General features: G+C 68.8%; 106 protein-coding genes (2 of these 106 cut by a window edge). 67 read left to right on the forward strand and 39 right to left on the reverse strand.

Annotated elements, in window-relative coordinates; genetic code table 11:
- Nucleotides 1-1,606, forward strand: the 3' portion of a protein-coding gene (locus tag ACLARN_RS05350) for a transglycosylase domain-containing protein (protein ID WP_409490158.1). 281 nt of this gene lie to the left of the window's left edge; only the last 1,606 of its 1,887 coding nucleotides appear in the window; its start codon lies beyond the left edge, outside the window; the stop codon is at nt 1,604-1,606.
- A gap of 1 nt (nt 1,607) precedes the next feature.
- On the opposite strand, the gene ACLARN_RS05355 is transcribed toward ACLARN_RS05350, so the two are convergent.
- From ACLARN_RS05355 to ACLARN_RS05365, 3 genes are read right to left on the reverse strand one after another with little or no spacing between them, the layout of a single operon-like run.
- Nucleotides 1,608-2,780, reverse strand: coding sequence for a serine hydrolase domain-containing protein (locus ACLARN_RS05355; RefSeq protein WP_409490159.1), 1,173 nt, complete (start codon nt 2,778-2,780; stop codon nt 1,608-1,610).
- Nucleotides 2,780-3,436, reverse strand: coding sequence for an O-methyltransferase (locus tag ACLARN_RS05360; protein ID WP_409490160.1), 657 nt, complete (start codon nt 3,434-3,436; stop codon nt 2,780-2,782). The genes ACLARN_RS05355 and ACLARN_RS05360 overlap by 1 nt, the downstream gene beginning before the upstream one ends.
- A 27-nt stretch (nt 3,437-3,463) precedes the next feature.
- Complete coding sequence (locus ACLARN_RS05365) at nt 3,464-4,282, reverse strand: ABC transporter ATP-binding protein (protein WP_409490161.1); 819 nt, start codon at nt 4,280-4,282, stop codon at nt 3,464-3,466.
- 87 nt (nt 4,283-4,369) lie between these two features.
- Between ACLARN_RS05365 and ACLARN_RS05370 the strand changes: the two genes are divergently transcribed.
- Nucleotides 4,370-5,698 (forward strand): PLP-dependent aminotransferase family protein, encoded by a 1,329-nt coding sequence (locus tag ACLARN_RS05370; protein WP_409490162.1) that lies wholly within the window; start codon nt 4,370-4,372, stop codon nt 5,696-5,698.
- Between the two features lie 75 nt (nt 5,699-5,773).
- Here the strand turns inward: ACLARN_RS05370 and ACLARN_RS05375 are convergent, their stop codons facing one another.
- From ACLARN_RS05375 to ACLARN_RS05385, 3 genes are all read right to left on the reverse strand, one after another.
- Nucleotides 5,774-7,591 (reverse strand): hypothetical protein, encoded by a 1,818-nt coding sequence (locus ACLARN_RS05375; protein WP_409490163.1) that lies wholly within the window; start codon nt 7,589-7,591, stop codon nt 5,774-5,776.
- A 114-nt stretch (nt 7,592-7,705) separates the two neighbouring features.
- On the reverse strand, nt 7,706-9,679 hold the full coding sequence (locus tag ACLARN_RS05380) for an SDR family oxidoreductase (RefSeq protein ID WP_409490164.1): 1,974 nt from the start codon (nt 9,677-9,679) through the stop codon (nt 7,706-7,708).
- Nucleotides 9,680-9,737: 58 nt separating this feature from the next.
- On the reverse strand, nt 9,738-9,956 hold the full coding sequence (locus tag ACLARN_RS05385) for a hypothetical protein (protein ID WP_039922712.1): 219 nt from the start codon (nt 9,954-9,956) through the stop codon (nt 9,738-9,740).
- A gap of 195 nt (nt 9,957-10,151) precedes the next feature.
- On the opposite strand from ACLARN_RS05385, the gene ACLARN_RS05390 reads away from it, so the two are divergent.
- Nucleotides 10,152-11,375 carry an NAD(P)/FAD-dependent oxidoreductase gene (locus ACLARN_RS05390; protein ID WP_409490165.1) on the forward strand — a complete coding sequence of 408 codons (1,224 nt, stop codon included), beginning with the start codon at nt 10,152-10,154 and terminating at the stop codon, nt 11,373-11,375.
- Between the two features lie 71 nt (nt 11,376-11,446).
- Here ACLARN_RS05390 and ACLARN_RS05395 read toward each other — a convergent pair whose 3' ends face one another.
- Nucleotides 11,447-12,691: a Bcr/CflA family multidrug efflux MFS transporter gene (locus ACLARN_RS05395; protein ID WP_409490166.1), complete on the reverse strand. Its 1,245-nt coding sequence runs from the start codon at nt 12,689-12,691 to the stop codon at nt 11,447-11,449.
- A gap of 211 nt (nt 12,692-12,902) precedes the next feature.
- Here ACLARN_RS05395 and ACLARN_RS05400 point away from each other — a divergent pair, with 211 nt between their 5' ends.
- The 6 genes from ACLARN_RS05400 to ACLARN_RS05425 are packed head-to-tail and all read left to right on the forward strand — an operon-like array spanning nt 12,903 to nt 19,407.
- Entirely contained in the window at nt 12,903-13,763 is an 861-nt protein-coding gene (locus tag ACLARN_RS05400) for a fumarylacetoacetate hydrolase family protein (protein ID WP_409490167.1), read from the forward strand.
- Entirely contained in the window at nt 13,763-15,067 is a 1,305-nt protein-coding gene (locus ACLARN_RS05405; protein WP_409490168.1) for an enolase C-terminal domain-like protein, read from the forward strand. The genes ACLARN_RS05400 and ACLARN_RS05405 overlap by 1 nt, the downstream gene beginning before the upstream one ends.
- Nucleotides 15,060-15,818, forward strand: coding sequence for an SDR family NAD(P)-dependent oxidoreductase (locus tag ACLARN_RS05410; protein WP_409490169.1), 759 nt, complete (start codon nt 15,060-15,062; stop codon nt 15,816-15,818). The genes ACLARN_RS05405 and ACLARN_RS05410 overlap by 8 nt, the downstream gene beginning before the upstream one ends.
- Nucleotides 15,819-15,845: 27 nt before the next feature.
- Nucleotides 15,846-16,889: a sugar ABC transporter substrate-binding protein gene (locus ACLARN_RS05415; RefSeq protein WP_409490170.1), complete on the forward strand. Its 1,044-nt coding sequence runs from the start codon at nt 15,846-15,848 to the stop codon at nt 16,887-16,889.
- The gene (locus ACLARN_RS05420) at nt 16,886-18,406 is read left to right on the forward strand and encodes a sugar ABC transporter ATP-binding protein (RefSeq protein ID WP_409490171.1); all 1,521 of its coding nucleotides are present in this window, start codon (nt 16,886-16,888) and stop codon (nt 18,404-18,406) included. Before ACLARN_RS05415 ends, ACLARN_RS05420 begins: the two co-directional genes overlap by 4 nt.
- A 23-nt stretch (nt 18,407-18,429) precedes the next feature.
- Nucleotides 18,430-19,407, forward strand: a complete 978-nt coding sequence (locus ACLARN_RS05425) for an ABC transporter permease (RefSeq protein ID WP_409490172.1) — start codon at nt 18,430-18,432, stop codon at nt 19,405-19,407.
- A 106-nt stretch (nt 19,408-19,513) separates the two neighbouring features.
- On the opposite strand, the gene ACLARN_RS05430 is transcribed toward ACLARN_RS05425, so the two are convergent.
- The gene (locus tag ACLARN_RS05430; protein ID WP_409490173.1) at nt 19,514-20,224 is read right to left on the reverse strand and encodes a FadR/GntR family transcriptional regulator; all 711 of its coding nucleotides are present in this window, start codon (nt 20,222-20,224) and stop codon (nt 19,514-19,516) included.
- Between the two features lie 106 nt (nt 20,225-20,330).
- Between ACLARN_RS05430 and ACLARN_RS05435 the strand changes: the two genes are divergently transcribed.
- The 3 genes from ACLARN_RS05435 to ACLARN_RS05445 are packed head-to-tail and all read left to right on the forward strand — an operon-like array spanning nt 20,331 to nt 22,422.
- Complete coding sequence (locus ACLARN_RS05435) at nt 20,331-20,633, forward strand: L-rhamnose mutarotase (protein ID WP_409490375.1); 303 nt, start codon at nt 20,331-20,333, stop codon at nt 20,631-20,633.
- Nucleotides 20,630-21,601, forward strand: a complete 972-nt coding sequence (locus tag ACLARN_RS05440) for an aldo/keto reductase (RefSeq protein ID WP_409490174.1) — start codon at nt 20,630-20,632, stop codon at nt 21,599-21,601. Before ACLARN_RS05435 ends, ACLARN_RS05440 begins: the two co-directional genes overlap by 4 nt.
- A complete protein-coding gene (locus ACLARN_RS05445) occupies nt 21,598-22,422 on the forward strand; it encodes an amidohydrolase family protein (RefSeq protein ID WP_409490175.1) in 825 nt (274 codons plus the stop codon). Before ACLARN_RS05440 ends, ACLARN_RS05445 begins: the two co-directional genes overlap by 4 nt.
- Before the next feature lie 135 nt (nt 22,423-22,557).
- Here ACLARN_RS05445 and shbA read toward each other — a convergent pair whose 3' ends face one another.
- The 4 genes from shbA to ACLARN_RS05465 form a co-directional block, all read right to left on the reverse strand.
- Entirely contained in the window at nt 22,558-23,214 is a 657-nt protein-coding gene (shbA, locus tag ACLARN_RS05450; RefSeq protein WP_184893966.1) for an RNA polymerase sigma factor ShbA, read from the reverse strand.
- A 250-nt stretch (nt 23,215-23,464) separates the two neighbouring features.
- A complete protein-coding gene (locus tag ACLARN_RS05455; protein ID WP_409490176.1) occupies nt 23,465-23,767 on the reverse strand; it encodes a DUF202 domain-containing protein in 303 nt (100 codons plus the stop codon).
- Nucleotides 23,764-24,114, reverse strand: a complete 351-nt coding sequence (locus ACLARN_RS05460; RefSeq protein ID WP_409490177.1) for a YidH family protein — start codon at nt 24,112-24,114, stop codon at nt 23,764-23,766. The genes ACLARN_RS05455 and ACLARN_RS05460 overlap by 4 nt, the downstream gene beginning before the upstream one ends.
- Nucleotides 24,115-24,124: 10 nt before the next feature.
- Entirely contained in the window at nt 24,125-24,580 is a 456-nt protein-coding gene (locus ACLARN_RS05465) for a GtrA family protein (RefSeq protein ID WP_409490178.1), read from the reverse strand.
- Between the two features lie 147 nt (nt 24,581-24,727).
- Here ACLARN_RS05465 and ACLARN_RS05470 point away from each other — a divergent pair, with 147 nt between their 5' ends.
- Nucleotides 24,728-24,877 (forward strand): hypothetical protein, encoded by a 150-nt coding sequence (locus ACLARN_RS05470; protein WP_409490179.1) that lies wholly within the window; start codon nt 24,728-24,730, stop codon nt 24,875-24,877.
- Between the two features lie 81 nt (nt 24,878-24,958).
- The gene (locus ACLARN_RS05475; protein ID WP_409490180.1) at nt 24,959-25,270 is read left to right on the forward strand and encodes an iron-sulfur cluster biosynthesis protein; all 312 of its coding nucleotides are present in this window, start codon (nt 24,959-24,961) and stop codon (nt 25,268-25,270) included.
- Between the two features lie 23 nt (nt 25,271-25,293).
- Here ACLARN_RS05475 and ACLARN_RS05480 read toward each other — a convergent pair whose 3' ends face one another.
- Nucleotides 25,294-26,418: a glycerate kinase gene (locus ACLARN_RS05480; protein ID WP_409490181.1), complete on the reverse strand. Its 1,125-nt coding sequence runs from the start codon at nt 26,416-26,418 to the stop codon at nt 25,294-25,296.
- A complete protein-coding gene (locus ACLARN_RS05485; RefSeq protein ID WP_409490182.1) occupies nt 26,415-27,380 on the reverse strand; it encodes a 2-hydroxyacid dehydrogenase in 966 nt (321 codons plus the stop codon). The genes ACLARN_RS05480 and ACLARN_RS05485 overlap by 4 nt, the downstream gene beginning before the upstream one ends.
- Nucleotides 27,381-27,537: 157 nt before the next feature.
- On the opposite strand from ACLARN_RS05485, the gene ACLARN_RS05490 reads away from it, so the two are divergent.
- From ACLARN_RS05490 to ACLARN_RS05540, 11 genes are all read left to right on the forward strand, one after another.
- Complete coding sequence (locus ACLARN_RS05490) at nt 27,538-28,065, forward strand: hypothetical protein (protein WP_409490183.1); 528 nt, start codon at nt 27,538-27,540, stop codon at nt 28,063-28,065.
- A 483-nt stretch (nt 28,066-28,548) separates the two neighbouring features.
- Nucleotides 28,549-29,358, forward strand: a complete 810-nt coding sequence (locus tag ACLARN_RS05495; protein WP_409490184.1) for a CoA transferase subunit A — start codon at nt 28,549-28,551, stop codon at nt 29,356-29,358.
- Nucleotides 29,355-30,110, forward strand: coding sequence for a CoA-transferase subunit beta (locus ACLARN_RS05500; RefSeq protein WP_409490185.1), 756 nt, complete (start codon nt 29,355-29,357; stop codon nt 30,108-30,110). The genes ACLARN_RS05495 and ACLARN_RS05500 overlap by 4 nt, the downstream gene beginning before the upstream one ends.
- Nucleotides 30,107-31,285 carry a thiolase family protein gene (locus tag ACLARN_RS05505; protein WP_409490186.1) on the forward strand — a complete coding sequence of 393 codons (1,179 nt, stop codon included), beginning with the start codon at nt 30,107-30,109 and terminating at the stop codon, nt 31,283-31,285. The genes ACLARN_RS05500 and ACLARN_RS05505 overlap by 4 nt, the downstream gene beginning before the upstream one ends.
- A 25-nt stretch (nt 31,286-31,310) precedes the next feature.
- Entirely contained in the window at nt 31,311-32,045 is a 735-nt protein-coding gene (gene pcaH, locus ACLARN_RS05510) for a protocatechuate 3,4-dioxygenase subunit beta (RefSeq protein ID WP_409490187.1), read from the forward strand.
- Complete coding sequence (gene pcaG / locus ACLARN_RS05515; protein WP_409490188.1) at nt 32,045-32,593, forward strand: protocatechuate 3,4-dioxygenase subunit alpha; 549 nt, start codon at nt 32,045-32,047, stop codon at nt 32,591-32,593. The genes pcaH and pcaG overlap by 1 nt, the downstream gene beginning before the upstream one ends.
- Nucleotides 32,586-33,380: a 3-oxoadipate enol-lactonase gene (pcaD, locus tag ACLARN_RS05520; RefSeq protein ID WP_409490189.1), complete on the forward strand. Its 795-nt coding sequence runs from the start codon at nt 32,586-32,588 to the stop codon at nt 33,378-33,380. Before pcaG ends, pcaD begins: the two co-directional genes overlap by 8 nt.
- Complete coding sequence (pcaC, locus tag ACLARN_RS05525; RefSeq protein ID WP_409490190.1) at nt 33,377-33,781, forward strand: 4-carboxymuconolactone decarboxylase; 405 nt, start codon at nt 33,377-33,379, stop codon at nt 33,779-33,781. Before pcaD ends, pcaC begins: the two co-directional genes overlap by 4 nt.
- Nucleotides 33,782-33,790: 9 nt before the next feature.
- The gene (locus tag ACLARN_RS05530) at nt 33,791-34,612 is read left to right on the forward strand and encodes an IclR family transcriptional regulator C-terminal domain-containing protein (protein ID WP_409490191.1); all 822 of its coding nucleotides are present in this window, start codon (nt 33,791-33,793) and stop codon (nt 34,610-34,612) included.
- Entirely contained in the window at nt 34,605-35,174 is a 570-nt protein-coding gene (locus ACLARN_RS05535) for an NTP transferase domain-containing protein (RefSeq protein ID WP_409490192.1), read from the forward strand. The genes ACLARN_RS05530 and ACLARN_RS05535 overlap by 8 nt, the downstream gene beginning before the upstream one ends.
- 31 nt (nt 35,175-35,205) lie before the next feature.
- A complete protein-coding gene (locus ACLARN_RS05540) occupies nt 35,206-36,078 on the forward strand; it encodes an AAA family ATPase (protein ID WP_409490193.1) in 873 nt (290 codons plus the stop codon).
- Nucleotides 36,079-36,084: 6 nt separating this feature from the next.
- On the opposite strand, the gene ACLARN_RS05545 is transcribed toward ACLARN_RS05540, so the two are convergent.
- Entirely contained in the window at nt 36,085-37,104 is a 1,020-nt protein-coding gene (locus ACLARN_RS05545) for an aldo/keto reductase (RefSeq protein ID WP_409490376.1), read from the reverse strand.
- 99 nt (nt 37,105-37,203) lie between these two features.
- On the opposite strand from ACLARN_RS05545, the gene ACLARN_RS05550 reads away from it, so the two are divergent.
- A complete protein-coding gene (locus ACLARN_RS05550) occupies nt 37,204-37,776 on the forward strand; it encodes a TetR/AcrR family transcriptional regulator (protein WP_409490377.1) in 573 nt (190 codons plus the stop codon).
- Here ACLARN_RS05550 and ACLARN_RS05555 read toward each other — a convergent pair.
- Nucleotides 37,773-38,807, reverse strand: a complete 1,035-nt coding sequence (locus ACLARN_RS05555) for a nucleoside hydrolase (RefSeq protein ID WP_409490194.1) — start codon at nt 38,805-38,807, stop codon at nt 37,773-37,775. The two genes, ACLARN_RS05550 and ACLARN_RS05555, sit on opposite strands and share 4 nt — an antisense overlap.
- 93 nt (nt 38,808-38,900) lie before the next feature.
- Between ACLARN_RS05555 and ACLARN_RS05560 the strand changes: the two genes are divergently transcribed.
- From ACLARN_RS05560 to ACLARN_RS05570, 3 genes are all read left to right on the forward strand, one after another.
- Nucleotides 38,901-40,112, forward strand: a complete 1,212-nt coding sequence (locus tag ACLARN_RS05560; RefSeq protein ID WP_409490195.1) for an FAD-dependent oxidoreductase — start codon at nt 38,901-38,903, stop codon at nt 40,110-40,112.
- Between the two features lie 81 nt (nt 40,113-40,193).
- Nucleotides 40,194-41,297, forward strand: a complete 1,104-nt coding sequence (locus tag ACLARN_RS05565) for a vWA domain-containing protein (RefSeq protein WP_409490196.1) — start codon at nt 40,194-40,196, stop codon at nt 41,295-41,297.
- Complete coding sequence (locus tag ACLARN_RS05570) at nt 41,290-42,402, forward strand: XdhC family protein (RefSeq protein WP_409490197.1); 1,113 nt, start codon at nt 41,290-41,292, stop codon at nt 42,400-42,402. The genes ACLARN_RS05565 and ACLARN_RS05570 overlap by 8 nt, the downstream gene beginning before the upstream one ends.
- Here the strand turns inward: ACLARN_RS05570 and ACLARN_RS05575 are convergent.
- Nucleotides 42,380-42,859 (reverse strand): Lrp/AsnC family transcriptional regulator, encoded by a 480-nt coding sequence (locus ACLARN_RS05575; protein ID WP_409490198.1) that lies wholly within the window; start codon nt 42,857-42,859, stop codon nt 42,380-42,382. The two genes, ACLARN_RS05570 and ACLARN_RS05575, sit on opposite strands and share 23 nt — an antisense overlap.
- A gap of 70 nt (nt 42,860-42,929) precedes the next feature.
- Here ACLARN_RS05575 and ACLARN_RS05580 point away from each other — a divergent pair, with 70 nt between their 5' ends.
- The 6 genes from ACLARN_RS05580 (at nt 42,930) to ACLARN_RS05605 (ending at nt 49,710) form a co-directional block, all read left to right on the forward strand.
- A complete protein-coding gene (locus tag ACLARN_RS05580; protein ID WP_409490199.1) occupies nt 42,930-43,853 on the forward strand; it encodes a threonine/serine dehydratase in 924 nt (307 codons plus the stop codon).
- Between the two features lie 276 nt (nt 43,854-44,129).
- Nucleotides 44,130-44,660, forward strand: coding sequence for a (2Fe-2S)-binding protein (locus ACLARN_RS05585; RefSeq protein WP_101609727.1), 531 nt, complete (start codon nt 44,130-44,132; stop codon nt 44,658-44,660).
- Nucleotides 44,660-47,098, forward strand: coding sequence for a xanthine dehydrogenase family protein molybdopterin-binding subunit (locus ACLARN_RS05590; RefSeq protein WP_409490200.1), 2,439 nt, complete (start codon nt 44,660-44,662; stop codon nt 47,096-47,098). Before ACLARN_RS05585 ends, ACLARN_RS05590 begins: the two co-directional genes overlap by 1 nt.
- Nucleotides 47,095-47,949: an FAD binding domain-containing protein gene (locus tag ACLARN_RS05595; RefSeq protein ID WP_409490201.1), complete on the forward strand. Its 855-nt coding sequence runs from the start codon at nt 47,095-47,097 to the stop codon at nt 47,947-47,949. Before ACLARN_RS05590 ends, ACLARN_RS05595 begins: the two co-directional genes overlap by 4 nt.
- Before the next feature lie 19 nt (nt 47,950-47,968).
- Entirely contained in the window at nt 47,969-48,601 is a 633-nt protein-coding gene (locus tag ACLARN_RS05600; protein WP_409490202.1) for an SRPBCC family protein, read from the forward strand.
- Nucleotides 48,602-48,651: 50 nt separating this feature from the next.
- Complete coding sequence (locus ACLARN_RS05605) at nt 48,652-49,710, forward strand: NAD(P)-binding domain-containing protein (RefSeq protein ID WP_409490203.1); 1,059 nt, start codon at nt 48,652-48,654, stop codon at nt 49,708-49,710.
- On the opposite strand, the gene ACLARN_RS05610 is transcribed toward ACLARN_RS05605, so the two are convergent.
- Nucleotides 49,679-50,038: a hypothetical protein gene (locus ACLARN_RS05610; protein WP_409490204.1), complete on the reverse strand. Its 360-nt coding sequence runs from the start codon at nt 50,036-50,038 to the stop codon at nt 49,679-49,681. The genes ACLARN_RS05605 and ACLARN_RS05610 overlap by 32 nt on opposite strands.
- A 176-nt stretch (nt 50,039-50,214) precedes the next feature.
- On the opposite strand from ACLARN_RS05610, the gene ACLARN_RS05615 reads away from it, so the two are divergent.
- From ACLARN_RS05615 to ACLARN_RS05630, 4 genes are all read left to right on the forward strand, one after another.
- Nucleotides 50,215-54,006 (forward strand): amino acid adenylation domain-containing protein, encoded by a 3,792-nt coding sequence (locus ACLARN_RS05615; RefSeq protein WP_409490205.1) that lies wholly within the window; start codon nt 50,215-50,217, stop codon nt 54,004-54,006.
- A gap of 20 nt (nt 54,007-54,026) precedes the next feature.
- Entirely contained in the window at nt 54,027-54,773 is a 747-nt protein-coding gene (locus ACLARN_RS05620) for an arylmalonate decarboxylase (protein WP_409490206.1), read from the forward strand.
- Between the two features lie 44 nt (nt 54,774-54,817).
- A complete protein-coding gene (locus ACLARN_RS05625) occupies nt 54,818-55,396 on the forward strand; it encodes a TetR/AcrR family transcriptional regulator (RefSeq protein WP_409490207.1) in 579 nt (192 codons plus the stop codon).
- 92 nt (nt 55,397-55,488) lie between these two features.
- Nucleotides 55,489-56,352, forward strand: a complete 864-nt coding sequence (locus ACLARN_RS05630; protein WP_409490208.1) for an NAD(P)-dependent oxidoreductase — start codon at nt 55,489-55,491, stop codon at nt 56,350-56,352.
- 4 nt (nt 56,353-56,356) lie between these two features.
- On the opposite strand, the gene iolD is transcribed toward ACLARN_RS05630, so the two are convergent.
- From iolD to ACLARN_RS05665, 7 genes are read right to left on the reverse strand one after another with little or no spacing between them, the layout of a single operon-like run.
- Nucleotides 56,357-58,198 carry a 3D-(3,5/4)-trihydroxycyclohexane-1,2-dione acylhydrolase (decyclizing) gene (iolD, locus tag ACLARN_RS05635; protein WP_409490209.1) on the reverse strand — a complete coding sequence of 614 codons (1,842 nt, stop codon included), beginning with the start codon at nt 58,196-58,198 and terminating at the stop codon, nt 56,357-56,359.
- Nucleotides 58,195-59,085: a 5-deoxy-glucuronate isomerase gene (gene iolB, locus ACLARN_RS05640; RefSeq protein WP_409490210.1), complete on the reverse strand. Its 891-nt coding sequence runs from the start codon at nt 59,083-59,085 to the stop codon at nt 58,195-58,197. Before iolB ends, iolD begins: the two co-directional genes overlap by 4 nt.
- On the reverse strand, nt 59,082-60,014 hold the full coding sequence (gene iolC / locus ACLARN_RS05645) for a 5-dehydro-2-deoxygluconokinase (RefSeq protein WP_409490211.1): 933 nt from the start codon (nt 60,012-60,014) through the stop codon (nt 59,082-59,084). The genes iolB and iolC overlap by 4 nt, the downstream gene beginning before the upstream one ends.
- Complete coding sequence (locus ACLARN_RS05650; protein WP_409490212.1) at nt 60,011-60,796, reverse strand: ATP-binding cassette domain-containing protein; 786 nt, start codon at nt 60,794-60,796, stop codon at nt 60,011-60,013. Before ACLARN_RS05650 ends, iolC begins: the two co-directional genes overlap by 4 nt.
- A complete protein-coding gene (locus ACLARN_RS05655; RefSeq protein ID WP_409490213.1) occupies nt 60,793-61,827 on the reverse strand; it encodes an ABC transporter permease in 1,035 nt (344 codons plus the stop codon). Before ACLARN_RS05655 ends, ACLARN_RS05650 begins: the two co-directional genes overlap by 4 nt.
- Entirely contained in the window at nt 61,824-62,810 is a 987-nt protein-coding gene (locus tag ACLARN_RS05660) for a substrate-binding domain-containing protein (protein WP_409490214.1), read from the reverse strand. Before ACLARN_RS05660 ends, ACLARN_RS05655 begins: the two co-directional genes overlap by 4 nt.
- A 24-nt stretch (nt 62,811-62,834) precedes the next feature.
- A complete protein-coding gene (locus ACLARN_RS05665) occupies nt 62,835-63,734 on the reverse strand; it encodes a sugar phosphate isomerase/epimerase family protein (RefSeq protein ID WP_409490215.1) in 900 nt (299 codons plus the stop codon).
- Nucleotides 63,735-63,839: 105 nt separating this feature from the next.
- Between ACLARN_RS05665 and ACLARN_RS05670 the strand changes: the two genes are divergently transcribed.
- From ACLARN_RS05670 to ACLARN_RS05680, 3 genes are all read left to right on the forward strand, one after another.
- Nucleotides 63,840-64,856, forward strand: coding sequence for a LacI family DNA-binding transcriptional regulator (locus tag ACLARN_RS05670; protein ID WP_409490216.1), 1,017 nt, complete (start codon nt 63,840-63,842; stop codon nt 64,854-64,856).
- The gene (locus ACLARN_RS05675) at nt 64,853-65,854 is read left to right on the forward strand and encodes a Gfo/Idh/MocA family oxidoreductase (RefSeq protein WP_409490217.1); all 1,002 of its coding nucleotides are present in this window, start codon (nt 64,853-64,855) and stop codon (nt 65,852-65,854) included. The genes ACLARN_RS05670 and ACLARN_RS05675 overlap by 4 nt, the downstream gene beginning before the upstream one ends.
- Nucleotides 65,855-66,119: 265 nt before the next feature.
- On the forward strand, nt 66,120-66,665 hold the full coding sequence (locus tag ACLARN_RS05680; protein ID WP_409490218.1) for a hypothetical protein: 546 nt from the start codon (nt 66,120-66,122) through the stop codon (nt 66,663-66,665).
- Here ACLARN_RS05680 and ACLARN_RS05685 read toward each other — a convergent pair.
- Nucleotides 66,662-69,634 carry a BTAD domain-containing putative transcriptional regulator gene (locus ACLARN_RS05685; protein WP_409490219.1) on the reverse strand — a complete coding sequence of 991 codons (2,973 nt, stop codon included), beginning with the start codon at nt 69,632-69,634 and terminating at the stop codon, nt 66,662-66,664. The genes ACLARN_RS05680 and ACLARN_RS05685 overlap by 4 nt on opposite strands.
- Before the next feature lie 380 nt (nt 69,635-70,014).
- Here ACLARN_RS05685 and ACLARN_RS05690 point away from each other — a divergent pair, with 380 nt between their 5' ends.
- The 4 genes from ACLARN_RS05690 to ACLARN_RS05705 are packed head-to-tail and all read left to right on the forward strand — an operon-like array spanning nt 70,015 to nt 73,002.
- A complete protein-coding gene (locus ACLARN_RS05690) occupies nt 70,015-70,410 on the forward strand; it encodes a GntR family transcriptional regulator (protein WP_409490220.1) in 396 nt (131 codons plus the stop codon).
- The gene (locus tag ACLARN_RS05695) at nt 70,407-71,270 is read left to right on the forward strand and encodes an ABC transporter ATP-binding protein (RefSeq protein WP_409490221.1); all 864 of its coding nucleotides are present in this window, start codon (nt 70,407-70,409) and stop codon (nt 71,268-71,270) included. The genes ACLARN_RS05690 and ACLARN_RS05695 overlap by 4 nt, the downstream gene beginning before the upstream one ends.
- Before the next feature lie 9 nt (nt 71,271-71,279).
- Nucleotides 71,280-72,068, forward strand: a complete 789-nt coding sequence (locus tag ACLARN_RS05700; RefSeq protein ID WP_409490222.1) for an ABC transporter permease — start codon at nt 71,280-71,282, stop codon at nt 72,066-72,068.
- A 13-nt stretch (nt 72,069-72,081) separates the two neighbouring features.
- Nucleotides 72,082-73,002 (forward strand): ABC transporter permease, encoded by a 921-nt coding sequence (locus tag ACLARN_RS05705; RefSeq protein ID WP_409490223.1) that lies wholly within the window; start codon nt 72,082-72,084, stop codon nt 73,000-73,002.
- A 21-nt stretch (nt 73,003-73,023) separates the two neighbouring features.
- On the opposite strand, the gene asnB is transcribed toward ACLARN_RS05705, so the two are convergent.
- Nucleotides 73,024-74,856, reverse strand: a complete 1,833-nt coding sequence (gene asnB, locus ACLARN_RS05710) for an asparagine synthase (glutamine-hydrolyzing) (protein WP_409490224.1) — start codon at nt 74,854-74,856, stop codon at nt 73,024-73,026.
- Nucleotides 74,857-75,200: 344 nt separating this feature from the next.
- Here asnB and kdpF point away from each other — a divergent pair, with 344 nt between their 5' ends.
- The 9 genes from kdpF (at nt 75,201) to smc (ending at nt 87,937) form a co-directional block, all read left to right on the forward strand.
- Nucleotides 75,201-75,302: a K(+)-transporting ATPase subunit F gene (gene kdpF, locus ACLARN_RS05715; protein WP_007031325.1), complete on the forward strand. Its 102-nt coding sequence runs from the start codon at nt 75,201-75,203 to the stop codon at nt 75,300-75,302.
- Nucleotides 75,302-76,972: a potassium-transporting ATPase subunit KdpA gene (kdpA, locus tag ACLARN_RS05720; RefSeq protein WP_409490225.1), complete on the forward strand. Its 1,671-nt coding sequence runs from the start codon at nt 75,302-75,304 to the stop codon at nt 76,970-76,972. Before kdpF ends, kdpA begins: the two co-directional genes overlap by 1 nt.
- A complete protein-coding gene (kdpB, locus tag ACLARN_RS05725) occupies nt 76,969-79,062 on the forward strand; it encodes a potassium-transporting ATPase subunit KdpB (RefSeq protein ID WP_409490226.1) in 2,094 nt (697 codons plus the stop codon). The genes kdpA and kdpB overlap by 4 nt, the downstream gene beginning before the upstream one ends.
- Before the next feature lie 4 nt (nt 79,063-79,066).
- On the forward strand, nt 79,067-79,678 hold the full coding sequence (locus ACLARN_RS05730; RefSeq protein WP_409490227.1) for a potassium-transporting ATPase subunit C: 612 nt from the start codon (nt 79,067-79,069) through the stop codon (nt 79,676-79,678).
- 5 nt (nt 79,679-79,683) lie between these two features.
- Entirely contained in the window at nt 79,684-82,269 is a 2,586-nt protein-coding gene (locus tag ACLARN_RS05735) for a DUF4118 domain-containing protein (protein WP_409490228.1), read from the forward strand.
- Nucleotides 82,266-82,967, forward strand: coding sequence for a response regulator (locus tag ACLARN_RS05740; protein WP_409490229.1), 702 nt, complete (start codon nt 82,266-82,268; stop codon nt 82,965-82,967). The genes ACLARN_RS05735 and ACLARN_RS05740 overlap by 4 nt, the downstream gene beginning before the upstream one ends.
- Nucleotides 82,968-83,164: 197 nt before the next feature.
- Nucleotides 83,165-83,707, forward strand: coding sequence for a hypothetical protein (locus ACLARN_RS05745; protein ID WP_409490230.1), 543 nt, complete (start codon nt 83,165-83,167; stop codon nt 83,705-83,707).
- Nucleotides 83,708-83,960: 253 nt separating this feature from the next.
- Nucleotides 83,961-84,248, forward strand: coding sequence for an acylphosphatase (locus tag ACLARN_RS05750; RefSeq protein WP_409490231.1), 288 nt, complete (start codon nt 83,961-83,963; stop codon nt 84,246-84,248).
- A gap of 89 nt (nt 84,249-84,337) precedes the next feature.
- Nucleotides 84,338-87,937: a chromosome segregation protein SMC gene (gene smc / locus ACLARN_RS05755; protein WP_409490232.1), complete on the forward strand. Its 3,600-nt coding sequence runs from the start codon at nt 84,338-84,340 to the stop codon at nt 87,935-87,937.
- Between the two features lie 71 nt (nt 87,938-88,008).
- On the opposite strand, the gene ACLARN_RS05760 is transcribed toward smc, so the two are convergent.
- Both ACLARN_RS05760 and ACLARN_RS05765 read right to left on the reverse strand, forming a co-directional pair.
- A complete protein-coding gene (locus tag ACLARN_RS05760) occupies nt 88,009-89,592 on the reverse strand; it encodes a sodium:solute symporter (protein WP_409490233.1) in 1,584 nt (527 codons plus the stop codon).
- A gap of 9 nt (nt 89,593-89,601) precedes the next feature.
- On the reverse strand, nt 89,602-90,819 hold the full coding sequence (locus ACLARN_RS05765; protein WP_409490234.1) for an anhydro-N-acetylmuramic acid kinase: 1,218 nt from the start codon (nt 90,817-90,819) through the stop codon (nt 89,602-89,604).
- Nucleotides 90,820-90,971: 152 nt separating this feature from the next.
- Here ACLARN_RS05765 and ftsY point away from each other — a divergent pair, with 152 nt between their 5' ends.
- Nucleotides 90,972-92,285 (forward strand): signal recognition particle-docking protein FtsY, encoded by a 1,314-nt coding sequence (gene ftsY / locus ACLARN_RS05770; protein ID WP_409490235.1) that lies wholly within the window; start codon nt 90,972-90,974, stop codon nt 92,283-92,285.
- Nucleotides 92,286-92,349: 64 nt separating this feature from the next.
- Here ftsY and ACLARN_RS05775 read toward each other — a convergent pair whose 3' ends face one another.
- Entirely contained in the window at nt 92,350-93,849 is a 1,500-nt protein-coding gene (locus ACLARN_RS05775; RefSeq protein WP_409490236.1) for an MFS transporter, read from the reverse strand.
- Between the two features lie 107 nt (nt 93,850-93,956).
- Here ACLARN_RS05775 and ACLARN_RS05780 point away from each other — a divergent pair, with 107 nt between their 5' ends.
- The gene (locus tag ACLARN_RS05780; RefSeq protein ID WP_409490237.1) at nt 93,957-94,688 is read left to right on the forward strand and encodes a TetR/AcrR family transcriptional regulator; all 732 of its coding nucleotides are present in this window, start codon (nt 93,957-93,959) and stop codon (nt 94,686-94,688) included.
- Here ACLARN_RS05780 and ACLARN_RS05785 read toward each other — a convergent pair.
- Nucleotides 94,678-95,454, reverse strand: coding sequence for an IclR family transcriptional regulator (locus ACLARN_RS05785; protein WP_409490238.1), 777 nt, complete (start codon nt 95,452-95,454; stop codon nt 94,678-94,680). The genes ACLARN_RS05780 and ACLARN_RS05785 overlap by 11 nt on opposite strands.
- 103 nt (nt 95,455-95,557) lie before the next feature.
- On the opposite strand from ACLARN_RS05785, the gene aceB reads away from it, so the two are divergent.
- Together aceB and ACLARN_RS05795 are read left to right on the forward strand one after the other, a co-directional pair.
- Nucleotides 95,558-97,135, forward strand: coding sequence for a malate synthase A (aceB, locus tag ACLARN_RS05790; protein WP_409490239.1), 1,578 nt, complete (start codon nt 95,558-95,560; stop codon nt 97,133-97,135).
- A gap of 4 nt (nt 97,136-97,139) precedes the next feature.
- The gene (locus ACLARN_RS05795; RefSeq protein WP_409490240.1) at nt 97,140-98,336 is read left to right on the forward strand and encodes a DUF6986 family protein; all 1,197 of its coding nucleotides are present in this window, start codon (nt 97,140-97,142) and stop codon (nt 98,334-98,336) included.
- A gap of 65 nt (nt 98,337-98,401) precedes the next feature.
- On the opposite strand, the gene ACLARN_RS05800 is transcribed toward ACLARN_RS05795, so the two are convergent.
- Nucleotides 98,402-98,740: a hypothetical protein gene (locus ACLARN_RS05800; RefSeq protein ID WP_409490241.1), complete on the reverse strand. Its 339-nt coding sequence runs from the start codon at nt 98,738-98,740 to the stop codon at nt 98,402-98,404.
- A gap of 367 nt (nt 98,741-99,107) precedes the next feature.
- Between ACLARN_RS05800 and ACLARN_RS05805 the strand changes: the two genes are divergently transcribed.
- On the forward strand, nt 99,108-99,353 hold the full coding sequence (locus ACLARN_RS05805; protein WP_101609689.1) for a hypothetical protein: 246 nt from the start codon (nt 99,108-99,110) through the stop codon (nt 99,351-99,353).
- Between the two features lie 570 nt (nt 99,354-99,923).
- Here ACLARN_RS05805 and ACLARN_RS05810 read toward each other — a convergent pair.
- The 5 genes from ACLARN_RS05810 to ACLARN_RS05830 form a co-directional block, all read right to left on the reverse strand.
- Nucleotides 99,924-101,174 (reverse strand): DUF222 domain-containing protein, encoded by a 1,251-nt coding sequence (locus ACLARN_RS05810; RefSeq protein ID WP_409490242.1) that lies wholly within the window; start codon nt 101,172-101,174, stop codon nt 99,924-99,926.
- A 468-nt stretch (nt 101,175-101,642) separates the two neighbouring features.
- Nucleotides 101,643-102,128 (reverse strand): N-acetyltransferase family protein, encoded by a 486-nt coding sequence (locus ACLARN_RS05815; protein ID WP_409490243.1) that lies wholly within the window; start codon nt 102,126-102,128, stop codon nt 101,643-101,645.
- A 24-nt stretch (nt 102,129-102,152) separates the two neighbouring features.
- A complete protein-coding gene (locus ACLARN_RS05820; RefSeq protein WP_409490244.1) occupies nt 102,153-102,755 on the reverse strand; it encodes a DsbA family protein in 603 nt (200 codons plus the stop codon).
- Between the two features lie 36 nt (nt 102,756-102,791).
- Nucleotides 102,792-103,274, reverse strand: a complete 483-nt coding sequence (locus ACLARN_RS05825; protein ID WP_409490245.1) for a MarR family winged helix-turn-helix transcriptional regulator — start codon at nt 103,272-103,274, stop codon at nt 102,792-102,794.
- 1 nt (nt 103,275) lies between these two features.
- Nucleotides 103,276-104,697, reverse strand: a complete 1,422-nt coding sequence (locus ACLARN_RS05830) for a PucR family transcriptional regulator (RefSeq protein ID WP_409490246.1) — start codon at nt 104,695-104,697, stop codon at nt 103,276-103,278.
- Between the two features lie 136 nt (nt 104,698-104,833).
- Here ACLARN_RS05830 and ACLARN_RS05835 point away from each other — a divergent pair, with 136 nt between their 5' ends.
- Genes ACLARN_RS05835 through ACLARN_RS05865 form a run of 7 tightly spaced genes read left to right on the forward strand, consistent with a single transcriptional unit; the run spans nt 104,834 to nt 112,174 of the window.
- Nucleotides 104,834-105,703, forward strand: a complete 870-nt coding sequence (locus tag ACLARN_RS05835) for an FAD binding domain-containing protein (protein ID WP_409490247.1) — start codon at nt 104,834-104,836, stop codon at nt 105,701-105,703.
- Nucleotides 105,694-106,164, forward strand: coding sequence for a (2Fe-2S)-binding protein (locus ACLARN_RS05840; protein WP_409490248.1), 471 nt, complete (start codon nt 105,694-105,696; stop codon nt 106,162-106,164). Before ACLARN_RS05835 ends, ACLARN_RS05840 begins: the two co-directional genes overlap by 10 nt.
- Complete coding sequence (locus ACLARN_RS05845; protein ID WP_409490249.1) at nt 106,161-107,510, forward strand: 8-oxoguanine deaminase; 1,350 nt, start codon at nt 106,161-106,163, stop codon at nt 107,508-107,510. The genes ACLARN_RS05840 and ACLARN_RS05845 overlap by 4 nt, the downstream gene beginning before the upstream one ends.
- A complete protein-coding gene (pucD, locus tag ACLARN_RS05850) occupies nt 107,507-109,801 on the forward strand; it encodes a xanthine dehydrogenase subunit D (protein ID WP_409490250.1) in 2,295 nt (764 codons plus the stop codon). The genes ACLARN_RS05845 and pucD overlap by 4 nt, the downstream gene beginning before the upstream one ends.
- 34 nt (nt 109,802-109,835) lie before the next feature.
- The gene (locus tag ACLARN_RS05855) at nt 109,836-110,330 is read left to right on the forward strand and encodes a nucleoside deaminase (protein WP_409490251.1); all 495 of its coding nucleotides are present in this window, start codon (nt 109,836-109,838) and stop codon (nt 110,328-110,330) included.
- A gap of 42 nt (nt 110,331-110,372) precedes the next feature.
- Nucleotides 110,373-111,812: an NCS2 family permease gene (locus tag ACLARN_RS05860; RefSeq protein ID WP_409490252.1), complete on the forward strand. Its 1,440-nt coding sequence runs from the start codon at nt 110,373-110,375 to the stop codon at nt 111,810-111,812.
- Nucleotides 111,803-112,174: a gamma-glutamylcyclotransferase gene (locus tag ACLARN_RS05865; protein ID WP_409490253.1), complete on the forward strand. Its 372-nt coding sequence runs from the start codon at nt 111,803-111,805 to the stop codon at nt 112,172-112,174. Before ACLARN_RS05860 ends, ACLARN_RS05865 begins: the two co-directional genes overlap by 10 nt.
- Before the next feature lie 62 nt (nt 112,175-112,236).
- Here the strand turns inward: ACLARN_RS05865 and ACLARN_RS05870 are convergent, their stop codons facing one another.
- Complete coding sequence (locus ACLARN_RS05870) at nt 112,237-112,926, reverse strand: hypothetical protein (protein ID WP_409490254.1); 690 nt, start codon at nt 112,924-112,926, stop codon at nt 112,237-112,239.
- Nucleotides 112,927-113,034: 108 nt separating this feature from the next.
- Nucleotides 113,035-113,536: the 3' portion of a TetR/AcrR family transcriptional regulator gene (locus ACLARN_RS05875; RefSeq protein WP_409490378.1), read on the reverse strand. It continues 44 nt past the right edge of the window; only the last 502 of its 546 coding nucleotides appear in the window; its start codon lies beyond the right edge, outside the window — the gene reads right to left on this strand; the stop codon is at nt 113,035-113,037.

The raw sequence follows: 113,536 nt of genomic DNA on the forward strand, positions 1-113,536 counted from the left end.
CGGCGCCATCCCCGCGAAGTTGCGCGACGCGATCGTCGCGACCGAGGACCCGACCTTCTGGGACAACGAGGGCTTCGACCTCACCGGACTCGGCCGCGCGCTGGTGACCGGCGTCGGCGGCGGCTCGGGGATCACCCAGCAGTACATCAAGAAGTCCACCGGCAACGAGGACGCCACCCTCGCCCGCAAGTTCTCCGAACTGGTGCTCGCCACGAAGATCACCCAGCAGCAGACCAAAAAGGAGATCTTCGAGAGCTACATCAACATCATCTCGTTCGGCCGCGGCACCTACGGCCCGGCGTCGGCGATGAACGCCTACTTCGGCCGCAAGCTCGACGACTCGATGACCTGGAGCGAGGCGGCCTTCCTCGCCGGGATGATCCAGTCGCCTTCGGTGCACGACCCGTACGCCTCCACCCACGAGCACGCCATGAAACGCTGGTCCTACGTGGTGAACAAACTGGTCGCGCGGGGTTACCTCAGCCAGGCCGAAGCGGTCGCGATGACCTATCCGGAGGACGCGATCCAGGCGCCGTCGGAGACTCGCGCCGGCCGCGTCACCTACGAGGAGTACCACATCAAGCAGCGGGTTCTCGCCGAACTGGAGCAGGTCGGCTATCCGCTGGACCGGCTCCGCGGCGGCGCGATGAAGGTCGAGACGACCATCGATCCGCGTGCCCAGGCCGAAGCCGAGAAGGTGGTCAAGGAACGACTGCAAGGTCAGCCGGAGCACTTCCGGGCCTCGCTGGTCGCCGTCGAACCCGGGAGCGGCGCCATCCGTGCCTACAACGGCGGCGGCTGGAGCGTGCACGACTACGCCGGAACCCCGTACGGCACCGGCTCGGCCTTCCAGCCGTTCATCCTCGCCGCCGGGCTCGAGCGGGGCGTCAACGTGGACGAACCGCTGAAGTCGCCGGCGCAGGCCGATTTCCTCGGTGAGACCTTCAAGTTCCAGGAGCAGTGCGGCGAGGCCGGGAAGTGCACGCTGCGGGAGGCGATCGGGCGGGGCGCTCAGGGACCGTTCGTCGATCTGGCGAAGAAACTCGGCGCGGAAGCGGTCCGGAGCGGCGCCCGTGCGGCCGGAATCCCCGAGACCGTCGACGGCGAGGTGACCCTGCGCGAGAAGGACGGATTCCTGATCGGCCCGGGAATCGCGGTCGGCCGGTATCCCTTGCGGCCCAGCGACATGGCCGGCGCCTACGCCACCTTCGCCGCCGACGGCATGCGCGCGACCCCGCATCTGGTGTCGAAGATCCGGGACGAACACGGCGAGGTCGTGTGGGAACGGCCTTCGGACAAGACGCCCGCTTTCGGTGACGACGAGGCGCTGAGCCGCCGGATCGCCGGCACGGTCAGCGGCGTGCTGACCACCGGGATGAAGGACCGCCCGGCGGCGATGAAGACCGGCGACTTCCAGTACAACGAAACCGACGACAACGCCGGTGGCTGGGCGGTCGGCTACACGCCGCGGCTTTCGACGGCGGTCTGGGTCGGCTCAGACCAGCCGCGCCGGATGCGGGACGCCGCCGGGGAGAAGCTGACCGGCAAGACGATCCCGGCCGAGATGTGGCAGCGCTTCATGAACGGCGTCCACTCGCCTCGGTGACTTAGGTGAGCGCGGTCTGCGCGGTCGCCCAGAAGTGTTCGCGTGCGTGCCACGGGGCGGGCCAGTCGGCGCGCTGGGTGAGGAGGATCCCGGTCAGCCCCGTGGCCGGATCCGCCGCCCAGGACGTGCCGAGCCCGCCGTCCCAGCCGTAGCGGCCCTTGGTGGCGAGGCCGTCTTCCCGGTTGACGACGGCGAGCCCGAAACCCCAGCCGAGGCCGTGATCCAGGAGCGGCGCGCCGCTCGCCGCCTGCTCCGCGGTGAGATGGTCGGACGTGAGCAGCGCGACCGACCTCGGGGACAGCAGCCGCTCGCCGTCGTTCAGCAGCATCCGGCTGAACGCGAGGTAGTCGTCCGCCGTGGAGACGAGTCCCGCGCCGCCGGACGGGAACGGGACCGGCGCGCTCCACTGGCCGTCGGGGGCGTCGAACACGCTCAGTTCACCGGTGACCTCGTCCGCTTGATACGACGTCGTGAACCGGTGCGCCTGTTCGGCGGGGACCACGAAGCCGGTGTCGGACATGCCCAGCGGCTCGAAGATCCGTTCGGTGAGGAACCGTTCGAACGACATGTCCGCGGCGCGCGCGATCAGGATGGCCAGCACTTCCGAACCGACTTGGTACATCCACCGCTCGCCGGGCTGGTGCAGCAGCGGCAGCGAGCAGAACCGGCGCAGCCACTCGTCCGGCTGGAGCGGCGTCGCCGGTTTCGGCGGGCCGATGGCCAGTTCGAGTTCGTCGATCGCGCGCTGGATCGGGGTCGCGCCCGGCGGTGCGAGGACGATGCCGAACCCCAGCCGGAAGGTGAGCACGTCCCGCAGGGTGATCGGCCGGTCCGCCGGGACGGTGTCGTCCAGCGGGCCGTCCATCCGGCGCAGCACCCGGCGATCCGCGAGTTCGGGAAGCAGCCTGTCGACCGGTTCGTCGAGTCGGAGACGGCACTCCTCGACCAGCATCATCGCCGCGACCGCGGTGACGGGTTTGGTCATCGAACTGATCCGGAAGAGACTGTCGCGTTCCATCGGCGCGCCGCTGATCGCCTTGTCGCCCAAGACATTCACGTGGACTTCGTCGCCGGCCGCGACGAGGGACACGAGCCCGGGAACTTCGCCGCGGGAGACGTAGCCGGACAGGACGCGATGCGCGCGCCGCAGCGCCACCGGATCGAACCTGGCCATCAGGATTTCACGAGCGCGATGGTCAGCCCGTCGTAACCCTTCGCGCCGACGGTCTGGACAGCCGTCGCGTCGACGCGTGGTTCGGCGGAGATCATCTCGTGCAGCCGCCGGATCCCCTGGACGTTCGGGTCCTCGCTGGCGGCGTTGGCCACCGCGCCGCCGCGGACGACGTTGTCGACCACGATCACGCCGCCGGGCCGGACGAGCTTCAGCGCCGCTTCGAAATAGCCAGGGTTGTTGACCTTGTCCGCGTCGATGAACGCCAAGTCGATCGGTCCTTCGACCGACGGCAGCAGGTCCAGTGCCTTGCCGACACGGACGTCGACCAGCCCGCCGAGCCCGGCCGCGTCGAGGTTGCCGCGCGCGACCTCCGCGTGCTTCGGGTCGAACTCGAGCGTGACGAGCCTGCCTTGCGGCGGCAGGGCGCGCGCGAGCCAGATCGTGCTGTATCCGCCGAGCGTGCCGATCTCCAGGATCGACCGTGCGCCGATCATCCTGGCCAGCAGGTTGAGCAGCTTCCCCTGGTTCGGGGCGACGGCGATCGAGGGCAGCCCGGCCTTCTCCGACGCCAGCAGCGCGGCTTCGAGAGCGGGATCGGACGGAACGAGCACCCCGGACAGGTAGTCGTCCACTTCGGACCACAGTTGCTGTGACATGGCACCTCCGCCGCCAACCTACCCCGATCAGGCGGCGCGGCGACCGGCCTTCGGGATCACCAGCGGGGTCCCGGTTTCGGGGCACGGCATGACCCGGCACGGGAGCTCGAAGATCTTCTCGACGTTGTCGGCGGTCACGACCTCTTCGGGTGCGCCGGTCGCCAGTACCTCCCCGTCCCGCATCGCGATCATGTGCGTCGCGTAGCGGGCCGCGTGGTTGAGGTCGTGCAGCACCGCGACCAGCGTCCGGCCCTGCTCCTGGTGCAGTTGCGCGCACAGGTCGAGGATGTCCATCTGGTGCGCGATGTCCAGATAGGTCGTCGGCTCGTCGAGGAGCAGGAGGTCCGTCTCCTGAGCGAGCGCCATCGCCATCCACACGCGCTGCCGCTGGCCGCCGGACAGTTCGTCGACCAGCCGCTCGGCGAGGTCGTCGACCCCGGTGGCGCGCATGGATTCCGCGACAACGGTGGCGTCCTCACGGGACCACTGGCGCAGCAGGCGCTGGTGCGGATACCGGCCGCGCGCGACGAGGTCGGCGACGGTGATGCCGTCGGGCGCGATCGAACTCTGCGGCAGCAGGCCGAGCCGCCGCGCGACCTCCTTGGCCGGGAAGGAACTGATCACCTGGCCGTCGAGGAACACCGAACCCTGGCGGGGCTTCAGCATCCGAGCGAGCGCGCGCAGCAGGGTCGTCTTGCCGCAGGCGTTCGGTCCGACGATGACGGTGAACGACCGGTCGGGGATGACCACCCCGAGGTCTTCGGCCACGGTCCGGCCGTCGTAGGCGAGCGTCAGCGCGTCCGCGTGCAGGCGCGATGTCGTGCTCTGCTCGGTGAGGGTCTCCACGCAGGTTAGGCTAACCTAGGAGACCGCCGTTGCGGTGTTCCGTAGGTCGCAGTCGGCTCACAACGTCCTCCGATGGCATCATGAGGCGTGGAGGACTACCGGATAGTCGCGGACGAGATCTCCGCCGATGTCGAGGCGGGCAGGCTTCGCCCGGGTGACCGGCTGCCCCCGCAGCGGCGATTCGCCCGCGAACGCGGGATCGCGAACTCGACCGCCGCCAGGGTCTACGGCGAACTCGTACGGCGAGGCGTCGTGGTCGGCGAGGTCGGCCGCGGCACATTCGTCCGCGCCGCGAAGCCGCCGCTGGAGACCGCGCTCGCCGAGCCGGGTGGCGCGAAGGTCGACCTCGAACTCAATTTCGCCGTCCTCCCGGAGCAATCCGCGCTGGTCGGGAAGGCGCTGGAGCCACTCCTGCGTGACGACGTCCTCACCGCGGCGCTGCGGCCGGGGAGTGTCAACGGCTCGAAGCAGGCGCGTGACGCCGCGGCTGGACTGTTCGTGAAGGACGGCTGGACGCCGGAAGTCCTCTTCGCCGGAAGCGGTCGCGAGGCCATCGCGGCCGCCATCGCCGCTTTCGTGCCGATGGGAGAACGGCTGGCCGTCGAGGCCATCACCTACCCCGTGGTCAAAGCGCTCGCTGGACGGCTCGGCGTCCAGTTGGTGCCCATCGAGACCGACGACTGGGGTCTCATGCCCGAAGCGCTCGAAGCCGCGCACGCCGCCGCGCCTGTCCGCGCGCTGTACGTCCAGCCGACGTTGCACAACCCACTTGGGTCCACAATGGACGAAGCGCGGCGGGTCGAACTGGCGGAAACCGTGCGCCGGATGGACATCCCGGTGATCGAGGACGGGATCTACACCTTCCTCCGGCCCGAGATCCGTCCGTTCGCGACGTACGCGCCGGAACGCACGGTGTTCGCCGACAGCATGTCCAAACGGCTCGCCCCCGGGCTGACCACCGGATTCCTCGCAGTGCCGCCGGAATGGACGGAGCGCCTGGCGGCGGCGGTGCGCTCGGGCGGCTGGGTCGCGCCCCGGTTCGCCCTCGAAGCGGCCACCCGGTGGATCACCGACGGCACCCTGGAAACCGTCGAGCGGGCGAAACGCGTCGACGCGGCGGAACGCCAGCGGGTGACGGCGGAGCGGCTGGCCGGGTTCACGGTGCGCGCCGATCCGCAGGCGTATCACTGCTGGTGGGAACTGCCCGAGCACTGGCGCGCCGAAACCTTCGTCGCCGCGGCCGCGCGCCGCGGGATCGCGGTCACCCCGGCGGCCGCGTTCGCCGTCGTCCCCGGCCACGCTCCGAACGCGGTGCGTCTGGCGGTGTCGTCTCCGCCCATCGAGACGCTTTCGGCAGCTCTGGACGTTCTCGCCGGGCTCGCCGCGGGACGCCCTGAAGACGCGGGCGCCGACTAGTCTCCGCAATTAGTCCTCTAGTTGCGGTCCTTGCGTGTGCAATTACCGCAACTAGAGGACTAATTGCGGAGGGGGTCAGGGGCGAGGGGCCCATTTCCCGATGAAGCTGCCGCAGGTGACGGTCTGCCCGGTGAGCCGCGACCGCAGCGCGTTCTCCATCCCGAGATAGTCGAAGATCGGCGCGCTTCCCGCGACCTCGGTGGGTACCGGCCCGCCCTTGGTCAGGGTCGCCATGCTCACCGTCTGGAACAGCACCAGGTAGTCGCCGTCGCGGTTGAGGTCGTCGGCGGTCGACAGCATCCGCTCGGGTGCGTCGGCGACGATCTCCAGTGGCAGCGGCCATTCCAGCGGGAACGGGTTGCGCAGGCCGAAGGCGGGGTAGGCGAACGGGTTGTCGGGCAGGACTGCCGTCCGCCCCGCGGGGAACCGCGTGACGCAGTCCTGGATCTGGGAGATGTAGGTGAAGGTGCCAGGATTCGTCCGGATCCCGCGCATCGACGGCGTCACCGCGCCCAGGTCACCGGTCAGCTTCTCGTGCGCCATGTCGAGGTACGCGGCCTCGTCGTGGTGCGCGACCACGGCCCAGCCCGACGCCAGCACCGCGACCAGGCCCATCGCCGTGGCGCCCGCCAGGCCGACCGCGCGAGGCGGCTCGGGCATCGGCGGCAGCGCGTCCGCCAGCAGCAGGATCGCCGTCAGCGCCAGCGTTCCGGTGAACAGTGTCGGGGTGTCGTTGCCCCAGGACAGGCTGGTCATGAAGCCGGTCGCGAAGACCAGCGCGCCCATCCTCGGGAACCGTCGTGCCGCCACCCAGTTCACCAGCAGCGCGACACCGAGGATCCACCAGAGGACGTCCGCCCAGCGCGACGCGCCGGTGAAGTGTCCATCCACGACGGTGCCGACCACCACCGCCACCCCGGCCAGCACCACCAGCCTCGCGACGATCGCGCCGGCGAATCCGGCGCGGTCGCGGAAGATGCCGAGCAGGGCCAGAAGTACGCCCGCGATCGCGAAGAAGGTCAAGCCCCGCACCGGCGGCCGCAGGAGGGTTTCGGGATTTTCCAGCCACAGCCCGAGAAGTCGTTCGCCGTACGCGGGGAGACCGCCGGTCAGCTGCTCGGCCATCGCGCCGAGCCCACCGTCGAGGGTGACGATTCCGAGGTAGAAGACCAAGAAGGCGCCCAGCGCCAGCAGGTCCCACGCCAGGCGCGCCCACCAGCGGCCGGTGCGGAACGCGCCTTCCCGCAGCGACGGGTGCAGCAGCAACCAGAGCAGCGCGATCACCGGCACCGGCGCGAAACTCTGCTTGACGAACACCGCGGTACCCAGCAGGACGAGGCCGAGCCGCCGGGGCCACGCCTTGCCGTTGCGCAGCCCGGAATCCAGCGCCCAGGCACCGCAGGCGGTCAGGAAGATCCCGTCGATGGTGTGCCACGCCATCAGCGGGAACGCGTTGAGGTTCAGCAGCGACGCGGCCGCCGTCAGCCCGGTGAGCCCCGGTCCCCAGTCGCGGACGCGGCGGCGGGTGACCAGGACGGCGAACGCGATGGTCGCCAGGATGATCTCCAGCATGCTGAGCACGCTGGAGACGAAGAACAGCGGTCCAGGTAGGACGAAGTCGACGACGTGCAGGTACGCCGAACCCAGCGGCCGCGCGGAGATGATGTCGGAGTGCGGGACCTCTCCGTGCAGCACCCGCCACGCCTGAGCGAGGATGAAACCCTGGTCCGACGGGTGGAAACCGAAGCGCCCCACCCGGAGTTCGGTGGCGACGGCGAGCGCGAGCACCCAGGCGACGTGCAGGGAAAGCCGCAGCACTGTCCTGGACGGACGTACCGCTGACATCCCTGTGGCGTCCGGTCCGGTCGTCAGCGGGGGACTGGCGACGTCCACACTGCCCCTTCCCTCCTCGTCCTGCCTCGGCCCGAGTCCGCCGACCCCCCGGCGTATCGGAAACCGATGGTAGCGGCCTGGGGCTTCCCCCGATCGAGCCCGGCGGCGAGGACGTCAGGGGCGGCGGCGCCAGACCAGCCTGGTGACCGCGCCCGCCACCGAGGCGAGTGGGGCCTTCCGGGGCAGGCCACGGGTTTCCGGCGCGGACTCGGGCATCACGCGGTAGACGAGGTGTGCGAAGAACCGCGTCGTCTTGGGTGCGACGAGCGTCACCAACTCGGCTGCCGTTCCTTCGGGCAGGTTCAGGATCTCCGGCCGTTTCTCCAAGGCTTTCACCACGAGAGCGGCGGCGCGTTCGGGAGAACTCGACGGCATCCCGCGGTAGGACCCGGTGGGCGTGATCATGTCGGTGCGCACCAGCGGCATCCGGACCGAGGTGAAGGTGACGCCGTCGGAAAGCGTCTCCCGTCCGGCGGTCAGCCCGAACTCCTCCAGCGCGGCCTTCGAGGCCAGGTAAGCGGAAAACCGCGGCGTGTCGGTCTGGAGTCCTTGGGTGGTCACGTTGACGATGTGGCCGAACCCGCGCGCGGTCATCGACGGCAGCAGGCCGAGGGTCAGCCGCACCGGGCCGAAGTAGTTGATCGCCATCGTGCGCTCGAAGTCGTGGAACCGTTCGGTGGACAGCGAAAGCGACCGCCGGATCGAGCGGCCCGCGTTGTTGACCAGCATGTCGACGGCGCCGTGCGCGGCGAGCACGTCCTTGACCAGAGCGTCGACCGCGTCGCCGTCGGTGAGGTCGCACGGGTACGCGGACGCCTTCCCGCCCGCCGCGACGATCTGTTCGCGGACCTCTTCGAGTTCGTCGGCACGCCTGGCCACGAGGATCACCTCGGCACCCTTCGCGGCGACGGCCAGCGCGGACGCGCGTCCGATGCCCGACGAGGCGCCGGTGATCAGGACCTTGCGGCCGTCGAGCGGTTCCGGCCCGGGGCGGCGGCGCCCGCGATCGGGGTCCAGGTGCTCGAGCCAGTACCGGTAGAGCGGTCCGGCGTACTCCTTCAACGGGGGCAAGGTGATTCCGCTGCCGTCGAGTGCCGCGGTGGTCGCGCTCGTGTCGAAGTCGACCTCCATGCTCAGATGCGGCAGGACTTCGAGCGGGATGCCGAGTTCCTTCAGTACCGCGGCGCGGGCCGAGCGGCCGCCGGGAACGCGGTCGAACCCGGCCGCCGCGGACCTCGCCAGGCGGGTTCCGGCCCGCTTCAACGCCCCGGACGCACGCGAGGGAAGGACGGCGGAGATCTTCGGCCCGCCCGCGGCCCGCGCGAAGGCGTTGTAGACCTCGTGAAGTGGTTGCGGCCGCGGCGACGCGAGGTGGTAGGTGCTGCCGCTCGGCGCGTCGACGTGCATGAGGTGTTCCATCGCTTCGACGACGTAGTCGACCGGCACGATGTTCGTGGCGCCGAGATCCGGGGCGGCCAAAGGGAGGCGGCGGGGCAGCGTGGCGAGCCGCGAGATGGCGGGGAGGAAGTAGTACGGGCCGTCGATCTTGTCCATCTCGCCGGTGCGCGAATCGCCGGCGACGGCGGACGGCCGGTACACGCGGAACGGCGTTTTCCCATGCCGTCGCACGAGTTTCTCGGCCTCGAACTTCGTCGCGTGATACGGCGACGCGAAGCTCTGACCGAAGTCGAAGTCGGCCTCGGTGAAGCGCCCGGCGTACTGCCCGGCGACCGCGATCGAAGAGACGTGGTGGAAGAGCCCGGCGTTCGCGGCGGCGGCGAACTCCAGGACGTTGCGGGTGCCGTCGACGTTGGCCGCGCGGTTGGCCGCTTCGTCCGCGGTGAGGTCGTAGATCGCGCCGAGGTGCACGACGTGGTCGAGGGGCCCCACTTTGGCCGGGTCGATGCCCAGCGTGGGGTCGGTCAGATCGCCGGTGACGGGAACGAGCTTCTCGTGGCTCGGGAGCTTCCCGCGTGAGGTCTCCCTCACGAGAACATGGACGGCTACGGTCTCAGGTCGCCGCAGTAGGCGCGCGACCAGGCGTTTGCCCAGGAAACCCGTCGCGCCCGTCACGAAGTAGGTGGTCATGGCCGGCTCCTTCCGAACGGGGCCGACTCTACCTACTCAGAAGTAGGAACGGTAGTTGTCATTCACTGTGATCCGGATGTTCGGCCACCGCGACCACGGCGTCGCGGAGCGCGGCGCGCAGGCGCCCCACATCCAGCGGCCCGAGTACGGCGGCTTCACCGGGCGGCGCCACGAGCACGATCTTGTCGCTGCTCACGAACACCGTCACGTCCCTGCGCCTGCCCGCGAGATCCCGGCAGCCGACCGACCATTCGTCCCGCGGTGCCAACGTCCTCATCCTCCCGTATCCCATGGTCTCCCTTTCTCGTCCGTGGCTGGGACGAGGTGGTTTCGGGGCCGTGACGCGGGTTACCCCACATTCCTACTGATGGGTTAACCGAGCGTGCGTCCTGTGATCGACTTCCGGTTTCGCTAGGCCGGACGAGGGCGGACCGGAGTAGCGTCCGAGGGAAAGCCTGCTTGGGAGGTCTTTGTGTCCGAACCCAGGAAGATCGTCATCGTCGGGGCCGGTCTCGCCGGAGCGACGGCCGCCGGGGCGCTGCGAGAACGTGGCTACGCGGGCGAAATCCTGCTGCTCGGTAGCGACACTCATCGCCCGTACGAATTACCGCCCCTGTCCAAGGGTCTTTTGCTCGGCAACACCGATGAACCCGATTGGGTGCACGAGCCGGGTTTCTACGAAGAGAAGGACATCACGCACAAGGGCGGGGCCACCGCGACCAGGATCGAACTCGGCGCGCGGCTCGTGCTCGACGACGTCGGCGGTGAGCACCGATTCGACCGGCTGGTCCTCGCCACCGGGTCCCAGCCGCGCCCGCTCCCGGTACCCGGTGGTGATTTCCCCGGCCTGCGGACCCTGCGCACGCTCGACGACGCTCTGGCGCTGCGTTCGGCGTTCAAGGACGCCGGACGGGTGGTGATCGTCGGCGCGGGCTGGATCGGCACCGAGGCCGCGGCGGCCGCCAGGGAACACGGCGCCGAGGTGACCGTGGTCGACCAGGTCGGCTCGCCGCTGCTCGCGGTACTGGGCGAGCAGGTGTCGGGAGTCTTCAAGGACCTCCACACCGAGCACGGTGTGAACTGGCGTCTGGGTGAAGGGGTCGCCGGATTCACCGGTGGCCCGGACGGGGTGACCGGCGTACGTCTCCAGAGTGGTGACGAGCTTCCCGCGGACGTCGTGCTGGTGGCCGTCGGCGCCGCGCCGCGGGTCGACCTCGCGCACGCCGCCGGACTGGAACTGTCCGACGACGGCGGTGTCTGCGCCGACGCCGGCCTGCGGACCGCCGCGCCCGACGTCTACGCGATCGGCGACATCGCCGCACATTTCCATCCCCGCTACGGAAAACGCGTCCGCGTCGAGCACTGGTCGAACGCGAAGTGGCAGGGCGAGCACGTCGCCGGGAACCTGCTTGGCGAGAACGAGCCGTACCTGAAGAGCCCTTATTTCTTCTCGGACCAATACGATCTCGGCTGCGAATACCGCGGCCTCGCCGATCCCGAACGCGACGAACTCGTCGTGCGGGGCGACCTCGCGGCGCGGGACTTCACGGCGTTCTGGGTGCGGGACGGGCAGGTGACCGCCGCGATGAACGTCAACCAGTGGGATGACGGGGACGCGCTGAAGGCCTTGGTCGACGGACGCGCGACGGTGACCGCGGAGCAACTGAAGACGGCCGATCTCTCGACGCTTGGGTGACCTGTGCAATGAAGGGGCCTTTCATAGCAAAATTTGCTATGAAAGGCCCCTTCATTGCACGTTGCGGGGGCTTAAGCCGCCTGAGCGACCAGAGCCCGCGAAGGTCGCGTCATGGTCCCGAAGGCCAGCAGAGCGAGTACGCCGAACGCCGCCATGGTGATCCCCATCGGCACCGCGGTTCCCGCACCGCCCAGTCCGACCAGCGGCGTCGCCAGCCCGCCGACGACGAACTGCAACACCCCCAGCAACGCCGACGCCGAACCGGCCGACCGGGCCTGGTCGGCCAGCGCCAGCGAACTCGCGTTCGGCGCGACCATGCCGATGCTCGACACCAGGATGAACAGCGGGATCAGCAGCCCGATCAGGCCGAGGTCCAGCACCGCCGCGGCCAGCACGCCGAATCCGGCGACCGCCGCGACGATCAGGCCGACGGTCAGCAGTGTCCGTTCGGGGAAGCGTCCGACGATTCGCCCGTTCAGCTGGCCGACGGCCACGATGCCGATGCCGTTGAGTCCGAACACCAGGCTGTATGCCTGCGGGCTGAGCCCGTAAACACCCTGAAGTGCGAAGGACGATCCGGAGATGTAGGCGAACAGGCTGCCGAACATGAGCCCGGAAGCCAGCGCGTAGCCGAGGAACCCGCGGTCGCGGAACAGGCCGGCGTAGGTCCGCATCACCGAGCCGAAGCGCGCGGGCGTGCGGCGTTCCTCGGGCAGCGGTTCCGGCAGCAGGAAGAAGACGACGGCGAGCAGGATCGCGCCGAACACGGTCAGGCAGACGAACACGCCGCGCCACGAGGTCCAGTTCAGGATCTGGCCGCCGATGATCGGCGCCAGGATCGGGGCGAGCCCGTTGACCAGCATGAGCAGCGAGAAGAACTTCGTCATCGCGGTGCCGGAATAGAGGTCGCGCACGGTCGCCCTGGCGATCACGATGCCCGCCGCTGCCCCGAAGGCCTGGACACCGCGGGCGGCGATGAGCAGTTCGGCGCTCGGGGCGACGGCGCACAGGATCGAGCCGACCATGTAGAGGGCGAGCCCGGCCACGAGCGGTTTGCGGCGGCCGATCGCGTCGGACAGCGGTCCGAGGATCAGCTGGCCGATGGCGAGCCCGATGATGAACGCGCTCAGTGTGAGCTGGACGGTCGCGTCCGCCGCGCGCAGTTCCCCTGCCATCTGCGGCAGCGCGGGCAGGTACATGTCGATGGACAGGGGCCCGAAGGCGGACAGGCCGCCGAGGATCAGGACGAACCGGGCGCGTCCGGTCGTGATTGGGCGCGCGACAGGTTCTTCCACTCGCTCGGGCGCGATGGTCATGCTCTTCCTCTCCCCAGTGATGGTTCCGCGGGGAACAACTTGCTTAGAGTAGGTAACTATTCCCGCTGTGAGGCAGGCCACACCGACTTCGGGCGACTGATCCGATCAATTTTCCGGACAAATCCAGATGACCTCTAGATCTTGTCGGACCTCGTCGGGTATACATCGGATGTCTGTTCGTTGCTGGTGGTTCGGTCGGAAGGGAAAATCCGTGCAGCTGTTGCGTCTCGGGGAGCCGGGAAGTGAGCGTCCGTTCGTACGTGCCGGGGATGGCACGGTGCGCGACCTCGCGGGGCTGACCGCCGACATCGATGGCAGCTTCTTCGCGAGCGACGGCGTCGCCAGGGTCGCGGCCGCGCTGGCCGCCGGTGAACTGCCCGAAGCCGATGCCGAAGCCGCGGACGCCCGGATCGGCGCGCCGATCGCCCGGCCCGGCAAGGTCGTCTGCATCGGCCTCAACTACCGGCGGCACGCCGAGGAGTCCGGCGCCGCCGTCCCGACCGAGCCGGTCGTGTTCATGAAGGCCTCCGACGTCGTCGTCGGCCCGGAGGACAACGTGCTCGTGCCGCGGAACTCGACGAAGACCGACTGGGAGGTCGAGCTCGGCGTCGTCATCGGCAAGACCGCGCGCTATCTCGACAGCGTCGGAGAAGCCCTCGAGTACGTCGCCGGGTACACAGTCTCGAATGACGTATCCGAGCGCGAGTTCCAGCTCGAACGCGGCGGCCAGTGGGACAAGGGCAAGTCGTGCGAGAACTTCAACCCGCTCGGCCCGTCGCTGGTCACCGCGGACGAGGTGCCCGATCCGCAGGACCTCGGCCTGCGGCTGTGGGTCAACGGCGAGAAGAAGCAGGACTCGTCGACCAAGGACATGATTTTCACGGTCGCCGAGATCGTGCATTATCTGAGCCAGTTCATGGCGCTGCGTCCGGGCGACCTCATCAACACCGGAACCCCGCAGGGCGTCGCGCTCGGTCAGCCCGATCCCAAGCCGTACTTGCGGGAAGGTGACGTCATCGAGCTCGAGATCGACGGCCTCGGCCGCCAGCGCCAGACCGTCAGGCAGGCGTGATGGCGAAGATCGTGGGCATGGAGGTGCTCGACGTCCGCTTCCCCACCTCGCGGGAGCTGGACGGTTCCGACGCCATGAACCCGGACCCGGACTACTCGGCCGCGTACGTCGTGCTGCACACCGACGGCGGCCCGGACGGCTACGGGCTCGCCTTCACCATCGGCCGCGGCAACGACGTCCAGGCCGCCGCCATCCGCGCGCTCGAAACGCATGTCGTCGGCCGGGACGTCCCCACCGGCGCGGCCGCGCTCGGCGACCTGTCCAGGGCGCTGGTCGGCGACTCGCAACTGCGCTGGCTCGGCCCGGAAAAGGGTGTCGCGCATATGGCGATCGGCGCGGTGGTCAACGCCGCCTGGGACCTCGCCGCGCGCATCGCCGGACTGCCGGTCTGGCGCTTCGCAGCCGAGATGTCGCCTGAAGACCTGGTGTCGCTCGTCGACTTCCGCTACCTCTCCGACGCGCTGACCGAACAGGAAGCGCTCGACATCCTTCGCGCCGCCGAGCCCGGCCGCGCCGAGCGGATCGCCCGGATCGAACGCGACGGATACCGCGCGTACAGCACGTCTCCCGGTTGGCTCGGCTACTCGGACGCGAAACTCGTCCGGCTCGCCGAACAGGCGGTCGCGGACGGCTTCGAGATGATCAAGCTGAAGGTCGGCGGCAACCTCGAGGACGACGTCCGCCGGATGAAGCTCGCCCGCGAGACCGTCGGCGCGGGTATCCGGGTCGCCGTCGACGCGAACCAGCGCTGGGACGTCTCGGCCGCGATCACCTGGATGACCGAGCTGGCACCGTACGACCCGTATTGGATCGAGGAGCCCACCTCGCCGGACGACGTGCTCGGGCACGCCGCGATCGCCAAGGCGCTCGCCCCGATCCGGGTGGCCACCGGCGAGCACGTCCAGAACCGCGTGATGTTCAAGCAACTGCTCCAGGCCGGCGCGATCTCGGTGCTGCAACTGGACGCCGCCAGGGTCGGCGGGTTCAACGAGAACCTGGCGATCCTGTTGCTGGCGGCCAAATTCGACGTCCCGGTGTGCCCGCACGCCGGTGGGGTCGGGCTGTGCGAACTCGTGCGGCATCTGTCGATGTTCGACTACGTGGCGGTGTCCGGTTCCGACGTCGACCGGTCCATCGAATGGGTCGACCACCTCCACGAGCATTTCACCGATCCGGCCGTCGTGGCCGATGGCCGCTACCTCGCGCCGTCCTCGCCGGGCTTCTCCGCGCGGATGCACGACGCGACGCTGCGCCGGTTCACCTTCCCCGACGGTCCAGAATGGACGGAGACTGCCAGTGAGTGAGTTCGAAGGCCTCGTCGCCGCCGTCACCGGTGGCGCGTCCGGGATCGGCAGGGCCACCGCGGATCTGCTCGCCTCCCGCGGGGCGACGGTCGCGGTGCTCGACCTGAAACCGGACGACCTCCCCGAAGGCCTCACCGGATTCCGGTGCGACGTCGGTTCGGACGACGAGGTGCGTTCGGCGATCGACGCGGTCGCCGAACGGTTCGCCCACCTCGACATCCTGGTCAACAACGCCGGGATCGGCGCTCAGGGTGACGTCACCGCGAACGGCGACGACGAATGGCACCGGGTGCTCGACATCAACGTCGTCGGCATGGTGCGACTGGCGCGGGCGGCGTTGCCGCATCTGAAGAAGTCGCCGTCGGCCGCGATCGTCAACACCTGCTCGATCGCCGCGTGGGCAGGCCTGCCCAACCGCGCGCTGTACTCGGCCAGCAAGGGCGCGGTGCTCTCGCTGACCCTGGCGATGGCGACCGATCACCTCGCCGACCGGATCCGGGTCAACTGCGTCTGCCCCGGCACCGCGGACACCCCGTGGGTCGGCAGGCTGCTCGACTCCGCCGGTGACCCGGAAGCCGAACGGGCGGCGCTGGCCGCCCGTCAGCCGATGGGCAGGCTGGTGACCGCGGACGAGGTCGCGAACTCGATCGCATATCTCGCCAGTCCGCTTTCCGCGTCGACCACCGGAACGGCGCTCGCCGTCGACGGAGGTATGTACGGGCTGCGTCCGCGCGGCCCGGTCCAGCAGTAGGTTCCCGCTGTCATCAAGGAGGATGCGGTGCGTACGAGGGTGATCAAGGTGGCCGCCGCGGCCACCGTGCTCGGCCTGGCCCTGTCGGCCTGTGGGTCCACAAAGGACAACGCGTCGGCGCCGGGTGCCGGTGGGGCACAGGGTGGCAAGGTCGGTGCGACGATCCCGTTGCTGACCTCGCCGTTCTGGCAGGCTTACAACAACTACGTACCGCTGAAGGCGAAGGAACAGGGCGTCGACGCGCTCCCGACAGTCAACGCGGACAGTGACTCGGCGAAGCAGATCACCGACATCAACACCCTGCTCAATCAGGGCATCAAGGGTCTCGTCGTGACGCCGCTCGACTCCGCCGCCGTCGTGGCGGGCCTCAAGGCCGCGGAGAACAAGGGTGTTCCGGCGGTGGCCGTCGACGTCGCACCGGAGAGTGGCAAGGTCGCGATGGTGGTGCGCGCGGACAACAAGGCGTACGGCACCAAGGCCTGTGAGGCGATCGGCGCGAAGGTCACTTCGGGCAAGGTCGTGCAGGTCATGGGTGACCTCGCCTCGGTCAACGGCCGTGACCGCTCCGAAGCGTTCCGGCAGTGCATGAAGGCGAAGTTCCCGGGCGTCCAGGTGCTGGAGGTCGCCGCCGAGTGGAAGGCGGACAAGGCTTCGTCCGGTTTGGACAGTCTGCTGACCGCCAACCCGGACATCAAGGCCGTGTACATGCAGGCGGGCGGCGTCTACCTGGCGCCGACGCAGCAGGCGCTCAAGCGCAAGAACCTCTACTTCCCGGTCGGCGACCCGAAGCACGTCGTGCTGGTCAGCAACGACGGCATCCCGCAGGAACTGGCCGCGATCCGCGCGGGCGAACTCGACGCGACCGTCTCCCAGCCCGCCGACGACTACGCCAAGTACGGCATGTACTGGATCAAGAAGGCGATGGCGGGGGAGACCTTCAAGGCCGGGCCGACCGACCACGGCAGCACGATCGTCGAGGTCCGGCCGGGGATACTGGAGGACCAGCTTCCCGCGCCCGTGGTCACCAAGGACAACGTGGACGACAAGGCCCTGTGGGGGAACAACCTGTGAGCGCGCTGCCCGCCGGCTCCGCCGCCGTACCGGTGGTCAGCGCACAGGGCGTCGGTAAACGCTACGGCCCGACCGTGGCGCTGTCCGACGTCAGCCTCACCGTCCACCCTGGCGAGTCGCACGCGCTCGTCGGCCGCAACGGCGCGGGGAAATCCACCCTCGTCTCCATCCTCACCGGACTGTCCAAAACGGACACCGGTCACGTCGAGTTCGGCGGGATCCCCGCGCCGCCCTTGTCCAAACAGGACGACTGGAAGCGCGCGGTCGCCTGCGTCTACCAGCACGCGATGGTCGTCCCGCAGCTGACCGTCGCGGAGAACCTGTTCCTGAACCGCCAGTCCGGCAAAGGGTTCGCGATCGGCTGGCAGCGTCTGCGCCGTCAGGCCAAGAACCTGCTGGATTCCTGGGACGTCCACGTGGACGTCGACACCCCGGCCGGGGAACTTTCGGTCGAGGACCGGCAGTTCGTGGAGATCGCGCGGGCGCTTTCCTATGGTGCCCGGTTCATCGTGCTCGACGAGCCGACCGCGCAACTGGACAGCCAGGCGATCGAGCGGCTCTTCGACCGGATGCGCCAGATGCAGGCGAACGGGGTGACGTTCCTGTTCATCTCGCACCACCTCCACGAGGTGTACGAGGTCTGCCAAGCGGTCACCGTGCTGCGCGACGCCAAGCACATCCTCACCGCGCCGGTCTCGGAGGTCGGCCACGCCGAGTTGATCGACGCGATGACCGGTGAACAGGGCGGGCTTTCCGTCCGCGACGCTTCGGCGCGTGAGGCGCTGGCTTCGGACGCGGACGAGGTATTGACCGTCGACGGGCTTTCCGGCGACGGCTTCCACGACGTCAGCTTCCGGGTCCATCGCGGTGAGGTGATCGGTCTCGCGGGCAGCAACGCCAGCGGCAAGCACCAGGTCGCGGAAACCGTGTACGGACTGCGCTCGCCGTCGTCCGGTGCGGTCAAGGTCGAGGGCAAGGCGCTGAAGCCGGGCGACATCCCGGCCGCGATCCGGGCCGGAATCGGCTGTGTGCCGAGAGATCGGCACCACGAAGGCCTGGTCCTCGATCACTCCATCATGGACAACGCCACACTGTCCATTTTGGATCGCATGGGCAAGGCGGGTATCGCCGCGCCGAGCGCACGGTACGAGCGGGCGTCGAGAGCGCTGAAGGATTACGACATCGTCGCGGCCGGCGCCGATCAGCCGGTGTCCGACCTTTCCGGAGGCAACCAGCAGAAGGTCGTCCTGGCCCGCGCGCTGGCCGGGGACCCCCGGCTGGTCGTGCTGATCAACCCGACCGCGGGTGTGGACGTGAAATCGAAGGAGGCCCTGCTCGCGGTCGTCGACCGGGTGCGGGCCGAGGGCAAGGCGGTCTTGATCGTCAGCGACGAGCTGGACGATCTGCGCCTGAGCGACCGGGTGCTGGTGCTGCGCGCCGGTGCCGTGGTCGCCGAACACCGGGCCGGCTGGTCCGACGGCGATCTGGTGGCCGACATCGAAGGAGTCGAGCCTTGATAACAGACCCAATAGCGTCCTTCGTGGCCCCGCCGAAACGCCGGAAGTTCCGCTGGCTGCGCGAACTCGCGCTGGTGCCCGCCCTCGTCGTGGTACTGATCATCGGAGGACTGATCAGTGACACGTTCCTGACCTTCGGCAGCATCGTCGGCATCCTGTCCGCCTCGGCGGCGCTGTCGATGGTGGTGCTGGGCGAATCTCTGGTCCTGCTCACCGGGAAGTTCGACCTGTCACTGGAATCCACCATGGGGATGGCGCCCGCGCTGGGCGCGATGCTGGTGATCCCGGTGGCGTCTTCGGGCTTCGGCACCGAATTCCCCGGTTTCGCGGGCATCCTCGCCGTACTGGTGGCCGGTGCCGCCATCGGTTTCGTGAACGGGTTCCTGATCGTCAAACTGAAACTGAACGCCTTCATCGTCACGCTGGCGATGCTGACGGTGCTGCGCGGCACGCAGATCGGCTCCACTCAGGGCAAGACGCTGTTCGACCAGCTGGACGTGTTCACCGCGCTGGCGACGACCACGTTCATCGGGCTGCCGATGTCGGTGTGGCTGGCCGCGGCGCTGTTCACCGTGTTCGGGCTGGGCCTGCGGTATCACCGGATCGGCCGATCGCTGTACGCCATCGGCGGCAACCGGGAAGCCGCGCGGGCCGCGGGTATCCGCGTCGACCGGATCTCGTGGGGTGTGTTCGTCGTGGCGGGCGTGCTGGCCGCGCTCGGCGGGCTCGCGTACACCGGGTACGTCGGCGCGCTCGGCGCGGATCAGGGCGACGGATTGATCCTTCAGGTGTTCGCGGCTGCGGTGATCGGCGGTGTCTCACTCGACGGTGGGAAGGGCACTCTGGTCGGAGCGCTCACCGGCGTCCTGCTCCTGCAGACGGTCACCAACCTGCTGCAAGTGGCGCAGGTGCCGCCAGAGTGGCTGAAGGCGATCTACGGCGTGATCATCCTGGTCGCGTTGATCATTTCCCGCTATGCCAGCGGGAAGGCCCAGACTTAGCCCGCCGGGTGTTATGAACGGTCCGTTCATTACAGGATTTTGTTATGAACGGACCGTTCATAACACGCCCGGAGCCGGTTCGAGGACGTAAGTGGAGGTAGCTGTGTCAGGAAGCTTCGGCGGTCGCGGTCGGGTCGTCGGCGGTGCCGAGGGCGTTGCGGAGCCACTGCTCGACCCCGGCCACGTGCACGGTGGCCCACGAACGCGCCAGTTCGGGTTCCCGGGCGGCGATGGCCTCGTAGATCGCCGAGTGCTGCTCGCGGGTCTTCGCGACCGCGCCCTCCTGCGTGAGCCCGCGCCAGATGCGGGCGCGCGCGGTGGGGCCGGACAGGCTGTCCAGCAGCGAACACAGCACCGGATTGCCGGAGCCGTCGGCGATCTTGCGGTGGAACTGCAGGTCGTTCGCGACCAGCGCCTCCACCGTCGGCGAGTCGGCCAGTTCGTCGAGCAGGCGGCCTAGTTCCGCGATGTCCTCGTCGCTCATGTGCATCGCGGCCATCGCCGTCGCGGCCGGTTCGAGGATCCGGCGGACGGCGAGGAAGTCCAGCACGGTGTCGTCGCGGTGGAAGTCCACCACGAACGTCATCGCGTCGAGGAGGAGATTCGGTTCGAGGCTGGTGACGTACGTTCCGTCGCCCTGCCGGACGTCGAGCACGCGGATCAGGCACAGCGCCTTCACCGCTTCGCGCAGCGAACTGCGGGACAGGCCGAGCCGCTGGGCCAGTTCGGCCTCCTTCGGCAGCCTGTCGCCAGGAGCAAGCTCGCCGGAGATGATCATGTCCTTGATCTTGTCGATCGCGACATCGGTGACCGGCATGTTCCACCGCCCTCCCCGAAGACCTCGGATGTTTGAGTGTTAGTTGACAGAGTGCCATGTTTCGAGCTGAGGAGGCGCGGTGACCCACGGTGTCGCACTACAAAGAGTGGCACTCCACACCCGGTTGAAGCCGGGTAAGGAGGCCGAATACGAGTCGGTCCACGCCGTCATCCCGGTCGATCTCGACGAAGCGCTGAGGTCCGCGGGGGTGCATTCGTGGCGGATCTGGCGTGACGGTCTCGACCTGTTCCACCTGGTGGAGGTCGAGGACTACGCGAAGATGCGCGCGACCTTGCGCGATCATCCGGCCAACATTCCCTGGCAGGCCAGGATGTCGGAACTGCTCGACGTCGAAGACGACTACTCGGGTAACGATTCGGGCCTCGGCCTGGTTTGGGAGCTTCCGTGAAGATCTCCCTGTCCCCACTGGGGCTCGGCTGCGCGCAGCTGGGCAATCTGTACCACGCCATCACCGACGAGACGGCCGAAGCGACCGTCCGGCAGGCGTGGGATGAAGGCATCCGGTATTTCGACACCGCCCCGCACTACGGTCTCGGCCTGTCGGAACGACGGCTGGGGGCGGCACTTTCGACGTACTCCCGCGCGGACTTCGTGGTGTCGACCAAGGTCGGCCGCGTACTGGAGCCGAACCCGGCCGGCGCTTCGCGCACCGACTCGCAGGGTTTCGTCGTGCCCGCGGCCTACAAACGACGGTGGGACTTCAGCCGCGACGGGATTCTTCGGTCGCTTGAGGACAGTCTGGAGCGGCTCGGGCTCGACCGGGTGGACGTCGTCTACGTGCACGATCCGGACGAACACTTCGAAGACACCGTCAACGGCGCTTTCCCCGCGCTGCTCGAATTGCGGGAGCAGGGCGTCGTCGACGCCATCGGGGCCGGGATGAACCAGGCGCCGATGCTCACGGAGTTCGTCCGCCGGTTCGACCTCGACGTGATCCTGCTGGCCGGCCGGTACACCCTGCTCAACCAGCCCGCCCTCGACGATCTCCTGCCGCTGTGCGCGGAACGCGGGGTCGACGTGGTGGCCGGTGGCGCGTTCAACGCCGGGATCCTCGCCACGGCGTCACCCGGCACGATGTACGACTACGCCGAGGCCCCGGCCGAACTGGTCGAGCGGGCCCAGCGGATCGCCGAGGTCTGCGAGCGGCACGGTGTCGAACTCCCTCAGGCCGCCCTGGCTTTGCCCGCCGCGCATCCGGCGGTGGTGTCCGTAGTCGTCGGCGCGCACGATCCCGGACAGGTCCGGCTCAACGCCGAGCGGTTCCGCCGCCCGGTGCCGCGCGAGTTGTGGGCGGACCTGATCCGTGCGGGACTGTTGCGAGAGGACACCCCGCTGCGGCCGGAAGGACAGTCGTGATCGACGCGCACCACCATCTCTGGGATCCCTCGCGGCGGCACTACCCGTGGATGACGGGGGCGGCGCTGGAACCGATCCGCCGTCCGTACACAGTGGACGATCTCCGCGCGGTGACCAAGGCGGCGGGCGTGAAAGGGACCGTGCTGGTGCAGACGGTCTCGTCGGAAGAGGAGACGCACGAGTTCCTTTCCGTCGCTCGTGCCGAACCGCTGATCGCGGGTGTCGTCGGCTGGGTCGATCTCACCGCGTCCGATGTGGCCGATCGTCTCGCCGCGTTTTCCGGTCCCCTGGTGGGAATCCGGCATCAGGTGGAGGACGAGCCGGACCCGTCGTGGCTCACGCGGTCCGAGGTTCTGCGGGGGCTCGCCGCTGTCGGTGAGGCCGGGCTGGCGTACGACCTGTTGGTGAAGCCACCCCAGCTTCCGGCGGCGCTCGCGGTGGCTTCCGCGCTACCGGACCAGGTCTTCGTACTCGACCACGCCGCGAAACCGCCGATCTCCTCGGGGGAATGGCAGCCGTGGGCGGACGGCGTCGCGGCGCTGGGGGAGCTGGACAACGTGTACTGCAAGCTTTCGGGGCTGGTGACCGAGGCGGACTGGGCACAGTGGAAGGTCGGACATCTGGCGCGCTGGGCCGAGCACGTACTGGAGTCCTTCGGGGCTTCTCGGCTGATGTTCGGCTCCGACTGGCCGGTCTGCGAACTCGCGGCCGCGTACGAGGTCGTCGTCGACACCGCGTTCTCGCTGACCGGCTCGTTGAGCGACGCGGAGCGGCTGGAGTTCTTCGACGGGACCGCGCGGCGGGCCTATCGCCTTTCGTGAGTGGTGACCGAGGCGCGGCGGAACAAGCCATGACAAATCTCCGGCCAGAAGCCGGGGAAAGGAAGAAAGTGGGCGGCGCGGGGTCCGGACGCCTGCGAACCGCCGATCAACGACCTGCGGCAGGGGGAGGAAAGATCAGAATTCGTCCTGCTTGACCATCGTCCGCAGGCGGGCCAGTGCGCGGTGCTGCGTCACGCGCACGTTGCCGGCGGAGATCCCGAGCGCTTCGGCGGTTTCGGCGGCGGAGAGACCGACGGCGATGCGGAGGGCGAGGATCTCCTGCTGCACTCGCGGAAGAGTGGAGAGCAGGCGGCTGAGCCGGGCACCGAGGTCCAGGTGCAGGGCGTGCGTTTCGGGCTCGTTGTCGCCGATGGGTCGTTCCGGCAGTTCGGGCACCGGCTCCGACCGGTCGCGGGAGACCGCGCGGTAGGCGTCGGCGACCTTGTTGGCCGCGATCGCGTGCACGAGATAAAGGAACGAGCCGCCGCGATCCTGGTAGCCGGGCAGTGCTTTCAGCACCGCCATGCACACTTCCTGCGCGACGTCGTCCGCCGACAGGTAGGACAGGTCGCGGCCGCCCATTCTGGCGCGGCAGTAGCGGACCACGACGGGCCCGATCATCCGCAGCAGTGACTGGATGGCGGCGGGATTCCCGTCGCCCGCGTCCTTGACGAGGGGATCGAGATCTTCCTTCGTCAGCCGTCCGCCCGGTCGAGGCAGGTTCTCCGGAGTCGTGTATCCGGGGACCGCATCGGGGGTGACGGTTCTGGACGCGCTGGAAAGTGCTTGCATGGTCGTCCTCCCCGGCCGACCCTGTGACCGTCGCTGTCGAGGGGCCAACACTCCGTAACGATTGTGGGCGGCAGATGCCCCGTAAGATCAGATCCATCTACCGCCGTTGCGACGCAGCGTAATCGTAGGCGCCGATCGGACGGCAGTAAAGATTTCAACTAGAGATAGCCCATTCGCCGGAGTCGGCTTAATACAACCGAGACTCCACGTCAGGAAAACCGCGGTCGCGATCGCTGGATGTGTGCGGCCTTTAGCGCACCGCGATCAAAGCGGCCGCCGTCGCTACGACGAGTGCGGAGGCGGTGACAGCAAAGGCGGGGTTAAGAGGTTTCGGGGTCTCCGCCTTGCGCAGTGCCCGTTCACGAAGCGCGCCGATGACGACCAAAGTGATCACCATGGCGCCCGCGAACGCGACCGGGATGACCGTCGTTCCCCAGCCTCGCCGGGCGGCCATGTGCAGGAGCAGGAGTGTGCAGGCAGTAGCCGCGAGCGAGGTCCGGCGCCAGGCCAGCCCCGTCCGTTCCGCTTGCGCTCCGTGATCGCCCGAACTCACGAGAAGACCACCAGTGCCGCGGCGGTCAGGGTGATCGCGAGGATCCCGGCCGTCAGTAAGACCAGCATCCCGCTCTTCGGCAGCGGCTGCCCCGCGCGCATCGCGGACTGCACCTGCCGCCAGCGCGGATACGCGCTCGCCGCGAGTACGGCGGCCAATACGACGCAGAGACCCGCGAGGACGGTGCTCAGCGCGGTCGGGTCGGGGACCAGCTGGTGCACGGCGACGCCGCCGGCGAGCAGGCCCAGCGCCGTCCGGAGCCAGGCGAGGAAGGTCCGTTCGTTGGCGAGCGTGAATCGGTAATCGGGTTCCGAACCGCCTTCATGCGGTCCGTTGATCTCAGCCACTTGAAGAACACTAAGCCTTCCGGCGCGCGAAGACCCACCAGCGAAGGACCGCGAAGCGTGCGATGCCGCCCACGACGCTGGCGGCGAGCAGGGCGCCGGTCTGCTCCAGCGCGGTCGGCTCGGTGATCACCGCGTCGAGGGACGCGAGCACGATCGAGCCGTACGCGGCGTAAAAGGCGAAGGTCACCACGTCCTGGAAGTGCCGCTTGCTCGCATGACTCTTCCGGGTGGCGAAGGTGACCCGGCGGTGGAACTCGGTGTTCCCGACGGTCGTGACCGCGAGCGCGACCAGATTGGCCACCTGAGGGCCGAGGATCGGTTGCAGGACAAGGAAGAGCACTGCCTGCATGCCGGTGGCGACGACACCGGCGACGACGTACCAGGCGGCATGGTGGCCGAGTTCGTGGTGCCGTTCCGGCGCGCGCCGGATGATCCGGTGCCCTGGCGCCCACCTGGTGGTGGTCATACCGACGACGCTACTCCTTGTTTCACAAACTTGTGAAGCCAGTAAACCGGCTGGGGGCTGTGATCCCGGCGACAGCACCGTCGTTTGGCCGCCGGCGTCATCGGGTAGGCCACAGGGGGCCGGGTCGAGTACAGCACGCCCCGGCCGATGTCCGATGAGGAGGGAGCGGCCGAGTCGAGCCGCCCGAACGCTGGAGCGGGGCCGACCGGTTCGTCGGCCACGCCCGCGGAGATCCACGAAGGAGAGTCTCACGCCATGCGGCTGGCCGAAGAGGAGCCGGACGTCGGCGAAAAATGATCTTCACTCAGACGGCAGGCCATGCCGCGACCCCCTAGCGTGGTCCGTCAAGTGCAAGACCGCGACGAAGGAAGGGCAGAGATGCTTACAGTCACCGAAGCCGCCGCCGAGGCGATCACCGCACTGACGGGGCAGGAAAACGGGCAAGACGGAGGCGGACTGCGGTTCGCGATGCATTCCCAGCAGGGGGACAGTCCCCAGCTCGCGGTCTCCGTCGCTCCCGAGCCGGAAAGTGGCGACAGGGTGCTCGGCGCCGACGGGGGCCCGAAGGTGTTCTTGGAACCCGAAGCGGCCGCGCTGCTCGAAGACAAGGTGCTCGACGTCCAGCAGGACGAGACCGGCGAAGTCGCCTTCGCCGTACTCCCGCAGGCTCAGCCTCAGCCTGGCAGCTGAGCTCGGCGGGTTCAGGCTTTACTTTAAGTCCGGGCCCAGGCACGGACCAGCTCGCCGGCCCGCTCGCGCAGGAGTTCCGCCGCGTGCGCACGCGCGTGGTCGAGCGAAGGCGCGTGGTCGATCAGGGCGGCGCTGCCCACCACACCGAGGCCGGCGAGCTGGCTCTCGTCCAGCTGGATCCGCCCGGCCAGCACCATCAGCGGCACCGCGTGCTCCTGTGCGCGGGCCGCGATGCCCGCCGGGGCCTTGCCGTCGAGACTTTGCTCGTCCAGTGAGCCCTCGCCGGTGATGACGAGGTCGGCGCGCTCGATGGCGGCGGCGACCCCGGTGAGCCCGGCGATGAGCTGGAAACCGGATTCGACCGTCGCCCCGAGTCCCGCGATCGCACCGGCGGCGACCCCGCCGCCCGCTCCCGCGCCGGGGATGTCGGAGACGTCGGGAGTCCCGGCGTTCCGCAACGCCTGCGCCCAGCGGGCCAGGGATTCGTCCAGTTGCTCGACTTCGCGCGGGCCCGCGCCCTTCTGCGGTCCGAAGATCGCGGCTGCGCCCCGCGGTCCGAGCAAGGGGTTCGTCACGTCCGTGGCGACGGCGACCGTCACGTCTCCGAGCCGTTCGCGCACCGGGCCGAGTTCGGCCGAGGCGACGCGGCCCAGTGTGCCGCCGCCGAGTCCGACGGGTGCGCCGAACGCGTCGAACACCCCGCCGCCCAGCGCCGCCAGCATCCCGGCGCCGCCGTCGGTGCTCGCTGTTCCGCCGACCGTCAGCACCAGCCGCCGCGCACCGTTGTCGAGCGCGTGGGCGAGAAGTTCGCCGACGCCCCAGGTGTGCGCGGCCAGCGCCACTTCCGGGCTCGGTTCCACGAACTCGATCCCGCACGCACGGGCCGACTCGATGTAGGCCGTCCCGTCGAGCATCACGTAACGCGCGTCGACGGTGGCTTCGAGTGGTCCCCGGACCGGAAGTTCCACGAGACGGCCACCCGCCGCGACGAGGACGTCGAGCGTTCCCTCGCCGCCGTCGGCGACCGGGCAGGAGGAGACCTCGGCATCGGGCAGTGCGTCGCGGACGCCGTCGGCGATCGCCTCCGCGGCCTCGATCGCGGTCAGGCTTCCCTTGAACTTGTCGGGCGCGATGACCACACGAGTCATGGACGAACCTCCGTCAGCGGGTTCCCGCCGGTGAGCACCGACGCGACGTTTTCGGCCGCGAGCACGGCCATGGCAGTACGGGTCTCGACCGTCGCCGATCCGAGGTGCGGCGTCAAGAAGACGTTTTCGAGGCCGAGCAGGCGAGGCTCGACCTCGGGTTCGGCTTCGAACACGTCGAGGCCCGCTCCGGCGATCTCGCCGGCTTCGAGCGCGTCCGCCAGTGCCGCCTCGTGGACGACCGGACCACGCGTGGTGTTGATCAAGTACGCGCCCGGTTTCATCGACCTCAGCGCGTCCGCGTCGATGAGGTGCCGGGTGTCCGGCGTCAGGGGGCAGTGCAGGGAAACGACATCGGAGCTTTCCAGTAGTTCGTTGAGGGACAAGTACTTCGCGCCCAAGGTCCGCTCGACGTCTTCCGCCGCCCGCGACCGTCCCGAGTAGACGATCCGCATGCCGAAACCGAGCGCCCGCCGTGCGACCGCCTGCCCGATCTGGCCGAGCCCGACGATCCCGAGCGTCTTGTCCTGTAGTCCGGAACCGAGCAGGAAACCCAGGTGGAACGACCACGGCGTGCGCGAGCGGATCACCCGTTCGCCTTCACCGAGCCGCCGCGTGACCGCGAGGATCAGCCCGAACGCCAGATCCGCGGTGGCGTCGGTGAGCACGCCGGGGGTATTGGTGACGGTGATCCCGCGTTCGGCCAGCGCCGGGACGTCGACGTTGTCGTAGCCGACGGCCACGTTCGCCACGACCTTCAGCCCCGGGCCCGCCGCGTCGGCGACCGCGCCGTCGATCCGGTCGTGCAGCATGCCGACGATCGCGGAGGCGCCTCGCACGAACTCGCGGAGCTCGTCCGGCGTCAGCGGCCGGTCGGCGCGCGACAGTTTCACCTCCCCGGCTTCGGTGAGCACTTTCAGCGCTTCGTCGGGAATCCACCGGGTCACCGCGATCGTCGAGGTCACCTCGTCAGCCTAGTGTGCGGCAGTTGGTATCCCAAACGCGCGAATCCCCGTAATGAGGGAGGTGCTTCCCCTGCGCGGGGGAGTCGTCACCGGCGGGCTTCCCGGGATCGTCGTAAGCGCGGAAAAGCTCCGCGACCAGGGGATTTCAGGGGTGGAAATGAAACGATCACGAGAACTGGCGGCCGTCGGTGCGGCGATGGTCCTCACCGCGACACTCGCCGCCGCCGGTCCGGCGTCGGGTGCGGAAGAGGGCAAGGGGAAACCGACCGAACCGAGCCTGGTCGGCAGCGCCAAGATGCTGCGGAAGGGCGGCGACGACGTCCGGTTCACCTTCGACGCCCACGGCCTCTTCCCGGACAGCCGCGGGACGTTCCGGGTGAGCCACGCGGTCGGAGAGATCTCCGCCTACTTCCAGGGGACGGTCGACTGCCTGGTGGTCGGCGGCCCGGTCGCCGTGGTCACCGGCATCGTCAAGGACACGAACGTTCCCGGGCTCAAGGAGCGCCGGGTCGGGATGTCGGTGTACGACCACGGCAGGCGCGACAGGGTCGGCTACAGCTGGGGGCCCGATCCCGACCACGAGTTCGTCGTGCCGCCCTGTATGAGCAGTGCGACGGTCGAGACGGTCGAGACCGGGGACTTCAGAGCCGTCGAGTGGTTCCCGTCGGGCAGTGGGAATGGCTGAGGGGGGTCGGCGCTCGCGTAGTCGTCGCTGACGTCCCAAGTACATGAAGGCCCCCTTCCTTGCGCTAGACGCAGGGTTCCGGCAAAGTCGCAGAGCTGCTGGTCAGCGCTGCTTTTGGTAATCCGGACTTGGCATCGCTGGTGCCAGGAAGGGCTGAGCGGGGGAGGATTTCGGACGTTCAACGTCCGAAATCCTCCCCCGCTCAGGGGGCTCCGCAACCGGTGGGCCCGCTGACGATGCAGGAATGGGGACACTCAACTTCCCAATTCCTCCATCGTCAACCTCGCGCAGCGACGAATAGTCGCCCGAACTGCAAGATCTCGACTTTGAAGACCGTACCGAGTCGCGGGCCTTCACGACTCGTCGCGCCATCACCGGCACCTTCACGCACTCGATCAAAGAATGGAGTGCTCGACCGGCTCCGCTGTGCTATGTTCATATGCAGAACAGGTGTGCGCGATACGAACAGGTCAGGGAGTGGGGATGGCGGAGCTGCTGTCGTTGAAGGAGGCCGTGGCACGGCTGGTGCACGACGGGGACGTCGTCGCGCTCGAGGGCTTCACGCACCTCATCCCCGTAGCCGCGGGCCAGGAGATCATCCGTCAGCGCCGCACCGGCCTGACACTGGTCCGCATGACCCCGGACATCGTCTACGACCAGCTCATCGGCGCGGGTTGCGCGAGCAAGCTGATCTTTTCCTGGGGCGGGAATCCCGGTGTCGGCTCGCTGCACCGCTTCCGCGACGCGGTCCAGCACGCGTGGCCGGTGCCCTTGGAGATAGAGGAACACAGCCACGCGGGCATGGCGAATCGGTACGTCGCCGGTGCGTCGGGCCTGCCGTTCGCGGTGCTGCGCGGTTACACCGGCACCGATCTTCCCGCGCAGACCGACACGATCAAGCCCATCACCTGCCCGTTCACCGGTGAACAGCTCGCCGCCGTCCCCGCGCTGAACCCGGACGTGACGATCGTGCACGCCCAGCGCGCCGACCGGTCCGGCAACGTCCAGATCTGGGGCATCACGGGAGTGCAGAAGGAGGCGGTGCTGGCGGCGAAGCGATCGCTGGTCACCGTCGAGGAGGTCGTGGCCGAACTGGAGCCCCGGCCGGGTGCGATCGTGCTGCCGTCGTGGGCGGTCACCGCCGTCGCCGAGGTTCCCGGCGGCGCGAGCCCGTCGTACGCGGCGGGATACTACGAACGGGACAACGACGCCTACCAGGCATGGGACGTGATCGGCCGGGACAGGGAGAGCTTCACCCGCTGGCTCGACGAGCTGATGGGAGTGAAGGCATGACCGAGTACACCTCCGACGAGATGATGAGCGTCGCCGCCGCTCGCGCGCTCGGTGATGGGATGTCCTGTTTCGTGGGCATCGGCCTGCCCAGTACGGCGGCCAACCTCGCCCGCCGCGGGCACGCGCCGAACCTCACGCTGATCTACGAATCCGGTTGCCTCGGCGCCAAACCGACCCGGCTCCCGTTGTCCATCGGCGACGGCGAACTCGCCGACACCGCGGACGCCGTGGTCAGCGTTCCCGAGGTCTTCAACTACTGGCTCCAGCCCGGCCGGATCGACGTCGGTTTCCTCGGCGCCGCCCAGCTCGACAAGTTCGGCAACATCAACACCACCGTCATCGGTCCGGACTACGCCAACCCCAAGGTGCGGCTGCCCGGGGCTGGCGGGGCGCCGGAGATCGCCGCGTCCTGCCGCGAGGTGTTCGTGGTGCTGCGGCAGAGCCCCCGCACGTTCGTCGAGAAGGTCGACTTCGTGACGTCGTTCGGCCACGGCACCGGCAAGGGCGACCGCGAGCGGCTCGGGCTCCCCGGCGCAGGGCCGACGCTGGTGGTCACCGACCTCGGCCTGATGCGGCCCGACCCGGAGACCGCCGAGCTCACCCTCACCGAACTGCATCCCGGGATCGAGGTCGATCAGGTCGTCGAGGCGACCGGGTGGAAACTGAAGGTGGCGGGCGACGTCGGAACCACCCCGGCGCCGACCGAGGCAGAACTCCGCATCCTCCGAGACCTCAAAAGGGCGAGCGCATGACCGACGTCTTCCTGTTCGACGCCATCCGTACCCCGTTCGGCAAGTACGGCGGCGCCCTGTCCGGGGTCCGGCCGGACGACCTCGCCGCCACCGTGCTGCGGGCGCTGGGCGAGCGCAACGATCTCGACCCGGCCACCGTGGACGAGGTCGTGCTCGGCGACGCCAACGGCGCCGGCGAGGACAACCGCAACGTCGCTCGGATGGCGGCCCTGCTGGCGGGCTGGCCGACGAGCGTCCCCGGCGCGACTGTGAACCGGCTGTGCGGTTCCGGTCTCGACGCGGTCATGCAGGCGAGCCGGTCGGTCCAGGTCGGTGACGCTTCGCTCGCCGTCGCGGGCGGGGTCGAGTCGATGAGCCGCTCGCCGCTGGTCATGCAGAAACCGGAGAAGGCCTTCCCCGCCGGCAACCAGACGTTGCACTCCACCGCGCTGGGCTGGCGCATGGTCAACCCGAAGATGCCCGAGCAGTGGACGGTCTCGCTCGGCGAGTCCACCGAACAGCTCGCCGAGCGCTACGGCATCGGCCGCGACGAGCAGGACGCGTTCGCCGTCCGCAGCCACGTCAACGCCGCCCGCGCCTGGGACGAGGGGTTCTACGACGACCACGTCGTCCCGGTCGAGGGCGTCGAACTCACCCGTGACGAAGGTATCCGCCCCGATTCCACCCCGGAGAAGCTGGCGAAGCTCAAGCCCGTCTTCCGTCCACAAGGGACGGTCACGGCCGCCAACGCGTCGCCACTGAACGACGGCGCGTCCGCGTTGCTGCTCGGTGACGAGGCCGCCGGGAAGCGGCTCGGCAAGGCACCGCTGGCCAGGATCGCGGGCCGGGGCGCTGCTGGCGTCGACCCCGACGTCTTCGGCATCGGCCCGGTCCGCGCCGCCGAGATCGCGCTGGAGCGCGCCGGGATCGGCTGGGACGACCTGGCGGCGGTGGAACTGAACGAGGCCTTCGCCGCGCAGTCACTGGCTTGTTTGCGCGACTGGTCGAAGCTCGACCCGGAAATCGTGAACGTGAACGGCGGCGCGATCGCGATCGGGCATCCGCTGGGCGCCTCCGGCGGCCGGATCCTCGGCACCCTCGCCCACCACCTGCGCCGCACCGGCGGCAGGTGGGGGCTGGCGGCCATCTGCATCGGCGTCGGCCAGGGGCTGGCCGTCGTGCTCGAAGCTCACTGACCAGCGCCTGGAGGAGGCAAGCAGCATGTCCGCACCCGCAGAACTGAGGCTCCCGCGCTACCGGCGCGATCCGGAGGGAACGCATCCGCCGCTCGACTACGCCGGGTACCGGTCGACGGCGCTGCGCCACCCCCAGGAGCCGCTGATCGTGCTCCCGCACCTGCTGACCGAGATCACCGGCCCGGCGCTGGGACAGGGGCGGGTCGGCGAGTTCGACAACGACCTCACCCAGGGCCACGCGGGTGAGCCGCAGGGACAGCGGATCATCGTCACCGGACGGCTGCTCGACGGTGACGGACGGCCGATCCGGGATTCGCTCGTGGAGATCTGGCAGGCGAACGCGGGTGGCCGATACCGGCACACCTTGGACCGATGGCCGTCACCGGTGGACCCCAACTTCGACGGTGCGGGCAGGACGCTCACCGATTCCGAAGGGCGCTACACCTTCACCACCATCAAACCGGGCGCGTACCCGTGGAAGAACCACGACAACGCCTGGCGGCCGGCGCACATCCACTTCTCCGTCTTCGGCAGCGCGTTCACCCAGCGGCTGGTCACGCAGATGTACTTCCCGGAAGACCCGCTGTTTTCGCAGGACCCGATCTTCAACTCCATCCCGGACGAGAAGGCGCGGCAGCGGATGATCGCGCGATTCGACCTCGACCGCACCGAAGCCGAGTGGGCGCTGGCCTTCCAGTTCGACATCGTCGTACGCGGCCGCGAGGCGTCGGTCTTCGAGGACGAGGAGGACGAGCACTGATGCCCGAGACGACGCCTTCCCAGACCGTCGGCCCGTACCTGTCCATCGGCCTGCCCTGGCCCGACGGGCCGGACGTCGTCCCGGCGGACGAACCGGCCGCGATCCGCATCCACGGCAGGGTCCTCGACGGCGCGGGGAACCCTGTCCCGGACGCGATGATCGAAACCTGGCAGGCCGACGGCGACGGCCGTTTCGACCACCCCGACGACCCGCGCGGAGCGGTCGCGAACGGGTTCCGGGGCTTCGGGCGCTGCCCGACCGATCCGGGTGGGAACTACGAGATCCGGACGATCATGCCCGGCGCACTGCCCGGTCCGGCGGGCAGCACGCAGGCGCCGCATATCGACGTCTCGGTGCTCGCGCGTGGTCTCCTGCACCGCGTCGTCACCCGGATCTACTTCGAGGACAACGACAACTCCCAAGATCCGGTGCTCGCCTCTGTCCCGGAAGCCCGCCGGGGCACGCTGATCGCCACCAAGGACGGCGACGGCTACCGGTTCGACGTCCGGTTGCAGGGCCAAGGGGAAACGGTGTTCTTCGATGTCTAGTTCTTCGACGTCCGACCCAGTGAAGGTGCACAGCGTCGCGGAAGGGCCCGTGGACGGTCCCGTCGTGGTGTTCAGCGGGTCGCTCGGCAGTGACCACCGCATGTGGGAGCCGCAGGTGAAACCCTTGGTGGAGCAGGGTTTCCGGGTGATCTGCTACGACACCCGCGGGCACGGCGCCTCCCCGGCCCCGCCCGGGCCGTACGCGCTTGAGGATCTCGGCGGTGACCTGCTCGCGCTGCTCGATGAGCACGGCGCCCAAAGGGCTCACGTCGTCGGGCTTTCGCTCGGCGGGATGACCGGGATGTGGCTCGGGGTGAACGCGCCGGACCGGATCGAGAGCCTCACGCTGTGCTGCACGTCCGCGAAACTCGGGCCGCCGGAGATGTGGGCGGACAGGGCGAGGACCGTCCGGGAGAACGGCACCGGATCCGTCGCCGAAGCCGGAGTCGGCCGCTGGGTCACCGCCGGTTACGCCGCCGCCCATCCCGATCGGGCCCGGTTCCTGCGCGAGATGATCGAGAGTGTCCCCGCCGAGGGATACGCGGCGTCCTGCCAGGCCATCGAACGGATGAACCTCGTCGGCGACCTGCCCAAGATCGTGGCGCGGACGCTGGTCATCGCCGGGGCCGAGGATCCGGCCACCCCGGTCGATCACGCCGAAGTGATCGCGGGCGGCATCCCGGACGCGCGGCTCGAGGTCGTCGAAGGCGCCGCGCATCTGGGCAACTTCGAACAGCCGGAGCGGTTCACCGCGCTGATCCTCGAACACCTGGAGGTGGCCCGATGAGCGAAGACCCCTACGAGACCGGGATGCGGGTGCGCCGCGAGGTCCTCGGTGACGCGCATGTCGATCGCGCGGTGGCCCGCACCACCGAGTTCAGCCGCCCGTTCCAGGACTACATCACCCGGGGCGCGTGGGGCTCAGTCTGGTCGCGCGACGGACTCGACCGCAAGACCCGCAGTTGCGTCACCCTGGCCGCGCTCACCGCGCTGCACGCCCACGACGAACTCGCCATGCACGTCCGGGCCGCCGTCCACAATGGACTCAGCGCGCAGGAGATCTCCGAGGTCCTGCTGCACACCGCCGTCTACGCGGGTGCCCCGGCCGCCAACGCGGCGTTCGCCGTCGCCCAGCGGGTGCTGGCCGAACTCGGTGAGCCTGCCGCTCAGGAAGAGGGTGGCGGTTAGGGTTCTCGTATGGACGAAGGCGAGGTGACCGAGCGCGGAGCGCATCATGTCCAGTCGCTGGAGCGCGGGCTGGCGGTGATCAAAGCGTTCAACGCGGACGCGGCCGAACTCACGCTGAGCGACGTCGCCCGCTCCACCGGGCTGACCAGAGCGGCCGCCCGCCGGTTCCTGCTCACCCTCGTCGACCTGGGATATGTGCGCACGGACGGCAAATACTTCTCGCTCACCGCGCGGGTCCTCGAACTCGGCTACTCGTACCTGTCGAGCCTGTCTCTGCCCGAGGTCGCCCAGCCGCATCTGGAACGGCTGTCCGCCGAGGTGCACGAGTCGAGTTCGGTGTCGGTGCTCGAAGGTCCGGACATCGTCTACGTCGCGCGGGTGGCCGTCTCGCGGATCATGACCGTCAGCATCAATGTCGGCACTCGCTTCCCGGCCCACGCGACGTCGATGGGGCACGTCCTGCTGGCCGACCTCGAAGGCGAGGACCTGCACGGCTACTTGGACGCGGCCAAACTCGAGAAACTGACCGCGCGCACGCTGACCAGGCAAAAGGACCTGATCGCCGAGTTGGAGCGGGTCTATCGGCAGGGTTACGCGATGGTCGACCAGGAACTCGAAGAGGGCCTGCGTTCGATCGCCGCGCCGATCCGGGACCGGCGCGGCAAGGTCGTGGCCGCGGTCAACCTCTCCACGCACGCCAGCCGCACGACGCCCGAGTCGGTCGAGCAGGAACTGCTGCCGTCGCTGCTCAACGCGGCGAGAGCCATCGAGACCGACCTGGCCTCCGCGCCCCCGATCAAGGCGGGGCACACGAAGGCAGGACATGGCTGAGAACGCCGGGCTGCTGCTCGCGGCCGGGGCCGGGCGCCGGTTCGGCGGGCCGAAGGCACTGGCCGTCCTCGACGGCGAACCGTTCGTCGTCCGGGCGCTGCGAGTGCTCACCGACGCCGGCTGCGCACCGGTCCGGGTGGTGCTGGGTGCCTCGGCCGCGGAAGTCCGTGCGCTCCTGCCTGACTCCGGGGCCGCCGTTGTGGCCGAAGACTGGGAGTCCGGCATGGGTGCGTCGCTGCGGGCGGGCCTGAAGGCACTGGAAACCAGCAGTGCCGTCGCCGCCGTCGTGCATCTCGTCGATCTGCCCGGCGTCGGTGCCGAAGTGGTGCGCCGGGTCGCGGACGGGGCCGGTGAGAACACCGTCGCGCGGGCGGCCTACGACGGCGTCCCCGGTCATCCCGTCGTGCTCGGCCGCCGCTGGTGGCCGGAGATCGTGGCGGGCGCGTCCGGGGACAAGGGCGCGCGGGACTGGCTCAAGGGACGCCCGGACCTGAGGCTCGTCGAATGCGGCGACCTCGGCACCGGGCACGACGTGGACCGCCGCAGGGATCTTCCAGGCTGATCTCCCGCTCCCCGAGGCTTACGATCGGGAAGTGACCGTCGAATCGCCCGAGAAACTGGCCGAAGCCCTCGAATCGGTCGGCTACCTCGCCGACGACGGCATCGCCACGGCCGGGTTCCTCGCCCTGCGGCTCGGCCGCCCGCTGTTCTGCGAGGGGGAGCCGGGCACCGGCAAGACCTCACTCGCCTTGGGACTGGCCGAAGCACTCGGCATGCCGCTCATCCGGCTTCAGTGCCACGAAGGGATCGACGCGGCGCAGGCCCTGTACGAATGGGACTTCCCCCGCCAGTTACTGCATCTGCGGGCGCTCGAAGCCGCCGGTGACGGCGGCCTCGACGTCGAGGCCGCCGAGCAGTCCCTTTACACCGAACGGTTCCTGCTCTCCCGGCCGCTGCTGAAGGCGTTGCAGACCGCGCCGTGCGTACTGCTGGTGGACGAGATCGACCGCGCCGACGACGAGTTCGAGGCCTTTCTGCTGCAACTCCTCGACGAGAACGCCGTCACCATTCCCGAGTTCGGTGAGGTGCGCGCCGAGCATCCGCCGCTCGTGGTGCTCACCTCGAACCGAACCCGGGAAGTCCACGACGCGCTCAAGCGCCGCTGTCTCTACCACTGGCTCGAACATCCGGACCTCGGCCGCGAGATCGAGATCCTGCGCCGCAAGATCCCGAACCTCGGCGAAGGACTCGCCGCCCAGGTCGCGGCGGCGGTGCACCGGCTCCGGGCGATGGAACTGCTGAAACCACCCGGGGTGGCGGAATCCCTCGACTGGGCTCAGGCGCTCCTCGCGCTGGAAATGTCCGAACTGGACGCCGCGGCGGCCGCGCGGACGCTCGGCGCGGTGCTCAAGTACAGCGAAGACCTCGACCGCGTCCGCGCCAAGCTGGACAAACTGCTCGCCTGACCGAGGTCAGCGACGCCGCAGTGCCGGGTCGAGCAGCGACGGCGGGGTGTCCATCTTTTCGTCCGGGGCGAGGTCGACGCCGGGAGCGACGATCCCGTCGATCGCGTCGAGGACGTCGGACGGCAGCACCGTGTCCGCGGCGGCGAGCTGGGATTCCAGGTGCTCCAGGGTGCGCGGCCCGATGATCGCGCTGGTCACGGCAGGATGCGCGGTCACGAAGCCGAGCGCGAGCTGGATCAGCGTCAGGCCTGCCTCGTCGGCGACCTTGGCCAGCCGTTCGACGGCTTCGAGCCGGGCCCGGTTGGCCGGGACGGTCAGGTCGAAGCGTTGCGGCCGGACCTTCGAGCGGTTGGTGGTGATCTCCTGCCCCTCGCGGACCGCGCCCGAAAGCCAGCCCGAAGCGAGCGGGCTCCACGCCAGCACGCCCAGCCCGTACTCCTCGGTCACCGGCAGCACGTGCGTTTCGATGCCACGCTGCAGGATCGAGTAGCTGGGCTGTTCGGTGACGTACCGGCTCAAGCGGTGTTCGCGGGCGGCCCACTGTGCCTGCACGACGCGGTACGCCGGGAACGTCGACGAACCGAAGTAGCGGATCTTCCCCGCGCGCTGGAGATCGGTCAGCGCCGAAAGGGTCTCCTCGTCGCTGGTCTTCGGGTCCCAGCGGTGGATCTGGTAGAGATCGACGTGGTCGACGCCGAGGCGGCGCAGGCTGTGGTCCAGTTCGGTGACCAGCCAGCGGCGTGAAGCGCCCTGATGGTTGCGGTCGTCGCCCATCGGCATGGTCGCCTTCGTGGCCAGCACGATGTCCTCGCGGCGTCCGGCGATGGCCTTGCCGACCATCTCCTCCGACTCGCCCGCGCTGTACATGTCGGCGGTGTCGACGAGGTTGATCCCGCCTTCGAGGGCGGCGTCGACGATGGCGGTGGCCTCGTCCTGGGTGGTGCGCCCGATCGCGCCGAAGTTCATCGCGCCGAGCGCGAGGGTGCTGACCTGCACACCGGTCCTGCCCAAGGTGCGGTACTGCATGACGGTGTCCTCCATGGCAAGATAAGCAAGCGGAACGTTGCTCCGCTAACGATACGGAACACTGTTCCGTTTGGCAACCATGGTGGAGGATGCCGCGTGGTGAGTGAAGAAGGCGCCAAGTCCAAACGCGCGGACGCCCGGCGCAACGAGAAGACCCTGCTCGACGCGGCCGCCGCCGTTTTCGTCACCTCGGGGGTCGAGGCGCCGGTCCGCGACATCGCGGCCAAGGCGGGTGTCGGGATGGGCACGATCTACCGGCACTTCCCGACCAGGGCCGACCTCATCATCGCCGTCTACCGGCACCAGGTCGACGCCTGCGCCGAGGCCGGGCCGGAACTACTGGCGTCGAGCGATTCCCCGTACGAGGCGTTGCGGCGCTGGATCGACCTCTTCGTCGATTTCCTGGTCACCAAACACGGTCTCGCCGCCGCGTTCCAGGCGGACAACACCGGTTTCGAGACGCTGCACGCCTACTTCCTCGACAGGCTCCTGCCCGTGTGCGCGACGTTGCTCGACGCCGCGGCCGAATCCGGCGAGATCCGCTCGGATCTCCAAGCGATCGAGGTCATGCGCGGCGTCGGGAACCTCTGTATCGGCGCAGACAGCGACCCCCGCTACGACGCTCGCCGGATGGTCGGGGTCCTCATCGCGGGACTGCGCGTCACGACCTAACCGTTCAGCATCTTCAGGAAGCCGTTCTCGTAGGCCACGGGATCGGCGTCGTAGCCGACGTTCTGCGAAGTTCCCTTCGGTGTCACGTAAGTGCGGCCCGCCGCGGCACCGTCCTGCCGTACGTCGACCTTCGCCTGCCGCAGCTTCACCGGGCTCACGGCGTCGAACACCTCGGACGAGGCGAGCGTGTCCCACCAGAACGCCGTCCCGTCCTGGACGTACGGCGTGAGGTCGGGCTGCGTGACGATGGAGTGCACCAGTTTCGCCTCCGCGGTCCGGCCTTCGCGGCCCAGACGCTCCGCATAGGACGGTGTGATGGGGACGTCGTTGGTGGCGTCCAGTGGAACGATGTCGACCCGGCGGAGCCCGGCGAAGACCTTGTCCGCCGATGCGGGGTCGAGCCACATGTTGACTTCTTGGGTGCCGTCGAACTTCTTCGCGTCCGGGCCGAACACGTTGCCGGGGACGTCGAAGGCCCCGCCCATCACCGAGAGCCGCGAAATCCGTTGCGCCACACCGGGAACGTCCATCGCCTTCGCGACATTCGTGAGCGGGCCGGTCGCGATCACGACGACCGGTTTCGCCGACTTGAGCACCGTCGCGGCGAGCAGGGTCGACGCCCGGACCCGTGACGGACGGTCCGGAATCCCCGCGTCACCGAGTGCGCCGTTGAGGATGCTCTCGGTCCAGGCGCGGCTGTCGGCGGGCATCGGATTCACGCCGGTGTCGGAACCGTCGGCGACCGGAACACCGGAGAGCCCGCATTTCCCGAGCGCCGTCCGTACATGGGTCAGCGCGCGCCCGGGGATTCCGGCGCCGTTGTTGGTGACGGTGACCGCGCGCAGATCGATGCGGCGCTGCTTGTGCGCCTGGCACAGGTACGCGAGCGTCGCGATGTCCGCGAAATCGGAGTCGCCGTCGAACACGACCGGGACCGGTGAGGACGGCGGGGTCGCCGAGGCGGCCGGGGCGGCGGCCGCGCCGAGGGCGCAGGCGAGGAGGGCGGCGAGCACGGCACGGGACGAGAACATGGCGTCACCGTAGCGAGGATTCCCAGCGGGACCTAGGTCCTCTTCGGTGCCGAATCCATGGCGGCGGCCCGCCTGGCGCGCTACAACTCGGTTATGGAACGGACACAGTGTTGTGTGGTGGGGGGCGGTCCGGCGGGGATGGTGCTCGGTCTGCTGCTGGCGCGAGCCGGGGTGGAGGTCACCGTCCTCGAAAAGCACAGGGACTTCTTCCGTGATTTCCGCGGTGACACGGTGCATCCCCCGACGTTGATGCTGCTCGACGAACTCGGCCTCGGTGACCGGTTCGCGGAACTCCCGTCGAAACGGCTGGAGAAGATGCGGATGGTGATCGGCGACGCGACGATCGTCGCCGCCGATTTCAGCCGGATTCCCGGGCCGCACAAGTACATCGCGATGGTCCCGCAGTGGGACTTCCTGAACCTGCTCGCCGAAGCGGCGGCCGCGGAACCGACGTTCACCCTGCGGATGGGCGCCGAGGTCACCGGACTGCGCCAGGGCGGCGGGGTGCGCTACCGCGATTCCGACGGCGTGGAACGGGAACTGGCCGCGTCGCTCGTGGTCGGCTGCGACGGCCGGGATTCCCTGGTGCGCGCGGAAGCGGGGCTCGTGCCGCGCGAGTACGACGTACCGATGGACGTGTGGTGGGTCCGCGTGCCCAAACTCGAAGACACGGGCAAGGAAGCCCAGGTGTTCGGCTGTTTCGCGAACGGCCTCGCCGGCGTGACGATGGACCGCGGCGACTACTACCAGACGTCGTACCTGATCAGGAAGGGCCAGAACGAGGCGCAGCGTGCCGAGGGCATCGAGAAGTTCCGCGAACGGATCGGCGGCCTGTTCGGCTGGGGAGCGGGCGAGCTCGCCGCGATCCGCGATTGGGACGACGTCAAACTGCTGAAGGTCCGGATGTCCAAACTCCCGCACTGGTACTCCGGGCGGGTGCTCTGCATCGGTGACGCCGCGCACGCGATGTCACCGGTCGGCGGGATGGGCGTCAACATCGCGGTGCAGGACGCCGTGGCGGCCGCGCGGATCCTCGCCGCCCCACTGCGGAGCGGCACGCTGACCGCGCGGGACCTGGGCCGGGTGCAGCGCCGCCGGAACGTCGCCGTCACCCTCGCCCAGAAACAGCAACTGGGGGAGCACAAGATGCTCATCGAGCCCGCACTCGACGGGACGCTCACCGCGCGGACCATCCCCCTGCCTCTCCGGATCTCGGACCGGTTTCCGCTGCTCACGGGCCTGGCGGCGGTCATGGGCGGTATCGGCCCCCTCCGCGAGAAAACCCCCGTCTTCGCCCGCCGCTGACGCCGCGTTTCGTCCTCTAGTTGCGGTAGTTGCACGCGCAACTACCGCAACTGGAGGACGAAACGCGGGCACAATGGAGAGGTGAGCGATCCATTGGCGGGTTTCGTCGGCTTCGCGGAGGCTTTGCGCGAAGCCGGTTTGCCGTGCGACGCGCACCGAATCCAGGCGTACCTCTCGGCGGTCGGCGAGGTCGACCTGGCCGACCCCGAGCAGCTGTACTGGGCAGGACGGCTGACGCTGTGCGCCGACCCAGACGACCTCCCTCACTACGACACCGCGTTCGACAGCTGGTTCACCGAGGCCGAAACCGGTCCCCGGCGGCGAGGCCGGGAGGCGCCCCCGAAGCGCGCCAGGATCGCCGCGCTCGCACAGGCGCCGGCCCAAGGCGAGTCCGGCGCGGAACCCGACCAGCTCCGCGTGGCGGCGAGTGAGGACGAGATCCTGCGACACCGCGACCTCGCCGAACTGACCGTCGCCGAACGCGCTCACCTGCGGGAACTGCTCGCGAAACTGCGCCCGGCCCTCCCGCTGCGGACCTCGCCGCGCCGCCGCGCCGCCCGGCGGGGCAAGCTCGATCCGTCGCGCACGCTCCGCGCGATGCTGGCCGGTGGCGGCGAACCCGTGCGCCTGGCATACCGGCGGAGGGGCGCGAAACCCCGCCGCCTCGTCTTCTTGATCGACGTCTCCGGCTCGATGGGCCCGTACGCCGACGCCCTGCTGCGGTTCGCGCACGTCGTCACCCGGCGCGCTCCCGGCCGCGTCGAGGTGTTCACCCTGGGCACCCGGCTCACCAGGGTGTCCCGCCAGCTGCGCCTGCGCGATCCCGAGCACGCGATGCTCGCCGCGGCCGCCGCCGTCCCCGATTTCGCGGGCGGGACCCGCCTCGGCGAGACCCTGCGAGCGTTCCTCGACCGCTGGGGACAACGCGGCGTGGCCAGGCGTTCCGTGGTCACCGTGTTCTCCGACGGCTGGGAACGGGGTGACCCCGGCCTGCTCGGCGAGCAGCTCGCCAGGCTTCGCCGGCTCGCGCACGCCGTATTCTGGGTGAATCCGCACGCGGGGCGGGCGGGTTACGCTCCCGTGCAGTCCGGCATCGTGGCCGCGCTCCCGTACCTCGATCGGCTGCTCGCCGGGCACAGCTTGGCCACGTTGGAACGACTGCTTCTGGAGATCGCCGATGCGTGACGTACTGGACGAACTGCACCGCCGCTGGGCGGCAGGTGAGACCGTGGGGGTCGGCACGGTGGTGGCGACGTTCTCGTCGGCGCCGCGGAGCCCGGGCGCGGCGATGCTCGTCGCGCCGGACGGCACGGTCACCGGCAGCGTCTCCGGCGGCTGCGTCGAGGGCGCCGTCTACGAACTCGCGCAACAGGTGGTCGCCGACCGCGCACCCGTGTCGCAGCGCTACGGCGTCACCGACGACGACGCGTTCGCGGTCGGGCTGACCTGCGGCGGGATCATCGACATCTACGTCCAGCACGTCGACCGCGACTCGATGCCGGAACTCGGCGACGTCGTCGAATCGGTCCACAGTGGACAGCCGGTCGCCGTGGTGACGGTGATCGAGCACGAACGGGAAGGGCTGGTCGGCGAGCACCTGATCGTGTGGCCGGACCGCGTCGCCGGTTCGCTCGGCTCCTCGCGGATGGACGACGCCGTCGCCGACGACGCGCGCGGGATGCTCGTGGCCGGTCGCACCGGCACGCTGCACTACGGGCCGGACGGGCAGCGCCGCGGCGAAGGGATGACGGTCTTCGTCAACTCCTTCGAGCCGCCCGCGCGGCTGCTGGTGTTCGGCGCGATCGACTTCGCCGCCGCGATGGCGAAAATGGGCGCCTACCTCGGCTACCAGGTCACGGTCTGCGACGCGCGGCCCGTGTTCGCGACGAAGAGCCGGTTCCCCGACGCGCACGAGGTCGTCGTCGACTGGCCGCATCGCTATCTGACCGCCGAGGCCGAGGCTGGCCGGATCGACGGCCGGACCGCGATCGCCGTGCTCACCCACGACCCGAAGTTCGACGTGCCACTGCTGGAGGTCGCGTTGCGGCTCGACGTCGGCTACGTCGGCGCGATGGGCTCGCGCAAGACCCACGACGACCGGTTCGCGCGGCTGCGCGAGGCCGGGGTCACCGAGGCGGAACTCGAACGGCTGTCCTCACCGATCGGCCTCGACCTCGGCGCGCGGACACCGGAGGAGACGGCGGTGTCGATCGCGGCGGAGATCATCGCGCTGCGGTGGAGCGGTTCGGGGTCGCGGCTCGCCGAACTCACCGGCCGGATCCACGGCTGACGCCGGGAACCGGGATCGCCTGACTCGACTTGACCACGTCGAAGGCAGGCAGGGTTTCGAACCGTTTGACGTGCTCGGTGAACAGCTCCCTGGCCAGGTGGCGGCTCGCCTTGAGATCCGGGGTGAGCAGGACGACGACGTAGTCCCACTGCCCGACGATGCTGTAGCAGTGCTGGACTCGCGGTTCGGCCAGCATGCGCTCGCGGAACGCATTGTGGTGCTTCACGTCGTCGTCGGTCAGGGCGATCAGGATGACCGACGCCATCCCGGCGCTCAGCGCCTCCGGATCGAGCACGGCGACCTGAGCGCGGATCACGCCCGCCGCGCGCAGCCGGGTCAGCCGCCGCTGGACCGCGCTCGGGGAAAGGCCGACGGCGTCACCCAGCTCGTGCAGCGGGCGGGCCGCGTCGACCTGGACGAGGTCGAGCAGCAGGTGGTCGATCTCGTCGAGAGGCACGCAAGATTTTTGCACGCGGGCGGGAAAATTTACAATCGGCATGATCGGCTTCCGGCCTAGCTTGGGCGTCATGACCGACATCGACCTCCAGCTGGACCACATCGCCGAGGCGGCGAAAGTGATCGACCCCGTTTTCCTGAACTCACCGCAGTACAGCGACGAACAGCTGAACGAGCGGCTCGGCCGTCGCGTGCTGGTGAAGGTCGAGACGCTGAATCCGTTGCGCAGCTTCAAAGGCCGCGGCGCGGACTACTTCGCCGCCGGGCTGGAGCCGGGCACCACGATGGTGTGCGGCACGAGCGGCAACTTCGGGCAGGCCGTCGCCTTCGCCGCCAGGAAACGCGGCCTGCGGGCCGAGGTGTTCGTCCCCATCGACATCTCCCCGGTCAAACTCCGGCGGATGAAGGCGCTGGGCGCCCGGGTGCGCCGGGTCGACGGCGAGGCGAAAGCCGCCGCTGCCGCCTTCGCCGCCGAAGCGCCGGATCGCGTCTTCGTGGTCGACGGCCGCGAGCCCGCGATCTCCGAAGGTGCGGGCACGATCGGCCTGGAACTGGCACGGGAGAGCGGGATCGACACGGTCGTCCTCCCGGTCGGCGACGGCGCGCTGATCGCCGGGGTCGCGCTCTGGCTCAAGTCGCACTCGCCGGACGTCCGGATCGTCGGCGTCGGGACCGAGTCGGCTCCGGCGATGGCGAGGAGCTGGCGGGCGGGTGAACCGATCACCGTCGATCGGGCGAACTGGTTCGCCGGTGGGATCTCGATCCGGACCCCGGAGTCGGAATCCATCCGCCGGATGCGGTCGCTCGTCGACGACTTCGTGCTGGTCAGCGACGACGATCTGCGCGCGGCCATGCGACTGGGTGAGGAAATCCTCGGCGTCGTCCCGGAACCCGCGGGCGCCGCCGGCCTGGCCGCGCTGACCGTGCACGACCTCCCGGGGGAGTTCGCCGCCACCGTGGTCACCGGGGCGAACGCCGCCTGGCCCCGGGAGTAAGGACGGTTCTAACCGTCATTGCCACTCACGAGTCAGTACCAAAGGGACACTCGCCCATACTTCCGTATCTGCGCCACTTTTCCTTCCTTTCAAACGCATTTGCGGGCCCGGCCGGGAGTCACCCCCTGGTGGGGGTTGTCCCGGCCGGGCAGAAGTAGCACGCTCGACTGTGAGTCCGATCACGGTCCTCCGGGGTCGGTCCGTGACAACCGAATGACCGGCCGCTCCCGAACGACCCCGGACCAGCGCGGGGTTTCTCTTGCTTTTGGAGGCCTGATGCGCATCACCGTCACCGTCGACGGAACCAGCTACACAGACGACGTTGAACCCCGCACCCTGCTCGTGCACCATCTGCGCGAACGGGTCGGGAAGGTAGGCACCGTGGTCGGTTGCGACACCAGCAACTGCGGGGCCTGCACCGTCCACCTCGACGGGCACAGCGTGAAATCCTGTTCGGTACTCGCGGTCCAGGCCGACGGCTGCGAGATCACCACGATCGAGGGACTCGCCCGCGACGGCGAACTGCACCCGGTGCAGAAGGCCTTCCACGAGAATCACGCGCTCCAGTGCGGATTCTGCACACCCGGCATGATCATGCAGTCGATCGACCTGCTCGCCGACAATCCCGATCCCGATGAGAAGGCCGTCCGAGAAGGACTCGAAGGCAACCTGTGCCGCTGCACGGGCTACCAGAACATCGTCCGCGCGGTGCGCGACGCCGCCCACCAGATGCGGCCCGGTGCCGGTCCCGAAGCCGAGCGGCTCGCCTCGGACACCGCTTCCCGTGTCGGCGCGGGTGGTGAGTGATGACCTCCACGATCGAACCGGAGGTCGGCAAGTCCCGTCGCCGCAAGGAGGACGAGCGCCTCATCACCGGCCGCACGCGCTGGACCGACAACCTGACGCTGCCGGGCATGCTGCATCTCGCGGTACTCCGCAGCCCGTTCGCGCACGCCAAGATCGTCTCGATCGACGTCACCGAGGCGAAGTCCGCGCCGGGTGTCGTCGCGGTGTTCACCGGCAAGGACCTCGACCCCGAAAGCGCCATCGGCATGCCGTGCGCGTGGCCGATCACGCCGGACATGAAATCGCCGAGGCGCCCCATTCTCGCTTCGGACACGGTGAACTTCGCCGGTGAAGGCGTCGCGGTGGTCGTCGCCCGTACGTCGGCCGAAGCGCATGACGCGCTCGAAGCGATCGACGTCGAGTACGACGAACTGCCGGTCGTTCTCGGGCTGGAGAACGCGCTCGCCGAGGGCGCGCCGCTGGTGCACGAAGATCTCGGTACCAACCAGAACGCCGTATGGGTCTTCGATTCCGCCGGCGCGGGAACGGGAACCGACGTCGAGGACGCGATCGCGAACTCCGAAGTCGTCCTCAAACGGCGCTTCCGTCAGCAGCGGCTCGTGCCCGCCTTCATGGAGCCGCGGGCGTGCGTCGTCGACCCGACCGGCAGCCAGCTGGTCATGTGGTCGGCCACCCAGGTCCCGCACATCCTCAAGACGATGACCGCGGCCACGCTCGGTCTCCCCGAGCACAAGGTGCGGGTGATCGCGCCGGACGTCGGCGGCGGGTTCGGCGGCAAGATCGCCGTACTGCCCGAAGAGATGATGTCGACGCTGATCGCACAGCGGCTCGGCAAACCGGTCAAGTGGACCGAGTCCCGGTCGGAGACGATGGTCGCCGCGCATCACGGCCGCGACCAGATCCAGGATCTCACCATCACCGCGAACCGCGACGGCACGGTGACCGGCCTCAAGGTCGAACTGCTCGCCGACATGGGCGCGTACCTCGGCCTCGTCGGCCCCGGCGTGCCGATCCTCGGCGCGTTCATGTTCAACGCCATCTACAAGTTCCCGGCGTACCACTTCGCCTGCACCAACGTGTTCACCAACACCACGCTCACCGACGCCTATCGCGGCGCCGGGCGGCCGGAGGCCACGTTCGGCATCGAGCGGATCATGGACGAACTCGCCGTCGAACTGGGCATGGACCCGATGGAGCTGCGCGAGAAGAACTGGATCAAGCACGAGGAGTTCCCGTTCACCACGGTGGCCGGGCTGACCTACGACTCGGGCAATTACGAGGCCGCCACCGCCAAGGCCAAGGAACTCTTCGACTACGACGGCCTCCGCCGGGAACAGAAGGAGCGGCGGGAATCCGGCGACTCCGTTCAGCTCGGCATCGGTATCTCGACGTTCACCGAAATGTGCGGCCTCGCGCCGTCGCGGGTGCTCGGCTCGCTGGACTACGCGGCGGGCGGCTGGGAACACGCGGACATTCGGGTGCTGCCCACCGGCAAGATCGAGGTGATCACCGGCGCCTCCGCGCACGGCCAGGGGCACGAGACGGCGTGGAGCCAGATCGTCGCGGACAAACTCGGTGTCCCGTTCGAGGATATCGAGGTCATCCACGGCGACACCCAGTCCTCGCACAAGGGCATGGACACCTACGGTTCCCGGTCGCTGGTGGTCGGCGGGGTCGCGGTGGTCAAGGCGGCGGACAAGGTGCTCGCCAAGGCTAAACCGATCGCGGCGCATATGATGGAATGCGCCGAGGACGACCTCGAATTCGAGGCGGGTAAGTTCTCCGTCAAGGGCACGGATTCCTCGACGTCCATTCAGGACATCGCGTGGGCCGTGTTCTCGGCGCACGACCTGCCGGACGGGGTCGAACCCTCACTCGATTCGTCGGACACGTTCGATCCGGAGAACTTCTCTTTCCCGCACGGCACGCATCTGTGCGCGGCCGAGGTCGACACCGAGACAGGGCGCGTGAAGCTGCGCTCCTACGTCTGCGTCGACGACGTCGGCGTGGCGGTCAACCCGCTGATCGTGGAAGGCCAGGTGCACGGCGGACTCGCGCAGGGCATCGCGCAGGCGTTGTTCGAAGAGGCCGTCCACGACGAAGGCGGGACGTTGACCACCGGCACGTTCGCCGACTACCTGCTGCCGTCGGCGGCGGATCTGCCCAGTTTCACCACCGACCGCACCGAGACGCCGTCCACGACGAACCCGTTGGGCGCCAAGGGAGTCGGCGAGGCTGGCACGATCGCTTCGACCCCGGCGGTGGTCAACGCCGTGATCGACGCCGTCCGGCACTTCGGGGTGAACGACATCGAAATGCCGTTGACCCCGATGCGGGTCTGGCACGCCGTCCAGTACGGGTCGGCCGCCGCGGGCGGGCTGGGTTCCGAAGCCGGGGGCGGTCTCGGTTCGATCGACGCCACCGGAGGTGCCCAGTGATCCCGGCCCCGTTCGACTACGTCGCTCCGTCCACAGTGGACGAAGCGGTGCGCGCGCTCGCCGAAGCGGGCGAGGACGCCAAGGTGCTGGCAGGCGGGCAAAGCCTGTTGCCGGTGCTGCGGATGCGGCTCGCCACGCCGACCACGCTGATCGACCTCGGGAAGGTCTCCGAGTTACGTGGTGTCCGCGAGGACGGCGACGCGCTGGTCATCGGCTCGATGACCACGCACTACGACGTCCAGCGGGACGCGCTGGTCGCCGAGCACGCCGCGCTGCTCAAGGCCGCCACCGACACGGTCGCCGATCCGCAGATCCGCCATCGCGGCACGTTCGGCGGCGCCATCGCGCACGCCGATCCGGCGGGCGACCTGCTGGCGCCCGTGCTCGCGCTCGGCTGCGAACTCGTCGTCGCCGGACCGGGCGGACGGCGGACGGTCCCCGCGGCGGACTTCTTCCAGGACATGTTCACCACCGCGCTCGCCGCGGACGAGATCCTGGTCGAGGTCCGCGTGCCGAAGCACACCGGCTGGCGTGCCCACTACGAGAAGTTCAACCGGGTCGCGCAGGCGTGGTCGATGGTCGCGGTCGCGGCCTGTGTCCGCACCGAGGCGGGCACCATCGAGGAGGCGCGGGTCGCGCTCACCAACATGGGCTCGACGCCGGTGCGGGCGGCCGGGGTCGAGGCGGCGCTGGTCGGTTGCGCGGCCACGGCCGAGGCGATCCGCGGCGCGGCCGAACACGCGGCCGAAGGCACGAACCCGACGGCGGACGGCAACTCCGACGTCGAGTACCGGCAGCACCTCGCCAGGGTGCTGACCGGCCGGGCGGTTCTCGCCGCCGCGGGCTCCTGACACGAAGGGAGGTCGGCCCGTGCGGCTCGACCACGAATTCACCGTTCCCGCCCCGGTCGACGAGGTCTGGAAGGCCGTCGTCGATCCGGAACGGGTGGCGCCGTGCATGCCCGGCGCCACCGTCACCGAAGTGGACGGGGACGCCTTCAAAGGCACGGTGAAGGTCAAGCTCGGGCCGATCTCCCTGCTCTACAAGGGAGCCGGTCATTTCGTCGAAAAGGACGCGGACGCAAGGAAAGTGGTGATCAAGGCGTCCGGCAAGGACGCGCGCGGCGCGGGCACGGCGTCGGCGACGGTGACGCTCACCCTGACCGAGAAGGACGGCGTCACCCACGGCGCCGTCGCCACAGAACTGGCGGTCACCGGCAAACCTGCGCAGTTCGGGCGCGGGATGATCTCCGAGGTCGGCGGCAAGATCCTCGACGCGTTCGCGGACTGTCTGTCCGGCAAGCTCGCCACGAAGGCCGAACCCGCGAAGCCCGAAACGCCGGAGCGTCCGCCGTTGAAAGCGGTGAAGCCGGTGGCGGAGGGCGAGGCCATCGACTTGATGGAGTACGTGGGTGAGTCGGTGGTCAAACGCGCGGCGCCGGTGCTGGTCGCTTTGGCCGGAGTGCTCGTGATCGTCGCGATCGTGCGGGCCTTGAAGCGCTGAATGTGACCTAGGGCGCGAAATAGCCAGGGCCCGTCACCGTTGAACCCGGTATGAAGGCGGATCACGAAGTCGAGGTGGCGGTGATCGGGGCGGGCCAGGCCGGTCTGTCGGCGGCGTATCACCTGCGCCGCGCGGGTTTCGCCAACGAGGCGGGTTTCGTCGTGCTCGACCACGGCAAACGGTCCGGGGGCGCGTGGCAGTACCGCTGGCCTTCGCTGGTGATGGAGAAGGTCCACGGCGTCTACGACCTCCCCGGGATGTCGTTCGGCACCCCGGATCCGCACCAGCCCGCGGCCGAGGCCGTTTCCGAGTACTTCGGCCGCTACGAGCGCACCTACGACCTTCCGGTCCATCGCCCTGTCGACGTCCTGTCGGTGAGTAGTGAGGACGACCGGCTGATCGTCGCCAGCGCGACGGAGACCTGGGCCGCCCGCGCCGTGATCAGCGCGACCGGCACCTGGGACCGGCCGTTCTGGCCGTATTACCCGGGGCAGGAGACCTTCCGTGGCCGCCAGGTGCACACCGCCGACTACACCGGCGTCGGCGAATTCCGCGGCAAACGCGTCGTCGTGGTCGGCGGTGGCGCGTCGGCCGTCCAGTTGCTGCTGGAGATCGCGCCGTTCGCGCACTCGACGCGCTGGGTGACCCGGCGCCCGCCGGTCTGGCGTGAAGAGCCGTTCAGCGAGGACTGGGGCCGCGAAGTCGTCGCCAAGGTCGACCAGCGGGTCCGGGAGGGCCTGCCGCCGAAGAGCGTCGTCAGCGTGACCGATCTGGCGGTGACGCCCGAGGTGCGGGCGGGGCTGGACGCGGGGATCCTCGACCGGCACCCGATGTTCGAGCGGATCACCCCGGACGGCGTCGTGTGGGCGGACGGCACCTTCGAGCCAGCCGACATCATCCTGTGGGCCACCGGTTTCCGTGCCGCCATCGACCATCTCGCGCCGTTGCGCCTGCGCGGGCCGGGCGGCGGGATCCGGATGGACGGCACCCGCGTCGTCGCCGAACCGCGCCTGCACCTGGTCGGCTACGGCCCTTCCGCCAGCACCGTCGGCGCGAACCGGGCGGGACGTACCGCCGTCACTGAGATCCGGCGCCTGCTCGGACGCTGAGGTCGTCGAGGATCCCGGCCAGCCCGGCGGGCTTCCGGAAGAAGCCGGCGTGACTGCTCTCGAGTTCGTGGACGTCGAACGGATTGTCCGGGGTGAGGGCGTCGGCCTCGGCGATGTAGAGATCCTGGAGCGCGAGCGGCATCGAGTGGTCTTTCGTCAGTTTGACGAACGTGTGCGAGATCCGCCCCCAGGAGTCCTTGTCGGCGCCCCGGCCGGGGAGATCGAGCGCGAGCGTCCGATGTCCGCGTGACGCCATCTCCCGCTGGGTGGCCGACCAGCCGTGCGCCGCACTTCCCGAACCGCGCACGAAGACGAAAGTGGGAATCATGCTTCTGATTGTGGTGGATTCCGGCCACCGGTGAGAACCGTCGCCCGAAAGGGAGGCAAAGAATGGTCTGCCGGGCGCTTTTCGGATTCTCGTTTATCGGCCGGTATCTCCGGATGTCCGCATCACTCCTTTGGCCCGGGGAGCAGAAAACACGAAATTCGCACTGGGGGATCACCATGCCATCGATCGACGACGTCACATCGCTTGATCGCGTCCATTCCGGTATCTGCCTGCCGGATCTGCTCGGGCACTGGTCGAGGACACGGCCGGAGGCGGTCGCCGTCGTCGACGGTGACCGGGAATTGACCTTTCGCCTGCTCGAAGAAGCGAGCAGGGAACTCGCCGCGCATCTGGCCGGTCTGGGAATCGGCGCGGACGATCCCGTCGGCCTTTACGTCGAGCCCTCCGCGGACCTGATGGTCGGCGCGTGGGGCATTCTCACCGCCGGGGCCGCCTATCTGCCGTTGTCCCCGGAGTATCCGGAAGAACGGCTGCGCTACATGCTCGAAGACAGCCGCACCGGTGTCGTCGTCACGCAGCCGCATCTCGCCGGGCGGCTGGCCGAGCTGGTCCCCACCGGGACGCAAATCGTGTCCGTTGCCGACGCCCGCGGCGTGACCGGCGAGGTCCCGGCTCGGCCGCGGCCGAGCTCGCTGGCCTACGTCATCTACACCTCCGGCAGCACCGGCAAGCCGAAGGGCGTGATGATCGAGCACCGCGGTGTCGTTTCCCAGATGCGCTGGTTGCAGGCCTGCGGCCATCTGGACCCGGGTGTCACGGTGTTGCAGAAGACGCCGATGAGCTTCGACGCCGCGCAGTGGGAGATCCTGGCGCCCGCCGCGGGCGCTCGCGTGGTGATGAGCACGCCAGGGAGTTTCCGGGATCCCGAAGCACTGATCGACGCGGTGGTGAAGCACGACGTCACCACCGTGCAGTGTGTCCCGACGCTGTTGCAGGCGTTGCTCGACACGGAACGCCTCGCGACCTGCACCACGCTGCGGAAGCTGTTCTCCGGCGGAGAGGCGCTTTCGCGTCAGCTGGCCAAGGAACTCGTCCGTGAGCTCCCGTCGGCGCGGCTGGTCAACCTCTACGGGCCGACCGAATGCACGATCAACGCGACCGCCCACGTCGTCGACCCGGACAGGATCGACGAGGGCGCCGCGATGATCTCGATCGGCGTGCCGGTCGACAACACCCAGTGCTTCGTGCTCGACGCCGACCTCGCGCCGGTCGACATCGGGGAAACGGGAGAGCTGTACATCGGCGGCGTCCAGCTGGCCCGTGGATATCTGAACCGGCCGGAACAGACCCGCGAGCGGTTCGTGCCCAATCCGTTCATACCGACCGAGCGGCTGTACCGCACCGGCGATCTCGCCTACTGGAACCCGGACGGCACCATCCAGTTCGTGGGGCGCGCGGACAACCAGGTCAAGCTGCGTGGCTACCGCGTCGAACTGGACGAGATCACGGTGGCGATCGAGGAGCACCCATGGGTACGCCGGGCCGCGGCGGTGGTGACCGACGACGCGCGGACCGGGTCGAAAGCGCTCGTCGCCTGCGTGGAGCTGAATCCGCGCGAAGCCGCGGTGATGGACCAGGGCAACCACGGCGGGCACCACCAGTCCAAGGCCAGCAAGCTGCAGGTCAAGGCGCAGCTGTCGAATCCCGGCGTTCGTGACGTCGCGGGTCGTCCGGCCGTCGCGTTGCCGGGCAAGGAGGAGACCGCCTATCAGCGGAGGGAAGTCTTCGCCCGCAAGACCTATCGCTACTACGAGGGCGGCGCGGTCACCCGCGAAGACCTCACCGCGCTCCTGACACCGGGCCCGGTCAGTACGCACTCCCGCGAACCCGATGAGCTTTCGTTCGCCGAACTGGGCGAACTGTTGCGCTGGTTCGGCCGCTTCTCAAGCGACGAGCGCCTGCTGCCGAAGTACTCCTACGCCTCGCCGGGCGCGCTGTACGCGACGCAGTTGTACCTGGAGACCAGCGGTCTCGACGGGCTCGGTGCCGGAATCCATTACTACCACCCGATCGACCACACGTTGGTCAAGGTCGCCGAGAGCACGGGCGACGGGCACTCGGTGCATTTCATCGGCCGCACCGGGGCAATCGAACCGGTGTACAAGAACAACATCCGCGAAGTCCTCGAATTCGAAGCCGGCCACATGCTCGGGGTGTTCGAGGAGATCCTGCCCGAGTACGGCCTCACGATCAGCCCGTCGGCATTCGATCCGCAGTCGGCCGTCCGTTTCCGCGCCGCCGCCGACGATCACTATCTCGGCACGTTCTCCTTGCACGCCAACGACGGCACGCCGAGACGGGGCGACACCGACCTGTTCGTGCAAGCCCATCCGGGCCGGATCGAGGGCATGCCCGCCGGTACTTACCGCTGGCGGGACGGGGAGTTCGAGCGGCTCTCCGACGCCCTGATCGAGCCCAAGCACGTCATCGCGATCAACCAGCAGGTGTACGAGCGCGCGGCCTTCGGCATCACCGCCGTCAGCCGCACGGCCGACGAGTGGCTCGAGTACGTCGGTCTCGGCGCGAAGCTGCATCACTTGCAGCGCAACGGTTTGGCGTTGGGCTTCATGTCTTCGGGCTATAGCTCCAAAAGTGGTAATCCGTTGCCCGCCGCCCGGCGGATCGACGACATCCTCGCGGGGCAGGGGATCGCCCCCGGCCCGTCGTACTTCTTCGTCGGCGGCAAGGTGAGTCCGGAGCAGGTGCGCGGCGAGGGCATGCGTGAAGACGCCGTGCACATGAAGGGCCCGGCGGAGATCATCCGCGACGAACTCGCGAACTCCTTGCCCGACTACATGATCCCCAACCGGGTGCTGGTACTCGACGAGCTGCCGTTGACCGCCAACGGAAAGGTCGACGCGCAGGCGTTGGCGGCGACCGACGCCGTCCGGACGGCCAACGGCGACACGCCTTACGTCGCACCGTCGACGGGTCACGAGCGGTGGCTTGCCGAGGTGTGGGGCAAGGCGCTGAAGTACGACGACGTCTCGGTGCGGGACGACTTCTTCGCCGCCGGTGGCAACTCGCTGACCGCGGTCGCACTGGTGAACCGGATCAACCGCGAATACGGCACCCGGTTGCCCTTGCAGGTCGTTTTCGAATGCCCGAAGCTGGCCGAGCTGGCCGCCCGCATCGGGGAGGACTCCGGCGGCCCGTCGTCGCGGCTGGTCCCCTTGGCGGCCGGCGGTGGCAACCCGGTGTTCTGCTGGCCGGGACTCGGCGGCTATCCGATGAACCTGCGGCCGCTGGCCGCGAAAAACGGCCTCGGGCGGACGTTCTACGGCGTGCAGGCCCACGGCATCAACGCGGACGAGACGCCTTATGCCACCGTCGAGGAAATGGCGAAGGCCGACGTCGCCGAGATCCGGCGCGTCCAGCCCGAGGGCCCGTACACGCTGTGGGGTTACTCGTTCGGCGCGCGGGTCGCCTTCGAATCGGCGTGGCAGCTGGAACAGCAGGGACAACGGGTGGACGACCTCCTGCTGATCTGCCCGGGCAACCCCGAGGTCGAGGGCGGCGGGGAGCGGGTGGCGAGCTACACGAACCCGGCCTACCTGACGATCCTGCTGTCGGTCTTCCTCGGCTCGATCTCCGGGCCGGAACCGCTGGCCTGCCGGGAAACCGTCCGCGACGAAGACGGTTTCGTGGCCTTCGTGGCGGATCTGCTGCCCGCCCTCGGCGAGCAGTTGATCCGGCGGATCGTCCGGATCGTGGAGGAGACCTACGAGTTCGACTACAGTTTCCGGGAACTCGCGCGACGGCGGATCGCGGCTCCGGTGACTCTCTTCAAGGCCGACGGCGACGACTACTCGTTCGTCGAGAACAGCTCCGGTTATTCGGCCACGCCACCGGTGGTGGTCACGCTCGAAGGCGATCACTACAGCGTTCTCAAGGAAAGCGGCGTCGCCGAACTGGTTTCGGCGATCCGCGCCAGGCTCGAGGGCTGACCAGCGAAGGAGAATCCTTGGTGACAGACTCTCTCGGTCCCCGCCTCAAGATCGGTGTCGTCGTCCCGTCAACCAACACCTCGGCCCAGCCCGAACTGGACGCGATGCGCCCCGACGGCGTCACCAACCACACCGGCCGGATGGTCATCGGCGACGACCCGATGGTCGACGAGCCCGGTTTCGACCACGTCATGCGCGGCATCCGGGCGTCGACCCTCCCGGCGATCGAGAGCGTCGCCTGCTGCGACCCCGGTTGCGTGATCGTCGGGGTTTCGCCGGAAAGTTACTGGGAGGGAACGGAAGCGCACGGCCGCGTGCTCCATTCGATGCGGGAGGCCGCGGGCGGGCGGCCGGTGACGATGAGCCCGGACGCGATCGGGGCGGCGCTGTCGGCGTACGACGTCCGCCGGATCGCGGTCATCACGCCGTACCTGCCGGTCGGAGACGACTCGGTGAGCCGCTTCTTCGAAGACAGCGGCTACGACCTGCTGAGCGTCCGGGGCCTCGGCGTGCCGAGTCCGGCCAAGATCGCCCACGTCTCCGAGACCGAACTCCGGGACGTGGTCAAGGAGATCGACAGCGCTGACGTCGAAGCCATCGTCCAGGTCGGCACCAACGTCGCGATGGCGCGCCTCGCCGCGGCCGCCGAGTTCTGGCTCGGCAAGCCGGTCCTCTCGAACAACACCGTCCTGTACTGGCACGCCCTGCGTCAGAACCGCATCGCCGACCGCGTGCGTGGCTTCGGCTCCCTGCTGGCCGCGTACTGACCGGTATTTGACTGCTCATTACAGAACGTGTCATGCTGGCCGGCATGCCCCGTCCCAAGGGATTCGATCCCACCGAAGTGCTCGACGCCGCCGTCGGCACGTTCTGGCGCAAGGGCTACGCGGCCACGTCCGCCCAGGACCTTGTCGACGGCACCGGTCTGGGCCGGGGAAGCCTGTACCACGCGTTTTCGAGCAAGCAGCACCTGTTCCAGGAGGCGCTGCGCCGCTACGAGGAAACCTCCGCCACGCGGGTGGAGGAGATGCTGGCCGCTCCGGGCACCATCCGGGGGCGGATCCGGCGGGTGCTGATGGACGTCGTCGACGACGAGATGGCGGAGGCGTCCGAGCATCGCGGCTGCCTCGCCGTCAACGCCGCCCTCGAACTCGGCGGGCTCGACGACGAGGTCACCGCCCGGGTCCGCCACAACTTCGAACGCGTGGAGAACGCGTTCCACGTCGAGTTCGCCACCGCGCGGCAGGAAGGCGAGATCGGCGCCGACCGGGACCCGCGGGCGCTGGCGCAGTTCACCCTCGCCGCGATGTACGGCCTGCGGGTGCTGGGCAAGACCGCGGACCGGCAGGTGCTCGCCCAGGTTGTCGAAACCACCATCCAGGCGTTGTGATGTTCCAGGTTTCGTGACGAACCCCCAGGCCCCGGCGCGGATTTCTTCATCCGCGTTCTTTAACGAGCATTCCACAGGAGTGAAGACAAGTCATGACGGAAACCGTCGCGGTACTCGGCGCCGGAATCATCGGCGCCCCGGTGGTCCGCAACCTGAGCAAGGCCGGATTCGCCGTCCGTGCCTGGAATCGCACCGCCGCCAAGGCTGAAGCACTGGCCGGGGACGGTGTCCAGGCCGTGGCGAGCGCCGCGGAAGCGGTCGAGGGCGCTGCGGTCGTGGTCACGGTCCTCACGGACGGTCCTGCGGTGCTGGAGGCGATCCGCGCGGCCGCCCCTGCCGCGGGCACGATCTGGGTGCAGCTCAGCACCGTCGGCGACGCTGTCGACGAACTGGTCGCGTACGCCGACGAGCAGGGCCTCGTCTTCGTCGACGCCCCGGTGCAGGGCACCCGCCAGCCCGCCGAACAGGGCCAGCTCATCGTGCTGGCGGCGGGCGCGGCCGAGGCTCGCAAGGCTGTCCAGCCGCTGTTCGACGCGATCGGCAAGCGCACGCTGTGGGTCGGCGAAGACGGCCGTTCCGGCGCGGCGAGCAGGCTCAAACTGGTGCTGAACACCTGGGTGATCGCGCTGACCCACGGCGTCGGCGAGGCGCTGGCGCTGGCCGAAGGACTCGGTGTCGATCCGCGGCACTTCGTCGACGTCGTCACCGGCGGCCCGATGGACAGCGGCTACTTCCAGGGCAAGTCCGCCGCGATCCTCAAGAACGACTACACCACCGCCTTCTCAGTCGACAATGCCGAGAAGGACGCCCGGCTGGTGCTCGAAGCCGCGGCTCGCGCCGGTGTCCGGATGGACGCCGTCGAGGCCGGGCGGGCCCGGTTCGCCCGCGCGTCCGAAGCCGGGCACGGTGACGAGGACATGACGGCCGGCTACTTCGCCAGCTTCGACCGCAAGTAGTCCTCTAGTTGCGGTTCACATAGCGCACCTGCCTCGCTTTCCCGTCCTCGATACCGTCACGCCCAGACAGGTGCTCCGGAACGCCGACCTCCCACCACGCGCCGGCCTCGGTCCACGAGTTCGGCTGGGTCCGGACGACGACCACCGCCGGTCGTCGTGCGGCCACCGAGGCTTCCCGCGCCTTCGCGTAAGCCGCGCGTACATCGTCCACAGTGGACGCCGTGAACACGGCGCACCCCAGAGATTCCGCGTGCCGCGCGAAGTCGACCCGAGGCGGCGACGCGTGCGCGCTCCGGCAGTCGGCGAGAAAGTTGTTGAACGGTTTGCCGCCCTGCCCCTCCTGTAGGCGAGCGATGACCGCGTAGCCGTCGTTGTCGCAGACCACCGCCACGAAGGGATGCCCGGCGAAGGCGGCCGAGAACAGCTCCGAGTTCAGCATCAGGTACGAGCCGTCGCCGAGCATCGTGGTGACAAGGCCATCGGTGTGGGCCATCGCCGCACCCCACGCGCCCGCGAGTTCGTACCCCATGCACGAGAACCCGTACTCGACGTCCATGCCGACCGACCCCGATCCGCGCCAGCCGCCGATCAGCTCGCCGGGCATCCCACCGGACGCGGTCATCACGTAGTCCCGGGGCTCGGAGAGGTCGTTGACCGCGCCGACGACCTGGGCATACGTCGGCACCTCACCGGAAATGGCACGCAGTGAGTCGATATGCGCGTCCCACCGGCCACGTTCCGCCGCGGCACGCTCCGTCCACAAAGGATCGACGCGCCAGCTTTCCAGCTGGGTCGCCAACTCGGTGAGACCCGCGTCGGCGTCGCCCACGACGGCCAGCCCGCCGTGCTTGACCGCGTCGAACCGGGCGGCGTTGAGGGTGATCAGCCGGACGCCGGGTGAGAACACCGTCCAGGACGCCGTGGTGAAGTCCTGCAACCGGGTGCCGACGGCCAGCACGACGTCGGCCTCGGCGGCCAGGACGTTCGCCGAGGTCGAGCCGGTGACGCCCAGCGGGCCCGCGTGCAGCGGATGACCGTGCGGGACCAAGGTGCGTCCGGCTGTCGTTTCGGTGACCGGGATGCCGTGACGTTCGGCGAAGCTCAGCGCGCGCTCGCCAGCGCCGGAGTACCGGACACCGCCGCCAAGGATCAGCAACGGTTTCTTCGCCGCTCGCAGTGCTCCCGCCGCCTCGGTGAGGGCCCGGCGATCGGGACGCGTGCGCAGCAGCCGATGGGTCACCGGTGCGAACAGCGCGTCCGGGAAGTCGTAGGTCTCCACCTGGACGTCCTGCGGCAGCGCGAGCGTCACCGGGCCCGCGTCCGCCGGATCGGTCAGCACCCTGGCGACCTGCGGCAACGTCGAGAGCAACTGCTCGGGCCGGGTAATCCGGTCGAAATACCGGCTCACCGCGCGGAAGGCGTCGTTGACCGTGACCGTCGGGTCGCCGAAATGCTCCACCTGCTGCAGCACCGGATCCGGCGCGCGGCTGGTGAAGGTGTCGCCGGGGAGCAGCAGCACCGGCAGCCGGTTGGCGTGCGCGACCCCGGCGGCGGTGACCATGTTCAGCGCGCCGGGCCCGATCGACGACGTCACCACGCCGACCTGGCGCCGATGCGTCGCCTTCGCGTAGCCGACCGCCGCCAGCGCCATGCCCTGCTCTGTCTGCCCGCGCCACAAGGGAAGCTCTTCGCGGTGCTCCTCCAGCGCGGTACCGAGACCCAGGACGTTGCCGTGCCCGAAGATCGCGAACACGCCGGGGAACAACGGGACTTCGCGCCCGTCCAGGGTTTCCGACCGCTGCGAGAGCAGCCAGCGCACCAGGGCCTGTGCCGTGGTCAGTTTCATGACACTCGCCCTTCGTGGCTGGTGACCGGGCAGCGTGGATCGGGTTGCTGGTCGTCCCACGTCTCGCGGACCCAGCCGTGTGCCGGGTCGTCGCAGAAGGCCATCGACCGCTCTTTGGCGGGCCCGGCCAGCACGTTCAGGTAGTACATCGGGTAACCCGGCGCGGCGACGCAAGGACCGTGATAGCCGCGCGGGATCAGGAAGACGTCGCCGTCCCGGACCGCGACGTCCTCGTCCAGCTCACCGTCCGAAGTGTACGTCCTATGTAGACCGAATCCCTCGCGTGACGGTGTCACACCGTCACGTCCGGCGACACGGAAGTAGTAGATCTCCTCGTTGACGACCTCGCATTCGGACGCCTCGTCGTGTTTGTGCGGTGGGTACGACGACCAGTTGCCGCCGGGGGTGATCAGTTCGCACGCGTTCAGCTTGTCCGCGTGATCCCAGACCCCGGGTACTCCGAAATTGGTGACCTGCCTCGTCGCCTGCCCCGCTCCGCGCACCTCCACCGGCACGTTCTCCGCCGGTCCGTAGCGCGGTTCGAGACGGCGGGAGCAGCGCGCCATCGGCAGCGCGACCTCGATCCCGCCCGTTGTCGACAACTCGACTTCGGCGTCGCGTGGCACGTAGGCGAAGTCCGTGACCCGGGTGAACACGGAGTCCCGCCCCGCGAGTTCGAAGACCTGACCGTCGACCCGGACCGTGCACGCGCCGGACAGGGGGAGGACGAACGCCTCGTACTCCCCGGTGCGCACGATCCTGGTCTCACCGGCGGCCAGGGAAAGCACCCGCAGGCCGCTGTAGGTCCAGCCCGCCGAGTCCGGGGTGAGCCGGATCGGGTCGCGCTCGTCCGAAAGCGTCCCGATCCGGCGGTGCAGCTTGCTCACAGCAACTCCTCGATCTCGTCGGCGGTGGGCATGGCGTCGGCGCAGGCCAGCCGGGACGCGACGAGCGCGCCCGCCGCGTTGGCGTAGGTGGCGATGCGCACCGGATCCCAGCCGGACAGCAGGCCGTGGATCAGCGCGCCGCCGAAACCGTCCCCGGCGCCGAGCCCGCAGACGACCTCGACCCGCTGCGGCGGCACGGTCCAGCGTTCCTCGGCGGTGGCCACCAAGACGCCCTCGGCGCCCTTCTTGATCACCGCGAGTTCGACGCCTCTGGCCAGCATTCGGGACGCGGCCTCGTCGGGATCCGCGGTGCCGACGGCGACCTCCGCCTCGGTGCGGTTGCCGACGGCGACCGTGACGTGGTCGAGCATCCAGCCGATCTCTTCGCGCGCGGTATCGGTGTCGGGCCAGAACATCGGCCGGAAGTCGAGGTCCAGCACGGTATGCGACCGCCGTCCGCGCCGCTCGAGCATCTTGCGCTGAGTTCCGCGCGCCGGTTCGACGGACACGCCGGTTCCGGTGACCCACAGCAGTGGGACCGTTTCCACGACGTCCCAGGGCACGTCGGTTTCGCCGAGGGTCAGATCCGGGGCGATGGGGGACCGGTAGAACAGCAACGGCGGATCCGCGGGCGGGTCCAGCGCGCAGAACACCACCGGCGTTTGCAGTCCCGACGAGGTCCCGACGTGCTCGGGGGACACGCCGAACTCTCGCAGCGCCTGCCGTACGTAGTCACCGAAACCGTCCGGACCGACCTTCGTCAGCACCGAGGCCGAGCGGCCGAGCCGCGCGGCGGCGACCGCGACGTTGGTCGCGGTCCCGCCGAGCGACTTGGCGAAGGTGCTGACCCCGGCCAGCGGCACGCCGCTCTGTTCGGGGTAGAGATCCACCCCGACCCGGCCGACGGTCAGTGCTTCGAGAGCGGTCATGAAGGGGACTCCACCTGTCGCAACTCGTGTTCGAGGGCTTCCAGTTCCGCACCGCCCGCCATCTGCCGGGTCAGTTCGGCCAGGTCGATCTCGGACTTCTCGTAGGTGCCGAGCGGCGCGCCCCGCTTGAGCAGGAGGAACCTGTCGGCCACCGGGTACGCGTGGTGCGGGTTGTGCGTGATCAGCACGACGCCGAGCCCGCGATCACGGGCCTGCGCGACGTACTTGAGCACGACACCGGCCTGTTTCACGCCCAACGCGGCCGTCGGCTCGTCGAGGATCAGCACCTTCGCGCCGAAGTGCACCGCCCGTGCGATGGCGACGCACTGCCGCTCGCCACCGGACAGCGTGCCGACCGGCTGCTCGACGTCACGCAGATCGATGCCCATGTCGGACAACGCCTTCTTGGTCGTCTCGCGCCCCTTCTTCCGGTCCAGCGCCCGGAACGGGCCGAAGCCGACCGTCGGTTCGGAGCCCAGGAAGAAGTTCCGCCACACGCTCATCAGCGGCACGACCGCCAGGTCCTGGTACACCGTCGCGATGCCGCGATCGAGCGCTTCCCGCGGCGAGGCGAATTTGACCGGTTGGCCCTCGATCAGGAACTCGCCTCGGTCATGCTGGTGCACCCCGGCAAGGATCTTGATCAAGGTGGACTTGCCCGCGCCGTTGTCGCCGAGCACGCAGGTCACTTCACCCGCGTTGACCACGGTGGACACGTCGCGCAGCGCGATCACGCTGCCATAGGTCTTGCCGACGTCCTTGACTTCCAGGAGATGGCTCATCGCCGGACCCTTTCCGCGCGCCGCCGGAAGGCGTTGTTGACCAGGACCGCGGACAGCAGCATCACGCCGAGGAACAACATGAACCAGTCGCTGTCCCAGCGGGCGAACACGATGCCCTGCCGCGCCATGCCGAAGATCAGCGCCCCGATCGCGGCACCGATCGCCGAACCGAACCCGCCGGTGAGCAGACAGCCGCCGATCACGGCCGCGATGATGTACTGGAACTCCAGTCCGATGCCCTGGTTCGCCTGGACGCTCGCGAACCGCAGGATGTTGATCGAGCCGACCAGCCACGCGGCGAGCGCGGTGGTCATGAACAGCATGATCTTGGTGCGTACCACCGGAACGCCGACCGCGCGCGAACTGAGCGCGTTGCCGCCGACGGCGAAGATCCAGTTGCCGAACCGGGTCCGCACCAGCAGCCAGGCCGCCAGCACGGCGAACCCGATCCACCAGACGATGGAGATCTGGAACGCCGTCCCGCCGACGTCCACTGTGGACGCGAACACGAAGCCGGCGGACTCGTAGCCGTCGGTCGAGCGCATTCCGGAGACCTGGACGGTACCGGTGACCAGCCGCGTGACGCCGAGGTTGAGCCCTTGCAGTGCCAGGAACGTGCCCAGCGTGACGATGAAGCTGGGCAATCCGGTGCGTATCACCAGCCAGCCGTTGAAAGCGCCGACCGCGAGGGCGAACACCAGCGACGCGAACAGCGCGAGCCAGACGTTCCAGCCCGCCTGCGTCGCCAAGGTCGCGGTGACGAGCGCGGTGGACGCCGTCATCACCCCGGCGGAGAGATCGAACTCGCCGCCGATCATCAGCAGGGATACGGCGACCGCCATGATGCCGAGCGTCGAGGCGTCGTCCAGCCAGGTCGCCACGCCGCTGCCGCTGAAGAACTGGTCGGTGACGACGGTGAAGAAGAGGAAGACGACGACGGCGCCCAGGAGCGCGCCGATCTCGGGCCGGACGACCATCCGGTCGAGCAGCCGCGGTTTCGCGATCCGTTCGTCGAGGGTGGTGGTTGTCATCGCGTGCCCCTTTGCACGTACTGGCCGACGGTGTCCACAGTGGATTTGTCGACCAGGTCGGGGCCGGTGAGCACCGGTTTCCCGCCGCCGACGACGTTCGCGTTGTCCCGGTAGAGCTTGAGGAACTGCACCGGGAGATAGCCCTGCTCGTACTGCTGCTGATCGACCGCGAAGACCACGTCACCCGCCTTGATGGCGCCGACCACGTCGGTGTTGAGGTCGAACGTGCCGACCTGCGCCGCCGAGCCCACCGCCTTGATCGCGCTCACCGCTCGCGCGGCGACCTGCGAGTTCAGGGTCAGGATGGCGTCGAGGGAGGAGTCGGTCTGCACCGCGCCCCTGATGCGGGACTCGGCGTCGGTGGGGTTGCTGATGTCGACCTGCAAGGTCTGCACGTCCCCCGAGAACCCGGTTTTGGCGCCGTCACAGCGCTGCGCCTGCCCGACGTTGCCCGCTTCGTGGACCACGCAGAGCAGCTTCTTCTTGCCGAGTTCCTTGAACTTCTTCCCGGCCTCCTCGCCGGCGATGGTCTCGTTCTGCCCGACGTGGGTGAGCGCGCCGTAGCCCGCGCTCTTGTCCTCGCCGGAGTTGATGGTGATGACCGGGATCCCGGCGCGGACCGCGTTCTCGATCGAGGTCTTGAGCGCCTCCGGGTTCGCCATGGACACCACCAGCCCGCCGACCTGCTGGGCGACCGCGTTGTCGACCAGTTTGGCCTGGTTGCCGGGATCCCCGTCGGAGTTGTACTCGACCTGCACGCCGAGCTGCCTGCCCGCCTCCTCGGCGCCGTTCTTGACCACGTTCCAGAACGCGTCACCCGCCGTGCCGTGCGAAATGACCGCGACCCGCAGCGGTCCGCTGGGCTGAGTCGTCACCGGGCCCGCGCCCTCGGCCGGTTTTTCCTCGGCCTTCGGCCCGGTGCACGCGGACAGGAGCACCAGCCCCGCCGCGACCACCAATGCCGCCTTAAAGCGATGGGACATCGTCGTCTCTCCTCGCTTCTTCCGTTACCTGGCAGCCGGGAGCCGGCTGACGATTCCGTCGAGATGGGCCAGGCTCCTGGCCACGTCCCGCTTCGGCAGATCTTCCGGGCTCCGCTCGCCCAGCGCGGTGTCCTGTTCCAGCACGTACCACCCGTCGTAGCCCGCTTCGTGGACGAACCTGACCATCGCTTCGATGTCGACGTCCCCGTCGCCGAGCGGGACGTACAAACCTTCGCCTACCGCTTCGGCGTAGGGAAGCCTCCCGGCACGGACTTCGTCGGCGAGTTCGCCGCGTACGTCCTTGAGGTGCAGGTGGCCGATCCGCTCGGGGTAGCGCTTGGCCAGCGCGACCGGGTCGGTGCCGCCGATCAGCAGATGCCCGGTGTCCAGGCAGAGCGGGAGATCGGAATCGGCGAGGAAACGTTCGACCTCTTCCTCGGTTTCCGCATGTGTCCCGACGTGCGGGTGCAGCACGGTGCGAAGTCCGTGTCGTGCGGCGATTTCCCTGATCCTGCCGGAAGTTTCGATCAGCGTCGCCCATTCGGCGTCACTCAGCTTGGGCCGGTCGTCGTAGCCGTCGAGCCCGGTCGCGGCGGCCAGTACGAGCAGGTCGCCGCCGCACGCGGCGAACAACGCCGCGGATTCCTCCGCTTCGGTGAGCGCGGCCTCCTGGTTCTCGTGCAGCACGACCGCGAGGAAGCCGCCGACCAGGCCGAGTCCGTACCCGCCGAGCAGTTCGCGCAGCGCGGCCGGTTCGCGCGGCAGGTAACCGGGAGGGCCGAGTTCGGTCGCGCGCACCCCCAGCTCCGCCATTTCGCCCAGTACGGTCCCCGCGTCGAGCACGCGGCCCCAGCCGGGGACTTCGCATACGCCCCAGGAGATCGGGGCGGCGGCGATGCGGATCCGGGATGTCGGCACTGTCATCGGCGGCCTCCTGGAGAGATCGGGTTGGAGCGCTCTATTGATTAGAGCGCTCTAATCTTGTAGCGTTCGTCACAGCAAAGTCAAGGGCAGGGAGAGGCTCGGAAAATGGCACGACCGACGATGGAGGACGTCGCCGCGAAAGCGGGGGTTTCCCGTGCGCTCGTGTCGTTGGTGATGCGGAACGCGCCGAACGTGTCCGACGAGCGCCGGACCCGGGTGCTGTGCGCGGCGCACGAACTGGGCTACGAGCCGCACGCGATGGCCAGGTCGCTGGCCAGCCGGACGTCGACCGTCCTCGGTGTGATGGTCTCCGATCTCCGCAACGCGTTCTTCGCCGACGTCGTCGAAGGTCTCGACGCGGCAGCCGAAGCGGCCGGATTCCACTTGATCCTCAACACCGGCGGCCGCAGTCCCGCGCGCGAACGGGCGGCCTTGCGAAGTCTGCTGTCCTTCCGGCCCGCCGGGGTGATCCTGCTGTCGCCGGTGGTCCCGGCGTCGGCGATCGAGGAAGCGGCCGCGCAATGTCCCGTCGTCCTGGTGTCGCGCACCTCACGGGTGCCGGGCGTGGACACGGTGAACGACGATGGAGAAGCGGGTGCCGCGCTCGCTGTCGAGCACTTGGTGTTCTTGGGGCACCGGAAGATCGCCCATCTGGACGGTGGGCTCGCGGCCGGTGCGGCGGCCCGGCGACGCGGCTATCAGCAGGCCATGCGACGGCACCGGTTGCACCCGATCATCGTGCGCAGTGAACACACCGACACCGCCGGGGAGAAGGCCGTCCAGGAGCTGCTCGGCGAGCACGCGCGGACGGGCCTGCCGACGGCTTTGCTGGCCGGCAACGATTTCAACGCCGTCGGCGCGATCTCCGCGCTGGCGGAGGCGGGCCTGCGGGTTCCCGAGGACGTTTCCGTGGTCGGCTACGACAACACCTCGCTGGCCGCGCTGCGCCACCTCTCACTGACCACTGTGGACCAGCCGCGCACGGAAATGGGACGGCTGGCCGTCGAAGCGCTGCTCGAACGGGTCCGGGGCGAACGTGCCGAACCCGTCCGGCATCTGCTGCACCCGTCGCTGGTGGTCCGTTCGACCACCGCCGAGCTCGAGAAAGGGTTACCACGATGAGGTTGGGACTCGCCGGTACCGGCCGGATCGGTACTTCGCACGCCGAGACCTTGAAGAGCTTCGACGAGGTTTCGTCCGTGGTCGTCGCCGACGTCGACACCGGACGGGCCCAGGCGGCCGCGGCCGAACTCGGCGTCGAAGCCGCGGTGGACATCCCCTCGCTCTTCGCATCCTCTTTGGACGGTCTGGTGATCGCGGCGGCGACGGACGCGCATCCGGAACTGATCCTCAGGGCCGTCGACGCGGGCATCCCGGTGTTCTGCGAGAAACCGGTCGCCGCCGACATCCCCGGCACGCTCGCGGTGATCGACAAGATCGCCGGTTCGGACGTGCCGGTGCAGATCGGTTTCCAGCGCAGGTTCGACGCGGGCTACGCGGCCGCCCAGGCCGCTGTGGCGTCGGGTGAACTGGGCTGGCTGCACACTTTGCGCGCGACCACCCTGGACCCGGCTCCGCCGCCCGCGGAGTACGTCGCGCACTCCGGCGGCCTGTTCCGCGACTGCGGGGTGCACGACTTCGACGTCGTCCGGTTCGTCAGCGGCCGCGAGGTCGTCGAGGTCTACGCCGTCGGAGCGAACAAGGGCGAACAGTTCTTCGTCGACGCCGGTGACGTCGACACCGCCGCCGCGACGCTGACACTCGACGACGGGACCCTGGCCGTGGTTTCCCTGACCCGGTACAACGGCGCGGGCTACGACGTCCGGCTGGAAGTGCTCGGATCGGCCGGGAACGCCGTGGTGGGCATGGACGATCGCGCGCCGCTGACCTCGGTGGAACCCGGCGTCCAGCCGTTGCCCGGGCCCGCTTACCCCGGATTCATGGAACGCTTCCGGCCCGCGTACATCAGCGAGCTGAAGGCGTTCCTGGACGTCGCTGCCGGCCGTGCGCCGAGCCCCTGCGGCGCGGCAGACGCCCTGGAAGCGTTCTACATCGCCGAGGCGTGCGAAGTCTCCCGTCGCGAACGCCGCCCAGTCCGAGTGGACGAGGTCCGCGTCTAGGGCCGCGCGACCGCTGTCCAGGGTGTCGCGAAAGCCACTTTCGGGACGCCTGATGTCCCGAAAGTGGCTTTCGCGACACGGCCACTAGGCAGTCACGCGAATCCACCACCCGAACACTGGAGGTAGGTACGCCCACCAGTCAGGGCGCAGCGCCGCGAAGGCAGCTTGCTGCCAAAGCCCGGACACCAGAGGGTGTCTTTCGCTACGGTGATCTTGAACCATGACGGGCGGCAGGTTCATGCCGCCGGACGCGCGAGGAGTGCGGATGCAGCCCAATCCACCGCAGCCCGGTTTCCCTCAGTACGGGCAGCCGCCGGGCGGACCCGCGCCGTGGGGTGGCGGGCCGGTGCTGCCGACGTCCAGGCCAAGGTCGAGGGCGAACGCCGTGGCGGCGGTGATCGCCGGTGTCCTGGCGCTGCTCGCCGCCGGCGTGCTCGTCTGGTTCACGCTCTACAACGTCGTCGTCGCCGCAGAGACGAACGGCAACTGGTCGGGCATCACGGTGCAGAACATGGCCACCGGCGTCATCTCCGCCGTAGTGCTGGTGGTCGCGGCGGGATTCACGTTCGCCCGCAAGATTCCCGGCGCGTGGACTCTGTTCGGGCTTTGCGTCTTCTACGTGGTGGCGGTCTTCGTGGGGGCGCCCCTCGTGTGGGGCACGCCCTTCGGCGCTCAGGTCAAGTGGCTCTTCAGCTTCGACGACAGCGACAGCACCGCCATGGCACTGACGATCTTCCTCGCTGTCCTGACGGCGATCACGTCGGCGATCGCCGCCAGCGTGAAGTCGTACGACACCAAGACACGCCTCTAAAGCTCGTCCAGGATCAGCTTCGCGCGTTCCTCGACGAGCCGGTAACCGGAGCTCGCGGCGAGTTCCTGTGCCAGCTCGCCGTGCGTCCGGGCTTCCGCGAGTTTTCCCAGTTCCAGCAGGGTTTCCGCGAGTCCGGTTCGGGCGGCGGCCTCGCACCAGAAGAAACTGGTCGTCCGCGCGATCGACAACGCGAGCCGGTGGTGCTCGGCGGCTTCCTCGGGCAGGCCGAGCCGCAAGCAGACCTCGCCGAGCCCGACGAGGGTCCAGGCCTCGGTGCCCCGGTCACCGATCTTGCGGGTGAGTTCGACGGCTTCGAGCGCGTCCGCGCGGTTCTGCTCGCCCGGGTCGCGCCTGCTTTCGAGTACGGCCCTGCCGGACAGGGCCGTCGCCTCGCCGTAGGTGTAGCCGAGTTCGCGGTTGGCCGCGAGCGCGCGGGTGTAGAAGTCGTAGGCTTCGTCGAGCAGCCCGAGATCGCGGTGCACGTTGCCGAGGTCGACCAGCAGCACCGCGACGCTGAACTTGGCGCCGTCCCGTTCGGCGATGGTGAGCGCGCGGGTGAAGTTGGCGAGCGCCTCGTCGAGCTGACCCGTCTGCCAGTACGGGAAACCCAGGTTCGCCAGCGCCATCGAGATGGCGGGCATGTGCAGTTCTTCGCACAACCGCAGGGATTCCAGCCCACAGCGGATCGCCTCCTGCGGGTCGCCGAGGCGCTGGTGCACCGCGCTCAGGTTGTTGAGCACGGCCGCGCGGCCGGCGTCCCAGCCGTCGAGGAGCTCTCCGCACAAGGCACTGGTGAGGTGTTCGCGAGCTTCGTCGTAGCGGCCGCTGTTGACGCAGGCGAGCGCGATGCTCAAGTGCATCGCCGCTTGTGCCTGTCCGGCGCCGCTGCGGCGGGCGGCCTTGAGCGCGGTCGACGCGGTGTCGATCCATTCCGCGTGATGGCCGCGCTGGTGGAAGAAAGCACGGAGCGCGTCGGCGAGGTGCCAGGAGAACTCGGGTGGGCCGTGTTCGGCACCGTGCTCGACCGCGGCGGCGAGGTTCGGCCACTCGGCGTCCAGCCAGGCCAGCGCCTCTTCGGTGTCGGCGAAGGGTTTGTCTTCCGGTTCTTCGCGCGGCAAGCGCAGGAAATGCGGGATGAGGACACGGCCCGCGGCGTCGGAGGTGGTCAGGTAGTGCTCGAAGAGCCGCCTCTCCGCGGTGTCGCGTTCGGACTTCGTGTCCTCCGAAAGCGTGCGGCCCGCCGCGAAACTGCGGAGCAGGTCGTGGAACCGGTAGCGCCCCGGGGTGTAGCGCTCGATCAGATGGGCCGCGGCGAGCGCCTTGAGCAGCTGGTTGCCCCGCGTCGCACCGGTCAGTGCCTGGGCGGCGGAGGCGGTGAACGTCTGGCCGGGGACCAGCGCGAGCCGTCGGAACAGCAGGCGGTGTTCTTCGGGAAGTGCCCGGTAGGAGACGCCGAACGCCGTGGTCACGGCACTTTCTTCGGCGCCGTCGACGGTCAGTTCCGCCAGCGGGTCGCCACCGGCCAGCTCGCGGGCGAGTTCGGCGATCTCGGGTTCGCCGCTCGCGCCGAGGTTGGCCGCCGCGATCCGGAGGGCGAGCGGGAGATGCCCGCACAGCCGGGCCAGCTCCGCCGCCGCGCCCGCCTCGGCGGCGACGGTCTCGCTGCCGAGCACGGCTTCCAGCAGGTGCCGCGCGTCTTCGGCGGGGAGGACGGACAGCGGGAGCGCGCGGGCGCCGGTGCGGGCGATGAGGTCACCGAGCCGCTGGCGGCTGGTGACCAGGGCGGTGCCCGACGGCGGCAGCAGCGGCAGCACCTGGCCGGTGTCGCGCACGTTGTCGAGGACCAGGAGGACCCGTTTGTCGGCGAGGAGGGAACGGAGCAGCGCCGCACGGGTGTCGGTGTCCGGCGGGATGGCCTTGGGTGCGGTGCCGAGCGCCTGGAGGAGCTGGGTGAGCGCGACCGCCGGGGTGAGCGGTTCGTGATCCGGGTCGAAGCCGCGCAGGTCGAGGTAGAGCTGGCCGTCGGGGAACGCGTCGCGGACACGGTGGGCCCAGCGGATCGCGAGCGCGGTCTTGCCGACGCCGGCGGTCCCGCTGATCACCCAGATGTCGGTGCCCTCGCCCGCGTGACGGGTCGCCTCGTCGAGCCGCTCCAGCTCGGCCGCCCGCCCGGCGAATCCTCGGACGTCGTGCGGCAGCTGCGCCGGGCGGACCGGCTCGGGCCTGGTCGCGGGTTCGAGGGCGGGATCGGCGGCGAGGATCGCGGATTCCAGCCGTCGCAGCTCCGGGGACGGATCGAGACCCAGTTCGGTACCGAGCCGGTCCCTCAAGGCGCGGAAAGCCTCGAGAGCGTCGTCGGTGCGGCCTTCGCGGTGCAGCGCGACCATGAGCTGTCCGACGAACCGCTGTCGCAGGGGATGCGCGGCGACCAGTTCGGTCAGCTCCGCGATGACCTGACGGCCGCGACCGAGCCGCAACTGGGCCTCGGCGCGATCCTCCAGCGCCGTCCAGCGTGCCTCGTTCATTCCGCCGCGGAGACGCTGGGCGACTTCGCCGGTCACGACATCGGACAGCGCCTCGCCGCGCCACAACCCGAGCGCCTCGTCCAGGAGTTCCACGGCGGTTTCGTCGTCGGCTTCGCGGGCTCGCGTTGTCAGCTCGGTGAAGCGGTGCAGGTCGACTTGACGCGGCTCGACCCTAAGCAGGTAGCGGGTCCCCTCGGAGACGATCTCCGGGCCGCCCGCGCCCCGGAACACCGCCCGCAGCCGGGACACCAGTGCTTGAACGGTGTTCCGGGCACTCGCGGGCGGCGCTTCGGGCCAGAGCAGGTCGATGATCCGGTCACGCGGCACCGGCTTGCCCGCTTCCAGCAGGAGAACCGCCAGTACGAGCCGTTGTTTGGGCGAGCCGAGATCGACCGGGCCGCCGTCGGCCCACGCCTCGACGGCGCCGAGGACGCGGAACTCCACCCGGCCACCTCCGCCCACGTCGTCAGAGGCTGCAAGCGTAGTGCAAGCGCCCTGCATCCGGACGCCGTGATCCTTGCGGGGTGTCCACCGAGGACCCGTCGCCGGAACCGTGCCCAACCAACAAGACGGGCAGGACCCCCCAATCGGTTCCGGTACGACGGTGGGCACCTTCACCTTGCACAGACACCGCCTTCTGACGGCGGTGGGGGCTGGGGGTAGTGCCAGTTCGACGTCTTCCCCCCGTGTCGTCGAACTGGCACTTCTTCGTGCCTGGGGCTGGGTTCTCTCGCGTTTAGCGGACTAATCGCGTTCGTCGCCTTGACAAGCACGCCTACCTGTATGCACCATTTCACTACTTAATTAGTGAAAGGGTGTTGCGAGTGGTCACCTTCCACCTGGACAAGGGCTCGGGCGTCGCGACGTACGTCCAGCTCGTCCAGCAGGTCAAAACCGCCCTCCGGCTGGGATTGCTGGAGCCGGGGGACCGGCTGCCGACGGCGAAGGAGGTGGTCGCCGAGCTGGCGATCAACCCCAACACCGTCCTCAAGGCCTATCGCGAGCTGGAGCGCGAAGGGCTTGTCGAAGGGAAGCCGGGCCTCGGCACCTTCGTACAGAAAACGCTCGGAGGCGCTTCGTTCGCGGAGCACACGCGGTTGCGGAAGAGCCTGGGGGTCTGGGTCCGCGACGCACGGGAATCGGGGCTGGATCAGGAAGACGTCGAGGCGTTGTTCACCTCGGTGGTGGTCGATGGCTTTCGAGGGGAGCGGACGGCATGACCGATGAATCCGTCATCGAGGCGACCGGCCTCGGCAAGCGTTACCGTCGCAAGTGGGCGCTGCGCGACTGCTCCCTGTCCGTCCCGAAAGGACGCGTCGTCGCGCTGGTCGGGCCGAACGGCGCCGGCAAGACGACCTTCCTGCACCTGGCCGTCGGACTGCTCGACGCGACCCTCGGCTCGGTCTCGGTTTCGGGAACCACCGCGTTCCTGGCGCAGGACAAGCCGTTGTACCCCGGCTTCAGCATCGCCGAAATGCTCAAGTTCGGCAGGCGCCTCAATCCCGGCTGGGACGACGAGTTCGCGCTCAACCGCATCGATTCGCTCGGGCTTCCCTTGAAACACAAGGTCGGCAAGCTGTCCGGTGGGCAGCGCGCGCAGGTCGCGCTCACCCTCGCGCTCGCGAAACGTCCGGAACTCCTGGTACTCGACGAGCCGCTCGCGAACCTCGACCCGCTGGCCCGCCACGAGGTCATGCGCGGGCTGATGGAAGCGGTCGCCGAAACCGGCATGACCGTCCTGCTCTCCTCGCACGTCGTCTCCGATCTGGAGAACACCTGCGACTGGCTGATCGTCCTCAACGGTGGCCGCGTCCAGGTCAGCGGCGACATCGACGAACTCGTCGCCGGGCACCGGACCCTTTCCGGACCCGCGGAGGAGGCCGACGCGCTGGCCAAGCGTGTCGCGGTCGTGGACGAGGCTCGCGCGGGCAGACAGGCGACCGTTTTCGCCCGCACCGAACCGGTCCCTCTGAGTCCACAGTGGACAGAGCGGCCGGCGAACCTGGAGGAACTGGTGCTCGCCTACCTGCGGCGACCCGAGTCCGCGAGTCTGCCGCGTCCGACACTGGCTTCGGCGTAAGGGGGAACGATGCTCTGGCTCACCTACCGTCAGCATCGCATGCAGCTGCTGATCACGGCGGCGCTGCTCGTCGCCGTCGGGATCCTGTTGCTGGTCAACGGAAACGCCGTTGCGACGAGTCCCGACCCGGCGAAGCTCTTCCAAGACCTGTACACCTACCTCTCCTGGCTCCAGGTCGTCCCGGTGGCGATCGGCGTCTTCTGGGGCGCGCCGCTGGTCGCGGCGGAATACGAGCGCGGTACCACGAAACTCGCCTGGACCCAGTCGATCTCGCGGTTCCGCTGGCTCGGCGTGAAGCTGGGGTTCCTCGCCGTCCTCGCCACACTGGGCGGTCTCGCGTTCGGCACGATGATGCAGCGCTGGGTGGAGGTCTTCCCGACCGACCGCGGCGACACCGCCTTCACCAGCCGTTTCGACAACCCGGTCCTGTTCGCGATGACCGGCGTCGCACCCGCCGCGTGGTGGCTTTTCGGATTCGTCCTCGGCACCGCCGCGGGCGCGCTCATCCGCAAGGCCCTCCCGGCCATCGCCGTCACCATCGCGGTGACCGTCGGCCTGATGATCGGCATCGCCAATTTCCGTGACCTCTACGCGGAGCCGAAACTCGTCCCCCTGGGCACGGAACCCGCGGGCCGGGTCCTCGAAATGGTCACGGACGCCGCGGGCGAGGTCACCGCGCTCAAGATCCTGCCGCCGGACTGGTACTGGCGTTTCCAGTGGACCGAAGCCGCGATCCTGGCGGGTGTCTCGATCCTGCTCGCCGCCGCTGCGACCTTCGCCATCCGACGCCGCTCCTAGAAAGGACTCGTTCTTGCTCTGGCTCACCTGGCGGCAGCACCGCACCCAGCTGCTCGTCACCCTGGGGTTCCTGGCCGTGCTCGGCGGCGTCCTGTTCTTGTCCGGGCAGGCCGCCATCGACGCCGCGAACGGCAAGACCTCTTCGTACTGTTACGGAGGCGGCGTCCCGTGCCGCGAGTACGACGCGGGATTGGAGGACCTCTACCAGGAGATCTACCCGCTGATCGCGATGGTGCCGTTCGTTCCCTTGCTGGCGGGCGTCTTCTGGGGCGCGCCGCTGCTCGCCAGGGAGTACGAGCGCAACACCCACCAGCTCGCGTGGACGCAGTCGGTCGGCCGCGGGCACTGGCTGGCCGTCAAATTCGGCGTCCTCGCCGGGTGCGCGACGCTGGCCGGGCTCGCGTCGGGGCGGATGTTCGGCAGCTGGCTGGAAATGTTCCCCGGCAAGGCGGAGACCTTCACCGAGACGTCCTACTTCGGCGCGGTCGGGGTCGCGCCCGCCGCATGGTGGCTGTTCGCCTTCACCCTCGGTACGGCGGCCGGGGTGCTGGTGCGCAAGACCTTGCCCGCCATCGCGATCACGGTCGCGGTGTTCGTCGCGGCTTCGATCGTCCTGCTGTTCCTGAGGCCGCATTACGCCGAGCCGGTGCGCACGACCGGCCCGGATCCGGCCGCGAAGGGTGCTCTGATCGTCAAGACGGGCAGGGTCGCGCCGGACGGGCGTGAGATGAGTTCGCTGGACGAGGTCCCCGGTTGCCCGCTGGGGCTGGGGAAGAGCGCGTGCGCGCAGGCGGCGGGCTATCAGGACTTCACCGTCTACCAGCCCACCGGCCGGTTCTGGCGGTTCCAGTGGACCGAGGCGGGCATCCTGCTCGCCGCGACCGCGGTACTCGGGGGTATCGCGGTAGGGGGAACGGTCCGCCGCCGTCGCTGAGACGACGGCGGACTGAAGACCTCAGTCGAGCTGCAGTTCGGGCTGGTACAGGTCGAACCAGTGATAGAGGTCCAGCGCCCGGTCGATCCCGGTGCGCTGGGCCGAGGGCATCGTCGCCGGGTCCACTTCGGACGCCCGGTGCAGCCAGTCACGGTCCACGAGTGAGAACACCGGGTTGTCCCGTTCGCTCAGGGCCTCCTTGGCCTGCTGCTGCAACGCAGCCGCGTAGCCGGGGTCCTGAGTGGACGGATACGGGCTCTTGACCCGGTCACGCACCGACGCGGGCAGGACATGCTTCGTGGCGTGCCGCAGCAGGCTCTTTTCCCTGCCGTCGAACGTCTTCAGCGACCACGGCGTGTTGTAGACGTACTCGACGAGACGGTGATCGCAGAACGGCACCCGCACCTCGAGCCCGACGGCCATCGACGCCCGGTCCTTGCGGTCCAGCAGCGTCCGCACGAAGCGGCTCAGGTGGAGGTTGCAGACGGTCCGCATCTTCCGTTCCCGCTCGCTCTCGCCGTCGAGGTACTCGACCTGGGCGACGGCGGTGCTGTACTGGTCGGCGATGTAGCCGGGCAGGTCCAGCTTGGTCCGGACGTCCTCGCGCAGCAGGGCGCCCCGTTCACTCGTCAGCCCCGTGCGGAACGCGAGCCAGGGGAAGGTCCCCGAGTTCACCGCGTCTTCGTCGTGGAACCAGCGGTATCCACCGAACACCTCGTCGGCCGACTCGCCGGACAACGCGACCGTGGATTCCGCGCGGATCGCCTTGAACAGCAGGTACAGCGAGGTGTCCATGTCGCCGAGCCCGGCCGGGATGTCCCGCGCGGTCAGCACCTTGCGGCGCACCTCCGGGTCGCTGAGCTCGGCCGGGTTGAGCATGACGTCCTTGTGCTCGGAACCGACCAGGTCCGCGACGTCGCGGATGAACGGCGAGTCCGGGGTGTCCCGCACCTCATCCGGTGTGAAGTTCTCTTCCTGGCCGAGGAAATCGACCGAGAACGTGCGCAGCCGCTCGCCCTGTTCGGCCAGCCGCGCCGCGGCGAGACCGGTGACGGCGCTGGAATCGAGCCCACCGGACAGCAGGACGCAGCGGGGCACGTCGGCGATCAGCTGACGGTGCACGATGTCGGTCATCAGCTCGCGGACCCGCTCGACCGTCGTCTCCTGGTCGTCCGTGTGCTGCTTCGCGTCCAGCTTCCAGTACGTCCGCGTGCGGATCCCGGAACGGTCGACGGTGACGATCGTGCCCGGCCCGACCTCGTGCATGCCCTTCCACAGCGACCAGCCAGGGGTCTTGGTCATCGACATCAGCTCGCGCAGGCCGTCTGTGTCGACCACCTTGCGCGCCAAGGGATTCGCGAGGATCGCCTTCGGCTCGGAACCGAAGAGGACGCCGTCCGGGGTCGGGTAGTAGTAGAACGGCTTGATGCCCATGCGGTCGCGGATCATCACGAGCTTCTCGTCGCGCTCGTCCCAGATCGCGAAGGCGTACATCCCGTTGAGGTGGTCGACGACCTCGTCGCCCCACTCCAGGTAGCCGTGTAGCACGACCTCGGTGTCGCTGTCGGTCTCGAATTTGTGGCCCCGCTGGGAAAGTTCGGCGCGCAGCTCGGTGAAGTTGTACGCCTCACCGCTGTAGACCATGGCCGCCAGCCCGGCCTCGGCCATCGGCTGCCTGCCGCCCGGCAGGTCGATGATCGCGAGACGACGGTGGCCCAGCGCCACCTTGGGCCGGACCCAGGTGCCCGAGTCGTCAGGACCGCGGCACGCCATGGTCTCGGTCATCGCGTCGACGATCTCCCGGCGTTGCGTGAGATCCGTGTCGAAGGAGACCCACCCTGCGATTCCGCACATCGCTACCTCCCGGTGATTAGTTAGCACATACAACTATCCGTAACACTGGTGTAACACGCTTCGCCCGGCTTGTCTGCCCGAATTGCACGCTCCGTCCGCCATGCGTCACCGTCTGTGGGACACGTCACCGGGCATCAAGAAGTCGTAAAGGCACCCGATCGGGGCATCAAGAGGCCGTCAGGCCGAGGTCGTGGACGGCTCCACGCGGCGCACTGTTGCGGAGTCCTGGTCACCGATGGGGTGACCTGTCCTGAGAGGTGCCTAGTGGCCGACTTGCTCTACGCCGTGCTCCTGATCGGCGTATTCGTGGTTCTCGCCCTGACCCTTCGTGGTCTGGAGAAGCTGTGACCGGCACGGGAGCCGTGGCCAACGTCGTCGGCGGACTGCTGGCGCTGGGGCTGATCGTCTATTTGTTCATCGCACTGGTCAGGCCGGAGAAATTCTGATGTCAGACACGATGGCCGGCCTCTTGCAGGCCGGCCTCCTCCTCGTCGCGCTCGCGGTGGTCTACCGGCCACTCGGCGACTACATGGCGCGCGTCTTCTCTGTCTCCTCTTCGGAGAAGCACACCAAGGCCGAACGCGGCCTGTACCGCCTGTTCCGGGTGAACCCCGGATCGGAACAGCACTGGAAGACCTACGCGTCCGCCGTGATCGGCTTCTCGTTCGTCTCCGTCGTCTTCCTGTACCTGCTTCAGCGGCTCCAGGCAATCCTGCCGTGGAGCCTCGGCAAGGAACCGGTCTCGCCGGCGGTCGCCTTCAACACCGCCGTCAGCTTCGTGACCAACACGAACTGGCAGTCCTACAGCCCTGAAGCGACCATGGGTCACTTCGTGCAGATGGCCGGCCTGACCGTGCAGAACTTCCTGTCCGCGGCCGTGGGTCTTTCGGTCGCCGTCGCGGTGGTCCGCGGATTCGTCCGCGCGAAGACCGACCGTCTCGGCAACTTCTGGGTGGACCTGACCCGCGGCACGGTCCGGATCCTGTTGCCGATCGCGTTCGTGGCCGCGATCGTGCTGATCGCGCTCGGTGTCGTCCAGAGCCTCAAGAGCGGCGTGGACGTCCTCAACCCGGACGGCAGCACCAGCAAGATCGCGCTCGCGCCCGCCGCGAGCCAGGAAGCGATCAAGGAACTCGGCACCAACGGCGGTGGCATCTTCAACGCCAACTCCGCCCACCCGTTCGAGAACCCCAACGCGTGGACCAACCTGATCGAGATCTTCCTGATCCTGGTCATCCCGGTCTCGCTCACGCGGACGTTCGGCAAACTCGTCGGCAACACGCGGCAGGGTTACGTCCTGCTTTCGGTGATGGCCGGGCTGTTCACCACGATGCTCACGGTGACCTGGCTGTCCGAAGCTCACGCGAGCGGTCCCGCGTCACTGGCCGCCGGGGCGAATATGGAAGGCAAGGAACAGCGTTTCGGTATCGGCCTGAGTTCGCTGTTCGCCAACGCCACCACCGGCACGTCGACAGGCGCCGTCAACGGCGCGCACGACAGTTACAGCGGACTCGGCGGCGGTGGCGCGCTGCTCAACATGCTGCTGGGCGAGATCTCGCCGGGCGGGGTGGGCACCGGTCTCTACGGCATCCTGGTGATGGCCGTGATCGCGATGTTCCTCGCCGGGCTGATGGTCGGCCGGACACCCGAATACCTGGGGAAGAAGCTCGGCAAACGCGAGGTCACCTGCGCGGCGATCTCCATGCTCGCGATGCCGACGGTGGTGCTGCTCGGGTCCGGCATCGCGCTCATGCTGGCCGACACCCCGGCCGCCATGACCAACTCGGGCGCGCACGGCCTTTCCGAGGTCCTCTACGCCTACGCGTCGGCGGGCAACAACAACGGCAGCGCGTTCGGCGGCCTGACCGTGACGAACGACTGGTTCCAGTCTTCGTTGTCGGTGGCGATGCTGCTCGGCAGGTTCATCCCGATCATCGCCGTCCTGTGCCTGGCCGGATCCCTTGCCTCGCAACGGAAGGTCCCGGAGACCGCCGGCACGCTGCCCACCACCGGACCGCTTTTCGGCACGATGCTCGCGGGCACGATCGTGCTCGTCGCGGCCCTCACCTTCATCCCGGCGCTCGCGCTCGGGCCCATCGCAGAGGCACTCGCATGACCGTCACACAGGAACGCACCCCCGAAGAGATATCCCAGCACCACGTGGAGAACACCGGCCGCGTCGGCGCGGGCATCTTCAGCCCGCGTCAGCTGCTGACCTCCCTTCCGGAGGCGCTGCGCAAGCTGAACCCCAAGCACCAGCTGGCCAATCCGGTCATGTTCGTGGTGTGGGTGGGCTCGGCGCTGACGACGGTCTTCGCCGTCACCGACCCGAGCGTGTTCACCATCCTCATCGCGATCTGGCTGTGGTTCACGGTCCTGTTCGCGAACCTCGCCGAGGCCGTCGCGGAGGGCCGGGGCAAGGCGCAGGCGGAAACCCTGCGCCGCAGCAAGAAAGAGACCATCGCGCGCCGCCTCACCGAGGACGGCGACGAGGAGAACGTGCCGGGTGTCGACCTGCGCGTCGGTGACCTCGTGGTCGTCGAGGCCGGACAGGTCATCCCCGGTGACGGCGACGTCGTCGAGGGCATCGCGACCGTCGACGAATCGGCCATCACCGGCGAGTCGGCCCCGGTCATCCGCGAATCGGGCGGCGACCGGTGCGCGGTCACCGGCGGGACGACGGTGCTTTCGGACCGGGTCGTCGTGAAGATCACCACCAAACCCGGCGAGTCCTTTGTGGACCGGATGATCGCCTTGGTGGAGGGCGCTTCCCGGCAGAAGACGCCGAACGAGATCGCGCTGACCATCCTGCTCTCGACGCTGACGATCATCTTCATGCTCGCCGTCGTGGCGCTGCAGCCGATGGCCGGTTACTCCGGCAGCCAGCAGTCGGTGATCGTGCTGACCGCGTTGCTGGTCTGCCTGATCCCGACGACGATCGGCGCGCTGCTGTCCGCGATCGGTATCGCGGGCATGGACCGGCTGGTGCAGCGCAACGTGCTCGCGACGAGCGGTCGCGCGGTGGAAGCCGCGGGCGACGTCTCGACCTTGCTGTTGGACAAGACGGGCACGATCACCTTCGGCAACCGCAAGGCCACCGAGCTGATCCCGGTCGGAACGTCCACTATGGACGACATCGCCAAGGCGGCACGGCTGTCCAGCCTCGCCGACGGCACACCGGAAGGCCGCAGCATCGTCGAACTCGTCGCCCGTGAGCACAGCCTCGCGGAGACGGCGTCCGACGACGAAAAGCGCGCTGACTTCGTCGAATTCACCGCGCAGACGCGGATGAGCGGCATCGACGTCGGCGAGCGCCAGGTCCGTAAAGGCGCGGCCGGTTCGGTGCGGGCGTGGGTCCGCGAACGCGGCGGCGACATGCCGGACGAGACCGAACGCGTCGTCGACGAGATCAGCCAGCAGGGCGGGACCCCGCTGGTGGTCGCGGAGTACGACGGCGCGAAAGCCTTCGTGCGCGGCGTGATCCGGCTGTCCGATGTGGTCAAACCCGGCATGAAGGAGCGGTTCGTCCAGCTCCGCGCGATGGGTATCAAGACCGTCATGATCACCGGGGACAACCCGCTGACGGCCAAGGCGATCGCGCGGGACGCGGGTGTCGACGACTACCTCGCCGAAGCCAAGCCCGAAGACAAGATGGCGCTGATCAAGAAGGAGCAGGAGGGCGGGCGGCTGGTCGCGATGACCGGCGACGGCACCAACGACGCCCCCGCGCTGGCGCAGTCCGACGTCGGCGTCGCGATGAACACCGGGACCTCCGCCGCCAAGGAGGCGGGGAACATGGTGGACCTCGACTCCGACCCGACGAAACTGATCGAGATCGTGGAGATCGGCAAGCAGTTGCTGATCACCCGCGGCGCGCTGACCACGTTCAGCGTCGCCAACGACCTCGCGAAGTACTTCGCCATCCTGCCCGCGATGTTCACCGGCATCTTCGCCCAGCTCGGCGCGCTCAACATCATGAACCTGGCGACGCCGAAGTCCGCGATCCTGTCGGCGGTCATCTTCAACGCCCTGATCATCGTCGGGCTGATCCCGCTCGCCCTGCGCGGCGTCCGGTACAAGCCGTCCTCGGCTTCGGCGCTGCTGCGCCGGAACCTGCTGGTATACGGCCTCGGCGGCATCGTCAGCCCGTTCCTCGGGATCTGGCTGATCGACCTGCTCGTCCGTCTCATCCCTGGAATCGGGTAATCCCATGAACGCATTGTTGAAGCAGACCCTCGCCGGGCTGCGTGTCCTGCTCGTCTTCACGGTCCTGCTGGGAGTCGTCTACCCCTTGGGTGTGTGGGCCGTGGCCAGGATTCCCGGGCTGGAAGGCAACGCCGAAGGGTCGATCGTCACCCAGGACGGGCAGGCGAGCGGCTCGTCCCTGATCGGCGTCGACCCGGTCGCGGCCGACCCGGCCAAGGACCCCTGGTTCCACAACCGCCCGTCCGCGGGTTCGAAGGACGCGCTCGGCCCCGGCGACCCGTCGTCGTCCGGCCCGTCGAACAAGGGCCCGTACAACGAAGACCTGGTCGCGGCCATCGTCGAGCGCAAGAAACTGATCGCCGCCCGCGAAGGCGTCCAGGAGTCTCAGGTGCCCGCCGACGCGGTGACGGCGTCGGGATCGGGGATGGATCCGGCGATCAGCGTCGCCTACGCCGACCTCCAGACCGCTCGTGTGGCCAGGAACACCGGCCTGCCGGTGGAGAAGGTCCGGCAGCTCGTAGCGGAGAACACGAGCGGCGCCGGGATCGGTGTGCCGGGCGTCAATGTGCTGAAGGTCAACTTGGCCGTGCGCGACGCGGCCGGAGGAGCACACTGACACTCGTGGACGAGAACACGACCAAGCCGCGCCGGGGTGAGCTGAGGATCTACCTCGGCGCGGCCCCCGGGGTGGGGAAGACCTTCGCGATGCTCGGCGAGGCGCGCCGCCGCCTCGACCGGGGCACCGACGTGGTCATCGGCCTGGTCGAGACGCACGGCCGCAAGAAGACCGCGGAACTCGTCGAGGGGCTGGAGACCGTCCCGCGCCGCCGGTCCGAGCACCGGGACCGCGAATTCGAGGAGATGGACCTCGACGCGCTGCTGGCCCGCGCCCCCGAGGTCGCCGTCGTGGACGAACTCGCGCACACCAACGTGCCGGGTTCGCGCAACGAGAAGCGCTGGCAGGACATCGACGAACTGCTCGCCGCCGGGATCGACGTCCTCTCCACGGTCAACGTGCAGCATCTGCAGAGCCTCAACGACGTCGTCGAGCGCATCACCGGCGTCACCCAGCAGGAGACGGTGCCCGACGAGGTCGTGCGCCGGGCCGAACAGCTGGAGCTGGTCGACATCACGCCGGAGGCACTGCGGCGGCGACTGGCGCACGGCAACGTCTACCCGGCCGAGCGGATCGACGCGGCGCTGGGGAACTACTTCCGGCCGGGCAACCTCACCGCGCTGCGGGAACTCGCGCTGCTGTGGGTCGCCGACCAGGTCGACGTCGCCTTGCAGCGGTATCGGGCCGAGCAGAAGATCACCGACACGTGGGAAACACGCGAACGGGTGGTCGTGTCCATCACCGGCGGGCCGGAGAGCGAGACGCTGATCCGCCGGGCGCGCCGGATCGCGAACCGCGCGGGCGCCGAACTGCTGGTGCTGCACATCCTGCGCGGGGACGGGCTGGCCGGAATGGGACCGACGGCGGTCGGCAAGTACCGGAAGCTGACCGAAGAGGTCGGCGCGACCTTCCACACCGTCGTCGGCGACGACGTGCCGAACGCGCTGCTCGACTTCGCGCGCGGGGTGAACGCGACCCAGCTGGTCGTCGGCACCTCGCGGCGTTCGCGGGTGGCGCGGCTGTTCGACGAGGGCATCGGCGCGGCCGTGGTCCAGCGGTCCGGCCCGATCGACGTCCACATGGTCACGCACGACGAAGCGGGCGGACGCCTCCGTGCCCGGTTCAACCGGAGCCCGCTGACGCCGTCGCGGCGGCTGATCGGCTGGTCGCTCTCGCTGGTGCTGCCCGCGTTGGCGACGCTGCTCGGCGTCCTGCTGCGGGATCAGCTGGACTTCTCCACCGACGTGGTCGACTACGTGCTCGCGACGGTGCTGGTCGCGCTCGTGGGCGGGCTCGGGCCGGCGCTGCTCGCGGCCGTGCTCTCGGCGGGGTTGCTGAACTTCTTCTTCACGCCGCCGCTGTACAACCTGACCGTCCACGAGCCGCGCAACGTGATCACCTTGGTCGCGATGGTGCTGGTGGCGATCCTCGTCGCGGCGGTCGTCGACACCGCCGCGCGGCGGGCGACGCAGGCCGCGCGGGCGCGGACCGAGGCGGCACTGCTCGCCTCCTACGCGCGGACGGTCCTCACGCATACCAACCCGATCGAGCGGCTGCTGGAGAAGGTCCGCGAGAACTTCGGGATGACTTCGGTGACCCTGCTGGAAAAGCGGGACGGGAAGTGGAAGCGCGTGGCGAACGCCGGTTCGGATCCCTGTGCCGATCCGGATCAGGCCGACGCCGACATCGCGGTCACCGCCGACGTCCACCTGACGCTGCGGGGCCGCGCGCTGCCCGCGTCGGACCGGGGAGTGCTGGAAGCGGTCGCTGGGCAGGCGCTGCTGTCGCTGCGGCAGCAGCGGACGGCGAAGGCGGCCGTCCGTGCCGAACGCAAGGCCGAGGCGACCGAACTGCGCACCGCGTTGCTGTCGGCCGTCGGACACGACCTCCGCACGCCGCTGACGTCCATCAAGGCCGCCATCGGCAGCCTGCGCGCGACCGACATCTCACTGTCCGATGAGGACACGGACGAGCTGCTGGAGGCGATCGAGGAGTCGGCCGACCGGCTCGCGGGACTGATCGACAACCTGCTCGACTCCTCCCGCCTGGCGACCGGCGCTGTCCGCCCGCATCTGCGCCCTGTCGGCTACGACGAGGTCGTCTCGCACGCGTTGTCCAATGTGGACAACTCGGATTCGGTCGTGGTCGCGATCGACTCGCGGCTGCCGTCGGTATGCGCGGATCCCGGCCTGCTGGAACGGGTCGTGGCGAACGTGATCGACAACGCGCTGCGGCACGGGGTGTCCGGCGAGCCGGTCTCCGCCCGCGCCAGCACGCATTCGGATCACGTCGAACTCCGCATCGTCGACCACGGGCGAGGGCTGAAGAAAGGCACCGCGGACTCGGCTTTCGCGCCGTTCCAGCGGCTCGGGGGAGACCGGGACAGCGTGCCGGGCGTGGGACTGGGGCTGTCGGTCGCCAAGGGGTTCACCGAGGCGATGGGCGGGCGGATCCGGGCGGAGGACACGCCAGGCGGCGGACTCACCGTCGTCATCTCGCTGCCAGCCTATGGTGGTCAGGATCCGGAAAAGAACCTCCTCGCTTTCGACGACGAGGGCCTTGAAAACGAAGAGGAGGAGCGAGTGCGATGAGCGCCGAAACCGCGTCGGCGACCGTGTTGGTCGTCGACGACGAACCGCAGATCGTGCGAGCCCTGCGGATCAACCTTTCCGCCCGCGGCTACAAGGTGATCACCGCGCACGACGGGACGGCCGCGCTGAAGGCCGTCGCCGAAACCAAACCCGACGTCGTCGTCCTCGACCTCGGCCTGCCCGATCTCGACGGCACCGAGGTGATCGCCGGGCTCCGCGGCTGGACGACCGTGCCGATCATCGTGCTGTCCGCGCGCGGCGACTCCGCCGACAAGGTGCAGGCGCTCGACGCCGGCGCCGACGACTACGTCACCAAACCCTTCGGCATGGACGAACTGCTGGCGCGGCTCCGTGCCGCCGTGCGGCGTTCGGCGGCGTCCAGTGTGGACGGTGTGGACGCGGTGGTGGACACGGGATCGTTCTGCATCGACCTGGCGGCCAAGAAGGTGCGCCGCGACGGCAAGGAAGTGCACCTCACCAAGACCGAATGGGGTGTGCTGGAACTGCTGGTGCGCAACCGCGGCCGTCTGGTGGCGCAGAAACAGCTGCTGCACGAGGTGTGGGGTCCGAGCTACGAGACCGAGTCGCACTATCTGCGGGTGTACCTGGCGCAACTGCGGCGGAAACTGGAACCGGAACCTTCGCGGCCGCGGCACCTGCTGACGGAACCGGGGATGGGATACCGCTTCGAAATGTGAGCCTCTTGGAGCAGCTGCGGATGCTATGAACGGCCCGTTACTTGCAAAATTTGCAAGTAACGGGCCGTTCATAGCGTGCTGGGGAGGCCACCGCGCGAGTGAAAGCCAAGTTCCTTCGCCCAACCGGCAACGCCGCAAGTAGGTGACTAATGGCGACCGGCACGACCCCGAAAACTTACTGAGCGCCGCTCGTGGTCGTGCCGGAGGCGCCGGAGGTGCTGGACCGGCCCGGAGTCGACTCACTCGGGGCGCCGCTGCTGCTGGAGCCGCCACCCGGCGTCGAGCTGGCGGGAGTGGTCGGCGTCTCGGACGGCGGGGTCGTCGTCGGCGGAGTGGTGGTCGGCTTCGTCGAGGTCGGCGGCAGCTTCGTCGGCGAAGGATCCGGGTTCGGCCCCGGGCCAGGACCCGGGCCGGGGTTCGGGTTCGGGTTCGGGTTCGGCGCCGGGGGTGGCGGCGCGATGACGCTCGTCGTCTCCTTGCCGTCCGCGCCGACCGAGGTCACCGTGGTCGGCGGCGCCGTGGAGCTGGAGGACGCGCCGGGGATCGGCGAGCCGCTGACGGTCATCGGGCCGCCGGGGACGGCGTTGCCCGGGACCAGCTGGACGCCGGCGGGTGAGGTGCCCTGTCCGCCGGGGAAGCCGGTGCCGCCCGCGGTGGCGGAGACGCCAGGGCCCGCCAGTTCGGCGATCGCGGCGAAGGCCGTCGCCACCACGAGGCCGCTGACGCCGAGTACGGCGTAGCCGGCGCGGTTGAGCTTGCCGGTGGCACCGCGCGGGGGTGCCACGGACACGCGTGCGCTCGAATCAGACCCGTCGGGACGGGGCATGTGCTGGCTCCTCGGATGGGGGACTTCGGGGAGTGCGGCTACCCGGGCGAGGTAGCCCAAAGTGGGGACCCGGCGCGGAGATTATCACCGCCGCCTCACCGTCTGCGAACTACAGCGAACGTTGTGTTCACCCTCCGCGTTCATCCGCATGGTGCACGATAGGGAACGTGAGTGAAGAAGTAACGCACATCAGGCTGACCGCGTGGGTACACGGCCGGGTGCAGGGTGTCGGTTTCCGCTGGTGGACCCGCAGTAGGGCGCTTGAGCTGGGGATGGTCGGCAGCGCGGCCAATCTGGCCGACGGGCGTGTCGAGGTGATAGCGGAGGGTGATCGTGAACACTGTGAGCGGCTTTTGGCCGCCCTCCGGTCCGGGGAATCACCCGGAAGTGTGGATCACGTCGTCGAGCGCTGGTCGCCCGCGAAAGGCGGGCTTCGCGGGTTCGTGGAGCGCTGAGGCCCCGCGTCCCACGATCACCGTGAGCACACAGGTAGCCTGGGCCGATTGAACGAACGGTTCCCGCAGCCTAGAGGGGTCAGCACGACGTGCACCTGAAGAGCCTGACGCTCAAGGGCTTCAAGTCCTTCGCCTCGGCGACGACGTTGCGTTTCGAGCCGGGCATCACCTGCGTGGTCGGGCCGAACGGCTCCGGCAAGTCGAACGTCCTCGACGCGCTCCGCTGGGTCATGGGCACCCAGGGCGCGAAGGACCTGCGCGGCGGCAAGATGGAGGACGTCATCTTCGCCGGGACCGCCGGCCGGGCCCCGCTCGGGCGCGCCGAGGTCACCCTCACCATCGACAACGCCGACGGCGCGCTGCCCATCGAGTACTCCGAGGTCTCGATCACCCGTCGCATGTTCCGCGACGGCGCGAGCGAGTACGAGATCAACGGTGACCGCTGCCGCCTGATGGACGTGCAGGAACTGCTGTCGGACTCCGGTATCGGCCGCGAGATGCACGTCATCGTCGGGCAGGGCCAGCTTTCGGCGATCCTCGAATCCAAGCCCGAGGAGCGCCGCGCCTTCATCGAAGAGGCCGCGGGTGTCCTCAAGCACCGCAAGCGCAAGGAACAGACCCTGCGCAAGCTCGCGAACATGCAGGGCAACCTCGACCGCCTCGGCGACCTCACCACCGAGCTCCGCCGCCAGCTCAAACCGCTGGGCAAGCAGGCCGAGATCGCCCGCAAGGCGCAGTGGGTGCAGTCCGAACTGCGGGACGCCCGGCTGCGGCTGTTCGCCCACGACCTGGTCACGCAGCGCTCGGGCATCGCCAAGGAAGAGGCGGACGAGCGCATCGCCCGTCAGCGCCGTACCGAGGTCGAGCAGGCGCTGGAGATCGTCGCCGCCGAGGAGACCGAACTCGAGGCTTCGCTCGCCGAGGACGCGCCGCGGCTGGCCGCCGCCCAGGAGACTTGGTACAAGCTTTCCGCGCTGACGGAGCGGTTGCGCGGCACCGTGCGCCTCGCGCTGGAGCGCCAGCGGCACCTGTCGTCCGACGTGCAGCACGTGGGCAACGGCCGCGATCCCGACGAGCTGGAGGCCGAGGCCGAGCAGGTCGCCGAGCGGGAGCAGGAGCTCAACGAGGCCGTCGCCGAGGCGCGGATGGTGCTTTCGGAGACCGTCCAGCGGCGCGAGCAGCTCGAACATCTCGTGCAGGCCGCCGAGCGCGCGCATATGGCCGCCGTCCGCGCGATCGCCGACCGGCGGGAAGGCCTGGCGAAGCTCGCCGGGCAGGTCGAGGCGCTGCGCAGCAAGAACGGCGCCACCTCCGACGAGATCGACAGGCTCACCGTGTCGCTCGAAGAGGCCGCCGAGCGAGCGGAGATCGCCGTCGAGGAACTCGAAGAAGCCAAGGCTGAGGGCGGCGTCGAGGAATCCGACGACTTCGACCTGCAAGCCCACCACGACCGCGCGGTGGAGGCCAACAACGCCGCCAAGGCGCGGGTCGAGGAACTGGTCAAGGTCGAGCGGACCGTCGAACGCGAGATCGCGTCGGAGAAGGCGCGCGTCGAGGCGCTGTCGATGGGCTTGCGCCGCAAGGACGGCGCCGGTGCGCTGCTCGGCGCGCAGCACGAGCTGCCGGGTCTGCTCGGTTCGGTGGCCGCGCTGCTCACCGTCGAGGCCGGCCACGAGGTGGCACTGGCCGCGGCACTCGGCCCGGTCGCCGACGCGGTCGCGGTCAACGGCGGCGCCGACGCGCTCGCCGCGCTGAAGTTCTTGAAGGACAACGACTCCGGTCGCGCGGGCATCCTGCTCGGCGGACTGGAGTCCACTGTGGACACCAGCGCCTGGCCGTCGCTGCCCCAGGGCGCGCGCTGGGCACGCGAAGTGGTTTCGGCGCCGTCCGCGCTCCGGTCCGCCGTCGAGCACGCGCTCGACCGGGTGGCCATTGTGGACGGTCTGGAGTCCGCGCGCCGTCTGGTCGAGGTGTATCCAGAGGTCAGCACGGTCACGCCCGAAGGTGACGTCTTCGGTGCCCGCTGGGCGGTCGGTGGTTCGGCCCGCAGCGAGAGCGTCATCGAGGTGCAGGCCGCCGTCGACGAGGCGGGTGACCGGCTGAACGCCGCCGAGCGCGCGCTGGAACGCGCCGCCGCGGAACTCGAAGGCGCCCGCGCCGGACAGCAGGCCCGGCGCGAAGAGGTCGGCAGGGCCAAGGACGCGCTCGGAGACGCGAAGGTCCGCAAGGCCCGCTCGTCCGAGCGGCTGAACCGCATGCAGCAGGCCGCGCGCGCCGCGCAGGCCGAGATGGAGCGGCTGAGCAACCAGCGCGCCAAGGTCGAGCAGAGCCGCGAACAGGCGCTGCAGCAGCTCGCCGAACTCGAAGAGCGGCTGTCCGCGGTCGCCGACCAAGAGATGGACGAGGATCCGGACACCGCCGAACGCGACCAGGCCGCCGAAGACCTCGGCACCGTCCGCCAGGAGGAGATGGAGTCGCGGCTCGCGCTGCGCACCGCCGAGGAGCGGGCGCGGAGCATCCAGGGCAAATCCGAATCGCTCCGCCGTGCCGCGTACGCCGAGCGGCAGGCCCGCGAACGCGCCGAAAAGGCGAGGACCGCGCGGAAACGCGGCGCCGAGATCGCCAACGCGGTGGTCAACGGCGGCGAGATCGCGCTGGAGCGCATCGAGATCTCCGTGCAGCGCGCCGCCCACGAACGGGACGAGGCGCAGGCGCAGCGGCAGTCGCGGGAGACCGCGCTGACCCAGGTCCGCAGCAAGGTCCGCGAGCTGACCGGCGAACTGGAGAAGCTCACCGACGCCGTCCACCGCGACGAAGTCCTGCGTGCCGAGCAGCGGCTCCGGCTGGAACAGCTCGAAACCAAGATCGCCGAGGACTTCGGCATCGGCCTCGAGGATCTCGTCTCCGAGTACGGCCCGGACGTCCCCGTGCCGCCGAGCGCGGGGGAGATGGCCGAGTACGAGGCGGCCAAGGAACGCGGCGAAGACGTCACCCCGCCGCCGCCCATGCCGTTCGACCGCGACACCCAGGCTCGCCGGGCGAAGCGCGCGGAGAAGGACTTGAGCCTGCTGGGCAAGGTCAACCCGCTGGCGCTGGAGGAGTTCGCGGCGCTGGAGGAGCGCTACAAGTTCCTCTCGACCCAGCTCGAAGACCTCAAGGACACCCGCAAGGACCTCGAAGCCGTCATCAAGCAGGTCGACGAAAAGATCCTCGAGGTCTTCGAGTCGGCGTACGAGGACGTCGCGCGCGAGTTCGAGACCGTGTTCAGCGTGCTGTTCCCGGGCGGTGAGGGGCGCATGGTGCTCACGCAGCCCAACGACCTGCTCTCCACCGGTGTCGACGTCGAAGCGCGCCCGCCGGGCAAGAAGGTCAAGCGGCTCTCGCTGCTTTCCGGTGGCGAGAAGTCCCTCGTCGCAGTCGGCATGCTGGTGGCGATCTTCCGCGCCCGGCCTTCGCCCTTCTACGTGATGGACGAGGTCGAGGCCGCGCTCGACGACACCAACATGCGACGGCTGATCGGGCTGCTGGAGCAGCTGCGCGATTCTTCGCAGCTGATCATCATCACCCACCAGAAGCCGACCATGGAGATCGCCGACGCCCTGTACGGCGTTTCCATGCAGGGCGACGGCATCACGAAGGTGATTTCCCAGCGGCTGCGGACAGCCGAAGAGGATCCGGTTTCCGCTTAGCGCGTGCAATGAAAGGCCCCTTCATTGCAAAATTTGCAATGAAGGGGCCTTTCATGTCGTCTCGGAGGGGGCTAAACCGGCGTCGACTCCTTCACGTCCGGCTCCGCCAGCGGGTCCACACTCCCGTGCCGCAGCGACAGCAAGCCGCCCACCACGAGCGTGATCACCACGCCGCACAGCGTGTACCAGGGCCAGGCCAGCGCCACCGTGTTCCCCGACGCCTTGCTGAAGTCGACCCCGATCAGGCTGCCGTCCGGTTTGTTGAACTTGACGCCGAGGATGATGAACGCCATCACGACCACCGTCGAGACGAACGCCACGATCGCGTCCGCCTGCCTGGCGCGCTTGAACAACAGGCCCAGCAGGAACGCGCCGAGCAGCGCGCCGTAGGTGTAGCCGGTGATGCCGAGCGCCTGCACCACGATCGGGTCGGCGGAGGTCTTGTTGGAGGAGGCGAAGAAGCCCGCGCACAGGATCAGCGCACCCGCCCAGATGATCGTCCAGATCCGGCCGTGCTTCAGCCGGTCGGCTTCCGGCAACTGCCTGCCGATCACCCGTTCGTAGACATCGGTCACCGTGGACGAGGCCAACGCGCCGAGCGACGAACTCAGTGCGGCGGCCAGGATTCCGGCGATCACGAACCCGGACAGGCCACTGGGCAGGTCGTTCACGATGAAGTTCGCGAACAGCTCGTCCTTGTTGGCCAGCCCGAGGCCTTCCGGCTTCGGCTTGGTCGGGTTCAGTCCGTTGTACAGCGCCCACAGCAGCACGCCGATGAACAGGAACAGCGCGAACTGGATGAACACCACGAAACCGCTGGCGACCAACGCCTTCCGCGCGGCACGCAGGTCGTTGGTGGACTGGAGGCGCTGCACGATCAGCTGGTCCGAGCCGTGCGACGCCATCGAGAGCACCGCGCCGCCGATCACCGCGGTAAAGAACGCGAACTGCCCGGTGAGCATGTTCGAGGAGAAGTCGAAGATCTGGAACTTGTTGGCGTCGACGGCCTTGCCGAACCAGCCGTCGGGCAGCCTGCTGGAAATCGCCCAGATCACCACGATCGCGCCGAGGATGTACCAGAGCATCTGGATCGCGTCGACCCAGACGACCGCGCGCACCCCGCCGAAGAAGCTGTAGAGCACCATGGCGATCCCGAGCCCGATCACGATGGTCCAGTACGAGACGCTCAGACCGTAGGCCGCCATCACCACCTTGATCGGGATCGCGGTGGCGAACAGCCGGATGCCGTCGGCCAGTGTGCGGGTGAGCAGGAACGTCACCGACGCGGTGCCTTGCAGCCCGCTGCCGAACCGTTTGCCCAGGAAGGCGTACGCGGTGACCAGGTTGCCAGCCACGTAGCGCGGCAACAGCACCATCGACACCACGATCCGGCCCGCGATGTAACCGATCGCCAAGGCCAGGTACGTCATCCCGCCGTCGCCGGGGGCGGCGATGTAGGCCACCGTCGGCACGGAGAGCACGGTGAGGGTGGACGTCTCCGCGGAGACCACCGAGAGGCAGGCCACCCACCAGGAGATCTTGCCTTCGCCGACGAAGTAGTCGGAGCCGGATTTCTGTTTGCCGCCGATCCAGACGCCCAGCAGGGGCATGCCGACCAGAAAAAGCCCGATGATCGCGAGGTCAAGTGCGCGCATCCGTATCTCCTATCGCTCGCCGGTCGTCGCCGCTACCCGTAGCCGGGTCACGGTTGAGGTAAGAGGGGCGGGCAGCCGCAGGGGACCCGCGCCCGGGGTGATGCTGCCGAGCAGCCGGTCGCCACGGGCGCCGGTCGCCGACGGGAGGTTCCCCGGGACGCCGGACCAGGTCAGCCAGCCCAGGAGAATGGTCAGGTATGCCTCTTTGCCCGCGCGCGGCAGCCCGTGGTCGTCGCTGGTCTTCAGCGCCGTACCCGGCAGGTTCTTGGCGAGCGTGGCCATCAGCGCCGGGTTGTCGGCGCCGCCGCCGGAGACGATCAGTGTCGTGATGGCGTGGCGACGGCATTCCGCGGCGATCGTCACCGCGGTCAGTTCGGTCAACGTCGCCAGTAGGTCTTCCGCGCCGACCGGCGGGAGCCCGTCGAGCGCGGTGTCGAGGTACGCGCCGTGGAACAGTTCCTTGCCGGTCGACTTCGGCGGCGCGGCCGCGTAGTACGGGTCGAGCAGGAGTTTCGCCAGCAGATCGGGCCGGACCTGGCCGCGGAGGGCGAGCGCGCCGTCGATGTCGGCACGGTGTCCGGTGACGCGGTGCGCGGCGATGTCCATCAGGGCGTTGCCGGGCCCGGTGTCGTAGGCGAGGACAGCGCTGTCGGCGCCGTCCGCGGGGACCACGGTGATGTTCGCGATGCCACCGATGTTCAGTGCCGCGACCGGTCCGGAGGCCGCCATTTCCCGGAGCCACAACGCGTCCAGTGTGCTGGCGAGCGGCGCGCCGTGGCCGCCGGCGGCGACGTCGCGCACGCGCAGATCGGCCACCACCGGCAATCCGGTGCGCTCGGCGATCCACGCCGGATTCCCCAGTTGCAGCGTGCCGCGTACGGCGCCGTCCTCGACCCAGTGGAACACCGTCTGGCCGAGTGAGGCGACGACGTCGGCCTCGCCACCGGCCAGTTCCTCGATGCCGCGCGCGGCTGCCTCGCCGAAGGCCTGGCCCACCAGGGTGTCGAGTTTCGTGAGCTGTTCGGCGCTACAGGGATTCGGCGGGAGGGCGTCGAGCAAGGCCTCGCGGAGCGTTTCGGGATAAGGGACTTCGAGCCGGCCGAGCGGGGAGAGCACCACGGTGTCCCCGTCGGCGCGCAGTTCGGCGGCCGCCACGTCGATCCCGTCGATCGATGTGCCGGAGATGAGTCCGATCACCCGGACCCCAGTGCCGGAGAAAAGCGTCATTCGGAGTGGTCTAGCCGTCGTTCCGGAGGCCGCGCAAGCGACACTGTTTCTTCTTGTCCGAAATGAGTCCTATCGAGTGGGTGCCTGACAAGATCGGCTCGCTTCCCGTGGGGCGTCTGAGCGGGATGACGTGCGGATGCGAGGATGGCGCCGTGTCGAACACCCCCTGGTTCTGGATCGCTGTCGTTGCCGTCGTGGTCCTGGTCGCCGTACTGGTGGCCGGGCTGTTCATCGCGCGCCGCCGCCGGATCAGCCTGGACGAGTCCAAGGCTGCCGAGGCCGTCGAGCGCGCGAAGCCGAAGGGTGGCGGCTACACCGCGACCGGCGGGATCGCGCTCGCTCCGGGCGGTGAGAAGACCGAAGAGGCCGAGCATCCGGTCGAGGACCGCCCCGAGACCGACGGCCAGCCCGCGGTCGGGGACGACGCGTCGGTGCCGAGGGATTCCGCGCAGCGCACGGTGCGCGACGTCGACCTGCCCGAACCTGAACCGGTCGAAGCCGTCGAAGAGCCCGCTCCCGCCGAGGAGATCGCCCCGGCGACGGGACGCCTCGAACGGCTGCGCGGCAGGCTGGGCAAGTCCCGCTCGATGTTCGGGCAGAGCCTGCTGGGCCTGCTGGGTGCCGGTGACCTGGACGAGGACTCCTGGCAGGACGTCGAAGACACACTGCTCATGGCGGACCTGGGTGCCGCGACGACCACCGAGATCGTCGAGCGCCTTCGTGACGAGCTGAAGCGCCGTGCCGTGCGGACGTCCGAAGAGGCGCGCGCGGTGTTGCAGGAAGTGCTCACGGCCGCCCTCTCGACCGACGCCGTCCGTGCCGTCCGCGCGCTGCCGCACATCGTCGACGGGAAGAAGCAGCCCGCCGTCGTCCTGATCGCCGGGGTCAACGGCACCGGCAAGACCACCACCACCGGCAAACTCGCCAGGGTCCTCGTCGCGCAGGGGAGCACCGTCGTGCTCGGCGCGGCCGACACCTTCCGTGCCGCCGCGGCCGACCAGCTTCAGACCTGGGCCGAGCGAGTGGGCGCGGAGGTCGTCCGCGGCAAGGAAGGCGCGGACCCGGCGGCGGTCGCCTTCGACGCCGTGAAACGCGGCACCGAGGCGGGCGTGGACGCGGTACTGGTCGACACCGCCGGCCGTCTGCACACCAAGACCGGCCTGATGGACGAGCTGGGCAAGGTCAAGCGAGTCGTCGAGAAGCAGGCGAAGGTCGACGAGGTCCTGCTGGTCCTCGACGCCACCACCGGGCAGAACGGGCTGATGCAGGCCCGCGTGTTCTCGGAGGTCATCGACGTCACCGGCATCGTCCTCACGAAGCTCGACGGCACCGCGAAGGGCGGCATCGTCTTCCAGGTGCAGCGCGAACTCGGGGTGCCGGTGAAACTGGTCGGTCTCGGCGAGGGACCGGACGACCTGGCGCCGTTCGAGCCGGGAGCCTTCGTGGAAGCCCTGCTCAGCAACTGACAAATGTTATGAACGGACCGTTCATAACAAAATCTGTTATGAACGGTCCGTTCATCTCACTCGCTCAGGCCGTGACAGGGACGTTCTCGCCCGTCTCGACCGCGGCGGTCTTCTTGTCCCGCATCACCACGAAGGCGACCACCGCCGCGGCCAGTACCCCCACCGCGCTCACCAGGAACGTCGTCGACATCGCCGAGGTGAACGACTCGCGGGCCGCGGTGATCAGGCCGCCGTCACCGGTGGCGAAGGCGTCGCCGATCGAGAGCCGCGCCTGCGCCGGGGCGGATTCGGGCATCTGCGACGTGAACAGGCTCGACACGATGCTGCCGAGGATCGCGATGCCGAGCGCCGCGCCGAGCTGTTGGATGGTGTCGTTGAGCGCGGAGCCGACACCGGCCTGCTCCTCGGGGACCTCGCCCATCAGTGCCGCGATCGCCGCCGGCATCGCCAGCCCGCCACCGGCGCCGAGCAGGAACAGCGCGATCGCCGGCAGGAGGAAGCCTTCGTTCGTCGACAGCGTCGCGAGCATCGCGAACCCGGCCGCCATCACGGTCATCCCGGCGGTGGCCAGTACGCGGTTGCCGATCTTCTGGCCCAGTGTGGCGCCGAGGGTGTTGCAGAGCAGCGAAGCGATGGCCATCGGGATGAAGGCCAGACCCGCCTGGGTCGGGGTGTATCCGAGGACGAACTGCAGGTACTGGGTCAGGAGCAGCAGCAGACCGCCGTTGCCGACCTGCACCAGCGTGAGCGACAGGCTGCCGCCGCTGAAGTTGCGCTTGCGGAACAGCTTCAGCGGGACCATCGGCGAAGGCGTGTGCCGCTCCCAGAGCACGAAGCCGACCAGGCTCACCACCGCGATCGTCAGCGGGACGAGGGTCCCGGCCTCGGTGATGCCGTGCTTGGGCAGTTCGATGATCGTCCAGACCAGCGCGGTCATGCCGGTCGCGGACAGGATCGCGCCGAGCGGGTCCGGCTTCTGCCACGGGCCCTTCGATTCCGGCATCAGGGTGAGCGCGGCGAGCACGGCGACGACGACGATCGGCACGTTGATCAGGAACACCGCGCCCCACCAGAACCACGCGATCAGCACGCCTCCCAGCACCGGGCCGCCGATCATGCCGAGCATCGCGACCGCGCTCCAGGCCGCCATCGCCTTGCGGCGCTCTTCGTCGTCGAACACGGTGATCAGGATCGACAGGGTGCTCGGCATGATCAGCGCTCCGCCGACGCCCATCACCGCGCGGGACAGGATCAGCTCTAGGGGGTTCGCGGCGAACGCGGCGACGAGTGAGGCCACTCCGAACAGGAGGAGGCCGATGATCATCACCTTCCGGCGGCCGAACCGGTCGCCGAGGCTGCCTGACGTGAGCAGCAGGCCCGCGAACACCAGGATGTAGGAGTCCAGGATCCATTGCGTGTCCTGGGCGCTCGCCCCGAGGTCTTCGGCCAGCGGCGGCACGGCGACCGTCAGGACCATGTTGTCCACGACCAGCACGAGCGTGCTCAGGCACAGCACGATCAAGATCCACCAGCGGCGTGGGTCGCGGCCTGTCGATTCGTTCATCGGGATACCCCCAGAAGTAGTTGCGTACGTTGTTCTGCTGTTGCGCACACTGTACGCAGAATTTGGCAGCGTGCGCAAGGGGGCACGTCGTGCGCTAAAGTGAGGGCATGTCAGTCGAAGAGCAGCCGATCCAGTCGGTATGGACCCGTCCTCGCCGGAAGCGTGACCAGCCCGCGTTGAGCCAGGCGCAGATCGTCGCCGAGGCCGTCCGGCTCTTGGACGTCGAAGGCGTCGACGCGCTGAGCATGCGCAGGCTGGGGACCGCGCTGAACGCGGGCGCGACGTCGCTCTACCGGCACGTGGCCAACCGGGACGAGCTGATCGAGCTGGTCGTCGACGAGGTCTACGGCGAGATCACCGTGCCGGACGGCGACGACCCGGCGCGGTGGCGCGAAGGGGCCATCGTCGGCGCGCAGAGCGTGCGCGCGATGATCCTGCGGCACCCGTGGGTCGCCTCATTGCTCGGTTCGGTCGGCCTGTCGTACCTCGGGCCGAACGTCATGCGGCTCAACGAGCGGCTGCTGGCCGTCTTCGTGAGCGCGGGATTCCCCGGCGACGAGGCGGATCAGGCGATCAGTGCGGTGATCTCGTACGTCATCGGCATGGGGACGACCGAGGCGGCATGGCTCACGACGGTCGCGAAGAGCGGCCGAAGCGAGCGTGAATGGGCGGAGCAGCTGCGCCCCGCCGTCGAGGAGGCGGCGCGGGAACATCCGCACCAGCGGGAACGCCTCGTCCACGACGACGCCGGGGCCGACCCGGAGCGGCTTCGCGACGAGAAGTTCCGCTACGGACTGGACCGGATGCTCGACGGTTTGGAGACCAGGCTCAAACGGTGACCCCGTCACGCGAAAGGGTCGAACCGAGCGCGTTCGCGATCCGCTGGACGGCGGGCGCGATCCGCTCGACGGCCTCCATCGTGAGCCGCCCCGAAGGTCCGGACACCGAGACCGCGGCCGGCACCGGCGCGCCCGGGACCGCGACGGCCACGCAGCGGACACCCAATTCCTGCTCGGCTTCGTCGAGCGCGTAACCCTGCTGGGCGATCTTCGCCAGCTCCCGCAGGAGCGCGTCCTGGTCGGTGAAGGTGTGCTCGGTGTACGAGGGCATGCCGGTCCGCGAGAGCAGCGCCGTGACGTCATCGGACGGCAGATGCGCGAGCATCGCCTTCCCGACACCGGTGCCGTGCGGCAGGAGACGCCGTCCGACCTCGGTGAACATCCGCATCGAGTGCTTCGACGGCACTTGGGCGACGTAGACGACCTCGTCCCGTTCCAGGACGGCGAGGTTCGCGGTCTCGCCGATCTCGTCGACCAGTTCCGCGAGCAGAGGCCGTGCCCACGAGCCGAACTGCATGCTGGCGTTCTCACCCAGTCGGATGAGCCGGGCGCCCAGCGCGTACCGGCGGTTGGTGTTCTGCCGGACGTAACCCAGGTCCACCAGAGTCCTGATCAGCCGGTGGATGGTCGGCATCGGCAGCCCGGACAGGGTCGCCAGCTCCGAAAGGCTGGCTTCGCCTCCGGTGTCCGCGAGGTGCTCGAGGAGCTCGAAGGCCCGCTGAAGTGACTGGACGCCGCCATCGCGTCCGTTCTTCTCGGCTGCCACCGTGGCACTCCTTACGTCGGCGTTGATGTTCCGCTATGCAGAAACTATAGTCCGTCATGTAAAACCGTAGGGACGTTATCTTTCCGAACTCGGGGTGTTACTCATGTCTGAAGCTCAGGTGCTTGGCGATCCGGTCGAGCGCGGGGACGAAATCCTCACGCCGGAGGCGCTCGCCTTCCTCGCCGGCCTGCACGAGGCCTTCGCCGCCCGCCGCGACGAGCTGCTGCAGGCCAGGGGCAAGCGCCGCGAGGAGGCCAGGACCACCGGCAAGCTCGACTTCCTGCCCGAGACCAAGGAAGTCCGCGAGGGCGACTGGCGCGTGGCCGAGGCCCCGCCCGCGCTGCGCGACCGCCGCGTCGAGATCACCGGCCCGACCGACCGCAAGATGACCATCAACGCGCTGAACTCCGGCGCCAAGGTCTGGCTCGCCGACCTCGAAGACGCCAACACGCCGCACTGGGCGAACGTGGTCTCCGGCCAGGTCAACCTCTACGACGCCGTCCGCGAGACCATCACGCTGGAAAGCGGCGGCAAGAGCTACGCGCTGAAGGACGACGTCGAGCACGCGACCATCGTCGTCCGCCCGCGTGGCTGGCACCTCGACGAGCGTGGCCTGTCCTTCGGCGGGCGCCAGGCCGTCGGCGCGCTGGTCGACTTCGGCCTGTACTTCTTCCACAACGCGCAGGAACTGCTCAACCGCGGCAAGGGCCCGTACTTCTACCTGCCGAAGATGGAGAGCCACCTCGAAGCCCGGCTGTGGAACGACGTCTTCACCCACGCGGAGAAGGCGCTTGGCATCGAGCACGGCACCGTCCGCGCGACCGTGCTGATCGAGACCATCCCGGCCGCGTTCGAGATGGACGAGATCCTCTACGAACTGCGCGAGCACGCTTCCGGCCTGAACGCCGGCCGCTGGGACTACCTGTTCAGCGTCATCAAGTACTTCCGCGACGCGGGCGAGAAGTTCGTGCTCCCGGACCGCAACTCGGTCACCATGACCGCGCCGTTCATGCGTGCCTACACCGAACTGCTGGTGCGCACCTGCCATAAGCGCGGCGCGTTCGCGATCGGCGGCATGGCGGCGTTCATCCCGAACCGCAAGGACCCGGAAGTCACCGCCGCGGCGCTCGACAAGGTCCGCGCCGACAAGAGCCGTGAGGCGGGCGACGGCTTCGACGGTTCGTGGGTCGCGCACCCGGGCATGGTCGAGATCTGCCGCGAGGAGTTCGACAAGGTCCTCGGCGACAAGCCGAACCAGCTCGACCGGACCCGCGACGAGGTGTCCGTCACCGCCGACCAGCTGCTCGACGCGGCTTCGACGCCCGGTGGCGCCACCGCCGCCGGTCTGCGCGCCGCCGTCGACGTCGGCATCCGCTACATCGCCTCCTGGCTGAGCGGAAACGGCGCGGCGGCGATCCACAACCTGATGGAGGACGCGGCCACCGCGGAGATCTCGCGTTCACAGGTGTGGCAGTGGGTGCGTAACGGCACGCAGCTCGACACCGGTGACAGGGTGACCGAGGAACTCGTGCGCGGCGTGCTGGCCGAGGTCCGGGGCGAACTCGCCGCCGAAATCAAGCCGGAGCTGCTGGTGCCCGCCGTCGAGCTGTTCGAGCAGGTCGCGCTCGCCGACGAGTTCCCGGACTTCCTGACGCTGCCTGCCTACGAAAGGATCAAGTAGCCAGATGGGGAACGGGCGGCTCACCGAGGACGTCTACACCGCCGCCGATGCGCGCCTCGCCGAGGCGGACGCGCGCGTCGCGGCCAAGTACCCCGGCGAGCCGCCCGGCCGCCAGCCCGTGCACACCGTGTACGTGCCCGCGTCGCAGTACAAGACGCGGCTCGTGGCGGATTGGGGCAAACAGGCCCTGCGGGTCTTCGGCGAGCACGCCGATCAGCTGGGCCTGGACGCGGACGTCACCGACCGCGTCCGGACCAAACTCCTGACCGAGCCGATCGAGGATCTGCGGATCGACTTCGAGGACGGCCTCGGCAGGCCAGGCGACGACGAGGAGGACGCCACCGCGCTCGCCGCGGGGCGGACCCTCGCCATCACGGGCGGCACGCCGTTCGTCGGCATCCGGTTCAAGAGCTTCGAACAGGCGACCCGGCGCCGCGGCATCCGCACCCTCGACCTCTTTTTGGCCGGACTGCTGGAAAGCGGTCCGCTGCCGGAAGGTTTCGTCGTCACGCTGCCGAAGGTGACCGCCGTCGAGCAGGTCGAAGTGGCGGCGGATGTGCTGGAGCGCCTCGAATCGGCGTACGGTCTGCCCGAGGGCGCGCTGCGGTTCGAGGTCCAGATCGAGACGGCTCAGTCCATTGTGGACGTCGATGGAACGGTGGCGGTGCCACGGATCATCGAAGCCGCGCGCGGCCGATGTTCGGGGCTGCACTACGGGACCTATGACTACAGCGCCGGCCTCGGGATCAGCGCCGAGTATCAAAGCATGGAACACCCGGCCGCCGATTTCGCCAAGCAGCTCATGCAGGTTTCGGCCGCGGGAACCGGTGTCCGGCTTTCGGACGGCTCGACGAACAAGCTGCCCGTCGGCGACGCGATCCTCCCGGCCTGGCGCGAACATCTGCGGTTGGTGCGGCGTTCCCTGGAGCGCGGCTTCTACCAGGGCTGGGATCTGCACCCGCACCAGCTGCCGACCCGGTTCGCCGCGACCTACGCGTTCTTCCGCGAGGGTTTCCCGGCGGCGCTGGCACGGTTGCGGGACTACGCGGACAAGACCGGGCGCGGTGTGCTGGACGAGCCGGCGACCGCGCAGGCACTCGCGAGCTTCCTGCTGCGAGGACTGGACTGCGGGGCCGTGGACGCGGGGGAGCTTACGTTCTCCCGGTCCGAATTGGACGGATACGCGCGGCGAACCGGATGAGCAGCGGCTGAGCGAGCGCCTCTCGTGGCAGGCGCTCCCTCAGCCGCTGCTCGGCCCGTCCCGGCTCAGTTCGCCGGCAGCGGGCCGGGTTCTTCCCGGTGGTGAACGAATCTCGCGACGAGCGCCAGCATGGCGAGCTGGCCCGCGATCGTCCCGGCCGTCGCCCACGTTGGGAAGGCGGCCGGAACCACCTGCAACGTCGACGTCGGGCCGAGAACGGCTCCGAGCACCACCAGCGTGTCGAGGATCGTGGTGAGCAGCCGGTGTGTCTGGCTCGCCGGCACCGCGGCTTCCGCCTTCAACTCCGACGTCTCGATCCTGACGCGCGCGAGCGGGGTCGGTGTCCCTTCCCAGCTCATCTCTTCGGACGTCGTGTTGTCCACGCCGTCGATTTCGGCACCCATGCTCGTGCCCTTTCTTGCCCAGTCAGGCGAGCCCGGGTTGGCGCGTCAAGCTGGGGACCACTGGGGACAGTCGAGCCCGTTGCTCGACTGTGAAGGCGACCAATCAACTCCCCCGACTTGGCCGGTCGCCTTCTCCCCTTCGGGAGCCCTCGTGCGTGAAAGCCGTGGCCGCGCTTTCGGTGGTGGTACCCGCCGCATGGTGACGGGCCTGCATGAGGGTTGCTGTTGTGGCGCCTACTGTAGCGTCGGTCACAGTGCTTCGGCAACCCATTCCACACAGATTTGGTGTCGAAAATGTGGTGAATAGGAACCTTCTGTGCCATGATTACGTGCGCGGCGCTCTGGGCCGCAGGGGAAAGGAGCGGGTATGCCATCGGTTGAAGAGACCGCGACCGGCCGTCCCGCGGTGGTCGATCGCGTCAACGTCGCGCTGATCGCCGAGGCGGTCGACGCGCTGGGCAAACTCCAGGAGCGCACCGGGCTCAAGAAGGTCGATCTGGTCAACCGCGCGTTGCTGATCTACGAGTTCGTGGACGCGGAACTCCGCGCGGGCAAGCAAGTCGTGCTGCGCGATCCGGACGGACAGGATCAGCTGGTCAAGATCTTCCTCTGAGTCAAGCGTGATACGCCGCGAGAACCTCGTCCAGTGAGCCGTGCGCGCGGATCCGGCCTTCGTCCATCCACAAGGCGGTGGTGCACAGCTCCCGCAGGAGTTCGTCGGCGTGCGAGCGAACACCAGCACGCCGGCGCGGCGGGCGAGTTCCTGATCTGGCCTATCGCCCGATCCGCGCTCGAGGCGGAGATCGAGCACTACCTGATCTTCGTGGAGTGGCTGTGCAACGGCCAGGCACGTCCCGTCCGGAACCGCCTTCGCCGACGGGAACAACGGAAAACGGCCCGATTACCGACCGAACGTCATCCGAGATCACGTCACGCGACACTAATCAAGACTCGCCGAAACGCATTCAGCAACACGGCCTAGCGACGATGAAGGAATTGGGATACTGAAAGTCCCAGTTCCTTCATCGTCGATCTGAGTAGCCACTACGGTCCGCGGGACTTTGTCCGTCGGGCGGGTTCGGGGCTGTGTGGAAATAGGGACGTCCATTTTTCCAAACAGCCCGCCTTTGGGCATGCCGAGGGGCCCGTCGCCGGTGTGGCTGGCGGGCTCCTCGGGTCAGAGTCAGGCAGGGAGGGTGTTGCGCCGGGTTCTTCGTAACGGATCCAGATACTGGGGCGGGATGAACTCCGGCAGCCCGTCGGGAGCCATCCGGACTTCCCAATCACCATGATGAATCAACCGGTGATGAAAGGAACAGACCAGCACTAGATTCCGGAGGTCCGTGGCGCCGCCATCTGCCCAGTGATGAATGTGGTGGGCGTGGCAGTTCTTGGGCCGTCGGTGGCAGCCGGGGAACGCGCAGCCTCGGTCGCGGATGTTCAGGGCTCGGCGCTGGCCTGGGGTGACGAACCGCCTGAGCCGTCCTACGTCGAGGGGTTCACCAGCAGCGTTGAGGACGACCGGAAGCATCAGACAATCGCAGGCGGCCATGCGGGCTTCGCGGGCAGTCATCGTGCCGACGAAATCGAGGCAGGCGGTCCCGAGGCCGGTTTTGAGTTCCTCCAGGCCGATGGTCACGTGCACCAGAGTCCGATACCCGTTGGTGCCGGGCTGGTCCGGGCAGGCGATCGCGAGGTCCACGAGGTCGACCCAGGCGTCTCCCTGACGTTCAGCCTTCGTCCGCAGGTCGGCCTGGCCGAACTCGTCCACCGGGCGCGGCTTTGCGTAGGCCTCCAGCGCGGCCGCGGTCCGGGCTCCTGATTCGTCGTCGAGCAGGCCCTTCAGATTCCAGAACCCGTCCTTCCGGCGTTCCAACGTCAGTTCGCGGCGGGGCTGGGCGGGTTCGGGGTCCTTGGGCTCGTTGCCGTCCGGGTCGAGCCATCCCAGCAGTTGCTCTCCGAGTTCCGACACCTGCCGAGGCCCCGCCTTCCGGGCCAACCCAGCAAGGGTCTTCTCCGCATGCTCCCGATCCTCCACCGGCACCTCGGCCGGGATCTGCCGCAGGATCTCCAGGATCTGTTTGATCCGTTCCTCGCCGATCGCACCGTCCGCTGCCGCAGCGGCGGTCGCGGGCGCGAACGCCGGGATCTCGGTGCCATCCAAGGCGCGGGTGGGGTTCAGGTCGATCGCGCGATTCACATATGGCCGTGCCTCACCAATAGACAACCCGGCGATATCGGCGAACCACGAAACCGTTGTCCCATAGCCGTACAAGTCTTTCACGCCACGGGACTCGATCTCCGCCAAATACTGGCCCAATCCGGCGGACGCGATCCGCATCACCTGCAGGAACTGCTGCACGCCGTGGGCAAGCTCCAGCTTGCCAGCGCGCCACAGTTCCTGCGGCAACTCGGGAAGGATCGTCTCGGACACACCCCCATAATATCGCATTTCTGTCGAACATGTGTTCGTAATTTTACGTTACCGCGAACCGGCGCATTTACCACTGAAGGGTGATTTGCTCGACCTCATCGGTTGCCGTCGCGTAATCCCCGTCTCGGCGACTTACCCGCATCGCTCATAGAATCGCCATCTCCGCGCGTTCCCCGTCGCCGCAAGCCGTTTGGCTTCGGCGAGCAATGCCCCGGCCGCGCCGCTGCCGCGATGCGACGAAGACGTGTACACCTGCGCGACCTCGTCGTTTGTCGTCGCGTAATGGCGACAACGCATCCGCTCACTTTGGTCGCCCTGGATAAGCGCCTTCGCATATCGTCGGCAAGGTGCCGAAATTGGCCCATCAGGTCCGCCGACAAGTCGTTCAGCCTCCGCGAGCCACACCCCCGCCGAACACACGTACACCTGCTCAACCGCGCCGATCATCGCCACAGAGACAACGCGCACTCAGATAAGCGGCCTCACATAACGCCGACAAGGCACCAAAACCAGCCCATCCGGCCCATCCACCCGATTCTCGAACTCACCCTCATCAACCCACCCGCACCGCTCATAAAACCGCCGCGCCCGAGCGTTCCCCGGCGCGACGGCGAGCCAAGCCCGCGAATGCCCGCCGTCGCCGACAAGCCGTTCGGCTTCCGCGAGCAACACCCCGGCCACGCCGCTGCCGCGATGTGCCGAAGACACGTACACCTGCTCGACCTCGTCGCCGACGACCATCACGAAGCCCGCCACCTCACCGGCCACCAGGGCGACCGACGTGTCGCCGACTCGATCGGAAGCCCGCTCCCGGAACGATTCCCGGGTACGGATCCGCAGAAGCGCGTCGGGCACGTTGCCGAGATGGCCGTCTTGCCAGCCGTGGTACCAGATCTCCGCCACCGCCGAAGCGTCCTGGGCGACAGCGGGCCGCAAAGTCACATCGTTCGACATGTCTGGAGTCAAGCACCGAAACGATCAGGAAACCAAGGCCCCGATCCGCCGCTCCACCTCGTCCGCGCTCGCGTTCCCGGCGACCAGCGTCACCACCCGTTCCCCATCGTCGGCGAGCAAGGTCGGGTATCCGGTGACGCCCAGTTCTCGTGCCCGCTGGAAATCGGCCGCGGCCGACACCCGGTCCAGCGCGGCCTCGACGGCGTCTCCGTCCAGGCCCGCCCGCTGGGCGACTATTCGGTACGTCGACGCCTCGGACAGGCTCAGCCCGTCGAGATAGAAAGCCTCTTGCAGCAAGGCCGCGAGTCGCACCGCTCGGTCCGGCCCGACTTCTCGCAAGGCCGCCATCCCGCACGCGGCAGCCTCGGAGTCCATGACGAAATCGCCGTCCGCGATGAGGCGTTCGTAGCTTTCGCCGAACGGCGCGCCGGTTCGGCGGGTGATCTCGGCGTTGGCTCCTTGGACGTAGCCGAATTGCCGGATCGGCACCCGACGGCCGCCGATGAACAGGCCGCCGGACACCACTTCGACCGGCAGGTCCGGATGCCGGTGCGCGACGTCGGCCATGGTCCTGGCGAAGCCGTAGGACCAGCCGCAGTACGCGTCGAAGACATAGATGAGCCTCATGCCGAGTCCCAACAATGCCTGACGAGTCAGATATTCCTACCGGAGCCTGGGGAGTGCGTCACGTGCGGAATGACTCAGTGTCCGCAGGTCCAGCGTGAACTGTTCGCGATGGTCCGCGGGCAGCGGATCGAGGAAGAGCCGCTGGATGTTCTCGACGTGCATCCGCGCCGCCCGCACGGCCGTCTCCTCACCCTTCCCAGTCAGCCGCACGAGTTGCACGCGGCGGTCTTCCGGATCGGAGGCGCGCACGACCAGGCCGAGCGTCGTCATCCGGTCGACCAGCCGGGTCGCGCCGCCGGTGGTCAGCACCTGCTCCTGCGCGATCGCGCGCATGCTCATCCCGGCCTCACCGGCCCTGCCGAGGATCAGCAGCACCTCGAACATCAGGTGCGAGATCCCGCATTCGGTCTCCAAGGCGCGGCCGAGCAGGTATTCGAGCCGGTTCGCCGCGCCCATCATCCGGCCGAACGCGACCACGCGCGGGTCGTAGGCGGCTTCTTTCGCCGTGGTGATGCCCATTTCAGCTCCCTGCCGACAAGGCCAAATAGACGTCGAGCTGTTCGGTGAACTCGGTCAGATCGGCGCCGAGCAGTTCGCTCGCCCGCCCGATCCGGTACCGCAACGTGTTGACGTGGACGTGCAGTGCCCGCGCCGCCCGCGTCGGAGAGCCGGAGCATTCGAGGAAGACGCGCAGGGTGTGGACCAGATCGGTGCCCTGCTCGGCGTCGTAGCTCAGCAGCGGGCCCAGCACCCGCCGCCGCAACGCCGCCCGCAGCTCGTCGGGCGTGCCTGCCAGCAGCAGCCGGTGCATGCCGATCTCACCGCCGGGGACGATCTCGATCGTGCCCGGTCGTTCCGCGGCCACGGCCAGCGCGTACCGCGCGACCTCTTTCGCGCCCCGCAGCACCGAAACCGGGGAACGGTCGCTGATCCCGATCAGCACGCGGCGGCACGGCAGCAGCGATTCCACGCCTGCCAGTGCGGCCGACGTCGCGGCAGGCCAGTCGTCCGGCCACTCGCCGTCGTCCTCGGCCAGTGCCCAGGTCGTTTCCCCGGCAGGGCCGACGAGTGCACCTGGCGGCAGTAGCTCGGTCAGGATGCCGCGTGCCGCTTCGGCTCCCTCGGTGCGGGCGACGACGACGCGCAGGTCGCCGCGCAGCCCGGTCGCGGTCAGCGCCGCGTGCGGATCGCTTCCCTCGTCGAGCGCGGCCAGCAACGGTTCGAGCACCCGATCGGTGACCGCGCGGACCTCGTCCGCCCTGGTGCGCGCGAGCCCGATCAGCCCGGCGAGTTCCTCGGCGATCTCCGCCTGTGCCGCGGTCAGCGCGCCGCCGATCGCGAGCAGCCACGGCACCGCGTGCCTGCCACCGATCGGCCGCACGGTGACGTCGCCGGACTCCAGTACGCGTCCGCCCGCGGCGACGAATCGCCCTACCAACTCGGACGGCGCGCCGGCGGGCACCACCCAGCAGGGGAGGCCGATCTCGGCGCGGGCACGGTCCAGCAGCGTCTCCACCGACGCGTCTTCGGTGGCGGCTGAAAGCAAACGTTTGCGAGCGCCTTCCGCGGCCGCGGCCAACGCCAACACGACGCGTTCGGTGACGACCGAGAACGACAGGTCGGTCGGTACTTCCAGCAACGGAATCCCGTGTCGCGTGCAGGCTTCCACGAGATCTTCGGGGATCCCATCGGAATCCGCTCCGGATGCCGCAAGCGCCGCGGCCCCCGCCTTCGCCAGCGCGGCGACGAAGGCCTCGGAATCACCCGGCCCGCGCCACCACAGCAACCCGCTCAGGACGAACTCGCCCGCCGACACGTACCGCCCGGGATCGGGCAGCTCGGTGACGTAGATCCGGGAGACCGGACGGTCGAGCAGAGCCGTCCCGGCACGCACGCGCAAGCGCAACCCGGGCAGCGCGAGCAGAGTTTTCACGGTCGTCATCAGGTTTGTAGGAAAGCACAAAACGACAGGTGCGTGCAGGGGGGATTTCATGCTTCGGCACCGTTGCCGCCATACGGGCGCAGGGCGTCTACTGAGTCAGCCGTCACAGACCGCCGCCGAACCGAGGAGCCCGAGAGTGGATTTCCTGCGCCCCAGCTCGCTGACCGAGGCGCTCGCCGTCAAGGCCGAGCGACCCGACGCGGTGCCCATCGCGGGCGGCACGGACGTCATGGTGGAGCTCAACTTCGACCACCGCCGTCCCGGCGCGCTGCTCGATCTCAACCGCGTCACCGAACTCGCCGAGTGGACCGAGACCGACGGCGAGATCCGGCTCGGCGCGTCCGTGCCCTACGTTCGGGTGATCGCTGAGCTGGGTGAAGTTCTGCCCGCGCTGGCGATGGCCTCGCGCACCGTCGGCTCGCCGCAGATCCGCAACCGCGGCACCGTCGGCGGGAACCTGGGCGCCGCCTCGCCCGCCGGTGACACCCATCCCGTGCTGCTCGTGCTCGGCGCCGAGGTCGAAGCCGCGTCGGTGCGCGGAACGCGGCGGATCCCGGCCGAGGAGTTCTATCTCGGCGTCAAACGCCACGCCCTCGAACCCGACGAGCTGATCACCGCCGTGTACCTGCCGGCCGAAGTCGTCCCGCAGCAGTTCGCCAAGGTGGGGACGCGCAACGCGATGGTCATCGCGGTCTGCTCGTTCGCTGTGGCCCTGCACCTCGACACCCGCGAAGTTCGCGCCGCCGTCGGTTCGGCCGCGCCGACCCCGCGCCGGGCGACCGCCGCCGAAGAATTCCTCTCCGCCGAACTTCCCTGGTCCACCAAGGCTTCGATCGCGGACTCGGTCAAACGCCGGTTCGGTGAGCTGGTGTCGGAGGCGGCGTCGCCGATCGACGACGTCCGGGGCAGCGCCGACTACCGCAAGCACGCGTTGTCCGTCCTGGCGCGGCGGACGCTGACCTGGGCGTGGAACGACTTCCAGAAGGGTGAACGCGAGTGCGCGTGAACGTGACGATCAACGGCGAGTCCCGCCAGGCCGACGACGTCTGGGAAGGCGAGAGCCTGCTCTACGTGCTCCGCGAGCGGCTCGGTCTCCCGGGCTCCAAGAACGCCTGTGAACAGGGCGAATGCGGTTCCTGCACGGTGTACCTGGACGACGTCCCGGTGTGTTCGTGCCTGGTCGCGGCCGGTCAGGTCGAGGGCCGTGAGGTCCGCACGGTCGAAGGGCTCGCCGACGGCGACAAGCTCGACAGGGTCCAGCAGTCCTTTGTGGACGCGGGCGCCGTCCAATGTGGCTTCTGCACCCCCGGTCTCGTGGTGGCCGCGCACGATCTGCTCAACCGCGTCGAAAACCCCGCCGACGAGGAGATCCGTGAGGCGCTGGCGGGGAACCTGTGCCGGTGTACCGGGTACGAGAAGATCCTCGACGCCGTCCGGTTGGCCGCGACCAGGGGAGAGACCCCGTGAAGACCGTCATCGAGAACGCCGCGATCGCCACCGTCGACGGCGCGGGCACCGAGCACGCCTCGGGTCACGTCGTCATCGAGAACGACCGCATCGCGGCGGTCGGCGCGGGGAAGGCGCCCGATGGCGGGTACGACGAACGCGTCGACGGCTCCGGCCATCTGGTCACCCCCGGCCTGATCAACACCCATCATCATCTCTACCAGTGGGCGACGCGCGGCCTCGCCGCCGACCACACACTGTTCGAATGGCTCGTCGCGCTGTACCCGATCTGGGGCAGGCTCGACGCCGACATCACGCACGCGGCGGCCACGGCCGGTCTCACGCGGCTCGCGACCACCGGCTGCACCACCGTCGCCGACCACCACTACGTCTTCCCGCGCGACGGCGGCGACCAGGTGGAAGCCCTCGCCGCCGCCCGGATCCGCGTCGGGGTACGACTGCACGTCGTCCGCGGCTCGATGGACCGCGGTGAGTCACAGGGCGGGCTGCCGCCGGACAACCTCGTCGAGGAGACCGAGGCCGCGTTGCTCGGCACCGAGGCCGCGATCGACCGGTTCCACGACGACTCCGCCGGCGCGCATCTCCAGATCGCGGCCGGGCCGTGCTCGCCGTTCTCGGTGAGCGAGCGGCTGATGACCGGCGCGGCGGAATTGGCGCGGCGCAAGGGAGTCCGGCTCCACACGCACCTCGCCGAGACGATCGACGAGGAGAAACAGTGCCTCGCCGAAGCCGGCTGCACGCCAGCAGAGTACGCCGACAAACTCGGCTGGCTCGGTGACGACGTCTGGTTCGCACACTCGATCCACCTCGCCCCGGAGGCGATCCGCCGCATGGGTGCCACGGGCACCGGCGCGGCGCATTGTCCGACGTCCAACGGGCGGATCGGCGCCGGGATCGCCCCGGTCCGGCAACTGCTCGACGCTCGCGTGCCGGTCGGGCTGGGTGTCGACGGCGCGGCGTCCAACGAATCCGGTGGCCTCGGCGAGGAACTGCACCAGTCGCTGCTGCAAGCCCGCCAGCGTGGTGGACCCCGGGCGCTGACCACGCGTGAGGCGTTGTGGATGGGCACCATGGGCGGCGCGCGCTGTCTGGGCCGGGAGAAAGACCTTGGCTCGATCGAGGTGGGCAAGCTCGCCGACCTCGCGGTCTGGGATCTGAACGGCCTGAACTACGCGGGGATCACCGACCCGGTCGCCGCGCTGGTGCTCGGCGCGACCCCGCCGATCGCGCGGCTGTTCGTCGGCGGCGCGACGGTGGTGACCGGCGGGACGCCGCGCGAGGAATCCGAAGACGAGATCGCCCGCGAGCTGGCCGTGGCCAGTGCCCGGCTGAGGGAGACGCTATGACCTCCACCGAGACTTCCACGCAGACAACCGCGACCGCGACCGACAACGGCGTGGGCACCAGCCCGCGTCGCCCGGACGGCACGGTCAAGGTACGCGGCGAATTCGCCTACTCCTCGGACCTGTGGCACGAGGACATGCTGTGGGGCGCGACGCTGCGCAGCCCGCATCCATACGCGCGGATCACCGGTATCGACATCGCCGAAGCCCTCGCCGTACAAGGGGTCTACGCGGTGCTGACCCATGAAGACGTGCCCGGCGTGAACAAGTACGGCCTGGAGCACTCCGACCAGCCGGTGCTCGCCGTCGACGTCGTGCGCTACGAGGGCGAGCCCGTCGCACTCGTCGCGGCGGACCATCCCGAGACCGCGCGGCGCGCGATGAAGCGGATCAAGGTCTCCTACGAGGTCCTGGAACCCGTGACGGATTCCGAGAAAGCCGCCGCTGGCGAGGGTGCTGAGCTGCACCCCGGCGGGAACGTGGTGCGGCACGCCAAGATCCGCCATGGCGACCAGTCGGTGAAGGCCGACGTCGTGGTGTCCGGTGTCTATGAGGTCGGCATGCAGGATCAGGCCTTTCTCGGCCCCGAGTCCGGTATGGCGATCCCGGACACGGAAGGCGGTGTCGATCTTTACGTTGCCACGCAATGGCTTCATGTCGACCAGCAGCAGATCGTCGCCGCGCTCGGCTTGCCAAAGGACAAGGTGCGGCTGACGCTCGGCGGGGTCGGCGGCGCGTTCGGCGGCCGCGAAGACCTCTCGATCCAGGTCCACGCGTGTTTGCTGGCGCTGCACACCGGCCAGCCGGTCAAGATGGTCTACAACCGCGAGGAATCCTTCTACGGCCACGTGCACCGCCACCCGGCGAAGATGTACTACGAGCACGGCGCCGACAAGGACGGCCGACTCGTCTACGTCAAGGCGAAGCTTTACCTGGACGGCGGCGCGTACGCTTCGTCCACCGGCGCCGTGGTCGCGAACGCCGCAACGCTCGGTGTCGGTCCGTACAATGTGGACAGTGCTTCGGTCGACTGCTGGGGCGTCTACACCAACAACCCGCCCTGTGGCGCGATGCGCGGCTTCGGCGCGGTGCAGGCGGGCTTCGCGTACGAGTCCCAAATGGACAAACTCGCGCAGGCCTGCGGAATCGACCCGGTCGACATCCGGATCCTGAACGCGATGGAGGAAGGCAGTCTCATGCCGACCGGCCAGGTGGTCGACTCCGCCGCCCCGGTCGCCGAACTGCTGGAACGCCTGCGTGCCAAGCCGTTGCCCGTCCAGCACGAAGAACTGGACCTGCGCCGGATGCCCGGCGGCGTCTCCAACACCACGCATGGCGAGGGCGTTGTCCGGGGAGTCGGGTACGCGGTCGGCATCAAGAACATTTGTTTCTCCGAGGGCTTCGACGACTACTCGACGGCCCGCGTGCGGCTGCAACTCGTCGGCGGCGAACCCGCGGCGACCGTGCACACCGCGGCGTGCGAGGTCGGCCAAGGACTCGTGACGATCATGCAGCAGATCGTCCGGACCGAACTCGGCATCGAGCAGGTGACGATCCTGCCGATGGACACCACCATCGGCAACGGCGGTTCGACGTCGGCCTCCCGGCAGAGTTACGTCACCGGCGGCGCGGTCCAGGCCGCGTGTGTCGCGGTGCGATCCGGGCTGCACAAGCACTTGGCGGGCAAACTCGCCGCGGACGGCAAGCTGAACGTCGTCGGGAACAAGGTTGTCTCCGTCGACGGCAGTGTGCTGGCCGACCTCGCCGACGTCCTCGGCGACGAGGTCTTCGACGAGGTCGTGGAGTGGCGTCACCGTCCGACCGCACCCATCGATCCTGATACAGGGCAAGGGAACGCGCATGTCCAATATGGATTCGCGGCCCACCGCGCGGTCGTGGACGTCGACACCGAACTCGGGCTGATCAAGGTCGTCGCGCTCGACTGCGCGCAGGACGTCGGCAAGGCGCTGAACCCGGATGCGGTGCTCGGTCAGATCCAGGGCGGGTCCGCGCAGGGCCTCGGACTCGCGGTGATGGAGGAGATCCAGACCGTCGACGGGAAGATCCGCAACCCGTCGTTCACCGACTATCTGATCCCGACCGTGCTGGACATGCCGCCGATGGACATCGACGTCCTCGAACGGCCCGACCCGAACGCGCCGTATGGTCTGCGCGGGGTCGGTGAGCCGCCGACGATCTCGTCCACCCCGGCGATCGTCGCGGCCATCCGCGCGGCCACCGGGCTGGCGCTGCCCCGCGTCCCGGTGCGCCCCGAACACCTCACCGGCACCTGACCAACCCGTACTTTTCCGAGCTAGGAGCACATCCGTGAGTACCCGTCTGTCCATTTCGGAGTCCGACGAGCAGAAATGGCTTACCGAGGCCGTCGGGCTGGCCACCGCGAACGTCGAAGGCGGCGGTGGCCCGTTCGGCGCGATGATCGTCCGCGACGGTGCGGTGCTCGCCACCGGGACCAACCAGGTGACACCGACGCTGGACCCGACGGCGCACGCCGAGGTGGTCGCGATCCGCGCCGCCTGCCAGGCGATCGGTGACTACAAACTCGACGGCTGTGTCCTCGTGACCTCCTGCGAACCTTGCCCGCTCTGCCTTTCCGCCGCGCTCTGGGCGCGTGTCGGCAAGGTCGTCTACGCCGCGGACCGCCACGACGCGGCCAAGGCGGGCTTCGACGACCGCGAGTTCTACGACCTCTTTTCCCGCCCGCGCGAGACCTGGTCACTACCCGTCGGCCAACTGTCCCTTCCGGACTCTTTCGCGCCTTTCCAGGCCTGGCTGTCGAAACCCGACAAGAAGACCTACTGAGCAAGGCTTCATCCCTCGCGCCACAACGTTGTGGAGGCAGGCGTGACCCAGTTGCGCGAAGAACGTCCCCAGTACCAACCCGAACCGGAGCAGGTCTCCGGGCTCGACCGGTGGTTCAAGATCTCCCATCGCGGCAGCACGGTCGGCCGCGAAGTGCGCGGCGGCATCACCACCTTCGTCGCGATGTGTTACATCGTGCTGCTCAACCCGCTCATCCTCGGCGCGTCGGCCGACATCACCGGCGCGCGGCTGAGCACCGAGGCCATCACCACCGCGACCGCGCTGGCGGCGGGCGTCACCACGATCCTGATGGGACTCGTGGGGAACGCGCCGCTGGCGCTCGCGGCGGGGCTCGGGGTCAACGGCGTCGTCGCCTTCCAGATGGCACCGACCATGACGTGGGCGCAGGCTTTCGGGCTCGTCGTCCTCGAAGGTGTCTGCATCGTGTTCATGGCCGTTTCCGGTGTCCGGGAACGGATCATCAACGCGATCCCGATGCCGCTCAAGGTCGCGATCACCGTCGGCATCGGGCTCTACATCGCGCTGGTCGGCCTGGTCAGCGCCGGTTTCGTCACGCGAACGCCCGACTCCGCGCAGTCGACCGTGCCGGTGCGGATGGGCATCGCCGGCCATCTCGAAGGCTGGCCGATCGCGATCTTCTGTCTCGGCCTGCTGCTGATGATCGTGCTCGTGAGCCGCGGCGTTCCCGGCGCGGTGCTGATCAGCATCGCGGTCGCGACCGGGCTCGCGGTGCTGGTCAACAGCGTGGTCAAGGTCGACGGCTGGGGACTGGTCGAACCCAAGGTGCCCGAGCAGGTCGTGGCGCATCCCGATTTCAGTCTGCTGGGGGACATCGACCTGTTCGGCGGATTCGCGTCGGCGGGCGCGGTGACCGCGGCGGTCTTCCTGTTCACGCTGGTGCTTTCCGGGTTCTTCGACGCGATGGGCACGATCACCTCCGTTTCCGAGGAAGCGGGGCTGGTCAAGGACGGCAAGGTCGAGGGGATGGGCCGGATCCTGCTGGTCGACGGCGCCGGCGCGCTCGCGGGCGGGGTCACCGGATCGGCCCCGAACACCGTGTTCCTGGAGTCGGCCGCGGGTGTCGGTGAAGGCGCGCGGACCGGGCTGGCGAGCCTCGTCACCGGTGGGCTGTTCACCGCGACGCTGTTCCTGACCCCGATCGCGGCGGTCGTCCCGGCGCAGGCCGCGGCGCCCGCGCTGGTGGTCATCGGTGGGATGATGATGGCCCAGTGCGCGCGGATTCCTTGGCGGGACCTGGATTTCGCGATCCCGGTGTTCCTCACCATCGCGCTGATCCCGTTCACCTACTCGATCACCAATGGCATCGGTGCCGGTCTGGTCGCCTACGTGCTGATCAAGATCTGCAAGGGCAAGATCCGCGAGATCGGCTGGATCCTCGGGATCCTGGCCGCGGTGTTCGGGGTGTACTTCGGAATCGAAGGGATCATGTCGTGGTTCTGATGTTCCTCAACGGCGGCGGGATGCGTGGCGGTCCGTTGCACGAGCAGCTGCAGGGCTCGCCGTTGTGCTGCGTGGCCCGTTCGGCGCCGAAGTATCACTATTTTTCCGTGGGCGACCGGTTCCCGGCGATGTACGACGGCGGTTCCGGATCCGTCGTCGGCGAAGTCTACGACCTGCCGCTTTCGGTGCTGCGGGACCATCTCGTCCCCGCCGAACCGCCGGAACTGGAGCTGGGCGTCATCGAACTGGAGGACGGCGCGGCCTGCCTCGCGACCGTCCTGCGTTCGTCCTATGTGGACTCACCCGAGCTGGCGGACATCACCTCGCTCGGCGACTGGCGGGCCTACCTCGCTTCCCGCTAGCTGTCCGTGAAGGCCTCCTTCCCTACCCTGAGAGTGGGGAAGGAGGCCTTCACGGAAGGCGGTCAGAGCACGAAGACGAGGTCACTCGCCGCCGAGTGGAACATCTCGGGCGCGCCCGCGTAGAAGGCCCGCCAGGCGCCGGGCTTCTTGTGAGCGGCCGACGTCGAGAAGGCCCAGGTGGTGCCGTTCCAGGTGGCGTCGACCGTCGAAACCGTGGTCCAGCGGTAGGTGCTGAACGAGAAGTACTGGAGTTCGACCGGGATCGGGTTCGCGGTGTACTGGCCAGGGAAGTCGATCGTGCCGGACGCGGTCACGGCCTTGTCCGCGCCACGGCCCGCCGCGAACGACGTGATCTTCGCCGGGTGGAGCACGACGATCTTCGGGGTGTCGGCGCCCGAGTTCGCGATCGCCGGGTCGGTGGAGAAGAAGTCGGCGTGGTAGTTGCCGGTGCGGATCGGGGTCAGCGTCGCGCTGTAGACGCCGGCGGCGTCGGTGACCGGCGTGGCCTGGGCCTCGCCGCAGAAGCCGTTGAAGCAGAACGAGATGCCCACCGCGGCGCCCGCGATCGGGGTGGCGTCGGCCTTGGTGAGCTTCCCGGAGATCGTGACGGTCTTCCCGGCGTCGATCTTGGTGCTGCTGGTGGTCGTGGTGAGAGTGGACGGCTGGACCTCGACGGCGGACGCGGGCACCGCACCCACGGTCAGCAGCGCGGCGGCGGCGATGGTGACTGCTACAAGCTTCCTGATGATCATGTGCTCCCCAAACGAAATTCGGCTCATGTGACCGCTAGGTCGGCCGGAAGTCGTTGTGTGTTGCGGGGAAACCTCGGTGTTCAGCAACCGGCCGTCGGTGCTTCACGATCAGGGGAGCAGGGTGCGGGCCAAGGCGACCGACGAGATCCCGGCGACCTGGAGCGATTCGGTGTTACGCAGCGAACGGCTCAACACGAACGCTCCTTCGAGACTGTTCACCAGCGCGATGGTGAGCAGCCGCGCGGACTCGGCCGAAAGGCCGTATTTACCGAGCTTCTCGGTGCCGGCCTCGATCCATGCCGTGAAGACGTCCGCCGTCGCGATCCGCAGCTTCTCGTTGGTGCTCGCGACCTCGAGGGCGACCGTCGCGATGGGGCAGGCGTCGGCGTAGTCGGTCTCGCGAAGGGTGTCCGCCGCGCTGGCGAAGCACGCCTCGATCCCGTGGATCAGATCCGGCTCGTCGGCGAAGAAGATCTCGAACAGCGCGAGGTACATCATCCCGGAGGTGCGGATGACCTCCTCGCCGAGCTGCTCCTTGCCGCCGGGGAAGAAGTGGTACAGCGAGCCGAAGGGCGCGTTCGCGGCCTCGACGATCTGCTTCACCCCGGTG

It is taken from the genome of Amycolatopsis sp. cmx-11-12 (assembly GCF_046269425.1).
In the GTDB taxonomy this organism is placed as follows: Bacteria; Actinomycetota; Actinomycetes; order Mycobacteriales; family Pseudonocardiaceae; genus Amycolatopsis.

What these genes read in the sequence shown, in the direction of transcription:
- ACLARN_RS05355 (WP_409490159.1), bottom strand. Translation starts at nt 2,780, where the DNA reads ATGGCCAGGTTCGATCCGGTGGCGCTGCGGCGCGCGCATCGCGTCCTG.
- ACLARN_RS05360 (WP_409490160.1), bottom strand. Translation starts at nt 3,436, where the DNA reads ATGTCACAGCAACTGTGGTCCGAAGTGGACGACTACCTGTCCGGGGTG.
- ACLARN_RS05380 (WP_409490164.1), bottom strand. Translation starts at nt 9,679, where the DNA reads ATGACCACCTACTTCGTGACGGGCGCGACGGGTTTCCTGGGCAAACGC.
- ACLARN_RS05385 (WP_039922712.1), bottom strand. Translation starts at nt 9,956, where the DNA reads ATGAGGACGTTGGCACCGCGGGACGAATGGTCGGTCGGCTGCCGGGAT.
- ACLARN_RS05395 (WP_409490166.1), bottom strand. Translation starts at nt 12,691, where the DNA reads ATGACCATCGCGCCCGAGCGAGTGGAAGAACCTGTCGCGCGCCCAATC.
- ACLARN_RS05405 (WP_409490168.1), top strand. Translation starts at nt 13,763, where the DNA reads ATGGCGAAGATCGTGGGCATGGAGGTGCTCGACGTCCGCTTCCCCACC.
- ACLARN_RS05430 (WP_409490173.1), bottom strand. Translation starts at nt 20,224, where the DNA reads ATGCCGGTCACCGATGTCGCGATCGACAAGATCAAGGACATGATCATC.
- shbA (WP_184893966.1), bottom strand. Translation starts at nt 23,214, where the DNA reads ATGCAAGCACTTTCCAGCGCGTCCAGAACCGTCACCCCCGATGCGGTC.
- ACLARN_RS05465 (WP_409490178.1), bottom strand. Translation starts at nt 24,580, where the DNA reads ATGACCACCACCAGGTGGGCGCCAGGGCACCGGATCATCCGGCGCGCG.
- ACLARN_RS05470 (WP_409490179.1), top strand. Translation starts at nt 24,728, where the DNA reads ATGTCCGATGAGGAGGGAGCGGCCGAGTCGAGCCGCCCGAACGCTGGA.
- ACLARN_RS05475 (WP_409490180.1), top strand. Translation starts at nt 24,959, where the DNA reads ATGCTTACAGTCACCGAAGCCGCCGCCGAGGCGATCACCGCACTGACG.
- ACLARN_RS05480 (WP_409490181.1), bottom strand. Translation starts at nt 26,418, where the DNA reads ATGACTCGTGTGGTCATCGCGCCCGACAAGTTCAAGGGAAGCCTGACC.
- ACLARN_RS05490 (WP_409490183.1), top strand. Translation starts at nt 27,538, where the DNA reads ATGAAACGATCACGAGAACTGGCGGCCGTCGGTGCGGCGATGGTCCTC.
- ACLARN_RS05495 (WP_409490184.1), top strand. Translation starts at nt 28,549, where the DNA reads ATGGCGGAGCTGCTGTCGTTGAAGGAGGCCGTGGCACGGCTGGTGCAC.
- ACLARN_RS05500 (WP_409490185.1), top strand. Translation starts at nt 29,355, where the DNA reads ATGACCGAGTACACCTCCGACGAGATGATGAGCGTCGCCGCCGCTCGC.
- ACLARN_RS05505 (WP_409490186.1), top strand. Translation starts at nt 30,107, where the DNA reads ATGACCGACGTCTTCCTGTTCGACGCCATCCGTACCCCGTTCGGCAAG.
- pcaH (WP_409490187.1), top strand. Translation starts at nt 31,311, where the DNA reads ATGTCCGCACCCGCAGAACTGAGGCTCCCGCGCTACCGGCGCGATCCG.
- pcaG (WP_409490188.1), top strand. Translation starts at nt 32,045, where the DNA reads ATGCCCGAGACGACGCCTTCCCAGACCGTCGGCCCGTACCTGTCCATC.
- pcaD (WP_409490189.1), top strand. Translation starts at nt 32,586, where the DNA reads ATGTCTAGTTCTTCGACGTCCGACCCAGTGAAGGTGCACAGCGTCGCG.
- pcaC (WP_409490190.1), top strand. Translation starts at nt 33,377, where the DNA reads ATGAGCGAAGACCCCTACGAGACCGGGATGCGGGTGCGCCGCGAGGTC.
- ACLARN_RS05530 (WP_409490191.1), top strand. Translation starts at nt 33,791, where the DNA reads ATGGACGAAGGCGAGGTGACCGAGCGCGGAGCGCATCATGTCCAGTCG.
- ACLARN_RS05535 (WP_409490192.1), top strand. Translation starts at nt 34,605, where the DNA reads ATGGCTGAGAACGCCGGGCTGCTGCTCGCGGCCGGGGCCGGGCGCCGG.
- ACLARN_RS05545 (WP_409490376.1), bottom strand. Translation starts at nt 37,104, where the DNA reads ATGCAGTACCGCACCTTGGGCAGGACCGGTGTGCAGGTCAGCACCCTC.
- ACLARN_RS05555 (WP_409490194.1), bottom strand. Translation starts at nt 38,807, where the DNA reads ATGTTCTCGTCCCGTGCCGTGCTCGCCGCCCTCCTCGCCTGCGCCCTC.
- ACLARN_RS05560 (WP_409490195.1), top strand. Translation starts at nt 38,901, where the DNA reads ATGGAACGGACACAGTGTTGTGTGGTGGGGGGCGGTCCGGCGGGGATG.
- ACLARN_RS05570 (WP_409490197.1), top strand. Translation starts at nt 41,290, where the DNA reads ATGCGTGACGTACTGGACGAACTGCACCGCCGCTGGGCGGCAGGTGAG.
- ACLARN_RS05580 (WP_409490199.1), top strand. Translation starts at nt 42,930, where the DNA reads ATGACCGACATCGACCTCCAGCTGGACCACATCGCCGAGGCGGCGAAA.
- ACLARN_RS05585 (WP_101609727.1), top strand. Translation starts at nt 44,130, where the DNA reads ATGCGCATCACCGTCACCGTCGACGGAACCAGCTACACAGACGACGTT.
- ACLARN_RS05590 (WP_409490200.1), top strand. Translation starts at nt 44,660, where the DNA reads ATGACCTCCACGATCGAACCGGAGGTCGGCAAGTCCCGTCGCCGCAAG.
- ACLARN_RS05605 (WP_409490203.1), top strand. Translation starts at nt 48,652, where the DNA reads ATGAAGGCGGATCACGAAGTCGAGGTGGCGGTGATCGGGGCGGGCCAG.
- ACLARN_RS05610 (WP_409490204.1), bottom strand. Translation starts at nt 50,038, where the DNA reads ATGATTCCCACTTTCGTCTTCGTGCGCGGTTCGGGAAGTGCGGCGCAC.
- ACLARN_RS05615 (WP_409490205.1), top strand. Translation starts at nt 50,215, where the DNA reads ATGCCATCGATCGACGACGTCACATCGCTTGATCGCGTCCATTCCGGT.
- ACLARN_RS05625 (WP_409490207.1), top strand. Translation starts at nt 54,818, where the DNA reads ATGCCCCGTCCCAAGGGATTCGATCCCACCGAAGTGCTCGACGCCGCC.
- ACLARN_RS05630 (WP_409490208.1), top strand. Translation starts at nt 55,489, where the DNA reads ATGACGGAAACCGTCGCGGTACTCGGCGCCGGAATCATCGGCGCCCCG.
- iolD (WP_409490209.1), bottom strand. Translation starts at nt 58,198, where the DNA reads ATGAAACTGACCACGGCACAGGCCCTGGTGCGCTGGCTGCTCTCGCAG.
- iolC (WP_409490211.1), bottom strand. Translation starts at nt 60,014, where the DNA reads ATGACCGCTCTCGAAGCACTGACCGTCGGCCGGGTCGGGGTGGATCTC.
- ACLARN_RS05650 (WP_409490212.1), bottom strand. Translation starts at nt 60,796, where the DNA reads ATGAGCCATCTCCTGGAAGTCAAGGACGTCGGCAAGACCTATGGCAGC.
- ACLARN_RS05655 (WP_409490213.1), bottom strand. Translation starts at nt 61,827, where the DNA reads ATGACAACCACCACCCTCGACGAACGGATCGCGAAACCGCGGCTGCTC.
- ACLARN_RS05660 (WP_409490214.1), bottom strand. Translation starts at nt 62,810, where the DNA reads ATGTCCCATCGCTTTAAGGCGGCATTGGTGGTCGCGGCGGGGCTGGTG.
- ACLARN_RS05665 (WP_409490215.1), bottom strand. Translation starts at nt 63,734, where the DNA reads ATGACAGTGCCGACATCCCGGATCCGCATCGCCGCCGCCCCGATCTCC.
- ACLARN_RS05670 (WP_409490216.1), top strand. Translation starts at nt 63,840, where the DNA reads ATGGCACGACCGACGATGGAGGACGTCGCCGCGAAAGCGGGGGTTTCC.
- ACLARN_RS05675 (WP_409490217.1), top strand. Translation starts at nt 64,853, where the DNA reads ATGAGGTTGGGACTCGCCGGTACCGGCCGGATCGGTACTTCGCACGCC.
- ACLARN_RS05680 (WP_409490218.1), top strand. Translation starts at nt 66,120, where the DNA reads ATGCAGCCCAATCCACCGCAGCCCGGTTTCCCTCAGTACGGGCAGCCG.
- ACLARN_RS05695 (WP_409490221.1), top strand. Translation starts at nt 70,407, where the DNA reads ATGACCGATGAATCCGTCATCGAGGCGACCGGCCTCGGCAAGCGTTAC.
- ACLARN_RS05700 (WP_409490222.1), top strand. Translation starts at nt 71,280, where the DNA reads ATGCTCTGGCTCACCTACCGTCAGCATCGCATGCAGCTGCTGATCACG.
- asnB (WP_409490224.1), bottom strand. Translation starts at nt 74,856, where the DNA reads ATGTGCGGAATCGCAGGGTGGGTCTCCTTCGACACGGATCTCACGCAA.
- kdpA (WP_409490225.1), top strand. Translation starts at nt 75,302, where the DNA reads ATGTCAGACACGATGGCCGGCCTCTTGCAGGCCGGCCTCCTCCTCGTC.
- kdpB (WP_409490226.1), top strand. Translation starts at nt 76,969, where the DNA reads ATGACCGTCACACAGGAACGCACCCCCGAAGAGATATCCCAGCACCAC.
- ACLARN_RS05730 (WP_409490227.1), top strand. Translation starts at nt 79,067, where the DNA reads ATGAACGCATTGTTGAAGCAGACCCTCGCCGGGCTGCGTGTCCTGCTC.
- ACLARN_RS05740 (WP_409490229.1), top strand. Translation starts at nt 82,266, where the DNA reads ATGAGCGCCGAAACCGCGTCGGCGACCGTGTTGGTCGTCGACGACGAA.
- ACLARN_RS05760 (WP_409490233.1), bottom strand. Translation starts at nt 89,592, where the DNA reads ATGCGCGCACTTGACCTCGCGATCATCGGGCTTTTTCTGGTCGGCATG.
- ACLARN_RS05765 (WP_409490234.1), bottom strand. Translation starts at nt 90,819, where the DNA reads ATGACGCTTTTCTCCGGCACTGGGGTCCGGGTGATCGGACTCATCTCC.
- ACLARN_RS05775 (WP_409490236.1), bottom strand. Translation starts at nt 93,849, where the DNA reads ATGAACGAATCGACAGGCCGCGACCCACGCCGCTGGTGGATCTTGATC.
- ACLARN_RS05780 (WP_409490237.1), top strand. Translation starts at nt 93,957, where the DNA reads ATGTCAGTCGAAGAGCAGCCGATCCAGTCGGTATGGACCCGTCCTCGC.
- aceB (WP_409490239.1), top strand. Translation starts at nt 95,558, where the DNA reads ATGTCTGAAGCTCAGGTGCTTGGCGATCCGGTCGAGCGCGGGGACGAA.
- ACLARN_RS05795 (WP_409490240.1), top strand. Translation starts at nt 97,140, where the DNA reads ATGGGGAACGGGCGGCTCACCGAGGACGTCTACACCGCCGCCGATGCG.
- ACLARN_RS05800 (WP_409490241.1), bottom strand. Translation starts at nt 98,740, where the DNA reads ATGGGTGCCGAAATCGACGGCGTGGACAACACGACGTCCGAAGAGATG.
- ACLARN_RS05805 (WP_101609689.1), top strand. Translation starts at nt 99,108, where the DNA reads ATGCCATCGGTTGAAGAGACCGCGACCGGCCGTCCCGCGGTGGTCGAT.
- ACLARN_RS05815 (WP_409490243.1), bottom strand. Translation starts at nt 102,128, where the DNA reads ATGTCGAACGATGTGACTTTGCGGCCCGCTGTCGCCCAGGACGCTTCG.
- ACLARN_RS05820 (WP_409490244.1), bottom strand. Translation starts at nt 102,755, where the DNA reads ATGAGGCTCATCTATGTCTTCGACGCGTACTGCGGCTGGTCCTACGGC.
- ACLARN_RS05825 (WP_409490245.1), bottom strand. Translation starts at nt 103,274, where the DNA reads ATGGGCATCACCACGGCGAAAGAAGCCGCCTACGACCCGCGCGTGGTC.
- ACLARN_RS05830 (WP_409490246.1), bottom strand. Translation starts at nt 104,697, where the DNA reads ATGACGACCGTGAAAACTCTGCTCGCGCTGCCCGGGTTGCGCTTGCGC.
- pucD (WP_409490250.1), top strand. Translation starts at nt 107,507, where the DNA reads ATGACCTCCACCGAGACTTCCACGCAGACAACCGCGACCGCGACCGAC.
- ACLARN_RS05870 (WP_409490254.1), bottom strand. Translation starts at nt 112,926, where the DNA reads ATGATCATCAGGAAGCTTGTAGCAGTCACCATCGCCGCCGCCGCGCTG.